The organism is Stutzerimonas stutzeri (genome assembly GCF_000219605.1).
In the GTDB taxonomy this organism is placed as follows: Bacteria; Pseudomonadota; Gammaproteobacteria; order Pseudomonadales; family Pseudomonadaceae; genus Stutzerimonas; species Stutzerimonas stutzeri.
Genome location: NC_015740.1, coordinates 114,572 through 228,696, shown reverse-complemented (window position 1 = coordinate 228,696; position 114,125 = coordinate 114,572). Strand labels below are relative to the sequence as shown.

Below are 114,125 nucleotides of genomic sequence, written 5' to 3'. Positions count from 1 at the left end.
GCTGGCCAGCGCCTGATCGAGCTGCTGTTGTGGATTGGCACCCAGGTTGACGATGGACCAGTGGGGCCCGAGCAGGGGCGCCGGGCCCAGCGCGCGGTGCAGCGCGTCGGCTTCGCCATCCTCGCTGAGAAAGAGGATCTGCGCCGTTTTCCAGTGGTTGCGCAGCTGTCGCGCCAGGGTCACCGGGCGCGGCAGAGCGGCCGCCAACAGCACCAGCGCCGGCTGTTCGTCGTCCGGCGGCAATGCACCGGCATCCAGGCGGCTCAGCTGCAGGCCGTGCGCCGCCGCCCACCGGGCGACCTGCTCATGCAGGCCGCTGTCATCGGCCTCCAGCAGCGCGACCCGATCGAGCAGCAGGTCGCTCATAGCAGCGGCACCCCCAGCAGACTGCGGCCTGTCCAGAGTTTGAGCAGCCCGGTGGTGGGCGTCATCACGTGGCCGGCGCGGGCATCCCGCAGCAGCCGGGCAGCACGGCTGTTTTCCCGATAGGCCGCCCCACCGCACAGCGTCATCGCCTCGTTGGCCAGCTGCACTGCGGTTTCCGCCGCGTCCGCCTTGCACGCCAGGATGAACGACAGCGCCTCGGGATGCGCGCCATCGCCGCGCCGTGCCGCTTCGCGCACCAGCGCGCGGCTCTTGACCAGGGCGGTCCAGAGTTCGCCGTAACGCACCTGCAGGCTTTCCACGTCGCGCAGGGCCTCGCCGGAATGGCTGTAGCGGCGCGAACGCAGATGCACACTCGCCTCGTCCAGCGCCGCCTGGGCGATACCCAGGTAGGTGCCGGCCATGGCCATGAGAAAGAACGGTGCCACCACCTCGAAGACATACCAGACCTGGTCGCCAGGCTCGCCCAGCAGGTTGCGCGCCGGCACCCGTACCCGATCGAGCTGCAGCGGTCGCGACGAGTTGCCGCGCATGCCGAAACCGGCCCAGGCATCCAGCCAGTGCATGCCCTCCCCGCCCTTGTCGACGATCAGGCAGCTGAAATCCCCGGCTTCGGCGCCGGCCGCCACGGTGGATACCACGTAGGAATCGGCATGCCCGCCATTGGTGACGAACTGCTTGGTGCCCTCGACGATGAAATCCTCGCCATCGGCATCCAGGCGGGTCTCCGGCAGATAGAAATGCGCACCGGTGCCCTGCTCGGACAGCGCCAGAGTGGTGACATGCCGGCCCGCGGCAATTTCTTTCAGGTAGTGCTCGCGCTGATGGTCGGTGGCCTTGGCGGCGATCACCGCAGTGGCCACGCAATGCATGCCATAGCACAAGGCAGAGGACGGACAGGCACGGGCAATGGCTTCGGTGAGCACGCACAGGCCTAGCAGTCCCTGACCCAGCCCGCCCTGATCCACCGGAACCTGCAGGCCGAGCAGGCCGGCCTCGGCGAGCGCGCGCATGGAATGGGCCGGCCAGCGACACTCGGCGTCGACCTCGGCGGCCAGGGGCGCGATGACATTTTCTGCCAGATCGGTGGCGATGCTCTGCAATTCGACCAGCTGAACGGGGAGCAAATGGTCCATGAGTCTTCCTGGAATCTTGGGGAGGCCGGCATCCACCCAGCCGAATATCTGACCGTTTTGGTCGGATCTTGTTCGAACGCGGCGGCTCCATGTGGGGAGCGCCACGTGAGATTGGCGGTCATAGTGGCATGACTTCTTCGACAAAGGGCAAGCGGCCCATGCGCCTTCGACTCGCACTGGCTCTGCTGACCGGGGCATTGCTGGCCAATGGCGCCCAGGCCGAGAGCAACGACATGCATATCCTGATCGGCAGCTACACGCATGACAGCGACAGCCCCGGCGTGCTGCGCCTGCGCTTCGACCCCTCGCAGGGACGGCTCGAGCCGGAGCCGCTGCAGGCGCTGACGAGCCACAACCCCTCCTGGCTGGTGCTGGACGAGCGACGCGGGCGGCTCTATGCCACCCATGAGAACGGCCCGGCCCATGCCGATCCGGTCGGTCGCGTCGGCGCCTGGCAGCGCGACGCCAAGGGCGACTACCAACCCATCGGCCAGGCCATCAGCCTCGGCGATGAGCCCACCCACGCCAGCCTGAGCGCCGATGGCCGCTACCTGTTCGTCAGCAACTATGGCTCGCGACCCAACCCCGGCGGCAGCCTGGCGGTGCTGCCGCTGGACGAGGATGGCCGCCCCTTGCCGGTCACGCAGATCGCTGCGCATCAGGCCAGCGGCGTGCACCCCGAACGCCAGGCATCGCCTCACGTGCATTCGGCGGTGCCCAGCCCGGACGGCACGCGCCTTCTGGTCAGCGACCTGGGCGCCGACCGGGTGTTCGTCTACCGCTACGACCCGAGCCATGCCGAGCGCCCGCTGCGGCCGGATGAGCCGGCCAGCATCGAGCTGCCCGCGGGCAGCGGCCCGCGCCATCTGGTGTTCCATCCCAATGGCAAACACGCCTACCTCGCCCTCGAACTGAGCGCCCAGGTGGCTGGCTTCGATTACACCAATGGCACCTTGACCCGCCGGCAACTGCTGGACCTCAAAGAGTCCGATAGTGAAGTGCGTCATTCACCCGGCGCGATCCACACCTCGGCCGATGGCCGCTTTCTCTATGTCAGCGACCGCGGCGACTACAACCACATCATCGTCTTCGCCATCGAGGCCGACGGCACACTGCGCGAAATCCAGCGCCGCCCGAGCGAAGGCCGCGAACCGCGGGAGTTCGCCATCACGCCGGATGGTCGCTTCATGCTGATCGCCAATCAGCTTAGCGATGCGCTGGTGGTGATCCGCCGCGACCCGGAGAGCGGGAAGCTCGGCGAGACGTTGCAGACCCTGGCGGTCGGGCGGCCGTCGGATATCAAGCTGCTCACGCCGAACTGATCCGCGACGTTTCAGGACAGCCAGCAGGCGACCCGATCGCGTCCTGAATTAAGCCGATGGCGGCATCAACGCCCGGCAAATGCGTCGAGCGTGACGTCGATCACCCCGCGCGCGTTCAGCGCTCCGGCTGCTTGCCATCGGGCACTGCCTCTTCGTCGCTCACCTCCTCGGCCATACCCGGCGGCACGTTGTAGGCGCCGCCCGGCACGTCGCTTTCGCTGCCGCCGGCGACATCGCCATGAGTAGTGGTGGTTTCTGGATTCTGTTCGTGGGCATCGCCGCTCTGATCGATGGACTCGATGCTCTCGCGGCCCGGTTCGCTCTGGCTCATCAGCAGTTCCTCGTTCGTCGCCGCACCCCGGCCGATCCGGAGCGCCATGGTTCTTAGGATGGCGGGACCGGCAGAAGGTGCAGGGCCGTGAGGCCATTTCTGGACCAATGGCCGCTCGGCGGCGCAGCTGAACTAATCCAGTGGCGGGGCAGCCAAAACTCAACTGGAACTGCCATAGAACAGAATCATGCAACTGACTTCCCGCAGCCTGCCGATCACCCCTGCCATCACCCCGGAGCCGGATCAGCCGTCACGGGCGCTGTATTTCGCCCTCGTCCGCGAGGTCGACGAGCACGCGCGGGAGAACGCCGCCGATTACCTGCGCACGCAGCTCGAAGCGGCCGCTGCCCTGCCCTGCGACCTGCCGGCGGACCCCGCCGATCTGGACGCCTGGGTGCTGCAGCGTACCGAGGCGGTCGGCCATCAGTACCAGGCCTACCTGGAACAGCGCCGGGCCGGCGGGCCGCGCCGCTATTTCCCGAGCAAGGCCCATGCGCTGCACTTTCTGCGTGGCGTGGCGCCGACCAAGCTGGTGGACGGTGCCTGGCTCTACGGCCTGTTGCAGCGGTGGGACGATGCGCGTTTCACCGCGCTGATCCAGACCTACCTGGAGGAGCTCGGCGACGGGCTGCCGGAGAAGAACCACGTGGTGCTCTACCGCAAGCTGCTGGCGAGTCAGGGTTGCGACGACTGGCAGGAGCTGGACGACGAACACTTCGTCCAGGGTGCCATCCAGCTGGCGCTGGCCGAGCACGCCGAGCAGTTCCTGCCGGAAATCATCGGCTTCAATCTCGGTTACGAGCAGCTGCCACTGCACCTGCTGATCACCTCCTATGAGCTGACCGAACTGGGCGTCGACCCCTACTACTTCACCCTGCACGTCACCGTCGACAACGCCGACAACGGCCACGCGAAGAAAGCCGTGCAAGGTCTGCTGGATGCCTGGCCGCAGGTGGGCGATAGCGCCGAGTTCTATCGCCGCGTGCGCGATGGCTATCGCCTCAACGACCTGGGCGCCAGCACCGTCTCGGTGATCGGCAACTTCGACCTCGGCCGCGAGGTGCAGCGCATCTTCGAGAAGAAGGCCGCGGTCGGCCAGTTCGTCCATTCCGACTACTGCCGCTTCGAAGGCCGCACGGTCAACCAGTGGCTCGGTGACGACGTCGAGCAGTTCCTCGCGGTGCTGGACAAGCGCGGCTGGATCAAGCGCGGCCACGACCCGCAGGAAAGTCGTTTCTGGCAGCTCATCGTCGGCGAACAGGCGCCCATGTTCGGAGTATTCAGCGCCTACGAACAGCAAATGATCCATGACTGGATCGCCGACGACTGGCAGGCCGATGGCAAGCGCAGCCCGCGCGGTGCGTTGCTGCAGCGCCAGGCGCTATTCAACGGGCGCCGCACCGCCTCGGCGCCGGCCATGCCGCAACCCGCCGAACACGTCAGTGGCAACGATTTCGATGAGGAGCTGCAGCTGCTCGAACAGCAGGTCGCCCGCCTGCCCGACCGCGCTGCCCGCATGCGCCTGCTGCTGCCGCTGCTGGCGCCGCAACGTCATCACAGCGCCGCCGGTCTGCTGGCCACGCGGCTGTTCAACGGCCTGTTCAACTGAAAGGATCGATCAAGGAAAGCACCATGACCATGGACACTGCGCAGGACCGCGCATTGCTGCATCTGGGCCAGGCCCTGCGCGATCGCGGCTATCACTTCATCACGCCCACCCCACTGACCCACGAACGGGTCAACCAGCGGCCGGAGAATGCGCTGGCCGACGACCTGCACGGGGTGTTCGGCTGGAGCCGGCCCTTCCAGCACGAGCTGCTGCCGGGCCCGCTGTTCAGCCTGATGGATCAGGCGCAGGTCCTGGAAGCCTGCGGCTCGCGCTGGCGTTCGAAGGTGCGGCTGTCGAGCCTCGACGGCCAGCTGTTCCTGCACTCGGCATTTCCCACCACCGCCAGCGACGCGGTGTTCTTCGGCCCGGATACCTACCGTTTCGCCAACGCCATCCGCTGCCATCTGAACCAGCACACCGGGATGATCCGCCGCGCCGTGGACATCGGCTGCGGCTCCGGCGCCGGAGCGATTCTCACGGCGCTGGCGCGGCCGCAGGCCGAGGTGCTGGCGGTGGACATCAATCCAGAGGCGCTGCGCCTGACGCACATCAACGCGGCGCTGGCCGGTGCCGACAACCTGCGCGCCCTGCACAGCGACCTGCTGAGCGCGGTGGACGGCGAGTTCGACCTGATCCTGGCCAACCCGCCCTATCTGATCGACGCCGACCAGCGCGCCTATCGCCACGGCGGTGGACCGCTGGGCGCCGGGCTGTCGCTGGCGATCCTCGATGCGGCGCTGCAGCGCCTGGCGCCGGGTGGAACGCTGCTGCTGTATACCGGCGTGGCGATGCTGGACAACCAAGACCCGTTCCTCGCGGAGGTGCGCCGACGCCTGCAGTGCGGCGCCTTCAGCTGGACCTATCGCGAGCTGGACCCGGACGTGTTCGGCGAGGAGCTGCTCGGTGGCGCCTACGTCAAATGCGACCGCATCGCAGCCGTGGTGCTGGAAGTGACGCGACCAGCGAACTGACCGTAGGGAAAGGGGTGCGTGGAAAACGCTTCGCGGTTTTCCACGGGGTGGCCATCCACCCTACGGCAGATCAGGCGTAGGGTGGATAACGCCGCAGGCTTATCCACGGGCAAGAGAGCGCGCAGATCAGACCGGCAACAGCAGCAGGATCAGCGACAGGGTCAGCAGCGAGCCGAGCGTCGAGTACAGCACCACCCGCGATACCCGCGAGCCCTCGCGGCCATAGAACTCGGCAAGCATGTACGGCCCGGTGCCGGTCGGTAGCGCACTCAGCAGCAGCGCCGAATAGGCCCACAGGGTCGGTAGTTCGAACACCTGAAACGCCAGGTACCAGGTGATCAGCGGCTGTACCACCAGCTTCAACCCCACCAGCGGCCAGACGCCCTGCACCCGACCGGCCGGCTGCGGCTGGGCGAGGAACAGGCCCAGCGAGACCAGCGCGCAGGGCGCCGCCGCTGCGCCCAACAACTTGAGCAGGGTGGCCAGCGGCACCGGCAGCTGTACACCGCCGGCAGCCCATAGCGCGCCGAGCATGGGCGCGATCACCAGGGGGTTGCGCACCAGCGCCCCGCTCACCTTGCCCAGCGTGCGCAGCAGGCCCTGGCCTGCGTGCAGCCCGGTCTCCACGCAGGCCAGGGCGATGGCGAACAGCACGCAGACGACAATGATCGAAGCGACCATCGCCGGCTGCAGTGCCTCGTCGCCGAGCACCAGCATGCATAGCGGAATCCCGACATAGCCGGTATTGGCATAGGACGCGCCCAGCGCATCCAGGCTGGCATCGACCAGCGGCTGCTTCTGCAGCAGGCGATACGCAAGAGTGAAGGCGAACACGCCGAGGCAGCCGATGGCGAAGGCGGCGATGAACCCCGGTTGCCAGAGCTGCTCCCAGGTGGAGGTGGCGACGACGCTGAACAGCAGCGCCGGCAGGCCCAGCCAGACCACGAAACGGTTGAGTTCCGAAGCGCCGGTCGGCCCCATGCGCCCACTGCGGCGGCACAGGTAGCCGAGCAGGATCAGGGCGAAAACGGGCAGGACAACGTTGATGACCGAAGACATGGGCTCTCATCTGAAGCGTCGTCGCTGAGCCCAGCGGGCGGACGACCGGAACGGCCGGCCACCTTAACAAAAACTTCGCCGAACCGAGAGCGCAGGCGCCCCGGCTCGGCGCAGTACGTCAGTGCAGCGAGGGCGAGTAGCCGTTGGGTTCGGCGCGGGCCGCAGCGAATTCCGCCTCGACGCAGCCGCGAGCCTGCTGCGTGCCTGCGGGAAAACCGCTGCGATCGCTGTAGTCCCACTCGACCGCTGGCACCCGTTCGGCATCCAGACCCTTGGCGCAGCTCAGGTCCAGTGCGGTGATGCCGGCCACCGCCCCGGCGGCAATGGCCGCATTAGCCGGCTCGTTGCCGTGTTCGATGCTCCAGCCGAGGCCGGCCAGGTCCAGCGCGTCACCGCCGATACGGCCGTAGATCCAGGGCTTGGGATCATCCGCCAGCAGAATGCCGACGCCGGTGGCGATTTCGCGCAGACCGCAGGCACGGATCACTCCATCGCTGCCGGGCATGCCGATGAAACGCGCGACCTGACGCGGCGCCACCAGCTGGACGACGCCCAGGCCGATGCTGAACCAGCCCAGTCCCCGCGCCAGCGAGCGCGCCGAATGGTTGGGCCGGGTGACTTGACGTGGAATGCTCATAAGACTCCTCGCTCGATATCGTGGCTCGGCCGATCCCTACTGCAGGATCGGCGACCGGTTCATGGCTTCAGGACCACCTTGATGCAGCCGTCATGCTTGTCGCGGAAGGTCTTGTACATCTCCGGGCCCTGCTCGAGGCTGACGCTGTGGGTGATAACGAAGCTCGGATCGATCTGCCCCTCCTGGATGCGGTTGAGCAGGTCGTCAGTCCAGCGGTTGACGTGGGTCTGGCCCATGCGGAAGGTCAGGCCCTTGTTCATCGCGGCACCGAACGGGATCTTGTCGATCAGCCCGCCGTAGACGCCGGGAATCGAGATGATCCCGGCCGGGCGGCAGACGTAGATCATTTCGCGCAGCACGTGCGGCCGGTCGCTCTCGAGCATCAGCGCCTGCTTGGCGCGGTCATACATCGAATCGATCGAACGCGCCGCGTGCGCCTCCATGCCCACGGAGTCGATGCACTTCTCCGGACCCTTGCCGCGGGTCAGCTCCTTGAGCCGCTCGAGCACGCTTTCCTCGTCGAAGTTGATGGTGATGGCGCCGCCGGCGCGGGCCATGGACAGCCGCTCGGGCACGTTGTCGATGCAGATGACCTGCTCGGCGCCCATCATGATCGCGCTGCGGATGGCGAACTGGCCGACCGGTCCGGCGCCCCATATCGCCACCGTGTCGGTGGGCTGGATATCGCACTGCGCCGCGGCCTGCCAGCCGGTGGGCAGGATGTCGCCGAGAAACAGCACCTGCTCGTCGGTCAGGCCATTGGGGATCACCACCGGGCCGACATCGGCGTAGGGCACGCGCACATACTCGGCCTGACCGCCGGCATAGCCGCCGGTGAGATGGGTATAACCATAGAGCCCGGCGGTGGTATGGCCGAACACCTTGTCGGCGATGTCCTTGTTGCGGTTGGTGCGCTCGCAGACCGAGAAATTGCCGCGCCGGCACTGGTCGCATTCGCCGCAGACGATGGTGAAGGGCACCACCACGCGGTCGCCGACCTTGAGCTTCTTGTTCGCCGAGCCGACCTCCATCACCTCGCCCATGAACTCGTGGCCCATGATGTCGCCGTGCTGCATGCCGGGCATGAAGCCGTCGTACAGGTGCAGGTCGGAGCCGCAGATGGCGCAGGAACTGACCTTGATGATGGCGTCGCGCGGGTCCTCGATGGAGGGATCGGGGACGTGGTTGTCGCAGCGGATGTCGTGCTTGCCGTGCCAGCGAAGGGCTCTCATGGACAATCTCCTGTCGGGTTTCGGAAACGCCGTCTCGGTGATTCTCCTTCTGCCTCGCTGTTGCTCCTCTGTCGGTGCGGCGTGCTGTCAAGGTTTTAGTAAGCAGCGCCGCACGAGAGTGCCCGCTTACCGACGGGATGCATGCCCGCCGCACCGCCAGAACACGAGCGCAACGGCGGCTGACTAGTGCCGATTGCGCCCGAGCGAGGCATAGCCGTCGCGGTAACTGGCGAACCTCGGCTTCCAGCCCAGCGCGCGGGCGCGGGCATTGCTGCAGCGCTTGCTGCCGGCGCGTCGGGTCATGCTCTGCTCGGCCCAGTGGGTGACACCCAGCCGCTCGCGCAGCCAGTCGACCACCTCGTGCAGCGGCGCCGGCTCGTCGTCGACCCCCAGGTAGCAGGGCTGCAACGCGGTGCCGCTGGCGTCCGCCTGCAGCAGGAAGGAAAGAAGCGCGGCGGCATCGTCGCGGTGAATGCGGTTGCTGTACTGCGGCGGATCGCGCTCGACCCGCAGGCCGGCACGCACCTGGTTCTGCAGCCAGGGGCGACTCGGGTCGTACAGCCCGCCCATGCGCACGCAGGTGGCCGGCAGGCCGCAGCCGAGGGCCAGTTGCTCGGCCTCGAGCATGACCTGCCCGGTGAAGCCGGTCGGCTCGGTGGGCGAATCCTCGTCGATCCATTCGCCGTCGCGCTGGGCATAGACGCCGGTGCTGGAAACGAACAGCAGACGGCGCGGCTGCTGTTCGTGCTGTCGCAGCCAGCGAAGCACGTTGCGCAGCCCCTCGACATAGGCCTGGCGATAGCCGGCCTCATCATGCTCGGTGGCGGACGCGGCATAGACCAGATAATCCAGCCCGCCGTTGGGCCAGCAGCGCGGACAGGTGGGATCGGTCAGGTCGCCCTTGACCGGCAGGATCGGCACCGGCAGCTCGGCGGCGTTGCGCCGCAGACCGTACACCCGCCAGCCGTCACGGCCGAGCTGCAGGCCCAGACGACTGCCCACGTCGCCGCAACCGGCGATCAATACGCTAAGGCGCTTGCCCATCTTCTGCTCCCTCAGTGGTACCCGAACGCGGGCCGTATGCATTGGAGTGTACCGGCTTTCCACGCATGCCACTGGTTGGTTAATGGCTACGCAAAAGGCTATGCTTGCCGGCAATCTGATGGATGCTGACTATGACTCTGACCGAACTGCGCTACATCGTCACCCTCGCCCAGGAACAGCACTTCGGCCGTGCCGCCGAGCGCTGCCACGTCAGTCAGCCGACCCTTTCGGTTGGCGTGAAGAAGCTCGAGGACGAGCTGGGTGTACTGATCTTCGAACGCACCAAGAGCGCCGTGCGCCTGACCCCCGTGGGCGAAGGCATCGTCACCCAGGCGCAGAAGGTGCTGGAGCAGGCGCAGAGCATTCGCGAGCTGGCCCAGGTCGGCAAGAACCAGCTGGCCGCACCGCTCAAGGTCGGTGCCATCTACACCGTCGGCCCCTACATGTTCCCGCACCTGATCCCGCAGCTGCACCGCGTGGCGCCGGACATGCCGCTGTACATCGAAGAGAACTTCACCCACGTCCTGCGCGACAAGCTGCGCACCGGCGAGCTGGACGCGATCATCATCGCGCTGCCGTTCCAGGAAGCCGATGTGCTGACCAAGCCGCTGTATGACGAACCGTTCTACGTGCTGATGCCCGCCGACCATCCCTGGACCGCCAAGGAAACCATCGACGCCGAGATGCTCAACGACAAGAGCCTGCTGCTGCTCGGCGAGGGGCACTGCTTCCGCGACCAGGTGCTCGAGGCCTGCCCGACCGTGCGCAAGGGCGAAGCGGCCAGCCATACCACGGTGGAATCCAGCTCGCTGGAAACCATCCGCCACATGGTCGCCTCGGGCCTGGGTGTGTCGATCCTGCCGTTGTCGGCGGTAGAGAGCCATCACTACTCCCCCGGCGTGCTGGAGATCCGCCCGCTGACGCCGCCGGTGCCGTTCCGCACCGTGGCGATCGCCTGGCGTGCCAGCTTCCCGCGGCCCAAGGCCATCGAGATCCTCGCCGACTCGATCCGCCTGTGTTCGGTAGGCAAGCCGCCGTCGGCGAAAGCCTGAGGCCATGAGCGAACTGGCGACCATTCCGGTCACCGCACTCAAGGGCGTCGGCGCCGCGCTGGCAGAAAAGCTGGCCAGGGTCGGCCTGGAAACCCTGCAGGACGTGCTTTTCCACCTGCCGCTGCGCTACCAGGACCGCACCCGCGTGGTGCCCATCGGCTCGCTGAGACCGGGGCAGGACGCGGTGATCGAAGGCATCGTCGCCGGCGCGGATATCGTCATGGGCCGTCGGCGCAGCCTGCTGGTGCGCCTGCAGGACGGCAGCGGCACGCTGAGCCTGCGCTTCTATCACTTCAGTCAGGCGCAAAAAGAAGCGATGAAGCGCGGCACCCAGCTGCGCTGCTACGGCGAAGCCCGTCCCGGGGCCTCGGGACTGGAGATCTACCATCCCGAGTACCGCGCGCTGACCGGCGAGCCGGCGCCGGTGGAACAGACCCTGACGCCGATCTACCCGACCACCGAGGGCCTGACCCAACAGCGCCTGCGCAACCTCAGCGAGCAGGCGCTGAGCCGACTCGGCCCGCACAGTTTGCCGGACTGGCTGCCGGCGGAGCTGGCCCGCGAGTACCGGCTCGGCCCGCTGGATCAGGCCCTGCGCTACCTGCACCGGCCGCCACCGGACGCCGATCTGGAGGAGCTCGCCGAGGGCCGCCACTGGGCCCAGCATCGCCTGGCCTTCGAAGAGCTGCTGACCCATCAGCTGTCGCTGCAGCGCCTGCGCGAGCGGGTACGCGCCCAGCAGGCACCACAACTGCCGCCGGCGAAAAGGCTGCCGCAGCGCTTTCTCGCCAACCTCGGCTTCAGCCCCACTGGCGCGCAGCAGCGCGTCGGCGCCGAGATCGCCTATGACCTGGCCCAGGACGAACCCATGCTGCGCCTGGTGCAGGGCGACGTCGGTGCCGGCAAGACCGTGGTCGCCGCCCTTGCTGCGCTGCAGGCACTGGAAGCCGGCTATCAGGTGGCGCTGATGGCGCCGACGGAAATCCTCGCCGAGCAGCACTTTCTCAACTTCAGCAAGTGGCTGGAACCGCTTGGCATCGAGGTCGCCTGGCTGGCCGGCAAGCTCAAGGGCAAGGCCCGCGCCGCGGCGCTGGAGCAGATCGCCGGCGGCTGCCCGATGGTGGTCGGCACCCATGCGCTGTTCCAGGACGAGGTGGTCTTCAAGCGCCTGGCCCTGGTGATCATCGACGAGCAGCACCGCTTCGGCGTGCAGCAGCGCCTGGCCCTGCGCCAGAAGGGCATCGACGGCCGGCTCTGCCCGCATCAGCTGATCATGACCGCCACGCCTATTCCTCGCACCCTGGCGATGAGCGCCTATGCCGACCTCGATACCTCGATCCTCGACGAGCTGCCGCCGGGACGTACGCCGGTGAATACCCTGGTGATCGCCGACAGCCGGCGCCTGGAAGTCATCGAGCGGGTGCGCATCGCCTGCAACGAGGGCCGCCAGGCGTACTGGGTGTGCACCCTGATCGAGGAATCCGAGGAGCTCACCTGCCAGGCCGCGGAAACCACCTTCGAGGATCTATCCGCTGCCCTCGTGGGTCTGCGCGTCGGGCTGATTCACGGCCGCATGAAGCCGGCCGAGAAGGCCGCGGTGATGGAGCAGTTCAAGCGTGGCGAGCTACAACTGCTGGTCGCGACCACGGTGATCGAGGTCGGGGTCGACGTGCCCAACGCCAGCCTGATGATCATCGAGAACCCGGAGCGCCTGGGCCTGGCCCAGTTGCATCAGCTGCGCGGGCGGGTCGGCCGCGGCAGTGCAGCAAGTCACTGCGTACTGCTGTACCATCCGCCGCTGTCGCAGCTGGGTCGCGAGCGACTGGCGATCATGCGCGAGACCTGCGACGGCTTCCTCATCGCCGAAAAGGACCTGGAGCTGCGCGGTCCCGGCGAGATGCTGGGCACGCGCCAGACCGGCCTCCTGCAGTTCAAGGTCGCCGATTTGATGCGCGACGCCGAGCTGTTGCCAGCGGTGCGTGATGCCGCGCAGGAGCTGCTGACGCGCTGGCCGCAGCACGTCAGCCCGCTGCTCGAGCGTTGGCTGCGTCATGGCCAGGAATACGGCCAGGTATGACAACCATCCGTCGCCACACCATCCGCGGCTGACGGCTTCGCTATACTCCGGCAGGTCACTACAACAGGTCCGCTTATGAATACTGCTGTCGACACCGAAAGCTGCTCCGAACTGCCCCTGCTGATCACCAAGCTGTTGAAAGACCTCGGTGTGGACTACCAGATCCAGCGCGACCGCCCCAACATTCCGGCGGCCCAGCGGGTCCAGGCAGTGCTGCTGGATGACAGCATCGGCGCCATGCTGGTGCTGTTCCCCCAGGACCATCTGCTCGATCTCACCCGCCTGACCGAGCTCACCGGCCGCGAGCTGGCGGCGGTCAAGCCGGAGCGACTGGCGCGCATGCTCACCAAGCACGAGCTGAGCCGCCTGCCCGGCCTGCCGCCGCTGACCAGCTCACCCTGCCTGTACGAAGAACGCCTGCTGCAGCAGCCGCGGCTGCTGGTCGAGTCCGGTCAGCCCGGCCTGCTGGTGGAAGTCGCCGGCGCCGACTTCAAGCGCCTGCTGAGCAAGGCCAGCGCCGGCAACTTCGCCGTGCCGCTGAGCGACATCCGGCCGAACCTGGACCGCCCGCACGACGACCGTGCGGAAATCACCCAGGCCGTGCAGAGCTTCACTGCGCGGCGCATCCAGAAGCGTCTGGAAGAAACCATCGAGATTCCGCCGCTGCCGCATACGGCGCAAAAGATCATCAAGCTGCGAGTCAACCCGGAAGCCACGGTCGACGACATCACCGGCGTGGTGGAAACCGACCCGGCACTGGCGGCGCAGGTGATCAGCTGGGCCGCCTCGCCCTACTACGCCGCTCCCGGGCGCATCCGCTCGGTGGAAGACGCCATTGTCCGCGTGCTCGGCTTCGACCTGGTGATCAACCTCGCCCTCGGCCTGGCGCTGGGCAAGACCATCAGCCTGCCGAACGACAAGCCGCAGGACGCCACGCCCTACTGGCAACAGGCGATCTACACCGCCGCGGTGATCGAAGGGCTGACCCGCGCCATCCCCCGCGAGCAGCGTCCAGAGCCGGGCCTGAGCTACCTCGCCGGGCTGCTGCACAACTTCGGCTATCTGGTGCTGGCGCACGTCTTCCCGCCGCATTTCTCGCTGATCTGCCGCCACCTGGAAGCCAACCCGCACCTTTCGCACGGCCATGTCGAGCAGCATCTGCTGGGCATCACCCGCGAACAGATCGGCGCCTGGCTGATGCGCCTGTGGGGCATGCCCGAAGAACTGGCGGCCGCCCTGCGCTTCCAGAACGACCCGGGCTATGACGGCGAGGATGCGGCCTATCCGAACCTGGTCTGCCTGGCGGTGCGCATGCTGCGCAACCGCGGTATCGGCAGCGGGCCGGACGCCGAGGTGCCGCAGCAGCTGTTCGATCGCCTGGGTATCACCCGCGAGAAGGCCAACGACGCCATCGCCAAGGTGCTCGCCGCCGAAGCCGCACTACGCGCGCTGGCCATGCAGTTCAACCCCTCGCACTGACCGGCTACCGGCGCGCAGGCGCCGCTGCCCCGCGGCCTCAGCCGTTGCCGGCACGAAAGCTCACCCGCGCGTTGACCAGCCCCTCGCCGGCGCGCTCCAGGCTGACCTCGGTGACGCTCACCCCCTGCCCCTGCAGGGTGTCGAACCAGCGCAGCAGCAGGGCATAGGAGGCCCCGGGCAGGCTCAGCTGCAGGCTGCCGTCGCTGCCGTTGTCGAAGCTCTCGATGGACAGGTTGCCCTGCTGCGCGCTTTCGGTGATCACGCCCTGCAGCTGCTCGGGCGCCAGTTCGACCTGATTGCTGCGCTCCATCTGCCGCGCCAGTTCGGTGTTCTGCTCCATGTAGGCGTGCAGCTCGCGCTGCGCCTGATAGTAGTCGCGCGCCTCGGCCGCCTGGCGCTGCGCCGGCAGCCACAGCCAGAGGTAGAACAGCACGGCGAGCAGAAAGGCGCCGAGCAGGCTCAGCGAGGTGCGCTCGCGCGGCGCCAGGCGTTGCCAGCGCTGCCACAGCGGCGAGTCGGCAAGACGTACGGCCAGTTGCTGCTTGAGATTCATCATCAGCCTCCGATCACCACGCGCGCACTGACGCCATCACCTTCGCGGCTGGCCGAGCCCAGCTGCACACTCTGCCCCGCATCGCCCAGGCGCCGGCGCAGGGTTTCCAGGGTGGCGAAGTCCATCGCCTGCACCTGCAGCGCCAGATCACCGCGGTCCTGGTTGTAGTCGAGCTGGCCGATGGTCACCGGAATGCCGTCTTCCAGTGCCGCGGCGGCGTGATCGAGCAGGCGCAGAAAGCCCGCCTGTCCACCGCTGCCGCGAGCCAGATGATCATCGAACTGGGCGCGCATGTTGACGATGCGGATGTCCTCCGGGAACAGCTCGCGATACAGCGCCAGGCTGGCCTCGGCGTAGGCGTCGCCTTGGCGCTGGAAGTACCAGGCCTGGCCCAGGTTGAAGCCCAGCTGCACCAGCAGGATCAGCCCGGCGACTGCGAACAGCGGTTTCCAGTAACCGAGGCCGGTATTGCCGACCTCCACCGCGAAATCGCCCTGGGCGAGGTTGAGTGCCGCCGCACGCTGCGCGGCGAGAAAGGCATAGGGGTCGTCCAGCTGGCGATAGTCGTCCAGTGCCAGCGGCGGCTCGGCCACGTTGCCCTGGGCGTGCCAGGGTGCCGGGCAGAGCGTGGCGAGCTGCGGCCAGTCCACGGCGGCGAAGGCCAGCCGGGTCTCGCCTTCGCCACCGAGCAGGCCGCGCTCGCCGATGAATAGCAGCTGCGTCGCCTCGCGCGGCAACAGGTCGGCGTCGACATGGATTGCCACGATCAGCAGCCCCAGTTCGCGCAACTGCTCCAGCCAGCCGGCCAGCAGCTGGCGGCGGATCGCCACGACGCGCTGGCGGCCATCCGGGAGCGTCTCGCCCACGGCCAGATGCAGCTCGTCGACGTTCTCGGCCAACAGTTCCTCGGCGGCATAGGCCAGCGCCTGCTGCATCCAGCGCGCCTTGCGGGTCGGCAGACTGATGGCGAAGAAGCTGCAGACCTCCGTCGGCAGGATCAGGCTAATGGCGCCGGCCGCGCTGCAGTCGCCCAGCGCTTGCCAGCGCCCGGGCTCATCCTTGGGCAGCCAGTACACGCGGGTCTCGGCGTAGAGCCGGGCCGGGCAATCGGCGGGCAGGAAAAGGCAATCCATGGTTAGGGTCTGCTCCGGTTCGGTGAGGCCAGCCGGGCGGGCTGACCGAGGTTTCGCGCGAGCACGCGGACGCTGCCGTCCTGCTCACGTTGCAGCAGGCTGACCAGCGCCAGCCGGCGGTCGCCCAGGCGCACTTCGCTGGTGGCCTGGAAGAATTGACTGCCAACCGCCAGCGCAGTGCCCTGCAGCGTGGTTCCGGCCATGGCCGGCTGCGCGAGGAAGGCGGCGCTGTTGCGAAACGGCGCGCTGCGCCGCAGCTCGACCAGCGACTCGGCGGCACCCAGGCTGAGGTTGTCGCTGAGGCTGGAGAGCACCATCGCGCTGGCGGTGTTGACGTTCAATGGCACGCCACTCGGCAGCGCGGCCACGTAGGGCGCCAGTCGCTGGAAATCCTCCTCGCGCATGTCCAGCAGCAGGCGCAGCTCGGAGAGGTCGTGGAGCCGGCGGCCGGCGCTGCGATACGGCGGGTCGAGGCTGAGGTAGGCGTTGTCTTCGGCGCCCAGCTCGCCACTGGGCTGCTGGTCGGGGTCGAGCCAGTCGAGCAGGCGCTCCGGATAGGGCGCGCTGATCTGCAGGCGCAGCAGCAGCCGGCGGAACTGCTCGACGGCGGCGGGATTGGGCTGCTGATCGCGCAGCAGGTCGTTGAGGTTGAAGCGTCCGGCCATATCCTCGATGCGCACGAGGATCTCGCCCTGGTCGATCTCGAACGCCGGCAGCGGCTGCGCCCAGGGTTCCAGCAAATGATCGACGGCCGCTGCCTCACCACTGGCGCCCGGGTCAGCACCGGCGGCGGACCGCAGGTCACGGGCCAGGATAGCCTGCGCCAGCGCCTCGCCGCCCAGCGCGTAATGCCAGGCCTGACGCGCCTGCAACTGATTGCTGGTGGCGCGGATGCTCAGCTGCTGGCGCGCCACCATTGCCGCGCTGACCACGGTGACGATGGCCACCACCAGCAGCACGGTGATCAGCGCCACGCCGCGCTGGCGACTCATTGTGGCAGCTCCCCTTCGAACGGCTCGGGCACACCCTCGGCGCCGGGCAATGCCTGCTGCATCGTCTGCTCGGCGGCATCGGGCAGGCGCAGCAGACGGGTGATGCGGCCGTAGCGGGCGTGATCGACACTCAGCTCCACGGCGACCGGCAGGCGTTCGGCGGCATTCTCCGGGCTGCCGCGGCCGAAATCGAACGGCGGCCATTCCTCGTGCCACACGGCCTCCTCGTCGAGGTAGCGCAGCTGCAGGCCCTGGACGTTGTCCAGCACGCGCTGCACGCGCGGCTCGCTGTCGATGTCGCGGTCCAGCACCACCCAGTAGACGCGTTCGAGGTCGCCGCCGGCCAGTCGCCAGCGCACCCGCTGCAGGTTGGCACGGCGCAGGCCGGTGGGATTGCGCCAGCCGGCGCGGGTCAACTCCAGTATCGGCGCGCCATCCTCACCACCCAGCTGGCCGATCAAGGCACTGCGCTCGTCGCCGAAACCGTCGCGGATCGGCCGCCCGACCACCTGCTGCAGGTCACGTTCGAACGCCCACACCGCCCGGCTCAGCTCACGCAGCTGCAGTTCCTGCGCACGCACCGCCTCGTCGCTCTGCAACACCGCTTCGAGCATGCGATAGGTGCCGAGGCCCAGCAGCGCGAACAGGGCGATGGCGATCAGCAGTTCCAGCAGGGTGAAGCCGGCGGAGGCGCGCATGCGATCGATCATCGGGACGCGGCTCCCGGCTCGACGCCGATGAAGCCGGTCAGGCTGGTGACCGCGCGCTCGGCCAGCGAGCCGCTGCGAGCGCGTGGTGTCTGCAGCGCGACCCAGACGGTGACGCGCAGCAGGCCCGGGTCGGCGCTGGCCTCGACTTCGCTGAGGGTCTGCCACTGGCGGCCGCCGAACTCCAGTTCCCGTGTCTCGCGGCCGATGGCAGGCGGAACCTGTTGCAACTGCAGTTCGCTGATGCGGTTGTCGGCGATCCAGCCGGCCAGGGTCAGTTCTTCCAGGCGTCCGGCATTGCTCAGGCTGCGCCCGGCGGCGGTGAGCACCACCGCCGAAACGCTGGCAAAGATTGCCAGCGCCACCAGCACTTCGAGCAGGGTGAAACCGCGGCCGGCCCTGGCCAGAGATGCTCTCATCGCCTGTCTCCGAGCGGCTCGGCCTCGGGCAGGCGGAAGCCGTCGCTGGCGATCAGCCAGGCGTCGCCGCCCGACTTGCGCTCGGACAGGCGCAGACTGAACGGCGACAGCTCGCCGCTGGACAGTATCAGCAACTGAGGCTCCAGTTGCGGTGCGCGCCGTTCAGTCCGCTCGCCCTCGCGCGACAGCCCTGCACGGTCGTCCTCACGCCGGGTCGGCGCCACCAGTTCAAGCGGCGTGCCGTCCAGTTCCAGATCCAGACGCATCCACGCCGGCACCTTGTGCGTCTTGCGCCGCTCGACCTCCAACCAGCGCATGGCCGTCTCGTCATAGCGCAGCACGCGATACCCCTCGCTGTTGATCAGCAGACCGTACTCGCGGCTGTCGAGCACCGCCTCGTCGCTCATCACGCCGATCAGCGCCGCCAGCCGCCGCGCCTCGTCACGCAGTTCGCGCGAGGTACTGGAGCCACCGACGCTGAGCACCGCCACGCTGACCAGAATGCCCAGCAGGACGATCACCACCAGCAGCTCGATCAGCGTGAAGGCGCGGGCGCGCTGCCGCATCGGTTACAGGTCCCAGTTCCCGATATCGGCGTTGAGATCGCTGCCGCCGGGCTTGCCGTCGGCACCGAAGGAATACAGGTCGAACTGGCCCTGGGTGCCCGGCGACAGGTACTGGTAGTCGTTGCCCCATGGGTCCTTCGGCAGACGCTTGAGGTAACCGTCGCGGTTCCAGTTCTTCGGCTGCGGGTTGCCTGAAGGCTTCTTCACCAATGCATCCAGCCCCTGCTGGGTGCTCGGGTAGGCGAAATTGTCCAGCTTGTACATGTCCAGCGCGGCGGCGATGGCCTTGATGTCGCCCTTGGCCACGGTGACCTTGGCCTGGTCCGGCCGGCTCATCACCTGCGGCACCACCAGCGCGGCGAGGATGCCGAGGATGACCACCACCACCATGATCTCGATAAGGGTGAAACCGCCCTGGGTGCGGCGCTGCAGTCTTGTTGTCATGGTCGTTAACCCACCAGTTGGTTGAGAGAGAGGATCGGCATCAGGATGGCCAGCACGATGACCAGCACCACCGCCCCCATGAACACCAGCATGAACGGCTCGAACAGGCCGACCAGCAGAGACACCTGGGCGGCCAGGTCGTTCTCCTGATTGCGCGCGGTTCGCGCCAGCATCTGATCCAGTTCACCGGATTTCTCCCCGCTGGCGATCATGTGCAGCATCATCGGCGGGAATTCCCCGGTGGCATCCAGCGCACGGGTCAGGCTGCTGCCTTCACGCACCTTCTGCGCCGCCTCGACCACCCGCTCGCGGATGCGCAGGTTGGCGATCACCGCAGCGGCGATGGACAGCGCTTCCACCAGCGGCACGCCGCTGCGCGTCAGGATCGCCAGGGTGGAGGCGAAGCGCGCGGTATTGGTCGCCCGGCTCAGCCGACCGATCAGCGGTATCCGCAGGATGAACGCATGCCAGCGCAGGCGCAGCGCCGGGTCGCGCAGGGCCGCACGCATGGCCAGGAACGCGCCGACAAGGCCGAGCACGATCAGCCAGCCCCAGTTCTTCACCACGTCGCTGGTGGCGATCAGCCCGCGGGTCAGCGCCGGCAGTTCCTGCCCGGTGTTGACGAATACCTTGACCACGTCCGGCACCACGTAGCCGAGCAGCAGCACGACGATGGCCAGCGAGGCGACCATCAGGATCACCGGATAGAGCAGCGCCAGCTGGATCTTCTGCCGCGATTGCTGACGCTGGTCGGTGTAGTCGGCCAGCTGGTCGAGCACCAGCCCGAGATGGCCGGCGTGCTCCCCGGCCGCCACGGTGGCGCGGTAAAGCTCGGGAAAGGCCGACGGATATTCGCGCAGTGCCGCGGCCAGGCTGTGGCCTTCCATCACCCGCGCGCGCACCGCCAGCAGCATCGACTTGATCTTCGCCGAGGTGGACTGCGCGGCCGCCGCGCGCAGGGCTTCCTCGATGGGCAGCGCGGCCTGCACCAGCGTCGCCAGCTGCCGGGTGACCAATGCCAGATCACGCGCCGACAGGCCGCGGCCGAAACTGAAGCCGCCACGGCTGACGTCTTCCTTGGACTTGGCCTGCTTCACCTCCAGCGGCGCCCACTGCTTCTCGCGCAGCAACTGCCGCGCCTGACGCGGGCTGTCGGCCTCGATCAGGCCCTTCTGCTCACGGCCACGGGGGTCGAGGGCGAGGTATTCGAAGGCAGCCATCAGGCGGTCTCCAACAGCGGCGATCCGCGGTCGAGAGCGCCTCTACACAGATACCGCACAGCCGAGGGAGCGGCCGCGAATGGCGCCACCATGCGACGTCGGTCAGGCTGCGGATGCCTCTGCAGGCGCGTCGGAATCAACCTCATCCCCTCACTCCTCACGCGTCACCCTCAGCACTTCCTCGATGGTGGTCACCCCCTCGCGCACCTTGCGCAGCCCGTCCTCGCGGATGCTCGGGCCCAGCTCACGGGCATGGCGCAGCATGTCCTGCTCGCTGGCGCGGGTGTGCACCATGGTGCGCAGGGTGTCGTCGAACAGCACCAGCTCATAGATGCCGGTACGCCCGCGGTAGCCGAGGCCACGGCATTGCTCGCAGCCTTCGGCGTGGTACAGCGTCGGCGCCTCGGCCGGACTGACGCCGAGCAGCTCGCACTCGGCGGCATCGGCGTTGTAGGCGCGTTTGCAGTCATTACACAGCACCCGCACGAGGCGCTGGGCCAGCACGCCGAGCAGCGACGAGGAGATCAGAAACGGCTCGACGCCCATGTCCACCAGGCGCGTGACGGCGCCAATGGCGCTGTTGGTGTGCAGCGTGGAGAGCACCAGGTGACCGGTGAGCGAGGCCTGCACGGCCATGTCGGCGGTTTCCTGGTCGCGGATCTCGCCGACCATCACCACGTCCGGGTCCTGACGCAGGATGGCGCGCAGACCGCGGGCGAAGGTCATGTCGACCTTGGTGTTGACCTGGGTCTGGCCGATGCCTTCGAGGTGGTATTCGATGGGGTCTTCGACGGTGAGGATGTTGCGCGTACGGTCGTTGAGGGTCGTCAGCGCGGCATAGAGCGTGGTGGTCTTGCCCGAACCGGTGGGGCCGGTGACCAGGATGATGCCGTGGGGCTTCTTCACCGCTTGCTCCAGCTGGCGGCGGTCCTGCTCGTTCATCCCCAGGTGGCGCAGGGTCAGACGTCCGGCCTGCTTGTCCAGCAGGCGCAGCACCACCCGCTCGCCGTTGGCCGAGGGCAGCGTGGAAACGCGTATGTCCACCTCGCGACCGCCGACCCGCAGCGAGATACGCCCGTCCTGCGGGATGCGCTTCTCGGCGATGTCCAGCTTGGCCATGACCTTGATCCGCGAGACCAGCAGCGCCGCCAGCTCGCGCTTGGGCTGCACCACTTCGCGGAGGATGCCGTCGACGCGGAAGCGGATCACCAAGCGCTTCTCGAAGGTTTCGATGTGGATATCCGAGGCGTTCTCGGCAATCGCCTCGCCGAGGATCGCGTTGATCAGGCGGATGATCGGCGCGTCGTCCTCCTGCTCCAGCAGGTCCTCGGTTTCCTGGATCTGATCGGCCAGGCTGGCCAGGTCGAGGTCGTTGCCCAGCCCCTCGACCATCAGCATCGCCGCCGATGAATCGTGCTGGTAGGCCGCGCCGAGCGCCTGATCGAAATCCGCCTGGGCCAGCCATTGCATCGGCAAGCGCATACCGACCACCCGCTGCGCCTCCTGTACCGCGGTCAGCGCGGCACCTTCACGCAGGCCCAGACGCAGCTCGCCGCCGCGCTCCAGCAGGATCACGCCGTGGCGGCGGGCAAAGGCGAACGGCAGGCGGCGTTGCGCGGGCTGCTCGAGCAGCGTGGTCACGTCGTTTACATCGAGTTCGGGCATCGTGCAGCTCCACCGGCGATACGCAACGACCCGACGTCGCCGCGCTCGAAACACTCCAATCGGGTCCAACCAGCCTAGTTGGACTACAAGGATTGGATGACATTTCAACGTGCGTGCGTTTTTCCTGATATCGACTTAACCCGACACCAAGGTCGGAGACGCTTGGCACCGCTGACGAATACCACGTCAATGGCGCGTCATTCATGATGCGGCCGCTTCGTCTGCCTGACAGAGGCTGGCCTAGGCTGCGCAGAGCCAAACAGGACGCAATCTGCAGCGAAGCGCGGAAAACAGGCAGTCATCCTGCGACCGATGCGTCAAATACAATCGTTTGATTGAAACAGTTGTTTGATTTTTTCAGGGCTTGCAGAATGCCGCGCCGGGCAGTTCGTTTTCGGGCCGTCCGGCCTGCTCCATCCGTTCCAACCCCGTCCGCCAGAGCAGCGGGCGGGTGAAAAGCACGTCGGTGCGCGGTCCGCCGCAGCACCGGTCATGATCACGCAGGAGAACAACAACAATGCACATCGGTGTTCCTCTCGAAACCCACTCCGGGGAGACGCGCGTCGCCGCGACCCCGGAAACCGTCAAGAAACTGATCGGCCAAGGGCACCGGGTGACGCTGCAAAGCGGCGCCGGGTTGCTTTCCAGCGTGCCGGACAGCGCCTATGAAGCGGTCGGCGCGACCATCGGCGATGCGGCCGCGGCACTTGCCGCCGAGCTGGTGCTGAAGGTCAATGCGCCGGACGAGGCCGAACTGGCGCAGATGCAGTCCGGCAGCGTGCTGCTGGGCATGCTCAACCCGTTCGACAATGACTGCATCGCGCACATGGCAGCCCGCGGTATCACCGCCTTCGCCCTGGAAGCCGCGCCGCGTACGTCCCGTGCACAGAGCCTGGACGTGCTCTCGTCGCAGGCCAACATCGCCGGCTACAAGGCGGTGCTGGTCGGTGCTCATCACTACCCGCGCTTCATGCCAATGCTGATGACCGCCGCCGGTACGGTGAAGGCCGCGCGCGTGCTGATCCTCGGCGCCGGCGTCGCCGGGCTGCAGGCCATCGCCACGGCCAAGCGCCTGGGTGCGGTGGTCGAGGCTTCGGACGTGCGCCCGGCAGTGAAGGAGCAGATCGAGTCGCTCGGCGCCAAGTTCGTCGACGTGCCGCTGGAGACCGACGAGGAGCGCGAATGCGCCGAAGGCGTCGGTGGCTATGCGCGGCCGATGCCGGCCTCGTGGATGGCGCGTCAGGCGCAGGCGGTGCACGAGCGCGCGCTGCAGTCGGACATCGTCATCACCACCGCGCTGATCCCGGGCCGCAAGGCGCCGACACTGCTGCAGGAAGCCACCGTCGAGCAGATGAAGCCCGGCTCGGTGATCGTCGACCTGGCGGCCGGGCATGGCGGTAACTGCCCACTGACCGAGATCGATCAGGTGGTGGTGCGCCACGGCGTGACCATCGTCGGCCACGCCAACCTGGCGACGCTGGTGCCGGCCGACGCCTCGGCGCTGTACGCCCGCAACCTGCTGGATTTCCTCAAGCTGGTCATCGACAAGGACGGCCAGTTCCAGCTCAACCTCGAAGACGACATCGTCGCCGCGTGCCTGATGTGCCGCGACGGCCAGGTCGTGCGGACCAACGGTTAAGGGAGACGCGAACATGGATCTGATTTCGGACGGCATCTACAACCTGATCATCTTCGTGCTGGCGATCTACGTCGGTTACCACGTGGTCTGGAACGTCACCCCGGCCCTGCACACGCCGCTGATGGCGGTCACCAATGCGATCTCGGCAATCGTCATCGTCGGCGCCATGCTGGCCGCCGCGCTCACCGTTACCCCGCTGGGCAAGGCCATGGGCACGCTCGCCGTGGCGCTGGCCGCGGTCAACGTGTTCGGGGGCTTCCTGGTCACCCGTCGCATGCTGGAAATGTTCAAGAAGAAGGACCGCAGCGCGGCCAAGGCGGAGGGCAAGTAAGCCATGAGCATGAACCTGATCACCCTGCTCTATCTGGTCGCCTCGGTGTGCTTCATCCAGGCACTGAAGGGCCTTTCCCACCCCACCACCTCAAGACGCGGCAACCTGTTCGGCATGATCGGCATGGGGCTGGCCGTGCTCACCACGGTCGGCCTGATCTTCAAGCTCGGCAGCGAGCTGGCCACCGCCGGCATCGGCTACGTGATCGTCGGCCTGCTGATCGGCGGCAGCGTCGGCACCGTCATGGCCAAGCGCGTCGAGATGACCAAGATGCCCGAGCTGGTTGCCTTCATGCACAGCATGATCGGCCTGGCCGCGGTATTCATCGCGATTGCCGCGGTGGTCGAGCCGCAGTCGTTGGGCATCGTCGAGCAGATCGGCTACGCCATTCCCGTCGGTAACCGCCTGGAGCTGTTCCTCGGTGCGGCCATCGGTGCCATCACCTTCTCCGGTTCGGTGATCGCCTTCGGCAAGCTGTCCGGCAAGTACAAGTTCCGCCTGTTCCAGGGCGCTCCGGTGGTGTTCAAGGGCCAGCACATGGTCAACCTGGCCGTGGGCCTGGCGATCGTCGGCCTGGGCCTGGTCTACACCTTCACCGGCAACCTCGGCGCCTTTGCCATCCTGGTGGCGCTGGCGTTCGTCATCGGCGTGCTGATCATCATCCCCATCGGCGGTGCGGACATGCCGGTGGTGGTGTCGATGCTCAACAGCTACTCGGGCTGGGCGGCTGCCGGTATCGGCTTCTCGCTGAACAACTCGATGCTGATCATCGCCGGCTCGCTGGTAGGCTCGAGCGGCGCGATCCTCTCCTACATCATGTGCAAGGCGATGAACCGCTCGTTTTTCAACGTGATCCTCGGCGGCTTTGGCGCCGACGCCGATGCCGGCGGCCCGGCGGGCGCCCAGCTGGAGCGCAACGTGAAGTCCGGTTCGGCCGACGACGCCGCCTTCCTGCTGACCAACGCCGACACCGTGATCATCGTGCCCGGCTACGGCCTGGCGGTAGCCCGCGCGCAGCATGCGCTGATGGAGCTGGCCGAGAAGCTGACGCACATGGGCGTGACCGTGAAGTACGCGATCCACCCGGTCGCCGGCCGCATGCCGGGGCACATGAACGTGCTGCTGGCCGAAGCCGAGGTGCCCTACGAGCAGGTCTTCGAGATGGAGGACATCAACTCCGAGTTCGGCCAGGCCGACGTGGTGCTGGTGCTCGGCGCCAACGACGTGGTCAACCCGGCGGCCAAGAACGATCCGAAGTCGCCGATCGCCGGCATGCCGATCCTCGAGGCGTACAAGGCCAAGACGGTCATCGTCAACAAGCGCTCCATGGCCAGCGGCTACGCCGGCCTGGACAACGAGCTGTTCTACATGGACAAGACCATGATGGTCTTCGGCGACGCCAAGAAGGTCGTCGAGGACATGGTCAAGGCCGTGGACTGATCGCCTCGTACTGAAACGAAAAACCCCTCCCGGCCATGCCGCGAGGGGTTTTTCTTTGCCTGTCGAAGGTCAGACGCTGAAGCCGAACACCTCACCCAGGTGCCGGCGATAGCGCTCGACATCCGCCTCGACCTGCGGCCGCTTCATCACGTCGACACACAGGAAGGTCGGCAGACCCTGCATGCCGAGAAACTCGTTGGCCTTGTGAAACGGCAGGTAGACGGAATCCACGCCCTTGCCGGCGAAGAAATCGCTGGGGTCGTCGAAGGCCTGCTGCGGCGCATTCCAGGTGGCGGAGATCATGTAGCGTTTGCCCTGAAGCAGACCGCCGCTGCCGTACTTCTGCGAGGCGTCGGAGCGGGTGCGGCCGTCGTTGGCGTAAAGACTGCCGTGGCCGGCGGTGAACACCTCGTCCAGGTATTTCTTCACCGTCCAGGGTGCGCCCATCCACCAGCCGGGCATCTGATAGATCAGCGCGTCGGCCCAGAGGATCTTTTCGACCTCCTGCTGCACGTCGTAACCGGCATCGATCTCGGTGGTGCGCACCTCGAAGCCGGCCGCCATGAGGGTTTCGATGGCTGCCTGGTGCAGCGTTGCGTTGTACTGGCCGGCGGAATGGGCGAAGGCCTTGCCGCCGTTGAGTAGCAGAATCTTCTTCATGGGAACGCCTCAGCAACAGAATGGCGCGCAGCTTAGCCACGCCTGTGGACCGCACCCAGCCCCTGACAGGCAAATCATCTTTGCCCACCAGTCACGAATCTGTCACTGATTGGCTTCGGGTTCAGCCGGCTTTTGCGACCGTTGCTGTCTCCGGTCGCGATGCATAGCGCTGCGCCAGTACCGCGCAGACCATCAGCTGGATCTGGTGGAACAGCATCAACGGCAGGATCAGCGTGCCCAGCGCGCCGCCGGCGAACAGCACCTGCGCCATGGGGATGCCGGTGGCGAGGCTCTTCTTCGAGCCGGCGAAGAGGATGGTGATGCGGTCTTCCAGGTCGAAGCCCAGCCAGCGGGCGATCAACCAGGTGCTGAGCAACGCCAGCGCCAGCAGCAGACAGCAGGCCAGCACCAGGCCCAGCAGCTGCGGCAGCGGCACCTGCTGCCAGATGCCCTCGACCACCGCATGGCTAAAGGCGGTATAGACCACCAGCAGGATGGAACTCTGATCGACATTCTTCAGCCAGCCCTTGTTGCGCGCCACCCAGTCACCAATCCAGCGCCGCGCGATCTGCCCGGCTATGAACGGCAACAGCAGCTGCACGACGATCTTGCCGATGGCATCCAGCGTCGAGCCGCCTTCGCCCTGGGCGCCCATCAGCAGCAGCACCAGCAGCGGCGTGAGGAAGATGCCAATGAGGCTCGAAGCCGCCGCGCTGCATACCGCCGCCGGGATATTGCCGCGCGCCAGCGATGTGAAGGCGATGGCCGACTGCACCGTGGCCGGCAGCGCGCATAGGTAGAGCATGCCCAGGTAGAGCTCGGCGCCGATCATCGGCGTCAGCAGCGGGCGCAGCGCCAGGCCGAGCAGCGGGAACAGCACGAAGGTGCAGCTGAACACCAAAAGATGCAGGCGCCAGTGCCCCATGCCGGCGAGAATCGCGCTGCCCGACAGCTTGGCGCCGTGCATGAAGAACAGCAGGCCGATGGCCAGATTGGTGATCCACTCGAACACCACCACGCCCTGCCCGCGCGCCGGCAGCAGCGTGGCGATGGCCACAGCGCCGAGCAGCGCGAGGGTGAAATTGTCCGGTAGCAGGCGGGGTCTGGCCATGGGTGCTCCTGATGCGTGTGGCTTGCAGCGAATGGCTCTGGAGTCTACTGTCGGCTTGAACATCCGACTAACGCCATTAGCCAGACAAATGTCGAGAAAAGGACAGGCCAGCCTCGCCCAGCGCAGCATCCCGGTCATGGATGCGCTGCCGCGACCGCTGTTCGCACGCAGCGAGTCCCTCGCCGAACGGACCACCACACCGCGCCACAGCCATCCCTGGGCACAGCTGTCCTACGCCATCAGCGGCGTGCTGCGCGTGCATACCGAGCGCGGGCGTTTTCTCGCCCCGCCACAGCGCGCCATCCTGATGCCGCCGGGCCTGCTGCATGAGGTAATCAGTTCGCCGCAGACCGAGATGCGCAGCCTGTACATCGACCAGCGCGCCGTGCCCTGGACGCCTGCGCATTGCCAGGTGCTGGCGGTGAGCCCGTTGCTGCGCGAACTGATCCGAGCATTCGGCACGCTGCCGGTGGACTACGACGAACAGGGCGCCGACGGCCGTCTGGCCGCGGTCATCCTCGACCAGCTACGCGCCGCCCCGGAGCTCGGCTACTCGCTGCCCTGGCCCGACGATGTACGCCTGCGCGGCATCTGCGAGGCACTGTATGAACAGCCGGACCTGTCCTTCAGCCTGGCGCAGTGGAGCGAGCAACTGCACATATCCGAGAAGACCCTGACCCGCCAGTTCCAGCGCGACACCGGCCTCAGCTTCCGCGCCTGGCGCCAGCGTTTGCGCCTGCTCAGCGCGCTGCCGTTGCTGGAGCGGGGCCAACCGGTCACCGACGTCGCTCTGGCCTGCGGCTACGACTCCACTTCGGCGTTCATCGCCGCATTCGGCCAACAGTTCGGCACTACGCCGGGTGCGCTAGCAAGGTCGCCGCGCCCGTAAGCGAACAGTTGCTCGTCGCACGAGCAGTACAGTTACGCCCACAATAAAACTGCACCGGCACAATTGACACCCCCTGTGGCTGTAACAGCCGCTGGCCGCGCGCGATCCTGTCTGCCCATAACCCGCACCCGGCTTGCCGGGAAGGAACGCGCTCATGGACCGCTCGCTGACCCGTCCATATCAGGCCACCCTCCATAGCCGCAGCTGGCAGCAACTGTTGCGGCTGCTGCAGCGCTGGCAACGCAACTACCGTACCCGCCAGCAACTGGCGCAGCTCGATGACCGCCAGCTCGCCGATGTCGGCATCAGTCACAGCGAGCGCGCCGCCGAACTGGACAAGCCGTTCTGGCGCTGAAGCGGTTCGCGCTCTAGAGTCTGTCGCCTAGCCTGACCGGCACTGCCCTGGCGGCGGAACGCAACGCCCATGGCACGGTCTAGAGCCTCATTACTGGAGATCTGCCATGTCCCGAATCCTGCTTCCCTTCCTCGCCGCCGGCCTGCTGCTGAGTGGCGCTGCTTCGGCGGCCAGCTTCACCGCCACCACCGACGTGGTGGTCGGAGGCCTGATCAATACCGTCGATGCCACCTCGGACCTCACTTCATCCCTGCGTGACGACAAGCTGGTGCTCGACGCCCGCGACGACGCCGCACGCTTTGTCGCCAGCCGTGGCGATCTGCGCGGCGCCCATTTCGAGGCGGCGCTGCAGCACATTCGCAGCCAGCAGCCGCAATTGCAGGCCAGCGATCTGCAGCTGGCCGAGGCGATACTCGCCCTTTGACGAGCCCGGCAGCGGACGCTGCCGAAACCTGCGGATGCAACCGGGCACTGGCTCTGGGGCAGGCGTTTCGCTAGCCTTGGCGCCGTTTTTCCCGGCTACAGGTTGCCCATGCGTTCGTTTTCCATCGCCCTTCTGCTGTTCGGCTGCAGCGCCGGCTCCGCCATGGCGTTCGATGTCACCACCGCCGCCGTCGTGCGTACCAGCTACGTCAGCAGCCAGCTCACCAGCGCTCCCTTCGACAACAAGCTGATCGCCGAGGCCCGTGAAGATGCGGCGGGCTTCGTAGCCAGCGAGGGGCAGCTCGTTGCGGCACGCCTGCAGGCCGCCCTGTCGCGTCTGCGCCAGGAACATCCGGAGCTTGCCGCCAGCGACCTGGAACTGGCCGAAGCCATCCTCGTCCAATAACCGCACCGCCTGCCGGTGCCCAGACCCGTGAGAGATTCATCGATGAACAAGCTATTGCTCGCCGCCCCGCTGGCGCTGGCCGTCGCCGCGGGCGCAGCCCAGGCGCAGACCCTCGTGGCCACCAGCAACATCGTCGTGCGTGCCCTGGACCGCAGCATCAACTTCACCTCCGACGTGACCAGCCGCATCAGTGACATGAAGGTCGTCGTCGAGGCCCGCGAAGACGCCGCCAGCTTCGTCGCCAGCGCCGGCGAGATCCGCGGTGCCCATCTGGAAGCGGCGATCGGCACCCTGCGCAGCGAGTTCCCCGCGGCGCGCAACGCCAGCGACCTGCAACTGGCCGAAGCCATCCTCGCGCTGTGACCCGCCTCGGCGCCTGGCTGCTGGCGAGCGGCCTGAGCCTGGCCAGCATCGCGGCTCATGCCGAGCTGCGCCTGGTTCTCGACGCACGCACGCTGGACGCTGAGCAACGCGCCGCCAGCCAGGCGCTGCTGGACGAAGCCATGGCCGCCCTGCCCCCGCGCCTGGTGCAGAGCCTCGATCGCGAGGTGCGCGTGCAATGGCGCGACAACCTGCCGGAACAGGCCTATGGCCGCGCCGGCGGCAAGCGCCTGGAACTCAACCGTCGCCTGCTGCCGGCGCTCACCGACGGCAGCGCTGCCGAGGAAAAGACCAATCGTCCCCACGGCACGGTACGCCGCGAGCTGCTCGCCACCGTCATTCATGAAGTGGCGCATCTGTACGATCGCGCGCGCCTGTGGTCGCCGGATCAACACCTGCTGCAGGGCCATTGCCGTCAGCGCGCCAGCAATCTCGGGCAGATCGGCCTGCCGGACGACTGCCGCGGGCAGACCGACCGCCGCTTCACCCTCAGCGATGATCCGCGCCTGCTCGACCTGGCCGGCTGGCCGCAACGGGTCGGCAAGCGCGGCCTGCGCGAACAGGACAACGCGCAGCTGGCGCGCAGTCCCGACCCGTACGAGCTGACCAGCCCGCTGGAGTTCGTCGCGGTGAACCTCGAGTACTTCCTGCTCGACCCCAGCTACGCCTGCCGCCGCCCATCCCTGCACCGCTATTTCAGCGAGCACTTCGGCTGGGCACCGGAGCCTGCCGACTGCACGCCGGGCTACCCCTTCCTCAACGCCGGTCGCGAGTTCGGCCGCACGCCCCTGTTGAGCCTTGACCCTGCACGTGTCTACGAGGTCGACTACCTGTTCGCCGAAGCCAACGACGCCTGGGTCAGCCGCTGGGGCCATAGCATGCTGCGCCTGGTTATCTGCGCGCCCGGCCGCGAGCCCGGCCCCGCTTGTCGACTGGATCTGGACCACCATCTGGTGTTGTCCTTCCGCGCCTTCGTCGATGACGTGCAGCTCTCCAGCTGGGACGGCCTCACCGGCGTCTACCCCTCGCGGCTGTTCATTCTGCCGCTGGGCCAGGTGATCGACGAATACACCAAGGTGGAGCTGCGCGGGCTGGCCTCGGTGCCCTTGAAACTGCACCCCGAAGAGATTCGCCAGCTGGTCGAGCGCAGCGCCGAACTGCACTGGAGCTACGACGGCGACTACTACTTCCTGTCCAACAACTGCGCGGTGGAAACCCTGAAACTGCTGCGCAGCGGCACGGCACGCAGCGACCTGGTCGCACTGGACAGCATCATGCCCAACGGGCTGCTGGAAGTGCTGATCCACCGCGGCCTGGCCGACGCCAGCGTGCTCGACGACACCCGCGAGGCGCTGCGCCTGGGCTACCGCTTCGACTCCTACCGCGACCGCTACCAGGCCATGTTCGCCGTGCTCAAGGAACGCCTGGGCCTACCCCAGCACAATGTCGAGCAGTGGCTGGAGCTCGACGCGGCCGAGCGCCAGCCATGGATCGACCGCGCCGACCTGCGTGCCGCCGCCGCCCTGCTGCTGGTCGAACAGGCCGCCCTGCGCCGCCAGCTGCTCCTGGCCCAGGACGAGCTGAAGAACCGCTACCTCGGCGGCCGCGGCCGCGACGCCAGCCTGAACAAGGCTGACGGCGCGCTGCAGGAAATCCTCGCCAGCAGCGGCTACCTCAGCCGCCCGGCCGAACTGCTCGACGGCGACGGCTACGGCCTGCCCCAAACCCGCGAATGGACCCGCCTGGAACGCGAAAGCGAACAACGCCAACTGCGCCTGAACCAGCTGACCGAAGAACTGGACCAGGAAGTCCGGGTGCTGCTGGGCGATGAGCGACGCGAGGAACTCGAAGCGATCGAAGTGAACCTGGCCCAGATCGGCGAGCGACTGCGCGGGTTGCACAAGGCAGGGGGTGGGTTGGAGTTGCCGTGAGAAGTTATTTACAGCAGTTATCGCTTTAGCCCAAACAATTTGATTGCGGTGATCGGAAGACTGTCTCTTGCACCGGGATACAAGCTGATCATACGTCCAATCCCCGCTCTCGCTCCAAGTCGAGCAGCCGTGTAGTCGGGCCATTGGGTTGCAGACGTTCGGTGACGATCTGTGGCCAGCGGTTACGGGAACGCCGCTTGGCAATGTTGTATGTGAACTCCTGCAACCAGTTCATCGGAAAGAAGAGCAAGTGTCCCAAGTAAAGTACCGCATCCGTCCATTCCAAGTAGTTCTTGCCCTCGTTGGCTTCTTTTTTCTCGGCAATCCTTTGCCGCCGGTAGGCAAGAAAGCCTGTGGGTTTGGTATGGGCAGAAAGCATTTCCTTGACGTATGCATCGGAGTCGCTGCGCTGGCCGTTCTCATCGAACCAAGGACCATTGTCCATATAGGCGCGCAGCCATTCCCAAAAACCCTTCTGCATTTGCAGGGTTTTGCCCATCGGTAGACCAAGGCTTACCAGTAACGCGTTATCGGGCTCGCCGAGGCGGCGTACGAGAATTTCCAGCGAGGCATTTCGCATACCACCGGTATGTGGGCCAACCATAACGAACTCGCCTGCCAGCGCCTGTATACCGTCCCAGGGGCTGTGGTACAGCTTGCCGTTGTGATCGAAATAGACTTCTCGGGTGCGGCGGTTGAAGAGTATCGGCAAGGGGAGTGGACGGCGGGTTTCCCAAAGGAACGGAATAACGAACAGAGCGGCTGCTAAGATTACCCCTGTCAAAATGCCATCTGTATTTCCGCTCAGGATGAGGATGGAACACATGAGAAGCACCGTTACCCCACCAACTCCCAGTGCTCCAGTCAGCATTCCCCTGTCGGAATCCCCGCCCGTCTTGATGGCCAGATAATGCTCGGTATGCTCATCGGTAACAAACATTTCCCACGGCTTTTCTCCAGTGGGCTCGTCGGCGCGTAAGAGCACGCTGGGGGACTGCCCGAAGCGAGTACGAGCTTGGTGGATCAGGTCGCTTACAACCATGCGAGCTCCTTGATTTCTATGGCAGGTAGGGTTATTCCCTCGACGGGCGAATAGCTCAGTTCGCCACGTATGGCATCGAGGTTGTCACCGTTCTCTTCGTGATACACGCGACGGTAGACGGCCACACCAGGTTCGGTTTTGATCCGTGTGCCGCCGTGGTGATCGAAGTCCTTCCCGGTCCATTCCACGGTTTTGCGTGTGCCGCCAAAGCCGAAGAAGCTGCCCCAGGTTTCGTGCCCTTTGAAATGGATCATGTCATCAGTCAGCGCGCTCTTGCCTGGCAGCCTTAGCAAGACGTAGGTGATGGTTTGCATGCCCCTATATGGATTCAATTCATTGAGACGGTAAGCCTCGAAGCTGATGGGGAATACTACCTTGTAAAACTCGGTCATCGACATTTCGTAGCTGTTCGACCAATCGGCAGGCCGGGTGCCGAATCGGGTACCTTTGACCCAGGCTTCAAGAGGTGTGTCCTGGGTGTATTGGCGGGCAATTACTCCGCCGACGATCAGGATGGTCCACCCCAGAGCGCGGGCGGCCAGGTGTGGCGCCACGCTGACGCCGCGGCCTATGACCGCAGCCTCGCCAGCGATGACCGCAGCACGGGCGGCACGTATAGCCCGGAAGCTCTGCACGTAAAGACGCAGGCTAGCGGCGGAGGCCAGGGTCAATCCGGCATTGATGGCTGAGGTGTCTAAGTCGCCGGCTTTGTAGGCCTCCAGCGCCTCGATGCCGTAGACCAATACGTCGAAGCCCGAGGTCACCGATTGTAGGATCGATGCTTTAGCGCCTACCCCCAGTGCATCAGCCAAAGCTTTCTGTGAAGCAATGTGCGTGGCCCCATTGAGCTTGACTGCTGCTTCCCAGTCGACTTCAGAAACTTTTTGCAAGGTCGCTGCTATTGCACTAGAAACTCCAAAAAATCCTCCCGCAAAAATCAGCCAATTTTTCCCCGACTGCTTTTCAGTTAGCTGTAACCCGCCCCATATAAAATTCACCCCTGCCATCAGCGCTACCAGGCATTTGATAGGTGCTCTTTCTAGCGTTCCTTTGCCGAGGTCGAGCATCCTCTTGAGGTCGACATCCGCCGCCATGTGGGTAGGCAGGGGCGGCAAGTCCTTGGCCGGTAGCAGGCGGAAGAACGGCAGTGCCTCGCTGACTGCAACACTGAGTTGTGTGGGTTTTAGACGGGCTGGCAGATTAGGGCGTGTGCCCATCAGATCGCTCATCCATTCGCCGAGTTGCCGCTGACTGACGGCCTCGATAGCCAGGCGCTGCTGGCTTCGCGCCAGAGCCGCGGCGAGGTAGAGGCGCCCGGCGGCCTTGGAGCCGTCGTCGGCTTTCTGCAGGCCCAAGCCGACGATGGGAGCGAGCGCTGTGAACAGGGCTTCCAATGGCGAACCCAGAATATGTCGGCCCAGTTTATCGGCTGCCTGGTTCAGCAATTGCGCTAGTCTGCGGGCTTCGTTCAGCGCGCTCGCACCGTTGTCTCTTGCGCCGTCAGCCAGCCCTACCAGGGAATTGAGCTCACCGACCCCGAGGCGTTTGCCCAAACCCAGTAATGCCCAAACCAGCCAGGGTTTACCCTCTTGCTGCTGGAGTGTTAGAGCATTGGCTATGGCTTTGGCCCCTGGGCCGGTTGTCGCCGGGCCAAGGCAGGCTGCAGCAAAGTGGAGTTCTAACTCCGCACGTGGATCGGGTTGGGTGATGTCGAAATGGCCACAGGCAGTATCCAGGCTGGCAGGGCCGCGCTGAGCTAGGGTATTTAGCCAGGCTGACCAAAGCTCGCTGATGCGGCGCACATCGGCGCTGTAATCTTCCTCCTCTTGCGTTTGCTGCTGCCAGGTAGTTTGTAGCTTGCGGTAATTGGTGATGCTGCGCAGTTGGCCGCCGATTTGCGGGTCGCCTTCTGCCAGAGATTTGAGTACGCCTGCCATGGCCCAGTCTTCACCATGGATTTCACGCGTCACCTCGAATGCCTGCTGGCGAGCGCGAAGCAGCTTGGCCAGATCCAGCAATACGCCCCACGGATCGTCGATCAAAGCATAGGCTTGTTGCTCGCAGCGCTGCATGTCGTCGAGCAGCTTTGGCCAGGCTGGACGGTGACTGGTTGAGGGTTCACAACTCCAGCCATACCAGTTGGCGTCCATGTAGTCGCCGATACGTTCGTGAATCGTGCGTGCTTGACCGCTGAAAGGTGCTGCTCCAGGGGTGATGGTGCGCATCACGCGCTGACGTACATCCTCTTTTCCCTTGGCTGAATTGAACTGGCTATCGCTCCACTGGCGAGGCGACCACGCCAGCATGGCCGGTGTTCCTGCGGGAAGGAGTAAATAGGGCAGGCTACACCCGTCGATGACTTTGCCGCCGCGAGCTGTTTGGGTAAAGGCAGCCGCGCTGACACGGTATTCGACCAATTGTTTTAGGCCGCTCTGCCAGACGTACAGCCAGCCATCGCGTAACAGGCGGGCGGTGTAGTTCAGCGGACGGCCCTTGAGTGGCTCGAAGTAATCACCTATTGCAGGAAAGTCTCCCTGTACAGCTGGCAAGCCATAGGCGCTGGTATCCACTGTCAGGGTCGGGCCGAGCGCATAGCGTAGCGGGAGTACAGCACTGAGCAGGGGGCATCCAGCGACCGTCAAGCTGGATGGGGCGGGAGTTTGGGCAGTCATAGAAGAGCCTCCTGTGCCGTGTCGTCCTGTGCGGCAAGTGCTTCCAGCAGTCGCCAGTCGAGCGTCATTTGCGCGGCGAGATCTAGTTCAGCTGGCGCGCCGTCTTTCTCGGGCTGTTCGTTCTGCCAGGCACAGAAGATTGTGCCTTCGTGATGAAGCCAGATGCGTGAGATACGGTGCCAGAATCCCACCGGCCATTGCCTTTCGCGCTGCCATGCCTGATACAGAGGCCGGGCGTCACCCAGGCGTAGCCAGAGTTCGCGATGTTCTGGGGTAAAGATGCGCAGGCGGCGCTGCAGTATGTGCTGCAGATCGTCCATCGAAGCATCGCTTTCCAGCCAGAGACCATCCTTGATTTCGGTTCCGTGTTGCCAGGCGTCATAGGCCATGCTGCCAGCCGGAGCATCCAGCAAAATCGGGCCAGCGTCCGCTATGGGTTCATAGGCCGTACCGAGCAATAACGGTCTTGGTTGATGGCTAGGGAAGCACTGATAAAGCCACGCCGTCGCACTCTCGTAACGAGCGCCGTCGAGCAGAATGGCACCGTTTCCATTGGGCATTGGGGCGCTCATGCCTTATCTCCCTTTGATGCCTTAGCGGCTTCGCACACTTCACATACGCCAGCTCGGGTGCTGCGAAACAGCATGTTTTGTTTTATCAGGGCTTCCAGTGGAATTCCCGGCATATCTGCATCCGCTGCCTTCACCTGCCCCGGCAATATCGGCGCCGCGGCCGATCCCTTTCCCGGACTTCCACCCGAGTTCATCCTGATCAAAGGCCCGACCATGGTGATGCCGCTGGCATCGAGTTTGATAAAACTGCCACCAGCCTTGAAGGTCAGCTCGCTGCCGGCTTCGAGCACCACTTTGAGGCCGCTGGAAAGGTGGATTTCATTACCCGCCTCGATGAACTGCCCGGTGCCGATTTTCAGGTGCTGGCTGTTGCCCACGGTGAGGTGGTCGTTGGCGCGGATTTCGGTCTTGCGATCGGCGTGGGTGGTGCGGTGCTCTTCGGCCTTGAATTCGCTGTAGCTGTTGGCTTCCACCGTGTCGTGGCGCTCGTGGCCGACGCGGATCTTCTGGTCGTGCTCGATGTTCTCGTCCCAGTCGCGCTGGGCGTGGAGGTAGATCTGTTCGGCACCCTTGCGGTCTTCAATGCGCAGTTCGTTGTAGCCGCCACCACCCGGGCTGCTCAGGGTCTTGAACACCGTGCGGGTCTTGTTGGCCGGCAGGTCGTAGGGGACCTGATGCTCCTTGTGGTACAGGCAGCCGGTCACCAGCGGTTGATCGGGATCGCCTTCGAGGAAGGTCACCAGCACTTCCATGCCGACCCGCGGGATGGCGATGCCGCCATAGCGGTCGCCGGCCCAGCTGGAGCTGACGCGCAGCCAGCAGCTGGTCTTGTCATCGGCCTGGCCTTCGCGGTCCCAGTGGAACTGGATTTTTACGCGGCCGTACTCGTCGCAGTGGATCTCTTCGCCGGCGGGGCCGGTGACCACGGCGGTCTGGCTGCCGAGCACCTTCGGTTTCGGATGGCAAAGCGCCGGGCGGAAGGGGATGGCCCAGGGGGTGGCGCTGAAGCGGTTGCGGTAGCCTTGTTGAAAGTCGAGGCTGGCAAGAGACCCCTCACCCCAGCCCTCTCCCCAGAGGGGAGAGGGAGCTCGCTCTGAACCGCCTGACAGGTTGGTGACGGACTCCTCCAACACCTGTGGCTGCTTACCTTCATGCAGTACCTCGGTCAGCAGCCAGAGCTGGTTCCAGTCGCTGCGCGGGTGTTCGCCGAGCGGGAGGAAATGCCCGCTCGCCAGTTGCGGCTGGTCGCTTTCGCCTTCGGCCAGTTCGTAATCGTGGCGGTGGCGCTCCAGGGCGCGCTGCGACAGATGCTTGCCGCGGGCGCGCTCGGTGAAGCGGCCGGGGTAGTCGTAGTCCTCGAGGTCCGGCTGGAAATCGCTGTGGAACGCGGCCTCCATGGTCAGGCGTGGCTTCTCGAAATCGTAATCGCGGCGCGTGACCCGGCTGGTACGGGTTTCCACACGCAGGCCGAAGCGCTTGATCACCGGTTGGTCGGCGACCAGACCGCTGTCCCGTTGATAGGCGGTGGCGGTGAGCCTGGGGAAGACGGTCTGGTCATCGCCAAAGACCAGCACATGGCCGCTCGCACCGTGCTGGAAGTGATAGTGGATGCCCTCTTCCTCACACAGGCGCTGGATGAAGTGCAGGTCGGTTTCGTCGTACTGCACGCAGTACTCGCGCGGCGGGTAGACCACCGGGCCGAGCCCGAAGCGGTAGGCATCGGCTTGGATACCATGTTCCTCGAGCACCTGGGCGATGATCTGCGGCACCGTCAGGTGCTGGAAGATGCGCTGGTTGGTGCGATGGGCGAGGTAGGCCAGCTGCGGCACGAGCGTGAAGCGATAGCGGGTCAGGCGCTTGCCGGATTCACCCTGGGCGGCCTGATGCACCAGCCCATGAACACCACTGCTATCCGGCGCGAAGGCAAGAAAAGCCGGGCGATGCAACAGGCTTTGCAGATCCAGGTCGGGGCGCTCGCTGACCAGTTCCAGGTCGAAGCGATAGGGCTGGCTGATGGCCTCGCGGCCCCGGAATTCGAGCACCTTGAAGTCGTGCTCGACGCCTTCGAGGGAAAGCGTGAAGTGGGCCTGGTTGGCTGGGGCGAACATCCATGTTCCTCCTGTTCAGTCCATGTATCAGCGCATGGGCGCTTGCGGAGCCCCGTTTAACACAGGCCGTCCGCTCTAGAATGCGTGGTTCGCGCATTCCGGAGCGACGTTGACGGAATCTGTTCAGTGCTTCGCAAAAAAGCGTTCGGCCAGGCGAGCCTGGCCGAAGCGGGACCGCGGCGAATCAGCCGGCGATCGGGGTGCGCCAGTCGTCGGAGCCGGAGGTGCCGGATACCTCGTGGGTCCAGACGATCTTGCGATAGGTGAAGTACACGTCTTCCAGATGGGTGAAGTGCGACATGTTCGGGTCCTGGCAGTTGGGCATGCGCGACTGCACGTCGACGATCACCGCATCTTCCAGTTCGATGGTGAAGTAGTGTTCCTGAGTACCGGTGGACGAGGTGCGATACCACTCCAGACGGCACTTGTTCAGGCGCTCGCCGGACGTCAGTGCGTTGAAGATCAGCGGCGACGACTTGTCGAACACCTTGGTGATCATCAGGGGCTTGTGCACGCGCTGGCCAGTCGGCTGGCCGGACTGCGGGTCACGCGGGATGATGACCTGATGCTGGAAGGCCTGCACCAGGATCTGGTCCTCATGGCCTTCCTGGAAAATGTTGCCAACCGAGTCCTCGGTGAAGGTGCCAGCGGTGATCAGGCCTTGCTTGGTGCCTTCGAGGGACAGATACGCGGGTGTTGGCATGGGTGCTCTCCTTGTCTGAAATGAGTGCCGAATGGCCATTTCATAACAACAAGCACCGTGCCATTTACGAAAAACTCTTATTTTTCAAAAAGATATAGAGAAACAGCATACGCCTTAAACGGCAGGCGTGATGCCCAGCACAGAAAGCTGTGCAAGAACCTGCGCAGCCGCGGCAACAACTTGCGCAACGCCGCCCCAACGCTGGCAGATCGCGCTGCGAACAGCTTATTCACAAGGTTATCCACAGAACACCTGCGCAAAAACTTGCGCAGGCCCATTACTGCTGCTCAGCGTCTTTCCACTTTTCTCCAGGCAAAAAAAACCTCGAACTTCATTGGGGGAGGGGGAAGTTCGAGGTCGAATCCGGACCGCTAGGGCGGGGTCCAGAGATCTGCCAACACTTAACACAACAAGGAGCATCGAAGGGCTTTTACACCCTTCGCATGCTCTGACCGGAGCATTGCGCCGTAAGTTCAACGCGAACGAAAAAAATTTCGTCGACTACCGACATTTTTCGGCAGCTCGATCAGTGCGCCTCGTCCCAGTTGTTGCCAACCCCCGCCTCGACCAGCAGCGGCACGTCCAGCTGGGCGGCCCCGCTCATCAGCGGGCAGATGGCTTCGCGGACCTGTTCGACCAGGTCTTCGCGCACTTCCAGCACCAATTCATCGTGGACCTGCAGGATCACCCGCGCATCCAGCCCGCTGTCCTGCAGCCAGCCGTCCACGGCGATCATGGCGCGCTTGATGATGTCCGCTGCGGTGCCCTGCATCGGCGCGTTGATCGCGGTGCGCTCGGCGCCCTTGCGCATGGCGCCGTTCTTCGAGTTGATCTCCGGCAGGTACAGCCGGCGACCGAACAGTGTCTCGACATAGCCCTGCTCCGCGGCCTGGGTGCGGGTGCGCTCCATGTAGGCGAGCACGCCGGGGTAGCGGGCGAAATAGCGGTCGATGTACTCCTGCGCTTCCTTGCGGCCGACGTCGATCTGCTTGGCCAGGCCGAAGGCGCTCATGCCGTAGATCAGGCCGAAGTTGATGGCCTTGGCGCTGCGGCGCTGGTCGTTGCTGACCTGCTCCAGCGGTACGCCGAACACCTCGGCGGCCGTGGCGCGGTGCACGTCCAGGTCGTTCTGGAACGCGTGCAAGAGGCCGGCATCCTGCGCCAGGTGGGCCATGATACGCAGCTCGATCTGCGAGTAGTCCGCCGCCAGCAGCTTGTAGCCCGGCGCCGCGACGAAGGCCTGGCGAATGCGCCGCCCCTCGGCGGTGCGGATCGGGATGTTCTGCAGGTTCGGGTCGCTGGAGGACAGCCGGCCGGTGGCGGTCACCGCCTGGTGGTAGCTGGTGTGGATGCGCCCGGTGCGCGGGTTGATCTGCTGCGGCAGCTTGTCGGTGTAGGTGCCCTTGAGCTTGCTCAGGCTGCGGTGCTGCATGATGACCTTTGGCAGCGGGTAATCCTGCTCGGCCAGTTCGGCCAGCACGCTCTCGGCCGTTGACGGCTGGCCGCCGGCGGTCTTGGAGATCACCGGGCAGCCGAGCTTGTCGTAGAGAATCGCGCAGAGCTGCTTGGGCGAGCCGAGGTTGAACTCCTCGCCAGCGATGTCGAACGCCTCGCGTTCCAGCTGCACCAGCTTGTCGCCCAGCTCGACGCTCTGCTGGCCAAGCAACTGTGCATCGACCAGCGCGCCGTTGCGCTCGATGCGCGCCAGCACCGGCACCAGCGGCATCTCGATCTCGGTCAGCACCCTGAGCAGCGATGGCGTCTGCTCCAGCTTGCCGAGCAGGGTCTGGTGCAGGCGCAGGGTGACGTCGGCGTCCTCGGCGGCGTACGGGCCGGCCTGCTCGATGGCGATCTGGTCGAAGGTCAGCTGCTTGGCGCCCTTGCCGGCAATGTCCTCGAAGCGGATGGTGCCGCGGCCGAGGTACTTGAGCGCCAGACTGTCCATGTCGTGGCGAGTGGCGGTGGCGTCCAGCACGTAGGATTCGAGCATGGTGTCGAAAGCCATGCCGCGCATCTCGATGCCGTAGTGCATCAGCACGTTCATGTCGTATTTGCCGTGCTGGCAGATCTTGGTCTTGGCCGGATCTTCCAGCAGCGGCTTGAGCGCGCCGAGCACGGCATCCAGCTCGAGCTGCTGCGGCACGCCCATGTAGGAATGGCGCAGCGGCACGTAAGCCGCCTGGCCCGGCTCCACGGCGAAAGACACGCCGACCAGCTCGGCGCGCTGCGCATCGAGGCTGGTGGTTTCGGTATCGAAGGCAAAACATTCGGCCGCCTTCAGACGCGCCAGCCAGCGCTCGAAATCGGCCTGCTCCAGTAGGGTCTCGTACTGGGCCTCGGCCTGGATCGAACAGCCTTCTGGCTGCACCTCGCAGTTCTCCCCCGCCGCCTTGGCCTCGCGCAGCAGCTCGTCCAGCCACTGCTTGAACTCCAGCTCGCGATAAAGGGCGATCAGCGCCTCGCGGTGCGGCTCCCCGGGCATCAGGTCACCGACCTCGACGTCCAGCGCCACGTCGATCTTGATCGTAGCCAGCTCGTAGGACATGAAGGCGGCATCGCGATGCTCCTCCAGCTTGGCGCCCAACGACTTGGCACCGCGAATAGGCAGCCCGGCGACCTGGTCGAGGTGCTCGTAGAGCCCCTTGAGCCCGCCCGGGATGCCGTTGAGCAGGCCACATGCCGTCTTCTCGCCCACGCCTGGCACGCCAGGAATGTTGTCGACCTTGTCGCCCATCAGCGCGAGGAAGTCGATGATCAGTTCCGGGCCGACGCCGAACTTGGCCTTCACGCCCTCGATGTCATAGACGCTGCCGGTCATGGTGTTGACCAGGGTGACGTGCGGGCAGACCAGCTGGGCCATGTCCTTGTCGCCGGTGGAGATCACCACATCACGGCCCAGCGCCGCGCATTGCCGCGCCAGGGTGCCGATGACGTCGTCGGCCTCGACCCCTTCTACGCACAGCAGCGGCAGCCCCAGTGCACGGACGCTGGCATGCAGCGGCTCGACCTGCACGCGCAGGTCGTCGGGCATCGGCGGGCGGTGCGACTTGTAGTTCTCGAACAGCGCGTCGCGAAAGGTCGGACCCTTGGCGTCGAAAACCACGGCGAACGGGCTGTCCGGATACTGTTTGCGCAGGCTCAGTAACATATTCAGCACACCCTTGACCGCACCGGTCGGCTTGCCGGTAGAGGTGGTCAGCGGAGGCAGCGCGTGGAAGGCGCGGTACAGGTAGGACGAACCGTCCACCAGGACGAGGGGGGCTTGGCTCATGAGCGGAATCAACCTTTTCGGCGGGCCCGGAGCTAGAATGCGAAGGACCACTTATCGACAAAGGGACAAGGTTACCATGCGCGCTCTCAAACACCTGATGCTGGCCAGCCTGCTGGCATGCGCCCCTCTGGCCGGCTTCGCCCAGGAGTCGGTCGAAGGTGAGCCGGACGTAACCATCCGTCAGGAAGGCGATCGCACCGTCGAGGAATATCGCGTCAACGGCTTCCTCTACGCCGTGAAAGTCACGCCCAAGCACGGCAAGCCCTACTTCCTGGTGCGGGCGGACGGAAATGACGGCAACTTCGTGCGCTCCGACCAGCCGGACATGCTGATCCCCGCGTGGAAGATCTTCAGCTGGTAATCCAGACATCCGCCGGAGGACAACATGTCGGTATTCACGCCCCTGCAACGCGATGAACTGGAGGCCTTTCTGGCGCCCTACCGGCTCGGCCGGCTGCGCGACTTCCAGGGCATCGCCGCAGGCAGCGAGAACAGCAACTTCTTCATCAGCCTGGAGCAGGGCGAATACGTGCTGACCCTGATCGAGCGCGGCCCGCGCCAGGACCTGCCGTTCTTCATCGAACTGCTCGACGTGCTGCACCGCGCCGGCCTGCCGGTGCCCTATGCGCTGCGCACCGAACAGGGCGAGGCCCTGCGCGAGCTGGCGGAGAAGCCCGCGCTGTTGCAGCCGCGACTGCCCGGCAAGCACGTGGTCGAGCCCAACCCGCACCATTGCGCCGAAGTCGGTCGGCTGCTGGCGCGTCTGCATCTGGCCACCCGCGACCACATCCTCGAACGCGCCAGCGACCGCGGCCTGGATTGGATGCAGGAGCAGGGGCCGAGCCTGGCGCTGAGCCTGCCCGAGGATCAGCTGCCACTGCTGCGCGACGGCCTGGCGGAAATCGCCGAGCTGCGACCGAAACTCCTCGCCCTGCCCCGCGCCAACCTGCACGCCGACCTGTTCCGCGACAACGTGCTGTTCGAAGGCAGCCACCTGACCGGGGTGATCGACTTCTACAACGCGTGCTCCGGGCCGATGCTCTACGACCTGGCGATTGCCGTGAATGACTGGTGCTCGCACCCCAACGGCGAGATCGACGGTGAACGCAGCGAGCCGCTGTTGGCGGCCTACTCGGCCCTGCGCCGCTTTACCCCGGCCGAAGCCGAACTCTGGCAGCCGATGCTGCGGGTCGCCTGCGTGCGCTTCTGGTTGTCGCGGCTGATCGCGGCGCAGCGTCACGAAGGCAAGGCGGACGTGCAGGTGAAAGACCCCGGCGAATTTCATCGCCTGCTCGCCGCACGCCAGCGCCCTCAGAGTGTCTTACCTTTTGCGTTCTGACGCCGCGGCCTGAAGGGGCGAAGCCACCTGACCAGGCAGTGCCTGGTCGATGGCTCGACCAAGCGCCAACCCGCAATGCCGCGCATCACAGGTAAGATGGCGCACCTTTTTCCTGCCGTGTTCACGGCCGCTCGCCATGCGAGTGCCTCGACACGCCATGAACCGGCGACCCCGTAGTCTTGCAGCCCCCGGGCTCACCATCGCAATGCAGCCGATCCGGTGGCATTTCAGGGAACGACGAATGACCCAACGCTATGTAATCAACGCCTCGGTTAGCCCCAAGGGCAGCCTGGAAACCCTGTCCCAGCGCGAAGTGCAGCAGCTGAGTGAAGTCGGCTCGGGACGCACGCACAAACTCTTCCGCCAGTGTGCGCTGGCCATCCTCAACACCGGCACCCGCATCGATAACGCCAAGACCATTCTCGAAGCCTATGAGGACTTCGAGGTACGCATCCTGCAGCAGGACCGCGGTGTACGCCTGGAGCTGTTCAACGCACCGGCCGACGCCTTCGTCGACGGCGAGATGATCGCCAGCACCCGCGAGATGCTGTTCAGTGCCCTGCGCGACATCGTCTACACCGAGAGCGAGCTGAGCAGTGCACGCATCGACCTGGACAGCTCGCAGGGCATCACCGACTACGTCTTCCACCTGCTGCGCAATGCCCGCACGCTGCGCCCGGGTGTCGAGCCAAACATGGTTGTGTGCTGGGGCGGCCACTCGATCAGCACCGAGGAATACAAGTACAGCAAGCGCGTCGGCCATGAACTGGGGCTGCGCAGCCTGGATGTCTGCACCGGCTGCGGCCCCGGCGTGATGAAGGGTCCGATGAAGGGCGCCACCATCGGCCATGCCAAGCAGCGCCGCGTCGGCAGCCGCTACCTGGGGCTGACCGAGCCGGGCATCATCGCCGCCGAGGCGCCAAACCCGATCGTCAACGAGCTGGTGATCCTGCCGGACATCGAGAAGCGCCTGGAAGCCTTCGTCCGGGTCGGCCATGGCATCATCATCTTTCCCGGCGGGGTCGGCACCGCCGAAGAGTTCCTCTACCTGCTCGGCATCCTGCTGCACCCGGCCAATCGCGACGTGCCTTTCCCGGTCATCCTCACCGGCCCGAGCGACGCAGCGGACTATCTGCAGCAGCTGCACGATTTCGTCGGCGCCACCCTCGGCGAAGAAGCGCAGCAGCGCTATCAGATCATCTTCAACGACCCCACCGAGGTGGCGCGGCAGATGACCGAGGGCCTGCGCGAGGTGCGCCGCTTCCGCCGCGAACGCAACGACGCGTTCCATTTCAACTGGTTGTTGAAGATCGAGGAAGGCTTCCAGCGGCCCTTCGATCCCACCCACGAGGCGATGGCCAACCTGCAGCTGCGTCGCGACCTGCCGGCCCACGAGCTGGCCGCCAATCTGCGCCGGGCGTTCTCCGGCATCGTCGCCGGCAACGTCAAGGACAAGGGCATTCGCCGCATCGAGCAGTACGGCCGTTACGAGATCCATGGCGACGCGGCGATCATGCAGCCGCTGGACAAGCTTTTGCAGGCCTTCGTCGAGCAGCACCGCATGAAACTGCCGGGAGGCGTGCCGTACACGCCCTGCTATCGCGTGGTGACCTGAGCGCGCCTCGCCTCGCGCCAACGAAAAAGGCCCGTGGCATCAGCCCGGGCCTTTTTTTCATCCTACCGCGTGAGCGGTCAGCCACATTTGGAGTTGCCGCAGTTCAGGCAGGTGGCGCAGCCATCCATCTGCACCACGGCCTGGGTGTTGCACTTGTTGCACAGCTGCGCGCCGGCCGGGAAGCCTTCACCCGGCTCCACCGCCACCGCACCCTGGCTGGCCTCGTAGGCGGCGCGCTTCTCGGCCAGGTATTTGAGCTGGGTTTCGTCCAGGGCATGGCCTTCGAGCATGCCGATGGCAATCAGATGGCGCTCCAGCACCGCGCCGATCTCGGCAACGATCGAGGGCATGTAGACGCCACCTTTCTTCAGGTAGCCGCCACGCGGATCGAACACTGCCTTGAGCTCCTCGACGAGGAAGGTGCAGTCACCGCCCTTGCGGAACACCGCGGACATGATCCGGGTGAGCGCGACGATCCACTGGAAGTGGTCCATGTTCTTCGAGTTGATGAAGATCTCGAACGGCCGGCGCTGCTCGTGCGGCGTGCCGGCGTTGAGCACGATGTCGTTCACGGTGACGTACAGCGCATGTTCGAACAGCGGCGACTTGATCTTGTAGGTCATGCCGATCAGGGTTTCCGGGCGCTGCAGGCTCTCGTCCATCTCCACCACGTTGACGGCCTTGCTCGCCGTGCCATCGCTGCCGCTGGTGGCGGTCGCGGGACGCTCGAGGGTCTCGTCGACGACCTTGAAGCCCTTGATGCGCTGGGTGATCTTTACGGTCATTGTGCAATCTCTCCTGCCGGGCCATGAACGGCCCGGCGTACAAGCGGTTCAGGCGGAATCAGTACTTGCCGTAGTAGCCTTCTTTGAGGGCGTCGAAGAGGTTGGCGGCGGTGTTCACCTCGCCGTCGTACTCGACTTCCTGGTTGCCCTTGAGCTCGACCACGCTGCCGTCTTCGAGGGTGAAGCGGTACAGGGTCTTCTCCAGGTCGGCCTCCTTGACCAGCACGCCCTGGAATGCCGCCGGGTTGAAGCGGAAGGTGGTGCAGCCCTTGAGGCCCTGGCGCCAGGCGTAGCGATAGATGTCCTTGAACGCTTCGAACGGGTAGTCGGTCGGCACGTTGGCAGTCTTGGAGATCGATGAGTCGACCCACTTCTGCGCCGCGGCCTGGATGTCCACATGCTGGGTCGGGCTGACGTCATCGGCGGTGATGAAGTAGTCCGGCAGCTTCTCGCCCGGCTCGTCGGAGCCGGGCTTGGCGCGCGCGTTGATCAGCGTGCGATAGGCCAGCAGCTCGTAGCTGAACACCTCGATCTTCTCCTTGGCCTTGCGGCCCGGACGGATCAGGTTGCGCGAGTAGTGATGGGCGAAGCTCGGCTCGATGCCGTTGGAGGCGTTGTTGGCCAGGCTGAGGCTGATGGTGCCGGTGGGCGCGATGGAGCTGTGGTGGGTGAAGCGCGCGCCCTGCTCGGCCAGTGCCTCGATCAGATCGGGCGCGTATTCGGCGATCTTCTGCATATACCGCGAGTATTTGGCGTGCAGCACACGACCGGCAATCTGGTCGCCAACCTTGTAGCCGTCCTTGGCCATCTCCGGACGCTTGCGCAGCATCTCTGCGGTAACCTCGAAGGTCTGGCTCAACAGCGGCGCCGGGCCCTTCTCCTTCGACAGCTCCAGCGCCTGCTCCCAGCCGACCAGCGCCATCTCGCGGGAAACTTCCTCGGTGAACACGCAGGCTTCCGGGCTGCCATAGCGCAGCTTGAGCAGGGTCAGGGTCGAGCCGAGACCGAGGAAGCCCATGCCATGGCGGCGCTTGCTCTCGATCTCGTGGCGCTGCTGCTCCAGCGGCAGGCCGTTGATCTCGACGACGTTGTCCAGCATGCGGGTGAAGACGCGCACCACTTCGCGGTACTTGTCCCAGTCGAAGCGCGCTTCGACGCCGAACGGGTCGATGACGAAGTGGGTCAGGTTGATCGAGCCCAGCAGGCAGGAGCCGTATGGCGGCAGCGGCTGCTCACCGCAGGGGTTGGTCGCGCGGATCGCCTCGCACCACCAGTTGTTGTTCAGCTGGTTGACCCGGTCGATGAGGATGAAGCCTGGCTCGGCATAGTCGTAGGTGGAGACCATGATCATGTCCCACAGATGCCGAGCCTTGACCCGCCCGTAGATCTTGCAGGCCACCAGGCCATCGTCGCGCACGATGTAGCCGTCGTGCACCGGCCATTCGCGCCAGACCACCTGGGCATCGTCGGCCAGATCCAGCTCGGCGGCTTCCTTGGCATGCACCGGGAAGATCAGCGGCCATTCGCCGTCGGCCTCGACGGTCTGCATGAACTCGTCGGTGATCAGCAGGCTCAGGTTGAACTGACGCAGGCGGCCGTCCTCGCGCTTGGCGCGGATGAACTCGCGCACGTCCGGATGGCCGACGTCGAAGGTGCCCATCTGCGCGCCGCGGCGGCCGCCGGCCGAACTCACGGTGAAGCACATCTTGTCGAAGATATCCATGAACGACAGCGGGCCGCTGGTGTGCGCGCCGGCGCCGGAAACGAACGAGCCGCGCGGGCGCAAGGTGCTGAACTCGTAGCCGATGCCGCAGCCGGCCTTGAGCGTCAGCCCGGCCTCGTGGACTTTGCCGAGAATGTCGTCCATCGAGTCGGTGATCGAACCGGAGACGGTGCAGTTGATGGTCGAGGTGGCCGGCTTGTAGTCCTGCGCGCCGGCGTTGGAAATGATCCGCCCGGCCGGGATGGCGCCATTGCGCAGCGCCCAGAGGAAGCGCTCGTACCAGTGCTCGCGCTGCTTGGCCGGTTCGACGTCGGCCAGAGCACGGGCGACTCGCTGCCAGGTGTCATCGACGGTCTGGTCGATGGGCGTGCCGTCCTTGCTGCTCAGGCGGTATTTCTGCGACCAGATGTCCTCGGAAGCCGCCTGCAGGGCGATGCTGGAAGTGCTCTTGCTGTCTGCCGCGATGGGCCCGTCCGTCTTCGCCATGCGCTGCGCATCCTCGTGCCGAAAAGTGGGAGAAAGGGAAGCTCGTACGATAGCGAATTTCCGTGGGGAGCATATGACTCTTGTCAAATTACCCGGAGCGCTGACGAACGGTGCGCCAGGCGCCGGCCCAGAAACGAAAAAACCCGCCGTATGGCGGGTTCTTCCTTCAAGGGCCGATCAATTACTTGATCTTGGCTTCCTTGTAGATCACGTGCTTGCGAACGACCGGATCGAATTTCTTGATTTCGATCTTGTCGGGGGTGGTGCGCTTGTTCTTGTCGGTGGTGTAGAAGTGGCCGGTACCGGCGCTGGACACCAAACGGATCAGGTCACGCATGATTGCTCTCCTTAAACCTTTTCGCCGCGGGCGCGCAGCTCGGCCAGAACGACGTCGATGCCACGCTTATCGATGATACGCATGCCCTTGGTGGAGATGCGCAGACGCACGAAGCGCTTCTCGGACTCGACCCAGAAGCGATGATGCTGCAGGTTCGGCAGGAAACGACGACGGGTTTTGTTCATTGCGTGGGAAACATTGTTTCCGGTTACCGGACCCTTACCGGTAACTTGACAGACTCTCGACATGCCTCAGCCCTCTAAAACCACATGCCCAACCCGGCATGGGTTGGCCGCTTGAATTCACTTGTCAGTTCGGCGCTCAGCGCCACGATTCATGGGGGTCTTACCGGCCACGCTGCAAGCGAAGATACCGGGCCCCTAGAAAAGAGCGCTGCTTTATATCAGAAAGGCCCCGGAGCAACAAGCGCGGATTGATTTTTCCGCCCGGCTGCGCTGGGCTCGCCGAGCCCAGCCGGCAAGCCCGTGGGGCGCCCGCTGCAACAGCCCCGCTCGTCGCCTCGCTACATATATATAGGCAGCGATCAGCCCATTGCCCGCGCCTCGTCACGCAGCTGACGGCGCAGCAGCTTGCCCACCGCCGTCTTCGGCAACTCGTCGCGGATCTCGATGGCGCTCGGCAGCTTGTAGCCGGTCAGAAACTGGCGGCAATGCTCGAGCAGGGCCTGATCATCGGTTGCCTCCCGCAGGCTGACAAAGACCTTCACCGCCTCGCCCTTGCGCGCATCAGGGATCCCCACCGCCACGCATTCGCGTACCGACGGGTGCTGCATCAGCACATCCTCGATCTCGTTAGGGAACACGTTGAAGCCAGACACCAGGATCATGTCCTTCTTGCGATCGACGATCTTCACGAAACCCTCGGCATCCAGCAGCGCGATGTCACCGGTCTTGAGCCAGCCGTCCGCGGTGATCACCTTGGCCGTCTCCTCCGGCCGCTGCCAATAGCCCTGCATCACCTGCGGTCCGCGCAACCAGAGCTCCCCCGGGCTTTCTGCCGGCACGTCATTGCCGTCGTCGTCCACGGTGCGCAGCTCGGTGTCGATCAGTGCCTGGCCGATGTAACCCTCGCGATAGGGGCTCAGCGCGGTCCCGGTGGCTACCACCGGTGACGCCTCGGTGAGACCGAAGCCCTCGCGGATCGGCGCGCCGGTCAACACCTGCCAGCGACGCCCGACCTCACTGTTGAGCGGCGCACCGCCGGAGGTCGCCCATTTGAGGTGCGAGAAATCGATGCTGCGAAATTGCGGGTGGTTCATCAGCCCGACGAACAGCGTGTTGATGCCGCTGAGCAGGCTGAATGGGTGACGCTGCATGGCGCCGATGGTTTCGTCCAGGTTGCGCCCGTCGCGAATGAACACGGTGTGCAGCCCCATGCCCACCGAGCTCAGGCAGTTCGTGGCGAAAGCCATGATGTGATACAGCGGCAACGGCGCGATGCGCACATCCTTTTCCGGCTCCAGAAGGCCCGGCTTGTCGAACAGCTCGATGGTCTGCAGCACGTTGGCCAGCAGGTTGCGGTGACTGAGCATCGCGCCCTTGGACACACCGGTGGTCCCGCCGGTGTATTGCAGCAGCGCCAGCCGCTCGAGCCCGACCACGCAGTCCAGCGCCGGGCTCTGTTCACCCAGCCGCAGCGCCTGCATGAAGCGCTCTGTTGCCGGCTCCTGGCTGTCATAGACCGGCGCCTGCAGATCCTCGACGCTGGTGAGGATGATCCGTTCCAGTGCGGTGTCGGCCTGCACCGCCCGCACCAGCGGCAACAGCCGGTCGAGCACGAGAATCGCCCTGGCACCGGAGTCGCGGAACTGGTGGCGCGCTTCGGCCGCGGTGTATTGCGGATTGGTGTTGACGATCACCAGCCCCGCCTTGAGCGCGCCGAAGGTGGCGATGGGGTACTGCAACGAGTTGGGCAGCTGCAGCGCCAGGCGGTCACCGGGTTGCAGACCCGCGTGATACCGGAGGTAGCGGGCGAAGGCGTCGGCGCGGCTGCCCAGTTCGGCATAGCTGAGGCAGTCGTCGCCGCAGGAAAAGGCCAAGCGCTGCGGATGCTTCGCGCAGGCCTGAGCGAGCAGGTCATGGACGTTCTGGTAGCCGCCACGGGCCAGTTCAGCAGCCACGTAGCCTTGCACGGAAGCGGACATCGACATTCTCCAAAATGAATTATTGTTTTACTGTGCGAAACTGGATGTCGAATCCGATAGTAGTAGAACGGTTTTGCCCTCGCAATGATCGCCAATGGCCGCACTGCCCGGCGTCGGGCGATCTGCTATCGTTCGCCACCGCTGCCCACTAGCCAGACAGACCGAGACCATGAGCGACGACATCGAAGACACCGGCACACCCAAGGACCGCAAGTTCGTCGAGGCCCTGGCCCGCGGGCTGGACGTGCTGCGCGCCTTCACCCACGGCTCGGTGGTGATGGGCAACCAGGACATCGCGCGCATCACCGGGCTGCCCAAGCCCACCGTGTCGCGCATGACCTATACCCTGACCAAGCTCGGCTACCTCAGCTACTCCCAGCAGCTGGAGAAATACCAGCTCGACTCCGGCGTGCTGGCGCTGGGTTATGCCTACGTCTCCAACCTGCGCGTGCGTCAGCTGGCCAAGCCGTACATGGATGAGTTCGCCCGCCGTACCAACACCACGGTGGGTCTGACCTGCCGCGACCGGCTGTCGATGATCTACGTGGAGAACTGCCGCCCGGCCGAGGTCACCACCCTGCGCATGGACGCCGGCGTGCGTCTGCCGCTGGCCACCACCGCAGCCGGCCGCGCCTTTCTCGCCGCCACCCCGGAAAAGGAGCGTGAGCACCTGATGGCGGCGCTGGCGGCCAAATATGGAGAGGGCTGGATGGCGATCCGCGACTCCCTGCAGGCCTCGTTCGAGGAGTTCGCCCGGCACGGCTTCTGCCTGTCACTGGGTGACTGGGACCGCAACGTGATGGCCGCCGGCGTGCCGCTGCACCTGGCCGATGGCAGCATCATGGCGTTGACCTGCGGTGCCCCGTCGTTCCAGCTCAGCGAGGAGACCCTCAAGGGCTCGCTGGCGCATCAGCTGGAGATGCTGGCCCGCGATATCGAGAGCCTGGGCGTCTAGCCTGCCCGTCTGATTAGGCCCTGACGCTGACCCAGGCGATATCCGCCAGCAGCTCGCGGCAGTCGGCCAGCGAGGTGCGCGAACGTCCGGCCAGCCAGTTGCGCGCCATGTCGTGGCAGGGGCCGATCACCACTGCCAGAAAGCAGTCGCCCGGCATGCGCCTGAATGCCCCGCTTTCGCGATGCCGACGCAGGATCGCTCCGACCCGTTCGCCATGCACGCGGTTGACCTCGCGTAGCTGCTCGCCCATTTCCCCCGCCTCGACCCGCCCGCGGTTGTGCAGGACGAAACGTGCCCAGTCCGGATTCGCCACCACCCAGTCGATATAGCTGGTGACGAACAGCCGGACACAGGCCTCGGCATCCAGCGTCTCGATCAGCCCGGCCTCGAGCAGCGCGGCGTACTCGCCAATGCCCTCCAGATACAGCGCGGCGATGATCCGCTCGCGATTGCCGAAGTGGTGATAGAGGCTGCCGATGCTGGCGCCGGAGCGATCACGAATCATCTCGATAGTCGTCGCCTCGACACCGAATTCGGTGAAACAGGCGAGCGCGGCCTGAAGGATTTCCTGCTTGCGGCTACTGCGGGCCATCCGGCCTCCCGTCTGACTAGAATATTTTTCTAGAATTATATTCTACCGCTCGTATACTGCACCGACGTGGCAATCGCAACAGTGCGGAGAACAACAAGATGGCGACGATACAGGTTGAAGAACGCTTCATCGACAACGGCAACGGCCATGTCCTGTCCAGCTGCTGGTACCAGCCCGGCCAGGAGCCAGCCGGCGTCGTGCTGATCGCCCCGGCAATGGGCGTACCGCAGCGCTTCTATACCGATTTCGCCAACTGGCTGGCCGGCCAGGGCTACCTGGCGGTGACCTTCGATTACCTGGGCATGGGACGCTCGCGTCGGATGCCGCTGCGGCAGCTGGACGTGGACATCCTCGACTGGGGCCGTCACGACTGCAGCGCCGTGCTCGCCGCGGCGGCCGAGGTCGCCGGCGGGTTGCCTCTGTACTGGATCGGACACAGCGTCGGTGCGCAGATACTGCCACTGGTCGACGGCCACGAACGCCTGACCCGCATCGTCACCATCGCCGCCGGCAGCGGCTACTGGCGCGAGAACAGCCCGCAGATCCGCAACAAGGCCTGGCTGCTCTGGCATGGCCTGGCGCCCGTGCTGACCGCGGTGGCAGGCTACTTCCCAGGCGGTCGCATCGGCGCAGTCGGCGACCTGCCCGCCGGGGTGATTCGCCAGTGGCGGCGCTGGTGTCTGCACCCGCAATACCTGGTCGGTGTCGAGGGCGAGCCCGTGCGTCAGGCTTTCGCCGCAGTGCGGACTCCGCTGACCTCACTGTCCTTCAGCGACGACGAGATGATGTCGGCGCGAAACACCGAATCCCTCCACGGGTTCTACAGCTCGGCGCCAAAGACCATGCAGCGCATCGCCCCGGCAGAAATCGGCGCCACACGCATCGGCCACTTCGGCTTCTTCCGCCGGCAATTCGCCGACAGCCTCTGGACGCGGCATCTTCTACCGGAACTGGTGGCAGACAAGCAGGGCGCTGTTGCGTAACCGGTACATACATAGTTTCGCAGAGCGGAACATATCAAGCATATTTCGAAACATATGTGAGAGTTATTCCGCTTGCCGGATCGGCGATCTCCGACAAAAGTGAGGATGGGCTGCAGCCCCCCTCGCTAATCGGAGCTTGCCATGCACAACAACAATAACGGCTATCCCTCGAGCACCCGCGCCTGGATGACGGTCGCGATCCTGATGCTCGCCTACGTGCTGTCCTTCGTCGACCGGCAGATTCTCAACCTGCTGGTGGAGCCGATCCGCCGCGATCTGGATATCACCGACACCCACATGAGCCTGCTCATGGGCTTTTCCTTCGCAGTGTTCTACACCATCTGCGGCGTGCCCATCGGGCGCCTGGCTGACCGCAAGAGCCGCCGCGGCATCATCGCCATCGGCGTGCTGGTCTGGAGTCTGATGACCGCGCTGTGCGGCACGGCCAAGACCTTCTGGCACTTTCTCGTGTTCCGCATCGGCGTCGGGGTCGGCGAGGCGGCGCTCTCGCCCTCGGCCTATTCGCTGATCGCCGACAGCTTCCCGCCGAAGCTGCGCGGTACCGCGATGAGCGTTTACTCCATGGGCATCTACATCGGCTCGGGTCTGGCGTTCCTGCTCGGCGGGCTGGTGGTCAAGTTCGCCTCGGCACAGGGCGACGTGGAACTGCCGGTGCTCGGCATGGTGCGCCCGTGGCAGCTGATCTTTCTCGTGCTCGGCGCGGCCGGTGTGCTCTTCGCCGCCGTCCTGCTGCTGATTCGCGAGCCATCGCGCAAGGGCGTCGGCGCCGGCGTCGAGGTGCCGTTGAGCGAAGTGGCCGGCTACATCCGCCAGAACCGCCGTACCGTGCTCTGCCACAACTTCGGCTTCGCCTGCCTGGCCTTCGCCGCCTATGGCAGTTCGGCATGGATTCCGACCTTCTTTATCCGCACCTACGGCTGGTCGGCCAGCGACGTCGGCGTGCTCTACGGCTCGGTCGTCGCGGTGGCCGGCTCGATCGGCATCATCGCCGGCGGGCGACTGTCGGACCTGCTGCACCGGCGCGGTTATCGCGACGCGCCACTGCGCGTAGGCATCATCTCCGCCGCCCTGACCCTTCCGCTCAATCTCGCCTACCTGGCCGGCACCGGCGAACTGGCGCTGGCGCTGATCGCCCTGCATGTCTTCACCATCGCCATGCCCTTCGGCGTGGGCCCGGCGGCGATCCAGGAGATCATGCCCAACTCCATGCGCGGCCAGGCGTCGGCGGTATACCTGTTCGTCATCACCATGGTCGGCCTGGGCATCGGCCCGACCGCGGTGGCGCTGGGCACCGATTTCGTCTTCGGCGACGACAACGCCCTGCGCTATTCGCTGCTGATCGTCACCGGCATCGCCCTTGTTGGCGCCATGATCCTGCTCGGCATGGGGCTCAAGCACTACCGCGGCAGCCTGGATCGGCTGCAGGAATGGAAGCCGCAGAGCGCAGCGGGGAGCGACGCGCAGGCCAAGCCGGTCTGATCCGACATGCCCCTGGAGTGGATTACGCCTTATCGATCCACCCAGGGACACCGACCCGACTCCGCCCACGCTCCAACCTCTGCACTATCGAACCACACACAACCATCGGGCCATAAAAAAACCCGCTCCTGAGAGCGGGTTTTTTCATGCTGCAGGCGGGGCGATCAGGCCACCTGCATCAGCTTCGCATAGGCCTTCAGGTGGTGGTCGTCGTCACCGAACTGGTGGGCGATCATCACCAGCCGCTTGGCGTGGTGGGCAAGGTTGTATTCCCAGGTCATGCCGATGCCGCCGTGCAGCTGGATGGCTTCCTCGGCCACCTTGCGCGCGGCGCGGGCGCAGATGTACTTGGCGGCAGCGATGATGCGGCTGCGCTCGTCGTTGTCTTCGCCATCGGCAAAGGTCGCGGCGAGGATCGCCATGCTGGTGGCCTGCTCCAGCTCGGTCTGCATGTCCACCATGCGGTGCTGCAGGACCTGGAACTTGCCGATCGGCACGCCGAACTGCTTGCGCGTCTTCAGGTATTCAAGGGTCAGCTTGCAGGCCTCATCCATGCTGCCCAGCGCATCGGCGCACTGCGCGGCGATGGCGCGGCCCTGCTGGTAGCGCATCGCGGGCAAGGCATTGCCCAGCTCGCCAAGCAGCGCCTCGGCACCCACCTGCACGTTGTCGAGGAACAAGTCGCAGCCCTTGCGCCCGTCGATGGTCGGGTAGACGCGACGGCTGACGCCCTGGGCGTTCGGGTCGATGAGGAACAGGCTGATGCCGGCCTCGTCGCGGCTGTCGCCGGAACTGCGCGCGGAAACGATGATCTGCCCGGCACTGTGCCCGCCGATGACCACGGCCTTGCGTCCAGAGAGCCGATAGCCGCCGTCGACCGCTTCGGCGCGGGTCTGTACGTCGTGGAGGTTGTAGTGGCTCTGCGGTTCGTCGAACGCGACCGCCAGTTGCAGCGAACCGGCGGCGACCTGCGGCAGCAGGTCCTGCTTCTGCGCGTCGGAACCGAGCTGGTTGATCAGGCCGCCCGCGAGGATCACCGATTGCAGATACGGCTCCAGCGTCAGGCCGCGGCCCAGCTCGGTCATGACCAGCATGGTTTCCACGCCGCTACCACCAAAGCCGCCGATCTCCTCGGAGAACGGCACCGCGGTCAGGCCCAGTTCGCCCAGCTGCGACCAGAATTCGGCGGAAAAGCCCAGCTCGGACTCGCTGAACTTCTCGCGCTGTTCGAACGGATAGGCGTCGCGCACCAGGCGCGCCGCGGTGTCTTGCAGCATCTGCTGCTCTTCGGTCAGTTTGAAGTCCATGGCGTTGTCCCCTTACAGCTCGAGAATCATCTTCGAGACGATGTTCTTCTGGATTTCGTTGGAGCCGCCGAAGATCGACAGCTTGCGCATGTTGAAGTAATCGCCGGCCAGCGATGCGCTGTAGTCGGCGTGCAAGAGCTCGCCTTCGTAGTCCAGCTGCAGCTCCTCTTCGAGGAACGGCAACGCGTAGGGGCCGATGACCTTGCGCAAGAGGTGAGTGATCGCCTGACGGATCTCGGTGCCCTTGATCTTGAGGATCGACGACTCGGCGCCGGGTACGCCGCCCTCCTTCGCCGCCGCGAGGATGCGCAGGGTGCTCATCTCGATGGCCATCAGCTGCATCTCGACCTCGGCGACCTGAGCGCGGAACAGCGGGTCTTCGAGCATCGGCTTGCCGTCGCAGACTTCCTTCATGGCGATGCGCTTGAGGTGCGCCAGCACCGCCTTGGACGAGCCGATGCCGGCCAGGCCCGTGCGCTCGTGGGTCAGCAGGTACTTGGCGCAGGTCCAACCCTGGTTTTCCTCGCCGACGAGGTTTTCCACCGGCACGCGGACATTGTCGAAGAAGACTTCGTTGACCTCGTGGTCGCCGTCCAGGGTGATGATCGGCCGCACGCTGATGCCCGGGCTCTTCATGTCGATCAGGAGGAAGCTGATGCCGCGCTGCTGCTGGGCCTCGGGGTCGGTGCGCACCAGGCAGAAGATCATGTTGGCGTGCTGACCGAGGGTGGTCCAGGTCTTCTGGCCGTTGACCACGTAGTGGTCGCCGTCACGCACGGCGCGGGTCTTGAGGCTGGCTAGGTCGGAACCGGCACCGGGCTCGGAATAGCCCTGGCACCACCAGTCTTCACCGGAGAGGATGCGCGGCAGGTAATGGTCGATCTGCTGCTGGGTGCCGAACTTGATGATCACCGGGGCGACCATGTTGACGCCGAAGGGCACGGTACGCGGCGCCCCGAAGGCGGAGCACTCCTCGTCGAAGATGTGCTTTTCCACCGGTCCCCAGGTGGTGCCGCCCAGCTCCACCGGCCAGCCCGGCGCGTACCAGCCGCGCTTGACCAGGATCTGCTGCCAGCGCTGGTGATCTTCCTTGGACATGTGCTTGCCGAGCTTGACCTTGGCGGCGATGTCCGCCGGCAGCTCGCTTTTCAGGAAGGCGCGCACTTCATCGCGGAAGGCGAGCTCTTCGGCCGTGTAGTTGACGTTCATGGGAAGGTCCTCATGGTGCGTTCGGATTGCAGGCGGGTCGCGTTCATTGCCCGGCCTGCCATTCGGTGAAGGTGCGGCCTTCAGCGGCCAGTTTTTCCAGCAGTGGCGCCGGCTTCCACCAGTCGCCGCACCGCGCGTGCAGTTCTTTTACTCGCGCCAGCACCTTGTCCAGGCCGACGCTGTCGGCGTAGTACATCGGCCCGCCGCGGAAGGCCGGGAAGCCGTAGCCGTTGAGGTAGATGACGTCGATGTCGCTGGAGCGCTGGGCAATGCCTTCCTCGAGAATCTTCGCGCCCTCGTTGACCTGCGCGAAGATGCAGCGCTCGACGATGTACTGCTCGTCCAGCGCCTTTCGCTCGATGCCCTTTTCCCGCGACGCGGCTTCCAGCATGGGCGCGAGGTCGGGATTCTCCTGCGGGGTGCGGTTGCCGGGTTCGTAGCGGTAGTAGCCGGCACCGGTCTTCTGCCCGAGCATGCCGGCGGCGCAGAGCTTGTCCGAGACGGTGGGGAAATCCAGGTGCGCCGGCAGCGTCGCGCGCTGGCGCTTGCGGATCGCCTGGCCGATGTCGAGACCGGACAGATCGCGCATGGCGAACGGTCCCATGGCCATGCCGAAATTGCGCAGGGCAGCGTCGACCTGTTGTGGCGTGGCGCCTTCCTCCAGCAGGAACTCCGCCTCGCGGCCGTACTGGAAGACCATGCGGTTGCCGACGAAGCCGTCGCAGACGCCGACCACCACCGAGACCTTCTTCAGCTGCTTGCCGATCGCCATGGCGGTGGCGAGCACTTCATCGCTGGTCCGCTCGCCGCGCACCACTTCCAGCAGGCGCATGACGTTGGCCGGGCTGAAGAAATGCAGGCCGACCACGTCCTCGGGGCGCCTGGTGAAGGCGGCGATGGCGTTCAAATCGAGTGACGAGGTGTTGGAGGCGAGAATCGCACCGGGTTTGCACACCGCATCCAGCTGCTCGAACACCTGCTGCTTGACGCCCATCTCTTCGAACACGGCCTCGACCACCACGTCGGCATCAGCCAGGGCGCCGTAGTCGGTGACGCCGGTGATCAGCGCGAGGCGCTGCTCCATCGCATCCTCGGTCAGGCTGCCGCGCTTGACGCTCGCCGCGTAGGTTTCGCGGGCACGCTGCAGGCCGCGTTGCAACGCGTCGTCATTGATTTCCAGCAGCTTCACCGGCACCCCGGCGTTGGCGAAGCTCAAGGCGATGCCGACGCCCATGGTGCCGCCGCCGATCACCGCGGCGGTCCTGATTGGGCGGGGTTTGACGTCGGATGGCAGGTCGTCGATCTTGCCGGCCTGACGCTCGGCGAAGAACGAATGGATCAGCGCGCCGCGCTGCGGCGAATTCAGGCATTCGGTGAACAGCTCGCGCTCGCGCTTGAGGCCTTCGGCCAGCGGCAGCCTGGTGGCGGCTTCCACCGCAGCAATGCAGCGCAGCGGCGAGAACAGCCCCGGCATGCGCTTGGCCACCTCGGCGTGCTTGGCGCGAATCAGCGCCTCGTTGTCGACACCTTCCAGACCGCGGGTCTGCTCGCCGCTGCGGCGCGGGCCGCGCCCCTCCTCGACAAGGCGCCGCGCATAGGTCAGACCGGCCTCGATCAGATCGCCTTCGAACAGCTCGTCGACGATATGGTGCTCCAGCGCCTCAGCCGCACCGATGGGCTGGCCGCTGACGATCATCTCCAGCGCCTTCTCGACACCGGCCAGCCGCGGCAAGCGCTGAGTGCCACCGGCGCCGGGCAGCAGGCCCAGCTTCACCTCCGGCAGGCCGACCTTGGCGTCCGACCGGGCGATACGGTAATGGCAGCCCAGCGCGACCTCCAGCCCACCACCCAGGGCGGTGCCGTGGATCACCGCGACGCTCGGCTTGCGGCAGCCCTCGATCACCTCGATCACCTCCGGCAGGCTCGGTGCCTGCGGCGGTTTGCCGAACTCCTTGATATCGGCGCCGGCCATGAAGGTCGGGCCTTCGCAGACCAGCACCACGGCCGACACCTCGGGCGCCTCGTCAGCCTCTTGAAAGGCATCCAACAGGCCTTTTCGTACGGCATGGCCAAGGGCGTTGACCGGCGGGTTGTTGACCAGGATCAGAGCGATATCGCCCCGGCGTTCGAGCCGAATGACATCCGTCATGCAGGCCTCCCTTTCTGTGAAATGCTGATTGGAATTGTTATTTCACGGAACCATGTTTCGCACTGCAGAATAAATGACTCATTTCCGCGTGTCGATAGCACCACACAGTCAGGGCATTCGGGCGAAAAGAGGGCGCAGCACCGCGCCACGCAAGGGCTGGCGGGCAACCTCAAGGTGACCGGTGGCCGCTATCAATGCAGGGAATATCGGACCAGAAGCCGGCTAGCCGCCGAGGGCGTGGCGAGGGGCGCGGGCCAGAAGATCGGGGTCGATGCGCAGCAGACGTACCGTACGCTCGTTGGCCAGCGATGCAGGTTCGGCGCCCTCGGGCAGCTCGACCAGCAACCGCGTGACATTGAGCACCAGCGCTTCGCGGCGCAGCACACCAGCCCCCAGGGCGTAGTAGGCGCTGATCACCTGACGCAGCTCCAATGGCAGCGCCCACTGCGCCCGCAGCGCCGAGCCGAAGCCGGCTGCACGCTCACGCAGGCAGCGCTGCAGCTGCGCCTCATCCAGCGCGCCGCCGCTGTCGAGCCATTCCTGCAGGCTGCGCAGGAGCGCCAGCTCGCCGATGTTCTGCAGCAACCCGGCGCTGAAACAGAGCTCGACATCCAACTTCAGCTGGCGTGCCAACCAGCTCGCCAGACGCGCCGTGCGCAGGGCCTGGGCGCTGAGCTGCGCCGCCAGCTCGGCGAGGCGCGGTTCGACCAGCCGGGCGTTGTGCTGCAGAGCCAGCTCGGTCACCAGTTGCAGACTGCGCGCCAAGCCCAGCTGCCGTTGCGCCTGCGCCAGGCTCAGACAGGGCTTCGGCGGCTGTGTCGCGCTGCTGGCGACGCTGATCAGCCGCGCCGTCACCTGCGGATCGCGAGCCAGCAGCTCCTCGAGCTGGGCGTAGTCCTGATCGCCGCCCTGCAGGCGTTGCAGCGCACTCAGCACGGTCTCCAGCAGCGGCGCGCCGCGATTGTGCGGACGCATGCGTTCGAGAAAGCTGTCGAGGTCATCGACCGCGGCTCGGCGCGGCGCACCAGCGTGACCTGCCGAACGCGGCAGCAGCTTGTCCAGGCGCTCGCGCAGGTCCGCCAGATCGTAGGGTTTGCCGAGATAGGCGGCCGGTGCGAGCGGCAGCACGGTGCGCACGCTGGCGGTATCGGTACGGGCACTGATCAGCACGCAGGGCAGGCGCTGGGTCGGACCATGGCGACGCAGCTCGCGCAGGAGCTGCCGACCGTCAAGCCCGTCCAGTTCGCCATCGACGATCAGCAGGCTGGGCACCTGGCGCTGGCACGCCGCCAGGGCGGCATGGCCATCGGCTGCCGGTTGCACGCGCATGCCGGGACGTAGCTCGCGTACCAGCTGACAAAGCTGGTCCGCCCGCCACGGTTCGTTGTAGGCGACCAGTACGAAGGAGACTTGGGCCGAGACGCTCACTGCATTACTCGCTGAACAGGTCACTACAGCCTGGCCAGATGGCCAGGGCGACGACTGCTCCGCAAGAAATGGGCACGCCGCTGGGGGCGCGATTCTGACCGCAGGAGAACGCGACAGCCAGCCCCTGAGACCGACTGTCGCAGGGGGCGTCAGATGCCCATGCAGAGGTACTTGATTTCCAGGTAGTCCTCGATGCCGTACTTGGAACCCTCACGGCCCAGGCCGGACGACTTGACCCCTCCGAACGGCGCCACCTCGGTGGAGATCAGCCCGGTGTTGATGCCGACCATGCCGTACTCCAGCGCCTCGGCGACGCGGAACACCCGGCCCAGATCGCGGGCATAGAAATAGGACGCCAGACCGAACTCGGTGTCATTGGCCTTGGCGATCGCTTCGGCCTCGTTCTTGAAGCGGAACAGCGGCGCCAGCGGGCCGAAGGTTTCCTCTTTGGCCACCTTGGCACTGTCCGGCACGTCCACCAGCACGGTGGGCTCGAAATAACTGCCACCCATCTGGTGCGCCTGGCCACCGGCTACCAGCCTTGCGCCCTGGGCGACGGCATCCTCGATGTGTTCGCGGACCTTGGCGGCGGCGCGATCGTCGATCAGCGGGCCAATGTCAGTGCCCTCCTCCAGGCCGTTGCCAACCCGCAGCTTGGCCACCGCCGCCTGGAATTTCTCGGCAAAGGCGTCGTAAACGCCGTCCTGCACGTAGATGCGGTTGACGCACACACAGGTCTGCCCGGCGTTGCGGTACTTGGACTGCATGGCGCCCTTCACCGCCTCGTCCAGGTCGGCGTCATCGAAGACGATAAATGGCGCGTTGCCGCCGAGCTCCAGGGACACCTTCTTGATTCCCGGCGCGCACTGCTCCATCAGCTTGGCGCCCACTTCGGTGGAGCCGGTGAAGGAAATCTTGCGGACCTTGGGGTTGGCGGTCAGCTCGTTGCCGATGTCGCCGGCCGAGCCGGTCACGACGCTGAGCACACCCTTGGGAATCCCGGCGCGCTCGGCCAGCTCGACCATCGCCAGCGCCGAGAACGGCGTCTGCGATGCCGGCTTGATGACCATGGTGCAGCCAGCCGCCAGCGCCGGGCCGGCCTTGCGGGTGATCATCGCCGCCGGAAAATTCCACGGGGTGATCGCCGCGGTCACGCCGATCGGCTGCTTGATGACGAGGATGCGCTTGTCCTTCTGGTGACCGGGGATGGTGTCGCCGTAGATGCGCTTGGCTTCCTCGGCGAACCACTCGATAAAGGAGGCCGCATAGGCGATCTCGCCCTTGGCTTCGGCCAACGGCTTGCCCTGCTCCAGCGTCATCAGTCGGCCCAGGTCGTCCTGGTTCTCCATCAGCAGCTCGAACCAGCGACGCAGCTTCTGCGAGCGCTCCTTGGCGGTCAGATCACGCCAGGCCGGCAGCGCCCGCTCGGCGGCGTCGATGGCGCGGCGGGTTTCGGCGGCGCCCATCTTCGGCACCGTACCGAGAATCTCGCCGGTGGCCGGGTTGTTCACGCTGATGGTCTGGCCACTGTCAGCATCCAGCCAGGCGCCATCGATATAGGCCTGCTGGCGGAACAGCGCGGTGTCTTTGAGTTGCATGGCAGTCTCCTCGGGCATCGTAGCGGCAGGCCCGCTGCGGAAAGTTTGGCGAACGCGACGATCATCTGAACCGTCCTTCGCCGCCCGGTTCCTGCCGCCGCATTGCACTGCGAACGACCATGCTAGGACCGCAGCCGGCCGGCCGGCAAGCTCATGGCGCTCGGCATTGTCGTGCCATTGACCAGCCTGATGCCTGCGCGGCCTGTCACGCCTTGTTACCCAAACCTTGGGTACGGGTCGGGGTATAGTTCCGCGCGGGCGGCGCCAGCCGCCGACATCCAAGGATCGATAAGGAGTTACCGTGAAAGCATTGATGACAGGCGCCGTGGCCGCCGTCCTGCTGGCCAGCACTGCCGTCCAGGCGCAGATGAAACCGGAAGAGATGGTCGAGACCCGCCAGGCCGGCTATCAGTTCATGTCGTGGAACATGGGCAAGATCAAGGCCCAGGTAGTCGACGGCAAGGAGCCGTACGACCAGGCCAAGGTGGCCGCCGCCGCCAATGCCATCGCCGCCATCGCCAATTCCGGCATGGGCAGCCTCTACAGCCCGGATACCACGACCGAACAGCTGGGCAAGGCGACTCGTCTGAAGCCTGAGTTCTTCCAGAACCTCGACGAAGCCGGTCAGATCGGCCGCAACTTCACCGCCGCCGCCAACCAGCTTGCCAAGGTCGCTGCAGAAGGCGATCAGGCCGCGATCAAGAAGGCCTTCGGCGACGTTGGCGGCAGCTGCAAGTCGTGCCACGACAAGTTCCGCGCCGACTGATCGCGCGCAGCCAGCCGACACCTGCCGTCGGCTGGCTTACCAGTCCAGGCTGGGCGCCACCGCCGCCGGCTCAGGCCGCAGCCAATCCCCCACCGCCTGCACGCCCCAGACGCAAGCCACACCCAGAGCGATCGCCAGAACCGCGGCGGGCAGCGAGCCGCCCCGCGCATCCTGCTGGGACGGATGCTCGCGCTGCGTCCTTCCCGCGATCATCGCCCGCACCAATGGCCGGCGCATTACCAGCGTGTAATAGATGATGGCTGCGATGTGCATGCCGATCAGCACCAGCAGCAACCACTTCGCCTGCCGATGCAGGCCGCTCAGCGCGCTGCCAGTTTCGCTGCTGACCAGCGCATGGAGCGGCCCCTGGAAGGCAATGTCGTCGGTCGCCATCAAGCCGCTGGCGACCTGGAAGCTCACCAGCAGCAACATGGCCAGTACCGAGAATGCGCCGAGCGGGTTGTGCCCAGCTTCGCGCCAGTTGCCTTGCAGATAGTCCTTCACACCGAACGTCGCGGCGAAGATGCGCGGCCAGCGGGCATACGTCGAACCGACGAAGCCCCAGATCAGACGGAACACCAGCAGCCCCAGCACCAGCAGGCCGAGCCGGCCATGCCAGGGCATCAGACTGCCGCCGACCCAGCCCGTGACGATGGCCGCGATCACCGCCCCGGCGAACAGCCAGTGAAACAGCCGCAGCGGCGCGTCCCAGAGTTTGATATGGCCTGGCATCTCCATCCCCTTGCCATCGAACACCCACGGCCCCCGGCCGCGACACGCAAGGGTACCAGCCGGCCCGGCCACTGGCAGCTGCGAAAAAGCCGCACCCGGGCATATCCGCCCAGCCGCACCAGCATGGACGCCCGTCAACGACATGCGTATGATTGCCCCCCGCAACGCATCCGTAGCTCAGCTGGATAGAGTACTGCCCTCCGAAGGCAATACTCAGCGAGTTGAGAAGGGTGTCAGCTAATGGTCAAATAGACCGTCGCAACACATACGCACCAGTAGCTCAGCTGGATAGAGTACCGCCCTCCGAAGGCGGGGGTCGTGGGTTCGAATCCCGCCTGGTGCGCCATATCTCTTTGTTTTATAAGCCTTTTTTTCTAAAGCTTAAGCCGATTCAACTCTCGAGCTGGCCCGCTCCAGCACAAACCTCGCCATGTCGGCCGTCAGACCGCGACGAGCACTGCCCTGGCCACCATTTTTTGGCTGTATTTCGGGCTGTGCCAATTCTGTGCCTATACCGTGCCGCATCCTCTGATGGAGTGCCATCCCTCACCAGCTGCACGAGTACTAGCTCATCGATGTCGCCGCATACGCTCAAAGCAGCCGCGCTGCACTCAGCCGAATTGCCCAGACACGCAGCATCCCGCGCATGCAGTCATGGTCCCAGCGACTCGTATTGGAAAGGATTACCCCAGCCGCTTGCTCTACGAAGGGCTTGAGCCTTACTTATAGATGGACTTTTCCATAGCTTGATCCCGCTTCACGTTAATACTGCCGCACTCCGGACATTTAAGCCCAAAGCGCCTTTTTGACGTGAAGCGATGATCACACCTCTTACAAAAGAAGAAGTACAGCGGGCCTGGCCGGAAGCTACTTAGCATTGCGCTTGAGCGACATCTTGAACGCGCCACTGCCGCCCACTTCAGGCTTTTCGCCTGAGTTATCTACCTTACCGCTGGCACTGGTATCGATGTCCAAAGCGTAATCCTTATGCATCGCCAGCGCCGCGAGGCCCAGCACGCCCAAGACAGAGATAGATGCAACTATCACAGCGGCCGTACCACCGGTAATGCCTGCCGCTGAAGCAGCAGCAGCGCCTCCTGCCGCAGCCAAACCCGAGGCGACAACCCCCGAGGCTGTAACTGCAGTAGCTGCGCCAGCTCCCCAACCGGCAGGGTTCCAGAAACCAACAGCAGCAACTCCCGCGCCGGTTGCGACAATTGCTAGCTTGGCATACGTGATCGACTTAATCACACGTACAGCAAAAGCGAGTTTCTTGTCAGTAATTACGATGTGTTCGGTCTTGTCGTTCAGAGCTTTTTTGAGCTCCTTGGCGTTGCCGACATAGCGGGAAGAGGGCATTTTTATACGTCCTTGCTAAACGGATCGATCTAAGATGCATCAAATTGCCACCATTGGCTAGCGCCGTGCCCGGCTCGCTGGTCAGTCTCATCGAACAGCAAGAGCGGCGGCAGTCTCTGACGACGTTGCCGAAGCCCTAGCAGGAATGCTCTACCAGCATTCCCACCGGCTTGCGGCCAAACCGCGCCGTGCGTCTTCTACTAGCAGCCAACTCTGTGAGTTGCTCCTTAATCCGTAAACGCTTCATTCCTTTGGGAAGGAGCGGTGAGCTGTCCGAAGTTTGCCTGCAGAAGTTTGTGGCCACACAGGCGCATATTTTCAAGCGCCCGGGATACTTCGCTTCGCTCGGTACCGAAAATACTCTCTGCCAGCTCTTTCAACTGTTTAATTCTACTTTGGGCCGTCTGAAAAACTGTCGATTCAGAGCCTGCTATCTCTAAGATATCTAGTTCGAGCGAGTGAGCCAGTTCGCCGACCATTTCGACTTTATGGAGCTGTTGGCTGGAGTGTTTCTCCAATGTTGTAACCAAGGTGTCGAAGTCTTTATGGAGAACAAGCGCTGCGTCAGACAAATGATCCCACTCATTCATGACTTCGCTGAGGCTTTTGCCCTCATGCAGCAGTTCTTTTGCGAGCGTTGAGCTGTAAGCACAAATACCCTCGAATTGAATGCCGCTGTCCTCCAAATGCTCTTTGATTTCCTCAATAACTGCTTCCAGGTTGGCGAGAGGCCGCAGATCTGCCTTGTTGAGCACCACGTATAACGGTCTGTCATCGGCGTGCTGCAGCAAAAACTCGAGATCATTGGCGGGTAAGGTGCCGTTACTGTCCAGCGCAACCAGCCAGATCACAGCATCCGCTTCGCTCAAGGCGGCGCTGGCGATTCCATGATCAGCGGCAGTATCTACTGTATCAGACGCTGCCGGGTCGTAACCCGGCATATCGATGAAGGCAAGGTGCTTCAGCCCGGGCATGGGGGATTCGATCACCACATGCGGCATGATCTCTTTAACGCTAAGGATGGTCTGAAGTAGCCCTGTATTTCTGGCTGACTTCAGCCTCCGCCGATTTTGAAAGCGGTCAACCGATCAAAAACGATCAGATCGCCCGCTTATTTCTGTGTTTTTAGCCGCCGCGAGCACCTCGCAGCAGCCATTTTCCACATTACAGGCGCACCTCTCCTGCATTCGTCAGTAAATGTCGTCGAGCCATCCACAGATTCGACAGCGCGAAGAGTGTCACCAGTTGCGCGGTGTTCTTTGCCAGGCCACGGAAGCGCGTCTTCACATAGCCAAATTGGCGCTTGATCACCCGGAACGGGTGTTCGACCTTGGCCCGCACCTGGGCTTTGGCCTTCTCGATCTTGCGCCTGGCTTTGTAAAGCGGGCTGCTCTTGCCCAGTTTCTTGTAAGTGCTGCGCCGTGCCGCCACCTGCCAGATCACCTCACGACCATCATGTTCGGCACGCTTCTCGACACCGGTATAACCGGCATCAGCGCAGACCACGTTTTCCTCGCCATGCAACAACTTGTCGACTTGGGTAACGTCCGCCACGTTGGCGGCAGTGCCTACTACGCTGTGCACCAAACCCGACTCGTCATCCACGCCGATGTGCGCCTTCATGCCGAAGTAGTACTGGTTACCCTTCTTGGTCTGGTGCATTTCCGGGTCGCGTTTGCTGTCTTTATTCTTGGTCGAACTCGGCGCATTGATCAGCGTGGCATCGACGATGGTGCCTTGGCGCAACGACAAACCTCGGTCACCCAGGTAGCCATTGATCACAGCCAGGATGCCGGCGGCCAGTTCGTGTTTCTCCAGCAGGCGGCGGAAGTTGAGGATGGTGGTTTCGTCCGGAATGCGCTCCAGGCTCAGTCCAGCAAACTGGCGCAGGATGGTGGTCTCGTACAGCGCTTCCTCCATCGCCGGGTCGCTGTAGCCAAACCAGTTCTGCATCAGATGTACGCGCAGCATCGCCATCAACGGGTAGGCTGGGCGACCACCTTCGCCCTTGGGGTAGTGCGGGTCGATCAGGGCTATCAGCCCCTTCCAGGGCACCACCCGATCCATCTCGATCAGGAACAGCTCTTTGCGGGTCTGCTTGCGCTTGCCGGCGTACTCGGCATCGGCGAAGGTCATCTGCTTCATCGGAAAACTCGGTGAGTGGAGTCCGGGGATCTTGCCAAAATCAGGAAGTCTTCTTCAGAGTTTCCCTAAAGCCCATGTTCGCAATGAAGTCATGCGTCAGTTGAGCATATTCATCCTTCGATAACTCAACGTGTGCGCCTTTGCTGGTGTGCCCATAAATCGAGAGTTCGCAGCCAGGCATCACATAGGTTGGAATCGCTGTTACCGGTTGAATACCCTTTGCCAGCAACTGCGAATACTCCTTGCGCATAAAACTGGTGACGAAAGATGACTTGCCGCTGCTGAAACCACCAGCCACTGCTACCAGGAACTTGGTGCGCAGCGCAGGCGAGTCACTAATAAGTTCCGCATGCAATCCGATAGCGTTCGCCTGCTCCAAAGCCGGACTGGTGACATCGGCAGGCAACTCGAGCCTCTGCACGTCTCGGGCGAACTCGCCTGCCAACCAACCCTTTAGCTCGCTCAGGGCAGCATTTTCGGCCGGCTTGGAATTGAGGATATTGCAAACCAAGTTGTAGCGGCTCTCGATTAAAGCCGCCGTGTTGCCGAGCGTTTCGTACTCGAGCTGGAGCTGCTTGTGCGTCTCTTGTAGCGTTTCATAGGCGATTGAGCGCTCTAGCAGCTGCTGCGTTTGCGCAGAGTGCGCTGCCTGTAACTGCTCATGCTGCGATTGCCATTGCTCAAGATCACTTTCAGCTCTGGCGAGCTCGGCATTGACCCTAGCCAGCTCAGCCTCGATGCTTTGGCGCAAGGCCTGCATGCGCACCGTATGCTCATCGGCGGCTGTGATGTGCTGCTGAAGCTGCTCGATCAGCCCCTTGCGGCCCCATGGCCAGATGCTTTTCAGGCGCGTAAGCGCAGGCTCCAACTGAGGCGTGAGCAATAAGTCAGACATAACTTTGCAGCTCCTGGAGCTCGACCAACAGCTCGTCGTAGCGCTGCAAGGTTTTATCCCTGTCTTGGATCTGCGCTTTGATTCCATTGAGATGCTCTTCGTAATGCGCAAACAGCGCATTACCCACATCGGCAGCATTTAAGCGCTCTTCGAAACTCTTTGTCAGAACACGCGCTTCTTTGGCGGCCAATTTTTTCAGTTGTGCCAGATATTCCAGGGCAGCGCTTTCATAACTGCTGGCGTCACTGCCTTTCAATGTGCCGTTTTGCATCAGGTTGGATGGCAGTGAAGGCAGCTCAGGATCATCGAAGTCCCGGACCATGGCCAAGGCGGACCTGCACGCTTGCGCGAGACGGGTAGTATCGATATCCCGATCGTTGACAACTTTGTGCTCTCGCAGAGCCGCCAGAATTCCTGCTTCGATTTTCTTGCGCAGCCCTTGACGAGTGTTATCGACAAGTGTGGTTATTTGAGTGCTGAATGACGCCTGAAAACCCTCGAGCGCACTGCGAATTTTAGTGGAATCAATGGTCTGGACTGTTTTTGATGTGCGCTCGGCACTAACTAACCCCAAAGTAAGGAGGCTAGCGAACTTGCGTAAAGTACTTGGATCTGTGTATTCGACCTCATAGTCTTTCGACTGCTCAGCCGTATTTTGAGCACCGCTGAAAAGTTCTTGGATCTTACTGTTTAATTGCCTGCGCAAGCTCTCCCCGGCGTCCTCTGCAATATCCCCCACGGCAACATTGGTTGCCAGAACAGCCGCTTCACGGAAGCTTTGCATGGCGCTGAGCTTTTCTTCCAGGTCGCCGGCCTTGGCATTGACGATCTCTTCACGGTTACGCCGTACAGCCTCTGGTGCGCCGTCCAGGTATCCGCGCAAGGCCTTGGCTTGGTCATCCAGAAAAGCGTTGATCTTTTCTTCAGTGATGGCCTGCTTACGCCCACGCACCTGCTCAAGCATGAGCTCGGTTTGCGCAATGCCGGCCATAGCCTCGAGGTGGCTCTTAGCGCTGGCCACTTGCACGCACTCCGCCGGATAACCTGTACTCAGCAGCGACCAGGTATGGCGTGCGTTGTCATCCCAATCGGATTCGGGGTGGGTCAACAGGGCATAGGCAACGCTGGAGGTGACAACGAGGCGCTCTGCCAGTTGGCTTTTAAGCGTGTCCAGGCCCCGATTGCCGCCTGGGATAGCCCCGAGGGAGCTTCCGGCCTGGCTTGCCAAGGTGCGCCGCAGCCCTTGCAACACGTCGGGAAGGCGGCCTTCGTGTTTATCACGCTCGCTGCCAAACAACTGACCGTCAATTTGGCTGGCGACAAGAAAGACCTCGCGCACGCCATCCTTGTAGGTCAGACGGCCCATCAGCTCCAGATCCTGTTGGTTCAGAAACTGCCCCGAAGGGCTGACCACGAAAACCACATCACAATTGTGCAGTTCCTCCATGGTACGCTCTTCACGGGAGCGAATAGGGTCATTCACGCCGGGGGTATCGACTACATCCACGCCTTCTAGCGCCGGTAGCGGTAAATACAGCGACAGACACTTGGTGAAGGGCGTGAAGCGCCCTCCTGCACCGACATAATCGGCCAGCTTGGTTTGCAGGTCCGCCAGATCGCGCCCTTCGATGCGCTGAGTTTCATTGGCTGGCAAGCCACCGGCAACGCGGATACGTTCATACATATCCTTAGCACCGCCCAATCTTGGGTCGGCATCCAACTCACGTTTTACCGAGGCCTTGAGACGCTCCGGGTCTGGTTTTGGCAAAGCGCGGGCACCTGGGCGGGCCGCCTTTTCTTCGGCGGCTTTCTGCCTTTCAGCCAAGGCAATTCGGAAGCGCTCGTCATACTCCTCTGCCAGCAGGCGCATATCGTTAACATCTTCCGGGAGGAAATACTCCACCTCGGCATAGGGGTTGGCCTGCTCGCTGTAGCGCAGAACCGTCAACGAAGCGGTCATCGGCGTAGCGGCTTTGGGCAATACATCCTTACCGGCGAACATCAACGCGTTGAGCAGTGAAGACTTGCCTGCCTTGACCCTGCCAATGATGCCAACGCGCAGATTGCGCCCTTCCTGAGCCATTGCGTTCGCATCACGCTGTACCGTTTCCGGTTTAAGCGGCGCTGAATCGCCATAAACGCCGTCAGTGAAACCGGGACCGGGGTATTTGGAGACAATGGCATTCAGCTTTTGCATGCCATTCACGAGTTTTTCGATGCGTTGCTCGACGAGCATGATCTCTTCCTTAAATGTATAAACAGCTACTTGCGGTGGTACTCGCTGCATTACTGCTTCGCGGCCTGCAAATGCGCATGAGCCAGCGCACGCACCTCGGCAAGCGCTGCGGATTCCACGGTCATCTGGCCACCCATTCCATGAGCATCTGACCACCGATTCCACGGTGATCCGGCCACCCATTCCACGCGTATCCGACCACTGATTCCACGGCCATCCGGCCACCCAACCGGGTAGGCAGCTACGCAGGATTTCTTCACTACCATCGACCTCTTTTTCGAAGCAGAGAGGTCGTCGTGGAGCGTTTATCCATGCGTAAGATTCGCGAAGTACTTCGTCTCAAGTTCGAGGTCGGGCTATCGGCTCGCCAGATTGCGGTCAGCGTGCAGATCGGTCGTGTCACCGTCGGCGATTACCTCAACCGCTTTGCCGCCAGCGGCCTCAGTTGGCCCTGTTCGTTGTCCGATTCCGAGCTGGAACAGCAGCTGTTCCCACCGGCGCCGGCAGTGCCCAGCGAGCAGCGGCCACTGCCTGATTGGTCTTGGGTGCATGCCGAGCTACGCCGGCCGGGCGTGACCTTGGCGCTGCTCTGGCAGGAGTATCGCCTGAGCCAGCCGAAAGGCTTTCAGTACAGCTGGTTCTGCGAGCACTACCGGGCCTGGCAGGGCAAGCTGGACGTGGTGATGCGCCAGGAGCACCGCGTCGGCGAGAAGTTGTTCGTCGACTACGCCGGGCAGACGGTGCCGGTGATCGACCGCCACAGCGGCGAGATCCGCCAGGCGCAGGTGTTCGTCGCGGTGCTCGGTGCGTCCAGCTACACCTTCGCCGAAGCCACCTGGTCGCAGCAGCTGCCGGACTGGCTGGGCTCGCATACCCGCTGCTTTGCCTTCCTCGGCGGCGTGCCGGAGATCGTGGTGCCGGACAACCTGCGCAGCGCGGTGAGTAAGAGCCATCGCTACGAGCCGGACATCAACCCGAGCTACCGCGATCTGGCCGAGCACTATGGCGTGGCGGTGGTGCCGGCGCGGGCGCGTAAACCGCGCGACAAGGCCAAGGCCGAGGTCGGCGTGCAGGTGGTCGAGCGCTGGATCCTCGCCGCGCTGAGGAATCGGCAGTTCTTCTCCCTGGATGAACTCAACAGCGCCATCGCCTTATTGCTGGAGCGGCTCAACCGACGACCGTTTCGCAAGCTGCCGGGCTCCCGGCAGTCGGCCTTCGAAGCTCTGGATCGTCCGGCGCTGCGCCCCCTGCCGGAGCAACCCTACGTCTACGCCGAGTGGAAGAAGGCGCGGGTGCACATCGACTACCACGTCGAGGTCGATGGGCACTACTACTCGGTGCCGTACCAACTGGTGAAGAAACAACTGGAAGTACGCCTGACAGCGCGCACGGTGGAGTGCTTCCACGCCAATCAGCGGGTGGCCAGTCACCTTCGCTCAATGCACAAGGGCAGGCACAGCACGCAGGCCGAGCACATGCCCAAGAGCCATCGCGAGCATGCCGAGTGGACGCCGCAGCGGCTGATCCGCTGGGCCGAGCAGACCGGGCCGAACACGGCCGGCGTGATCCGGCACATCCTCGAACGGCGCATCCATCCGCAGCAGGGCTACCGGGCCTGCCTGGGCATCCTGCGCCTGGGCAAGACCCATGGCGAAGTGCGCTTGGAGTTGGCCTGCCGTCGCGCCCTCAGCCTCGGCGCGTGCAGCTACAAGAGCCTCGAATCGATCCTGCGCCAGGGGCTGGAAAACCTGCCGTTGGCTCAAGCCAACCTGCCCCTGCTGCCGGACGACCACGCCAACCTGCGCGGCCCCGCCTACTACCACTGACCCCAAGGAATCCCACCATGCTGCCCCATCCGACCCTGGACAAGCTCCAGACCCTGCGCCTGACCGGCATGCTCAAGGCACTCGCCGAGCAACTGAAAACCCCCGACATCAACAGCCTGAGCTTCGAGGAACGCCTCGGCCTGTTGGTCGACCGCGAACTGACCGAACGCGACGACAAGCGCCTCAGCAGCCGCCTGCGCCAGGCCCGGCTCAAGCACAACGCCTGCCTCGAAGACATCGACTACCGCAGCCCGCGCGGGCTGGATAAGGCGCTGATCCTGCAACTGAGCGGCGGCCAGTGGCTACGCGACGGCCTCAACCTGATCATCGGCGGCCCCACCGGCGTGGGTAAAACCTGGCTGGCCTGCGCCCTGGCCCACCAGGCCTGCCGAGAGGGTTACAGCGTGCGTTACCTGCGCTTGCCACGCCTGCTGGAAGAGTTGGGCCTAGCCCACGGCGACGGGCGCTTCGCCAAGCTGATGAGCGGCTATGCCAAGACCGACCTGCTGATCCTTGATGACTGGGGTCTGGCCCCGTTCACCGTTGAACAGCGCCGTGACATGCTGGAGCTACTGGACGACCGCTACGGCCAGCGCTCGACCCTCGTGACCAGCCAAATGCCCGTGGACAACTGGCACGAACTGATCGGCGATCCGACCCTGGCCGATGCCATCCTCGACCGCCTGGTGCACAACGCTTATCGGATCAACCTCAAGGGCGAATCGATGCGCAAACAGACGAAGAAATTGACGACACCGGGCACCTCAGACTAACAATGCAACCCCTGCGTCGCTGCGCTCCGACTGCCCGGCCGGATGGCCGTGGAACAGGTGGCCAGATGGCCGTGGAATGCCTGGCCAGATGAGCGTGGACTGGGTGGCCGGATGGTGTGGAATCCGCAGCAAGCGCTTCTTCCAATACCCGGATCCGCGCCTCAAGATTGCCGCTCTCGGCTTGCTGATTGATTTTTTCCAAAATGTCTTTTTGCGCTTTGATCTGCTGGTCAAAAGCATCAGAGACAGCTCGCACGATTTCTTCCTGCGCCTGGAGCAGGAAGCTGCTGATTTCTGGGCGCAGGCCGCGCTCCACATCCGGCAGTACCTGTGTGCGAATAGCGTCCTTGGCCTGCTCCAGCTTTTGCCCCTCGCTAATGCGCCCGAAAAGCGCGCCGAGCAGACTGGGCAGGATGGTAACCACTACCTGCACGATGGGATTGGGAATAAGACGCGCCGCTGCCAGACCTGGCACAGTGGTTAACAACGCGCTGGCCGCGCCACCAGCTTGACCGCCGATAGCCGAAAGCAGGCCTGGCAGCAGTTGCGTTTGCAGTGTTTGCAGCAAGCTGTCTGTCCAGTTGCTCTGTGTGAGATGCAGCTCCGGGCGCAGGGAGCCACTTACATGCTGGCTAAACTCATTCACCATATGGGCGGACATACTGTCTGTAGCCCGCTTCAGCCCTACAGTCAGACCGCTGCGAACTTCATCGGAGATGATACGGGTCATCTCATCCTGGCTGCGCAAGGCCGCGCGGGCCATCTCATCTACAGAGCCGGCAAGGCGTGTGTGCACGCTACGCAACACCTCATCGACAATGCGCTCCAGATTCCCGGCACTGTTTGCCTGGGTTTGCTGCTCACGCTCTTTCTCCAAGGCGCGCAAGGCATCTTCTATCTCAGCAATTTTCTGCTCGTTACTTTCCTTGTCGCTGTTAAGCCCATCCAGCGCCGTACACAGCGTGCTTTCGATGGCAAAATTTTGCTGGAGCAGTTCAGGCTGGAAAATTGAGCCGAACAGCGCCTCTGGATTGAAGCTGCCCAGCATGGCGTTGACGGAGGAGATATCGTTTTTGCTGACAGCACACACCGTGGCCGGAAAGCCCTCATCCTCGAGTTGCTCGCTGATGTAGTCGCAAATGCCCTGCACATCAGCAACGGGCTTGAGATCTGCCTTGTTCACGCAAACGCTGAAGTTGCGCCCCATGAGAGTGACTTCATCCATATTGCGCAGGATCTGCTTGTGCAACGACCCCTCTTCAACACTGACCACAAACAGATAGTGCGCCCCTTCGCCGATGTAGTGGGCGATGGCTTTGTTATGGGCATCGAGCGGCGAATTGAAACCGGGCATATCCACCAGCACCAGTGGCGCCAGCCCCTTCAACGCCGGACGGTTGATGTACAGCCGCAATAGCTGAAGCTCTTCCGCCCGCTCCTGCAGGGCAGGCAACTGCTCAATGCCGAATCGCTCGGTACGGCCATCGGCAAACAGAGCCTCCAGCCGCTCCTGCGCATCGTGGCGCAACTCGGTTGGGATAGCGGTTTCGGGCTTGATATCCATCGGCAGAATGCTGCTGCCGATGATGGCATTGAGCAGTGATGATTTACCGGCGCTGAACGCACCCACCACGGGCACCAGCAATTCGCGCTCGGCAACCGCCTGCGCAAACGCCTGCGTCTGTGCAGGCTCGCCATTGATATCCAGCTCAGCCGTACGAACGTTCTCGATGACCTGAGCCAAGGAATTTAGATAATCAAGAAGAGCCTTTTGTGTGTCGAGCATAAAACTACCTATATGGATGCTTGCTGTATAAGTGTGCCTGGAGCTTTCCAGAGCGATTGCGGGCGCGTTATATATTGTTTTATTAGTAAGCTTTCGACATACCGCAGTCATCACGACGAACGATGCCGGTTATGGCTTCGTCTATGGGAATGACGGTAGTGGTGCGGTAACCGCGGAAATGGGTGAGCTTGACGGACTTGAGGCGCATGGGGATTTCCTTATCTACAGCTGGCCAGCAAAGGCTTTTTGAGACAACGCACCGAAGTTCAACACATCCAGTTGATGTGCAGACTCTTGATTGCTCGTGAGCGATTTGCTTTTCCAATAAATAGCTGAAAACTCTCTTTGCTTTTGCATTTCCGGCACTGGAAGCTCAATAGTATAAAGCTCTTTTGTGCGAATTCCTTTTACCGTACTGCCGGAAGATCGGGCATAAATTAAGTCTTGAACAAAAGGATGCAGCAGCAAGAACTGGAGGTATTCATGAGTCACCTTTCCTTTGGATCGCAGAGCGACCAAACGCTGACCAATTGCAACCTTCTCATACTCCCCTAACAAGGCAACATTTCCGAGCGGCGCCTCAGTAGTAAAGAGAACATCGTTTCTTTTGGGAAAACCTCTCGTCATCCATGCGTCATAGTTTTCTTCGGGAATATACTCTCTCGGCTCATCATCGACATAACCACTCTTGACGTTTTTTGCCGTTATCAAAGGAATTCCAGACTCTGACTTCTCAGGAGTCTTACCTCTATAGTCAATATAATCAACCAACTCCAGCAGCTTGTACTTTTGCGAGTTTGCATACCCAGAAGACGTGACAAGCTCGCCGAACATGTCCAGAAACACGGCGCGGAGGAAGTCGTCGGCGAGCTGGATGGCTTGCTGGCGTTTGCGGCGGATGGCGTCGGCCTTGTCGAGGATGGCGGCGATGCGCTTTTGTTCAGGCAGGGGTGGGAAGGGGATTTCCCACTCAGCTATATGTGTCCGATTAACCTGCTTAAACGTTGATCCAGTTCCCTTTGATGCTAGCTCGTGCTTATGGGTACAGATGAAATGCCAAAGATAGGAAGCGTCAAGCTTATCTTCAATAACTCTCAATCCCGCTACGCCCCGACCAAGGCAGTAAGCTCTATCACTCCAATTCAAATCCCCAATTGTCGCTCGAATACAAAGTATCAAATCACCGGACTGGGAAAGCTTACTTGCCTCAGTAGTAAATTTTTTTGGAATAGGAGTTATCTCTCCAAAATCTCCAGCACCAGCCAGTAGCGGAATGCCCTCACCGGCTTCGTTATATGAGGAGCCCTCTGGCGCCTGCCCCATTATGACGTTACAAACATCTGCCAGTTTAACCGAAGGCCAACTCACAGCATCCCCTCCAACGCATCCAGATCCGCCAGAATCTCCTGCTCCAGCCCTTTCAGCCTTTGCAGAATCACCTTCGGATCCTCGTACTGTTCCTGCTGGTACTCCACTTCCTTGTAGCGATTAATGGAGAGGTCGTACTTGTTGGCGGCGATATCCTCAGCCGGAACGACAAAGGCCTTTTTGCGCTTGTCGCCAAACAGGGTATTGATGGTGCTGGCGCTGATATTGCCCTCCACCATCTGCCGGTATTTGTGCCATTGGGCGATGGCATCGGGCAGGTCGTTGCTGCCCTCGCCTTTCAGCTCGGTGCGTTTGTCGTCCAGGGAGTAGCCATCGGCCTGCAGGTCATAGAACCACACACGCTCGGTGGTGCCGCCCTTGGTGAAAATGAGGATGGCGGTGCTGACCCCGGCGTAGGGTTTGAACACGCCACTGGGCAGGCTGACGATGCCTTCGAGCTGGTTGTTGTCGAGCAGTGTTGCCGCTGACCGAAAACTGACCCAGTAGAGGCTGTTCTGCCGACTGAAAACTGACCCAGGTGTTCAACTGCTTCTGCTCAATTTTTGAGCAGGAGAACACAGGGTGATCAGTATGGAAATGATGGGCAAAATTCGCCGGATGTATTTCCGCGACAAGCTGTCGCTGCATGAGATAGCCAAGCGCACCGGGTTGGCGCGCAACACGATTCGCAAGTGGGTCAGAGCACCTGAGGCCAAGCCGCCGGTCTACCAACGCCGCGCGATCTTCAACAAACTCAGCCCTTTTCACGCCACGCTGGAGCAGGCGCTAAAAGCCGATTCGCTGCGGCCCAAGCAACAGCGGCGCAGTGCCAAGGCGCTGTTGGCGCAAATCAAAGCCGAAGGTTATGACGGCGGCTACAGCCAGCTCACCGCGTTTATCCGTGCCTGGCGAGGGGGACAGGGCAAGGCGTCGCAGGCCTTTGTGCCGCTGACCTTTGCTCTTGGCGAGGCGTTTCAGTTTGACTGGAGCGAGGAAGGCTTGCTGGTCGGCGGCATTTACCGGCGTATGCAGGTGGCACATCTGAAGCTGTGTGCCAGCCGTGCGTTCTGGCTGGTGGCGTATCCGAGCCAGGGCCATGAGATGTTATTTGACGCCCATACACGCTCGTTCGGCGCCTTGGGCGGCGTGCCGCGCCGGGGCATCTACGACAACATGAAGACCGCCGTCGACAAGGTCAATAAGGGCAAAGGCCGGGCGGTGAATGCGCGCTTTGCGGTGATGTGCGCGCATTACCTGTTCGATCCGGACTTCTGCAACGTCGCCGCTGGTTGGGAAAAGGGCATCGTTGAAAAGAACGTGCAAGACAGCCGCAGGCGTATCTGGCTAGACGCCCAGGACTGCCAGTTTCACTCCTTCGAGGAACTCAATGCCTGGCTGGGCCAGCGCTGCCGCGCGCTTTGGAACGAGCTGACGCACCCTCAATACAGCGGTCTGAGTGTGGCCGAAGTGCTGGAGTTGGAGCACGCTGAACTGATGCCTGTGCCAGCGCCATTCGACGGTTACGTCGAGCGGCCTGCGCGGGTCTCCAGCACCTGCCTGGTCAGCGTCGGGCGCAACCGCTACTCGGTGCCGTGTGAGTACGCGGGTAAGTGGGTCAGCAGCCGTTTGTATCCGACGCGAATCGAGGTGGTGGCTGACGACGCGCTGATCGCCAGCCATGTCCGCTTGCTGGATCGCGACCAGGTCAGCTATGACTGGCAGCACTACCTCCCGCTGATCGAACGCAAGCCCGGTGCGCTGCGCAACGGCGCGCCCTTTGCTGATCTGCCGGCGCCGCTGCGTCAGCTTAAGCACGGTCTGGGGCGTCATGCCGGCGGTGACCGGATCATGGCGCAAGTTCTGGCTGCCGTACCAGTCGCCGGGCTCGATGCGGTGCTGGTGGCTGTTGAGCTGGTACTGGAAAGCGGCAGCCTGAGCGCCGAACACATCCTCAATGTCGTGGCGCGCCTGGCCGCGACCGAACCACCACCCAGCGTCGAAACCCACTTGTCGCTCAAGGAAGCCCCCGTCGCTAACACGGCGCGCTACGACCGCCTGCGTGGCCAGGCCGAGGAGGTCGGTCATGCGTGATTTGATGGCGGAACTCAAGGAGCTGCGCCTGCACGGCATGGCCACGGCCTGGGCGGAGTTAACTGCTCAGGGTGAGTCGAACACAGCCTCGTCCAAGTGGCTGCTCGAACACCTGCTGGAACAAGAGCACACAGATCGCGCCATGCGCTCGGTGAGCCACCAGATGAACATGGCCAAGCTGCCGATGCACCGCGATCTGGCCGGCTTCGACTTCAGCGCCTCCAGCGCCGACGCTCGCTTGATCAGCGAGCTGGCCAACCTGAGCTTTACCGACACCGCGCAGAACGTGGTGCTGATCGGTGGCCCAGGCACCGGCAAAACCCACCTAGCCACCGCGCTGGCCGTGTCCGGCATCACCCGGCACGGTAAGCGCGTGCGCTTCTACTCCACGGTCGATCTGGTCAATCTGCTGGAGCGCGAAAAACACGACGGCAAAGCCGGGCGGATCGCCCAGGCACTGCTGCGCATGGATCTGGTCATCCTCGACGAACTGGGTTATCTGCCGTTCAGCCAGGCTGGCGGTGCGTTGCTGTTTCACCTGCTGTCCAAACTGTACGAGCACACCAGCGTGGTGATCACCACCAACCTGAGCTTCGCCGAATGGTCGAGCGTGTTCGGCGACGCCAAGATGACCACCGCCCTGCTGGATCGGCTGACCCACCACTGCCATATCGTCGAAACCGGTAACGAGTCCTATCGCCTGCAACACAGTAGCTTGGCGGCCCAGGCCAAGATCAAATCACGGGAGCGAAAGCGTAAGGGCGGCCAGGAACCGGAGGACGATGAGCCGTTCTGATTTCATGGCGACGACGGCCTGCTACATGGCTGCGTGTGGCAGGTCTTAAACAACTGAACTGGGCTAGCGAAGGAGTGGGGGCAACAGCAGCTGCGCTGGTAGACTTATCCACAGTTGCTGGTAACAAAATCAGCAATCCGCCCTGGGTCAAATTTCAATCGGCAGGGTGGGTCAATTTTCCATCAGCGCCAACAATCCAAGCCCAGCTTGGCAGGCGCGAGCTGTTCATTGACCTCGCGAATCTGCTCAGCCAGAAAGGCCAGACGGTCGCGGTTATCGAAGCCGGTCAGCCAGTCTTCATCCAGGCGCTTCTGATCCTGCTTGTCGAAGAAGCGTTCTTTGCCCGACATCAGCCCCTGGGCCGTCATGGCATGCGGGGTATGACGCAATTGCTCCGTGCTTTCGACGCAATGTCGGTCATTGTCCGCCAGTAGTGCCTTCAAGGCTTCTCGGTACGGATGCTCCTTGAAGGTCAGCTTGCGGGTAAAACCATCGTCGAAGAAAACGGGGCGCGACGACGGCTCCTTTACCTCGAACAAGCGCACATGCAAGCGGTTGTGCCGTTGGTTCACCCAACGCAGTGCGGCCTGGGATGAGCCCTGCGGCACCAGAATCCGTAGCCGGTGGCTGCCGATTGCCCGCTCGATTGCACCCCGCCAGGCCAGCTCCTCGGGCTTGACCTGCACCAGCTCGGCAACGAAAGGCAGGGACGACTCATCGACGCCAAGCGCCTGCGCCAGATCACCTCGAAAAGCATGAAAATGCCCGGGCAGGTTCGAGCCTGGCCGTCGCTCAACCTCAGCACGCTCCTGCTGTAAGGTCTGCAGGCGGCCATTGAGTTCCTGCTGGACGAGACCTGCATTGAACGCCTTTTTCCGTGCCTCAGTAGTTTGCTGGGTCAGTATTTCCAGGCGTGCCGCGATCTGCTGCTGATTCTCCTCGAGAGCAACGGCCGATAACTCATCCGCTAGTCCAAGCCCCTTGGCCAGGCGTTGGTATTGCTCGGCTTTCAGGCTGCGCTTATCGCACTCCCTGACCCAGTCAGCGATGCGCTCGCGTAATTGATCTATCCCTGCGCCCCCAACTCGCAGGTAGCGCTGACGATGTTGATCGACCACGCCCTTCTGGATCTCAAGCTGGCTCCTGCATTGCTCCTGATCCAGTTCGGCCTGTTCGTATTCCTTCTGGAGCCTGCTGGTTTCAGCCAACCACAGGCGATACCCCTGTTCGGCGAACCAGACCGGGAGGATGCCTTCGAGAGTTTGTTTATCCTGCAGCTGTTCTTGCAAGGCCCTATAACGCTCCCAGCCATCGGCGACCGGTTGCAATGAGCGCTGCTGCTTTCTGGCGGTTTCCAGCTCTCGGTGAATGTCTGTCAGATCATCGAAACTGCTGGCGACCTCGGAAGCCCGCGCGAAGGCGGAGCGGTCATCCAGCACCATCTCTCGAAAGATCTCGTCAATGCTATTGAGCTGCTTCAGGCCGGCAGCGCGGTTGAGCAAGGTGAATGCGTTTTCACCGACCTCGAAGTAATCCCTCAGCCTGGCCAGGAAGGCTTTCTTGCTGGGATAAGGCCAGATACCCGTCCCATCCTTCTCCATCTGACGCAGCGCCCGCATGCCGCCTGCGTGATGCTGGCTGAGCCAATGCTGCAGAGTCTGCTCGGGGGAGTCGCTTAACAGCCAAAGTTTTTTCAGATCCGATGCCGAGGAGCTTGTGCCCTCGAACCAGAGCACGGCGCCCAGTCGAACCTGCGTACCGTCACGCTCGAGCGTGGCGGCAATGGCGGTGACCGTCTTACCCTGGCGAGCGATATGAGATTGCTCCACACCTCCGTCCCCGGGGCCGGTAACTCCCCGCACATAGGACACCAGATCACGGTCGCTTTCATGCCCACCGGTGGAGGCCAGGTTGTAGCGCGGATTGGCGCACAGCAAGGTCATCAGAGCGTCCACCAGCGTCGTTTTACCGCTCCCCGTCGGGCCGATCACGGCGGTGCCAGAAGGATCGATCTCGGCACGGTGATAGCCGTGAAAGCCGCCCCAGTTATAGAGTTCGATGCTGGTGAGAATGAAGGTCTCGCTGTTACGCCAGAGTAGTGCTTGCTTCACGCCTCGTCCTCCTCATCACCGGCGGCCGGAGTAGCCGCACCCTCCACCTGCTCTCGCAGCCATGCCACCAGTGCATGCAGGTTCTCCGGGTTGGCCAGGTGGGTAATGATGGGGCGGATGATGACGCGATCATGGGCGTCCAGAGCCGACACCAGGCCATGCCCCTTGAGCTGATCCAGCAGCGTGATGATGCGGTTGCGCTCCTTCGCCTCACTGCCCAGTTCGCCCAGGTAAACCTGCAATTGGGGAATCAGCTCATCAACCGCCACCAGCGCCTGACTGGCGCCCGTACCGCTTTCCTGTTCGTACGCGATGAAGTGCTGTCGCAGAATGGCGATCAGCAGAGACTGCTCCAGATTCAGCCTTTGCCGACGCACGAGGGGGTGCGACCAGTCATCCTGCTCGGCCACCTCGCCCTGGCGAACGGTGACGAATACCAGCCCGCGAACCTCGTCGACCCCCATGGCAAGGTCGAGCGGCTCCAGGATTCTGTCGACCGCCTCGATATTGGAAAGCGCTGAGCGATACAGATTGGGCTTGTGACTCTCTTCCAGCAGCCCGTACTTGAGCATCTCCTGTACGGCCTCGCGTACCCGTTGCGGTGTCCGGCGCTCATCGACCTGTACAGCGGCGCTCATGACAGGCTGGTCATCCTCCATGCCGTCATCCAACGCCATGGGCTCCACCGCCAGCTCCGTTTCGTCGGCGCCAGAAGCGCCTGCAATTCGATCGAAGATCCCTGCCATGCTCACAACTCCCAATCGATGTCCTTGAGTGCCTCGTGGTCGAGTCCGACATAAGGCAGATTGAAGCGCCAGCGTTGCTCATCCTCGTCAACTAGCTCCATGAGCTGACGCTCCTCTGTCAGCACCTCGATACCTGCCTCGCGCGCCATCGCCAGCCAGAGCGCAAAGGTTTCCAGGTCGTGAGCAGGTGGAAGCAAAGACGCAAGCTCCCCGAGAGTCACAGGGCGACCCTGCTCCACCAGCACAGCCAGGGTGTCATGAATCAGCGCTTCACGATCCAGCCCGTCGAAGGCATCCCAGAAGTCGTCATCAATCTGCTCCAGCCCCGCAGGCTTCAAACTCAGATCCAGCTCGCCCGCATCATCGTCATCCAGGGTCTTGAAACGAAGACGCTCGATTGCCGGGACGCCGGTAATGGCTACGCCAACCGGTGGTAAACAGACAGGCTTACGGCGTTCTGACTGGCGCTGCCAGTCGACGCTGAGCGCTAGATTGAAGAAGTCGTTGAGTAACTGGCCGACGCGATGATGCTCGGCGGCCAGCCCCGTCTTCATGAAGCCGCGAACATCGCGCTCGCTTCGAGCACGCGCCTGGAGCACAGCCTGCGACTCCCGAACCAGGCGTAACGCCAGCCAACGCAGCTCACGTTGCTGGGGACGATTCAGTGCCTCTGGAACCGCTGGATGACGAAGGATGGTGCGCAAGCGCTCACGCATGGCTTCCAGCTCAGCGGACTGCCTCAGTTGCTGCTGGAAGCTTTCGAAGACACGCCCTTCCGGTGTGTTGAGTAGAGCATCTTGCCCATCCAACAACCGATCGACGATCTCTCCACGGTGAGACTGCTCGCTGATGATGGACTGTCGAAGGGCGCGATCAGCCTCGCGCCAAGAGTCTTCAACCCGTCGAAAGTCTGCGCGCAGGCTGGTGGCCAGGTTATATATCTCGCGTATGCCTTCTATCGCCTGCGCTTCATCCAGCACGACGACGTGGCCAGCTTCTACCTGCGCTAGCTCGTGCTGCAAATCCTGGATTCGGCGGCGCAGGCTGGCAATACGGCCAGTAGGGCTAGGGTTCAGACCCGTTTCAAGGTTCTCGATCTCGCGCTGAACCACCGAAAGGCGAGATGCCGTGGAAGTCATGATCCGACTATCCAGCGAATCGACGAACTGGATGGCGGACTCCAACGCGTCGGTGGCGTAGATACGGCCCTCTCGTTCTACGACCAGGCGCCGCTTGATCCATTCACGAAGTTCACGACCTGCTTGGAGATGCGTTGCATCCGGGTCGATCTCGTAAAGCTCCTGGCTGGCATAAGCAGCCAGCATTTCGGACAGCGCTTGCAGCGCATCCTCCATGGGGATCCCATCGTGCGCCCGCTCGAAAAGTGTCCGCAGGCAACCCAATACGAGCGGAGCACGACGCGAGGCGAGCAAAAGCCACGCGGGGTGCTGGCTGCGGGCGGATACATAGCGTTCTGAACGCTGTTGCGCGCTTTCTTCCATGACGGCCACATCGACAAAGGTTGTCTGAGAGCGAGCTTACCAAGCTAACCCGCTGCCTCATGATACGTATTTGTCCTGGCGGGTGGGCTCCGTTTAATGGTCCGCAGGGGCGGTGTCATTTGAATAGAGTGAGTGAAAGGCCAGGACAGTCGAGGTTTCACGATTTATTCCGGGGGCGCATGCTGGATATTGGCGATTTGGTGGAGGGTTCTGTCGTCACGAGGGTGTATTTGGCTAGTTCGGCGAAGGTGAACCGCCCCGGGAATTCCGGAGGCTCTTTGGTGTGAGTCATGCCGCTTGGGCCGACTCGGTAAGTTGCTGATAGTAGATCGCTTCGGCCTCTGCCGGCGGCATGTTCCCGATGGGCTCCAGTAGCCGTCGGTGGTTGAACCAGTCCACCCACTCCAGCGTCGCCAGCTCCACTGCCTCCCGATTCTGCCAGGAACGACGATGGATCACCTCGGCCTTGTACAGGCCATTGATGGTCTCGGCCAAGGCATTGTCATAGGAGTCGCCCACGCTGCCCACCGAGGGCTCGACCCCAGCTTCAGCTAGGCGCTCGGTATAGCGGATCGAGACGTACTGCACGCCACGGTCGCTGTGATGGATCAGGCTGCCCTGGCCGACCGGTCGGCGGGCATACAACGCCTGTTCCAACGCATCGAGAACAAAGTCTGTGCGGGCTGAGCTGGACACGCGCCAGCCGACGATACGCCGGGCGAATACGTCGATGACAAAGGCCACGTAGACGAAGCCCTGCCACGTGCTGACGTAGGTGAAGTCCGACACCCAGAGCGCGTTTGGCCGCTCGGCGCGGAACTGGCGATTGACCTTGTCCAGCGAGCACGGGGTGGCCTTGTCGCTGATCGTAGTCTTGACCGGTTTGCCGCGTACGACACCTTGTAGACCCAGTCGCCGCATCAGTCGCTCCACCGTGCAGCGGGCCACCACTACGCCTTCGCGCTTGAGTTGCCGCCAGACCTTGCGCACGCCGTAGACCTGGAAGTTCTCCTCCCAGACCCGCTGGATATGCCCGCTCAGTACCTCGTCACGCCGTGTTCGCGGAGAACGCCGCTCGGGAGCGGCCTGGCAATGTGCATGGGCGTAGTAGGTCGATGGAGCGATCGGCAGTACCCGGCAGATCGGCTCGACTCCATAAACCGCACGATGCTCGTCGACGAACGCCTTCATGGCTTGAAGCGGCGGTCGAGCTCCGCCTGGGCAAAATACGCGGACGCCTTGCGCAGGATCTCGTTGGCCTGGCGCAACTCACGCACCTCACGTTCCAGCGCCTTGATCCGCTCGCGTTCGCTGCTGGTCTGGCCTTCACGTTTGCCAGTATCGCGCTCGGCCTGGCGTACCCAACGGCGCAGTGTTTCGGCGGTACAACCGATCTTGGCAGAAATCGAGCAAATCGCTGCCCATTCCGACTCGTGGTTGCCTTGATGTTCCAATACCAGTCGAACCGCTCGCTCGCGGACTTCCGGGGAGTACTTCGTCGTCGTCTTCATGGCTCCATCCTCTCAAGAGTTGGAGCCTCCGGGAAAGCCGGGGCGGTTCAAAGGTGTCCCAGTGAGCACTTGTGGCGGCTCAGTGGTTTTTGCAGGACTGCCACCGACATTCTGCGGTAATCGAGTGCAGCCACGGTGGCTACAGAGCGAAGTCTCGATGACCTATCAGTGAGCTGCTGGTGGATTAGCTGAGTGCGGCATGGGGATAGTGAATTTCCCCGGTGGTATTCCGTCGTTTCCTACTCAAAAAGAGCGGCGTCAGTTTAAAGGCCCAAGTGAGCTTTCACTGGCTTGGTTGCTGTGCCGTAGGCTGGGGCGTTGTAAATCAGGGGGGACAGGTAGGGCCTGTTGTTCTGGCCGGTACACGTCCTGGTGCTACGGCTACGTGAAGAGCTGTCACGCAATCTAAAGGCATTCACCTGAAAGACACTGCTGGCTCAGCCAGCGCAAGCCACTCAGACCTTAACGAGACGCGTATCCAGGCCGAAGCGCTCTTGGCTGATCATTCGATACCTGCCCTCGGCCAGCTCGCGACTGACAAGCAAGTTCCAAGAGTGGCGAGTGACGGCGGATGGGATGAGTACGAACGGATGCTCGGCCAGCAGGGCGTCTGCAAACTTCTGCTGGTTAGGTGAAGCGGATGCACTCGTCAGCCAGACAGGATTGGGAACATCTTCAGGCTGTACGACCTTGATAAGGCTTTGATCGAGCACTTCGAAGCATGTGAGCACATGCGCAACCGTATCCAACGCATCGAAGCCGACATGCACCGCCACCTCCAGGATGGCGGTTGAGGGATCTGCCGATGCGTATACAACGTTTCGCCCCGGAGCGCTCCAGCGGCCACCCAGCTTGTGGGCACCAATGCCACTGTCCCAGGTGTCCTTGTAGACCTCACGGTCGATGCGCCATGCGTGCCATGAGCCAGACCAGGGAAGAGGGTTCACTGATAGATCCCGTACTCGATGCGCTCCAGATAGTCCTCGATTGCCTGAAAACCCACTGGGTTGTCGATAACGTCCAGCGGCACGTCCCCGTCCAGATACTTGCAAGGGCGGCCTAGCCATTCTTCGGCCAGCTTTTGAGTGCCGAATACATTGATCGCGTGCTCCAGCACCTTCGCGTACTGAAATGCCACGGCGCTCTGTTGGGAGTTGAGGTGTGCTGGTTGCTTGCTGCCCTGGCGCTGAATCGTCCTGATGGACTTGCCCACAATGCGACTCATGATCTTCTTCGTCGAATACAGATCAGAAATCGCAAGCATGTCTTGCACGTCTTTCAGGTCGAAGCCTTTGACCGTGAGCCTGTAGACCATGACCGGACTGAGCTGGTCAGAGTCACTTTGGAAAAGGTATTCCGTTGGCCTACGGGCGGCGGGTGCTGCCTTGCGGGTTCGAGTGCGAGTGTCGGCGGAAACCATAGAGCATTCCTCCAGATGCGACATGTGGCATTATTGTAGCGTCATTTGGCGCATCATGCAGCGGGTAAGTGCCTGGCATCTGGTATCGCTCTGTTCGTGGTCTGAATCGATTGAGCGCATTCCTGACGCCCCATTCCGGGTGCTCGTTCCCGACTTGCGCAGTTGAGCTGCTCGGGTGAGTTTTCGTCCACCGGCAGCAATGGCTGGGTAGACGCGTTCGTTACCTCTCCCTGAGCCTGCCCGCTCTTTGCTATGCTGCCGGCCTGCGCCGCGGGACTTAGTTGGCAGCGTGCCACTGCCTCCCCCTGCGGACATCTCATCCAACCGTCTTCTGGAGCCGCGATGAAACATCACGTTGTGATCGAAGACTGGGACGGCGATGGCGCCATTCGCCTGCCTGACGACGTTCTACAGGAAATGGGCGTCGACGTTGGGGACACGCTCTACCTCCTTGAGGAATACGTGGGTACGACCCGCTGTCTGGTGCTCAGTAAGTCACCGCGCATTCCTGATCGCGTTGATGAACTGGTTGGCCACTGGGAGTCGTTTGGCGAAATCTCTGCCGAGATAAACGCCAAGGACGAGTGAGCTAACTGCTGCACTAACCCCGCCAAGGACGAGTGAGCTGGCTGCCGTACTATGATTAGTTCAAGCACCTGTTCATCTCCACTATTAACCGAGCGTTCTCTGCTGAAATTTGTCACATATCTACCTGTGGTAAACCGCTTTATTGATCAGTTGTCGTCCTACCCTAAAGTGACGTTCACCGGTGCCGTAACGGCCGGCTTACCATGCCGCGCCACGGCGGCGCAAACACCGCCCAGCAGCAGGAGTATGGCGAAGCCTTCCAGCAGAGTAGGCAGGCGTTGTAGGTAAACAAAGCCGTAGACCAGGGCGAATAAGGTCTCGAAGACGACCATCTGCCCTGACAGGGTCAGCGGTAGGCGGCGGGTGCTGGCGTTCCAGAAGGTGTAGCCCAGCCATGAGGCCACCACGGCGAGGACCAGGTTGACCAGCCAGAAACTCTGCCAGCGCTCGGCAGGCAGCTCGATCTGCACCGCGGTAAGGCCGAGCAGCTCGGCTGCCAGCCAGATGCAGCCGGCCAGCAGGCCCGTGATCATGCCCGTCAGCAGCGACCACTCATTGCTGTTGAAGTGGGTCTGGCGCTTCAGACAGCGCGCATTGTCGGTGGCGAACCAGCTCCAGCAGGCCAGTGCCAGCACCGCGTAGACCATGCCCTGCACCCGCTCGTCCAGCGGCTGGCTCTGCCCGCTGCCACCCAGCAGCGCCTCCAGGTTGATGCAGACGATGCCGACCAGCACCGCCAGCAGCGGCCAGAGCAGCCGGCGCAGGGCAGGGGCATCGGCCTCGTTGCGCCCGAGTAGGGTGATGGTCAGCGGGAGCACACCGATCACCAGCGAGGTCGCCGCGATGCCGACCCGCTGCACAGCGGCGGCCAGCAGGACGAAGTAGACAATATTGCCGGTCAGCGACAGGCGGGTGAGCGCCAGCAAGTCCGCCAGGCTGAGCTTGCGCAGCAGACCGCGCGCCAGCGGCAGGCCGATCAGCAGGGCGATGACGCCGTACATGAGGAAGCGCCCGCAGCTGAGCAGCAGCGGCGAGAAGTCGGCGAGCAGCGCCGGGGAGAGGAACACCAGCCCCCAGGCGGCGCCGGCCAGGCTGCCGTAGAAAACACCTTGTTTCATGGTCTATCCAGAGGGCGCGGAGCCCGTGTGTCGGATGGCGATGGTCGCACGGAACCCGCCCGCGCTGCTGGCGCAGGGGGCAAGGTCGGGGTTGTGGCGCTTGGGTCAGGCAGCCTGGGTCAGGCCATGGCCAGGCTGTTCTGTCGTTCGTTCCAGGAGGTTAGGAACTGCTGCAGGCGCGCGCTCTGCGGCGTATTGAACAGGTCCTGGGGAGCGCCCTGTTCCTCGATGCGGCCCTCGGCGAGGAAGACCACCTTGTCCGAGACCCTGGCGGCGAAGCCCATCTCGTGGGTGACGATCGCCAGGGTCATGCCGGCATCGGCGAGGTCGCGGATGACGTTGAGTACCTCGCCAACCAGTTCCGGGTCGAGCGCCGAGGTGGGTTCGTCGAACAGCATGATGCTCGGCTGCATGGTCAGCGCACGGGCGATGGCCACCCGCTGCTGCTGGCCGCCGGACAGCTGGCCGGGGTAGCTGGCGGCTTTGTGGCCCATGCCGACGCGCTCCAGCTGTGCTTGGGCGCGCTCATAGGCTTCGGCCTTGCGCACGCCCTTGACCAGGCGCAGCGGCGCGGCGACGTTGTCCAGCACCCTCATGTGCGGCCACAGGTTGAACTGCTGGAACACCATGCAGACGTCGGTGAGCGACTCGCGGATCGTCTGTTCGGGCAGGCGGTAGGGTTCGCCGGTGACCGAGCTGCCGTAGCCGATCATCCGACCGTTCACCAGTACTTCTCCGCCGGTGTACTCCTCGAGGAAGTTGATGCAGCGCAGCAGGGTGGACTTGCCCGAGCCGGAACCTCCGATGATGCTGACCACCTCGCCGGGGCGGATATCAAGGTCGATGCCCTTGAGGACATGGTGCGCGCCGTAGTGCTTGTGCAAGTCGCGGATCTCGATGGCGTAGGGTTGGGACATGGCGGGCTCCTCAGCGGCACTGATACTGGGTGAAGTGGCGTTCCAGGCGCGCCCCGATGGCGGCCACGACAATGGCGATGGCCCAGTAGGCCAGGGCCAGCACTGCATAGGGTTCGAGCATGGAATAGCTCTGGGTGGCGATGGTCATCGCCACGTTGGTCAGTTCGGCCACGGTGATGATCGACAGCACTGAGGACTCCTTGACCAGGATCACCGTCTGGCCCACCAGCGGCGCCAGGCAGCGCGCCAGCATCTGCGGCCAGAGCACCACGCGGAACATCTGCCCCGGGCTCAGGCCGAGGTCGCGCGCGGACTCGATCTGGCCGCGCGGGATGGCCTCGCGCCCGGCGCGGATGATCTCAGCGAAGTAGGCGGCGCCGTACAGCGCCAGGCCGACCAGGCCGACCCGTTCGGCACTCCACTCCAGGCCGATGTACGGCCCGCCGTAAAAGACCAGGAACAGCTGCACCAGCAGCGGCGTGCCGCGAAATAGAGCGACGTAGGCGTGGTACAGCGGCACCAGCCAGATTCCGCCGAGCTGGCGCAGACCGTGCAGCGCCAGGCCCAGCAGCAGGCCGAGGGAAATGCCGCCGGCACTCATCTTCACGGTCATCCAGACACCGGCGAGGATTGCCTCGCGGTGTTCGGCAAGCAGGTTGAAGTCGATCATGGCCAGTCTCTCAGGCGGTGCGCAGTCGGGATTCGAGCCAGCTGCCCAGGCGTCCGGTGCACAGGGTCACCAGCAGGTAGAGCAGCCCGGCCACGGCGAAGAACTCGATCGGGCGGTAGGTGGTGGAGGCGAGGGTCTGCGCGGTGCGCATCAGTTCGTGCACGGCCACCGCGGAGACCAGCGCGGAGTTCTTGATGATGTCGATGGTCTCGTTGGTCAGCGCCGGCAGCATGCTGCGCAGTACCTGAGGGATCTGCACATGCAGCAAGGTCTGCAGCGGCGATAGGCCGAGGTCGCGCGCCGCTTCGAGTTGCCCCTTGGGCAGCATCTGGAATCCCGAGCGCAGGATCTCGCCTTGGAAGGCGGCGCTGTTGAGGGTCAGCGCCAGCACCGCGGCGGCCAACGGCGGCAGGCTGATACCTACCGCCGGCAGGGCGTAGAACACCAGGATCAGCTGCACCAGCAGCGGCGTGCCGCGGAAAAAGCTGACATAGATCGCACAGACGCGACGCAGCCAGGCTCGGTGGCCGGTCAGGCCCAGGCAGATCGCCCAGCCGAGCACCAGCCCCAGGGCGATGGCACTGAGCGAGACCAGCAGGGTGCTGGCCAGACCGACCAGCAGCTGCGGCAGGTGGGGAATGACGGCAGTGAAGTCGAACATGGCGTGGTCCCGTGCTGGCGATGGATGGCGATCAGTTGGCCGGGGTGGGCACCTGGTCGGCTGGCACCGGCATCTCGAAGCCGAACCACTTGCGCTGCAGCTCGGCCAGCTTGCCGCTCTGGTTCAGGCGGGCGATGCCGTCACTGAAGAACTGCACCAGCGAAGCGCTGTCGGCATCCTTGCGCCCGGCCCAGGCGTAGTAGGTGGCCGGACCGAAGGGCGGCTGGACGATCTCGAACACGTCGGCACGCTCCTTGACCAGCGGCGCCAGGTTGGGTAGCGACTGCACCACGGCATCGACGCGGCGCGAGGCGAGGGCGGCGTAGGCCTCGTTGTAGTCCATGAACGCCTTGATCTCCTTCACCCCGGCGCCGTGCTGCGGCTTGAGCACCTCGTTCTCGTAGGCCTTGAGCACCTCGATCTGCGGCGCGCCGGACTGGCTGCCGACCACCTTGCCGACCAGATCGCCGGCGCTGGCGATGCGCTCATCACCCTTGCGCTTGAGCACCGCCACGCTGGCGGTGGCGAACGGCACGGTGAAGGCGAAGCTCTCCGTGCGTGCCTGGGTAATGGTCAGCGAGGTGGCGACGAAGTCGAAGCGCTGGCTGGACAGCCCTGGCAGGATGCCTTGGAACGGCACGTCGAGCTGTTTGAGCGTGACCCCCGGCAGCTCCTTCATGATCTCGTCGAGGATGTCCTTGCCGTAGCCGACGATCTTGCCGTTCTCCAGCATTTCAAAAGGCGCATAGCGCGCCTCGGTGGCGATCACGATCTCACCACGCTGCCTGATGTCGGCGAGCAGGTCGGCATGGGCAGTGGCGGCGTGCAGTGGCAGTAGGGCACCGAGCAGCAGGGGAGCAAACAGGGAGCGAAACGCTTTCATGGGACGGTCCTTAAGGGAGTTGGCGATGGCTCAAGCATGTTCAGTGCCGATTTCCCCCACAAACGGCTTTTTCTAACGGCGAGCCATTAGGCCGGCTAATGCCGGCACGAATCCTGCTGGGATGGGCGTATCCAACAGAGTGATTGCCATGCCCCCATCCCGTGCCTTGCCGTCTCTCGAAGGTCTGCGCTACTTCGAGGCCGCTGCCCGCCACCTGAGCTTTACCCGCGCCTCCCAGGACCTGTTCCTCACCCAAAGTGCGGTGAGTCAGAAGATCCAGGCCCTCGAACAGCACCTCGGCTACCCGCTGTTCCATCGCCTGCCGCGCGGCCTGCGCCTGACCAGCCATGGCGAGCGCCTCTACGCCGGGGTGGCGGAGGCCTTGAGTCTGATTGGCGCGACCCTGCACCAGATTGGGGACGAGGCGCTGGCAGGCACCCTGAAAGTGCGCGTAATGCCCTCATTCGCCACCAAGTGGCTGTTGCCGCGCCTGGCCGCGTTCAATCGGGCTTTCCCGGACATCCAGCTGCAGGTGGATGCCAACCTGGCCCCGCCCAACTTCAAGGGCGACGAGGTCGACCTGGCGGTAACCTCGATCTGGACCGACGATGCCCGTCTGGCCCAGCGCCACCTGTTCGAGGACCTGATCTACCCGGTGGCCAGCCCGGCGCTGCTGGCGCGCTGCCCGCTGCACGACTACGCCGATCTGGCCGGCACCACCCTGTTGCACGACTCGATGCCGCATGCGGCCTACAGCACCAACTGGGATGCCTTCCTGTCGCGCCAGGGTCGCTACGACGTCGATACCCGTGGCGGCTGCGGCTATTCACGTGCCGATCTGGTGCTGCAGGCAGCCTGCAGCGGGCAGGGCGTGGCGCTGGTGCGCCATTCGCTGTGCGCCGACGACCTGCGTCAGGGCATCCTCTGCCGCCCTTTCGCCGATGTGCTGCACGATGGCCAGGTCTGGCTGGTCTGCCCACAGGACTACGTGGAGCGCCCCCGGGTGCAGGCCTTTGCCGAGTGGCTTCAGGCCGAGGTTGGCCAGCACCTGCAGGATCGCCAGGCGCTGCTGGGCGCCTGAGCGCCATTAGGCCGGCTAATGGCTGAGGATTAAGAATCGCCGTTTGTTCGCCTGGACTGCCCGGGAGGATGCTGTGGCCCACATCCTCTCAACACCGAACAGGAGTCCCGGCATGAGCATGCCCAGCCTTATCAACCTGCCCAACGGGCCGAAAATGCGCGCCACTTTCAGCGTGGCGGAGATGAACCGTCGCCTGGCCATGCTGCGCGTCCAGATGCAGGCGCTGCAGCTGGACACAGTGGTGCTGACCTCGATCCACAACGTCAACTACTTCGGCGACTTTCTCTACTGCTCCTTCGGCCGGAGCTATGCGCTGGTGGTGACCCAGGACCGCTCGACGCTGATCACCACCAACATCGACGGCGGCCAGGGCTATCGCCGCAGCCTGGGTGACAACCTGATCTACACCGACTGGCAGCGCGACAACTACTTCCGCGCCGTGCGCGAGGCGGTGCCGCAGGGCGCCCGCCGCGTCGGCCTGGAGTTCGACCACGTCAGCCTCGATCACCGCCGCAAGTTCGACGTCGCGCTAGAAGGTATCGAGTTCCTCGACGTGGCGCCGGCCACCATGCGCATGCGCATGGTCAAGTCCGCCGAGGAAATCGAGCTGATCAAGATCGGCGCGGCAGTGGCCGACATCGGCGGCGCCGCCTGCGTCGAGGCGATCGCCGAGGGCGTGCCGGAATACGAGGTGGCGCTGGCCGCCACCACGGCGATGACCCGTGAGATCGCCCGCCGCGTGCCGCACGGCGAGCTGCGCGACACCTGGACTTGGTTTCAGTCCGGGCTCAACACCGACGGCGCACACAACCCGGTCACCACCCGCCGGGTGCAGCGCGGCGACATCCTCTCGCTCAACTGCTTCCCGATGATTGCCGGCTACTACACCGCGCTGGAGCGCACCCTGTTCTTCGGCGAGCCGAGCGAGCGCCATCTGCAGCTGTGGGAGATCAACTGCCAGGTGCATAAGCGCGGCCTCGAACTGATCCGCCCCGGCGTGCGCTGCTGCGACATCGCCGCCGAGTTGAACGAGATCTACCAGCAGCACGACCTGCTGCAGTACCGCACCTTCGGCTACGGCCACTCGTTCGGCGTGCTCAGCCACTACTATGGCCGCGAGGCCGGGCTGGAGTTGCGCGAGGACATCGAGACGGTGCTCGAGCCGGGCATGGTTGTATCGATGGAGCCAATGATCATGCTGCCCGAAGGCCAGGCTGGCGCCGGGGGCTATCGCGAGCATGACATTTTAGTCGTGCAAGCGCATGGCGCCGAGAACATTACCGGCTTCCCTTTCGGCCCGCAGCACAACATCCTCGGGGCCTAAAGTATGCTTACGGTTGCCAGCGCTTTATTACCTCTAAGGATGGTCTGAAGTAGTCGAGTTTTTCTGACTGACTTCAGGCACTGCTGATTTTAAAGCGGGATAATGATCAAAAAACGATCAAGTCGCCGGCTCAATTCGATGCTTGAGCCGCTGCGAGCACCTCGCAGCGGCTATGCCTCGCATTACAGGCGCACCTCTCCTGCAGAGGTCAGTAAATGTCGGCGAGCCATCCACAGATTCGATAGCGCAAACAGCGTAACCATCTGCGACGTATTCTTCGCCAGGCCTCGGAAGCGCACCTTGGTGTAGCCAAACTGACGCTTGATCACCCGGAACGGGTGCTCGACCTTGGCGCGCACCTGGGCTTTGGCCTTCTCGATCTTGCGCTTGGCTTTGTACAGCGCGCTGCGCTTATCCAGCTTCTTGTAAGTGCTGCGGCGGGCCGCGATCTGCCAGATGACTTCGCGGCCTTCATGTTCGGGACGCTTCTCGACGCCGGTGTAACCGGCGTCTGCGCCGACCATGTTCTCCTCGCCGTGCAGCAGCTTATCGACCTGGGTGACATCCGCGACATTGGCTGCCGTGACCACCACGCTGTGCACCAAACCCGATTCATCGTCGACACCTATGTGTGCCTCGGCCCCGAAGTAATACTGGTTGCCCTTCTTGGTCTGATGCATCTCTGGGTCGCGTTTGCCGTCCTTGTTCTTGGTCGAGCTCGGTGCATTGATCAATGTGGCATCGACAATGGTGCCTTGGCGCAGCGACAGGCCACGGTCACCCAGGTAGCCATTGATAACTGCCAGGATGCCAGCAGCCAGTTCGTGTTTCTCCAGCAGGCGACGGAAGTTGAGGATGGTGGTTTCGTCGGGGATACGCTCCAGGCTCAGCCCCGCGAACTGCCGCAGGATGGTGGTCTCGTACAGTGCCTCTTCCATCGCCGGATCGCTGTAGCCAAACCAGTTCTGCATCAAATGAACCCGCAGCATCGCCATCAGCGGATAGGCCGGACGTCCGCCTTCACCCTTGGGGTAGTGGGGCTCGATCAAGGCAACCAAACCCTTCCATGGCACTACCCGATCCATTTCGATCAAGAACAACTCTTTGCGGGTCTGCTTGCGCTTGCCGGCGTACTCGGCGTCGGAGAAAGTCATCTGCTTCATCGGGCTACTCGGCGGGTAGGATCGGGGTATTTTGCCAAATCAGGAAGTCTTCTTCAGAGTTTCCCTAAGGATGGTCTGAAAAAGTCATTTCTCGAAAAATGGAGCCCAGTAACCATGCGGGATACAGGGCAGCGGTTTCGCGAAAAACGGGCTTTTTCAGAGCTTCCCTATGACGGTCATATTGGCAAAAGTTTCTGAAAACGAGCCTACCAAGTTAACTCGCTGTTTCATGGCACGTATTTGTCCTGGCAGGTGAACCTCATTTCACGGTCCGGCTAGTGGTCAAAATCGATATCCCGGATTTCGTTTTTTGTGCCAAGGCTAACCTCCCTCAGATGTCGCTATTAGCCCTAAACTGCAAGGCACGGTTAAAGACGAAACCCTTGCAGTACGGCACTTAGAGGTATTTTTGGACGCTTGCCGCCAACCAAGATTCCTGTACCGCATTGCCCTCCGAAGGCAGGGGTCGTGGGTTCGAATCCCGCCGGATGCGCCATATTAGATAGTCGTTTCGAGCCCCCCTCGAAGCGCTCCGCAAAAGCCCGCTCGCTGCGGGCTTTTGCGTTTCTGCGGGTCCGTCCGCCTGACCGGATCGCCTGCCAGCAAACGGCCGGTCGGCGCAAGTTAAACCTGCCGCGCGGCATCACCGGGCCGCCTCAACCTGACCTCACGCTCGTTTTAGACGCATCCGTCGGGTGTTCTGTGAACCTGTTCACCGAGCCTGCGGGACAACTGAACTTCAATGCCTCGCTCAGGTCGCGCCATGCGCACCTTGCCCCCACACACGACTTCAAGGAGGAAATCGCGTGCCCGTGCGCTATTACGCCCTCGTTTCGCTCATCGCCGCCGTGCTGCTCGCCGGTTGCACCGGCAACTACAGATTCGACGATGACCACTATCGCCCGCTGGGTGATCCGCAAGCCTTGAATCGCGGCAAGTAACCGCAAGGAGCGACACGACCATGGAACTGGTCTTCGATATGGTGGGCGCCCAGCAATTCGTGCCCGGGCTGCTGACCACCAAAACCTTCAAACAGGCCGGCGGAGTGATCGGCCGCGCAGAGGGCTGCGATTGGGTGATCCCCGACCGCAAGCGCGTCCTCTCCGGACGTCATGCAGTGATCAGCTACCGCGACGGCGCCTTCTTTCTCACCGACACCAGCAGCAACGGCATCCAGCTCAAGGACAGCGGCGCCAGCCTGGTCAAAGGCCAGCCGCAACGCATCGAGCATGGCAGCGTCTACTGCCTGGGCGACTTCGAGATCCGCGCCCGGCTGATCCAGGACCCGGCGCGGTTCGAAGGCGACATTGGCCGCCCGCAACCGGCCGGCACCATCATCCCCGACGATGCCTTCCTCGACCTCGATCCCCTGGTCGCGATGGATCAACAGGAGCGCATCTACGCCGAAGTCGACGACCTCGACCTGACGCTGGTGGCACCACAACGCCAGGCCCAGCAGCGCGACTACGCCCGCATCGACACCGAAAGCCTGCCGCTGCCGGAACTGGTCATGCCGCCGACTGCAGCCGAACCCAAACGCGAACCGGAGCCTGAACGTCTGCCACCCGGCTTCTGGGAGCGCTTCGGCGAGGCACTGGGCATCGATCTCGGGGGGATGGATGAAGACCAGCGGCAGGCGCTGGCACTGAATGCTGCCCGCCTGCTCAAGCAGAGCGTGGCGGGCCTACAGCAGAGCCTGCGCACCCGCAGCGAGCTGAAGAACGAGCTGCGCCTGGCGTTGACCACCGTGCAGAGCGCCGGCAACAACCCGCTCAAGCACAGCGCCGATGCGAGCGAGGCCCTGAACGCCCTTTTGCGCGGTGGCAAACCCGGCCAGCTCAGCGCCGAACAGGCCGTCGGCCGAGCCTTTCGTGATCTGCAGGCGCATCAGGTGGCACTGCTGGCGGCCAGCCGCGCCGCCGTTCACGCGATGTTCGAACAGCTGGCGCCGGAGCAGCTGGCGCTGCGCTTCGAACGCGAAGGCCGCAAACCCCTGCTCGCCACCGCCGGCAGTCGCTGGCGTGCCTATCGCCGCCTGCATCACAGCCTCGGCCAGGATGCCGACTGGAGCGAACGCCAGTTCGCCCGCGACTTCGCGAAGACCTATGAGGAGCAGGTGCGCCTGATCGCCACGCTCGATTCAACCCATCAAGGATGATCCCATGCCTCGTCGCATCACCCTGGCCATGCTGGCCTCGCTGCTCGTGCTGGGCGGCTGCTCGGCACTGTCACCGTACTCCAAGCTGACCAAGCTGGACCTCGAGCTGCACGGCAGCGCCCGTCTCAACCCCGACCTCAACGGCCGGCCTTCGCCGATCGTGCTGCGCCTGCTGGAGCTCAAGCATCCGGTGGCGTTCGAAAACGGCGAGTTCTTCGCCCTCTACCAGCGGCCCAAGGAAGCACTGGCGCCAGACCTGGTGACCTCCGAGGAACTGGAACTGCGTCCCGGCGAAAGCCGTGAGCTGAAGCTCTCCGTGCAGGACGGCAGCCGCTACGTCGGCGTGCTGGCCGCCTACCGCGACCTGCCGGAAGCCAGCTGGCGCTACGTCATCGCCGTGCCGCCGCAAGAGCGCACCCGCATCGCCCTGAGCCTGGACGAGCGCGGCATCGCGCTGTTCGACCCGCTCGCCGAAGAAGGAAAATAAGCATGAGCCTGCACAAGGTTGTCTGGCAGGAAGGCATGCTGCTGCGCCCGCAGCACTTCCAGCAAAGCGATCGATACTACGATCACCAACTCAAGGCGCGCACCCAGAAGCTGAGCAGCTATGCCTGGGGATTCTTCAATTTGGAGATCGACCGCCAGTTCCTCAACATGGGCAAGCTGGTGCTCAGCCAGGCCAGCGGCATCCTCCCGGACGGGACCCTGTTCGAGCTGGGCAGCGAGCGCGAGCCTCTGGCTCTGGACATCCCGCCGAATACCGGCAGCACTCCGGTCTATCTCGCGCTGCCGCTGGTCACCGGCAACCACATCGAAACCCGCCGGCCCGAGCAGAAGGACGTGCTGGCGCGCTATACCGCCCACGAACTGGACGTCGCCGACTCCAATGCCGGCGACAGCAGCACGAGCCAGGTCAGCACCGGTCTGCCAGATTTCCGCCTGCTGCTGGGCGAGCAGCAGAGCGACCAGGCCTACGTGAAACTGCAGCTGTGTGAGGTGCTGGACACCACGCCGGACGGGGTCATCAGCCTCGACCCCGAGTTCATCCCCACCTATGTCAACTTCCAGGCCTCCGCCTATCTGCTGTCCTGCCTGAAGGAAGTGATCAGCATGCTCGCCCACCGCGGCGATACCCTTGCCGAGCGAATCAGCGCCACCGGCAAGGTGGGTGGCGCCGAGGTCGGCGACTTCATGATGCTGCAGCTGATCAACCGTCACGAACCGGTGCTGCGCCACTACCTGGGCGTGGAGCAGGTGCATCCGGAGCAGATCTACCGGGATCTGCTTGGCCTGCTCGGCGAGCTGGCGACCTTCTCCAGCGAGAGCAAGCGCCCGCGCTTGGATGGCCGTTACCAGCACAGTGATCAGGGCGCGAGCTTCCGCAAGCTGATGGACGCGATCCGCCAGGTATTGTCGATGGTGCTCGAGCAGCACGCCATCGAGCTGCTGCTGCAGCAGCGTCAGTACGGCATCCAGGTATCGCCGCTGCATGACCACAAGCTGCTAGGCACGGCGTCCTTCGTGCTCGCCGCCAGCGCCCAGTGCGATTCGGAAACCCTGCGCACACGGCTGCCGGCGCACCTGAAGATCGGCCCGGTGGAACGCATCCGTCAGTTGGTCAACCTGCATCTGCCGGGCATCCGCCTCAAGCCGCTGCCGGTGGCGCCGCGGCAGATCCCCTTCCATGCCGGCAAGACCTATTTCGCCCTGGAGCTCAGCGCCGAGGACCAGGCGCAGCTGGAGCGTTCCGGTGGCTTTGCCTTCCATGTGTCCGGTGACTTCGCCGGGCTCGAACTGAAATTCTGGGCGGTCAGGGACTGAGCGACATGATCAAGGAAATGGATTACGGACAGGACGACCGCACGGTCATCGTCAATCGAGGAGGAGAGGCCCCGGCGCAGAGCCCGCTGACCGACTTCGACACCCCGCCGCGCTTCGAGCAGCTGGAGGAGCGAATGATCTACGCGGCGCGCCTGCGCCCGGCGGAAACCTTCAACATCAGCCTCAACCCGCTGGTGGCCGCCGCCTCGCCGCTGCTGTCGGAAGTGGTGCGCTTCAAGCACAGCCTGGAAAGCGAGGACCTGCAGGCCCTGCACGGCCAGTTGAGCAGCGCGATCAAGCTGTTCGAGCATCGCGCGCTGCATGACGGTGCCGAAAGCAGCCAGGTGATGGCGGCGCGCTACGTGCTCTGCACCGTGCTCGACGAGGCCGTGGTGACCACGCCCTGGGGCAACGAAAGCGAATGGTCGCAGATGAGCCTGCTGTCCTCCTTCCACAACGAGACCTTCGGCGGCGAGAAGTTCTTCCAGCTGCTCGAGCGGCTGTCGCGCAACCCGGTCAAGCACCTGCCGATGCTCGAGCTGATGTACCTCTGCCTGTCGCTCGGCTTCGAGGGCAAGTATCGCGTGCTACCGCGCGGCATGCTCGAGCTGGAAGCGGTACGCGACAGCCTCTACCGACAGATTCGCCAGATGCGCGGCGATATACCGCGTGAGCTGTCGCCGCACTGGGAAGGCCTCAAGGACACCCGCCGACGTCTGGTGCGCATCGTGCCCTGGTGGATGGTGGCGCTGTTTACCCTGGTCTGTCTCGGGGTGATTTACGGCGGCTTCGCCTGGGTGCTCGGCGAACAACGCGAGGCCGTGCTGCAACCCTACCGCTCGCTGGACATGGATGCCGGCGGTTCCACCTTTTCAGGGATGAAATGAGATGAAGACGTTCTTTGGCAAGCTCGGCGCCGTGCTGCGCCGGACCTGGGTCTGGAGTCTACTGCTGGTCCTGCTGCTGGCGGTCATGGTGTGGTTCGTCGGGCCGCTGCTGGCAGTCGACGACTACCGGTTCTGGGAATCCTCGACTGCCCGCCTGCTGAGCATCAGCGTGCTGTTTCTCGGCTGGGGGCTGGCCATGGTCTTCGCCAGCTGGCGCGCCAGTGCGCGCAAAAAGCGCGACGCCGAGGACCAGGACGTTCAGGAGCAGCTGCGCCGCGACGGCCTGATCGGCGAGGAGCAGCAGGAGCTGCGCCATCGCTTCAGGCAGGCGCTGCGCACCCTGAAGACCTCCAGCCTCTACCGCGGGCGCAGCGAGAAATGGCGCAGCGAGCTGCCCTGGTACCTGTTGATCGGTCCGCAGGGTAGCGGCAAGACCAGCCTGCTGGATTTCTCCGGCCTGGACTTTCCGCTCAACCGCAGCGAACAGCAGCGCCTGACCAAGGACGTCTCCGGCACTCGCTATGCCGACTGGTACTTCGCCGATCATGCCGTGCTGATCGACACCGCAGGCCGCTACCTGACCCAGCCCGATGCAGCGGTCGACGGCAGCGCCTGGGAAACCCTGCTCGGTCTGCTGCGCAGGCGCCGCGCCCGCCCGCTCAACGGCGTACTGGTCAACCTGCCGGTGGACCAGCTGCAGGGCGGCAGTGAACTGGAGCTGGAGAACCTGGCCCGCCAGACCCGCCAGCGCCTGCACGAGATCCATCAGCGTCTGAACGTGGACGTGCCGGTCTACTTGGTGCTGAGCAAGTCCGATCGAATTCTCGGTTTCGACGAATTCTTCGAGCAGCTGTCTCGGGAGGAAAGCGACCAGGTGCTGGGTGCGAGTTTCCGCAAGGAGCAGAACGGCAGCGATGCGCAGGTCGTGCGCCAGGAATTCGAGGAACTGCTGCGCCGGCTGAACAGCCAGGTGATCCTGCGCATGCACCAGGAACGCGATACACAGCGCCGCGGCCGAATCCTCGACTTCCCACATCAGTTGGGGCAGATCGGCGAACGCCTGAGCCTGTTTATCGAACTCGCGTTTGCCGGCAACCGATACCAGCGTGCCAGCCAGCTGCGTGGTTTCTACCTGACCAGCGCGCCGCAGCTACGCGAAACGCTCGATCCGCTCACCGCCGGCATCGGCCGCCAGCTCGGCCTGGCCAGCAGCGCGCTGCCGACGTTCCGCAGCGGTCGCGCGCGCTTCATCAACCAGCTGCTCAGCCGGGTGATCTTCCCTGAAGCCGAACTGGCGGGCCTCGACCAACGCGAAGTACGCCGCATCGACTGGGGCCAGCGTGCCCTCTATGCCGGAGCCTTCGGCTGCCTGCTGCTGGTCGGCGGCGCCTGGGCACTTAACTTCTCGGGCAACCATGAACGCCTTGAACAGCTGCGCGACATCGCCCAGGAACTTGGCAGCGAGCGCAAGACCATCGCGGCGGGAGACGAGGCTCTGCGCACCCTCAAGGCCCTCGATGCGAGCTATGCCGCGACACAGGTCTTCCCGCCTCGGGAGGAGATTTCCTGGCTGCGCCGTGGCGGCCTGTATCAGGGCGAAGCGGTCGACCCGACGCTGCACGAGGCCTACCGCCGCGATCTCGAAAGGTTGCTGCTGCCGCGCGTCGCCCGGCAGCTGGAGGCGCAGATCCGCGCCAACCTGAATGACCGCGAGCAGCTGCTCGGCAGCCTGCGCGCCTATCTCATGCTGAACCTCGCCGAACGCCGTGATGCGGCGTTTCTCAAGGACTGGCTGGCCGCCGACTGGTCGCTGCGCCATCCCGGCAATGCCGTGGCGCAGCAGGGCCTCAACACCCACTTCGCGCGCCTGCTGGAAGAATCCTTCGCTGCATACCAGCTGAACGACAATCTGGTAGCCAAGGCCCGCGCTCAGCTGCGCAGCGAATCGCTGGCGGCCGTGGTGTACCGCATGCTGCGCGATCAGGCGCGCAACCTTCCCGACTACCGGCTGAACACGCAGCTCGGCCCGCAGGCGTCGCTGTTCGTCGGCGGTGACTACACCATTCCAGGCTTCTACACCCAGCGCGGCTATCACAAGCTGTTCGTCGCACAGGGCGCCGATCTGGTCAGCGAAATACTGCGCGACAACTGGGTACTGGGCGAAGGCGACAGCCTCAGCACCAAGGACCTGGGCCGCCTACTGGTGGAAATGGAACAGCTTTACTTCCGTGACTACGCCGCGCACTGGAGCGAGGCGATTGCCCAGCTGAACATTCTCCCCGCCGGTGGTGCGGCGCAGGGTGCCGCGCAGCTCGCCGGGCTCACCGCCGCGAACTCGCCGCTGCTGCAACTGTTGCTGGAGGTGCGCGAGAACACCCGGTTCGCCGGTCTGGTCGAAGCGACTGCCGGGGCCGGCGAGCTGGCCGAAGCGGCGCAAGGCGCCGGCGGCAAGCTCGGCAAGGCAGCCAAGCTGGCAACCGCCGCCGCCGAGCAAGCCCAGACCGCACTGCTGAAGAACATGCCGGACACCGCGCGCAGAACCCTGGAGCGACGCTTCGCGCCGCTGCACCAGCTGCTCGACGAGAACGGCGCGCCCGGCCCCGAGTTGAGCGCCAGTCTGCAAGCCCTCGACGCCCTGCAGCTGCAGCTCGCTTCCCTGGCCCACGCCAGCGCACCGGAACAGGCGCCTTCGAAATGGCCAAGGCACGTATGGGCGGCCAGCGCGATGCCATCAACCAACTGCGCAGCAGCGCTGCACGGCTGCCGCAGCCGCTGGGCAAGTGGCTGGGGCTGCTGGCCGAAGACAGCTGGTCGCTGGTACTCACCGATGCCTACCATTACCTCAATCAGCGCTATCGCAACGAGCTTTACGCCAGTTACCGCGGTTCGCTGCGCGAGCGTTATCCGTTCAGCGCCCACAGCGCCAGCGATGTCGCTCTCGCCGACTTCCGCGAGTTCTTCAAGGCTCAGGGCCTGGCGGACAGTTTTTTTGAGCGCTACCTCAAGCCCTTCGTCAGCGGCAGCGCCGGCGAGTACCAGTTGCGCCGGGTTGACGGTCGCGGCTTGCCGCTGTCCGAGCAGTTCCTGGCACAGATGAGTCGGGCCCAGACCATTCGCCGCAGCTTCTTTGCCGAGAACCCCAACGAGCCGCTGATTCGGTTCAAGCTCGAGCCCTATTCGCTGGATTCGAGCCTCGGTCGCGCCGACTTCCGCTTCGGCAACCAGCAGATGGAATACCGCCACGGGCCGATCGTGCAGACCGCGTTCCGCTGGCCGGCCGAAGCCGACGACGGACGCACCAGCCTGGTGGTGGAAGAACTCGGTGGCCGTCGCGTGGGTATCGAGAAGAACACCGGGCCCTGGTCGCTGTTCCGCCTGATCGACCTGATGCAGGTCGACTACCACAGCGGCCGCGACGTGTTGATGCTCAAGGCCGATCTCGGCGGCCTGCGCGCCAACTACCTGCTGCATGCGCAGCGCTCGCCGAATCCGTTCGATCTCGCGCTGCTGCGCGGCTTCAAGCTGCCGGCGACGCTGTGATGAACGCAACCGCGTGCAGCTGGCGCAGCGCAGCGCGCACCGACACCGGCAAGGTGCGTGCGCGCAACGAAGATGCCTTTCTCGACCTGCCACAGGCCGGGCTCTGGGCCGTGGCCGACGGCATGGGCGGACACCAGAACGGCGCCCTGGCCAGTCGCCTGATCATCGAGCAGCTGGCCGAGCTTTCCAGGGGCGGCGATCTGGCCGAGCGGCTGCGGGCGTTGCGGCGCTGTCTGCATGAGCTCAATCGCCGGCTCAGCCAGGAACTGACGGTCACCGCCGAACGCCCCGATCCGGTGATCGGCAGCACCGTGGTCGCCCTGCTTATGGAAAGTGATCGCGCCGCGTGCATCTGGGCTGGCGACAGCCGCTGCTACCTGTGGCGTAGCGGCCGTCTCTATCAGCTGTCACGCGACCACTCGTTGCTGCAGCAACTGATTGACGAGCAGCAGCTCAGCCCCGAGCTTGCCGCCAAACACCCGGCTGCCCATGCATTGACCCGCGCCATAGGCGCCAGCGAGAAGCTGGAGCTGGATATCCTCGAATTCGCCGTATTCCCGGGCGACACGCTGCTGCTGTGCAGCGATGGGCTCTACCAGAGCATGTCCGCCGACGCGCTCGGCGCCGCACTCAGCCTGCCGTCCACGCAGCTGGCGCTGGAACGGCTGTTTCGCCAGGCACTCAAGGGCCCGGCGCGAGACAATCTCAGCGCCGTGGTGATACGCCGATGAACGCCCAGCCTGCCTGCGATCTCACCTATTTTGCACTAGCCTCCACCGCGGCCACACCGGTGCCGGAGGCAACGAAAACGCCTGTCGGCGAGCTGCCGGAAGTCCTCGGCGGCCGCTACCGGATCGAGCGCCTGCTCGGCGTCGGCGGCATGGGTGCGGTCTATCGCGCCCGTGACCTGCTGCGCGAACAGTTCGGCGATCCGGAGCCCTACGTGGCGCTGAAGACGCTCAGCGAGGATTTTGCCGAGTACCCCGACGCCAGCGCCCTGCTCTACAGCGAATACGCGCTGACCACGCGCCTTAGCCACCGGCATGTGGTGCGCCTGTACAACTTCGACATCGACCCAGCCAGCCAGCGCGCCTTCATCACCCTGGAGCTGCTCAAGGGGCCAACCCTCGACCAATTACTGTGCGAGCGCCCGCAGGGCATGGCCTGGAACGAACTGCAGGGCATCGCGTTACCGCTGCTGGAGGCGCTGACCTATTCACACAGCCTGGGCGTGCTGCATGGCGACCTGAAACCGAGCAACGTGATGCTCGCCGATGACGGCCTGCGCCTGTTCGACTATGGGCTCGGACAACCGCTGGAAGGGCTGCTGCCCGGTTTGCCGCGCCTGTGCCGCACGCGCTTCGCCGCCTGGACGCCGCGTTATGCCGCACTGGAACTGCTCGACGGTGGCGAGCTGACCGCCGCGGCGGATGTTTACGCCCTGGCCTGCGTGCTCTATGAACTGGCCAGCGGCAGCCACCCTTATCGCCGGCTCAGCGCCCGTCAGGCCAAAGCCATGGAGCTGGACAGCTCCCTGCAGCGCCCGCCGCAGCTGCCCCTGCATTGCTGGCCGGCGCTGCGTCTGGCGCTGGCATTCGACGAAGCGCAGCGCAGCATCGATGCAGCGGGCCTGTTGCAAGCCTTCAGCCGCCCCGCACCGAACCGTTGGCGGCGCTGGTTCGGCCACTCCCATGGATGACATCAGGACAAGGAGAGACCAATGTTCAACGCGGCCAATAAAACCCACTTCACGCTTTCCCTCGAAGGCGTCGAGCACGACTTCAAGGTGCTCGAATTCCGGGGCCGCGAGGCCATCAGCCAGCCTTATCGCTTCGACGTGGAACTGGTCAGCGAGCGCCCCGACCTGGATCTGGAAAGCCTGTTGCATCGCCCGGCTTTTCTTGCCTTCGCGCCGGATGGCAGTGGTGTTCATGGGCTGGTGCATCAGGCCGCCCAGGGTGAATCCGGCCAGCGTCTGACCCGCTATCGCCTCACGCTCGTGCCGCAGCTGGCCTACCTCGCCCATCGCACCAACCAGCGCATCTTCCAGCACCTGACGGTGCCGCAGATCGTCGCCCAGGTACTTGAGGAGCATGGTATCCAAGCCGATGCCTACAGCTTCCAACTCGGCCCGGTTATTTACCCACCGCGCGAATATTGCGTGCAGTACGACGAGACCGACCTGCACTTCATCCAGCGCCTGTGCGAGGAAGAGGGCATCCACTATCACTTCCAGCACAGCGCGGCCGGTCATGTGCTGGTCTTCGGCGATGACCAGACGGTCTTCCCCAGGCTCACCGCCACCGCCTATCAGCAGGACAGCGGTCTGGTCGCCGACCAGCCGGTGATCAAGCGTTTCGGCCTGCGCCTGGAAACCCGTACCAGCCGCGTCACGCGCCGCGACTACGACTTCGAAAAGCCGCGCCTGTCCATGGAGGCCGCGCTCCACAGCGACTTCCAACCTGATCTCGAAGACTACGACTACCCCGGCCGCTTCACCGAGCGCGCCCGCGGCAAGCATCTGTCGCAGCGCGCCCTGGAACGCCACCGCCACGACTACGAGCTGGCCGACGGCGAGAGCGACCAGCCGAGGCTGGTGAGCGGACATTTCCTCCCGCTCACCGAACACCCGCGCAGCGACTGGAACCAGCTCTGGCTTCTTACCGAAGTGCTGCACGAAGGCAAGCAGCCGCAGGTGTTGGAGGAGTCCGTCGCCAGTCATGTCGATAGCGGTGACGGCTTCGTCCAGGGCTACCGCAACCGCTTCAGCGCCACCCCCTGGGACAGCCCCTTCCGCCCGGCGCTTCGCCATCCGAAACCGAAGGTGCTCGGCAGCCAGACCGCCGTGGTTACCGGCCCCGCTGGCGAAGAGATCCACTGCGACGAGTACGGCCGCGTAAAAATCCAGTTCCACTGGGACCGCGAAGCCCAGGCCGATGACAAGACCAGCTGCTGGATGCGCGTCAGCTCCAGCTGGGCGGGTGACCGCTATGGCGGCATCGCCATCCCGCGGGTCGGCATGGAAGTGCTGGTGACCTTCCTCGAAGGCGATCCCGATCAACCGCTGGTGACCGGCTGCCTGTACCACAAGGAACACCAGGTCCCTTACGACCTGCCGGCCAACAAGACCCGCACGGTGTTCAAGACCCTGAGCAGCCCGGGTGGTGGTGGCTGCAACGAACTGCGCATCGAAGACCGCAAGGGTGCCGAACAGATCTACCTCCACGCCCAGCGCGACTGGGACGAGAACATCGAGCACGACCAGAAGATCCGCGTCGGCCACGAGCGCCACGACACGGTGGAAGCCAACAGCTACAGCGAGCTTAAGGCTGAGGAACATCTCATCGTCGCAGGTGATCGCAAGGTGGAAATCAAACCCGACGACCACCTCACCGTCGGCCAGACCCAACACATCAAGCTCGGCACCGCCCAGCTGACCAGGGCCGGCCGCGAGATCCACCTCAAAGCCGGGCAAAAGATGGTCATCGAAGCCGGCGTCGAACTGACCCTGAAGGCCGGCGGCAGCTTCATCAAGCTCGACCCGGGCGGCATCACCGTCTCCGGCCCGCTGGCACGAATCAACGCCGGCGGCGCGCCAGGCAAGGGCTCGGGAATCAAGATCAAATCACCGGTGCTGCCGGGAATGTCGGATAGGGATAAGGCCGGGAGGTTGTTGGAGCAGGCGCCCGCCAGTCCGCTCAAGCCAAAACATAAAGTCAAAAGAATGATGAATTTTTCAGGTTGAACCAAACGATGACTATCAACTTCAAGTACCGTCGCCCCTTTTACCGCTCTGCACGCCAGGTTCTCCTGTTCGTCCTGTCCTGCGGGTATCTGGTTGGCTGCTTCGCGCTCGAGCTCGAACCCCTCACTTATCAGGAAGCCCTCACTCGGTATCAGGAAACAGACGGTATCGAGAACTATCGCTGCGCACTGGTTCCAGCCGATGACCACTATCGGCCCATTCGTGACGCCCTGCCAATTGCTGTCGAGATAGATGAAAAGTTGTTCTTGAAAACTGCCGGTACCATTCAGCAACTGCAACAGACCGACATGTCTGAAACCAGTACGGCCTATGCGGCTGATGGCATGACTGCCACCCTGGCCATAGTCCGCCAGTTCAATCATTCGGAGTACAACGAGTCGGACGACCGGCACGTTGACCTCGCCTTTGAAGTACAAGGCAAAACGGATATCTATAAGGTCTTCGGGGCAGCTTGTGGCCTTTAACGGCACAACTACAACCTAGGAGAGAATATGACAGGACGTCGCTACAAAATTGTTGAAAGTGTCGGAAACCGCGTCGAGGAGGTGTTCCGCTACGAAGATCTCGCCAAACATCACCCTTCTGCAGGGCGTGAGCCAAACCGAGAATACGAGACCATCAACGGACAGCTCGAAGAGGTGCGCTATGTCGGTGGCCGCACGCTCATCAAGAAGGATTTCGTGTTGCTCGTCGATGGCAGCAACCAATCCGTCCCTGTTCCCAGCCCGTTGGCCGGCTATGCCAAGACCAACAGGCCTTACGGCACGCTGCAGATTTATGACGCCCCGAGCAATGGGCAGCTGCTCGGGCAGATCCTGCATCTTCATCCGGCATTCAAAGTCAACGATGGCGATGCGGTTACATACGGTCAGCATGTTGGCCTTCAAGCCGGAACGGACAGGATGGGCGGGCAGCGCTATGCCATCCACGTTCACGCCGAACTCGAGGAAAGTGTTTTCAGGCGCTATATCGCGGACATAATCGAGGGCACTTTGAGTCCGGATGAGGAAACACCGAAAACCGTGGCTAGTGGCACCGAAAACGGCACTGAACCAAGGGAGACTGGTGCTACCCCTGCACACCCTTGGAAGGCCATTCATTGCAGTCGCTGAGCGCACTATGCAAAGCCCAGGCAGGGTTCTACCCCATCGGCGGAAACGGGCTGTGGCATGGCGGCATCCACTTCGACAGCGGCACATCCCGCACCTTCGATCAGAGCCGCGTCAACTGCATCACCCATGGCGAAGTGGTCGCCTATCGGATCGACGACGAATATCCCATCAGCACCTACAACAGCAAACCGCCGCTTCAGATACGAGCTCCGTTTTCAACGGGTTTCGTGCTGGTCAAACATACGCTTCAAGCCAAAACCTCCATTACTGAGGGTGGCTCAAAAGCAAATCCACCCGCGCTGACAATCTTCAGCCTGTACATGCACCTCAAGTGCTGGAAAGACTATGGCCAAGACGCGAAGCTGGAGCGACCTTCATTCTGGGCTTCAGGCATTTATACCGTTAGCACCAGCAATGGCGAGCTCAACGTTAGAGCCGAAGCCCGAAGTAATTCACCTGTCGTGGGCAAGCTTAGTAAAGGCGCCCAGATCCGCGCGTCAGGCGAAGGTGCATTTCTCAAGCTCGAACAGGTAATTAGCGGCAACTACGAACCGGCGCTAATGCGACAGCCAGACGGGACTACGCCTGGCTATGTCTCTTCTTCCTTTTTGACCGCCCAATCCAAACCCAAGGCGCTGGGCTCCGTAGTGCTCCTTGATCCACCCGTGCCCATCAAAGCCGGTGATCTGATCGGCCATCTAGGCAAGCTCCAGAATCAGAGCGAGGATTCCGCTCAGGAACTGTTGCATCTAGAGGTCTTCAGTTGTGAGGACGTGCCATCGTTTATAAGCGAAAGCCGCAAGTGGGCATATAACCTGCCGGCGCAGGAAAAGAGCTTGCTGAAGATCCATGCGGGGGCCAGCAAGTTGATCCGTCATCGGAGCGACATCAATAGTGGAAACCCGCCAAGGCTAAGCGATGAGGGACGCGAGATCAGCGTCGATCTGATCCTCCCGCAACATCTGCTGGACGCGCTTCCAGACCAGTTCAAGATCAAGATACCCACCAGCAACACAGCAATCGGGCCCTCGCCCGAGATCATTTGGTGGCGACTTGATGACCTGTTAGCCGATACGGAAGGCCGGATCATCAGCGGCTGGCTATCGGAACAGGAGCTGATCACTACCCGCCACAGTCCTTGGGAATGGGAGGGCTTCGAGTGCCTTGAGGACACCGATCCGCCGAGCTCAGGACTCGCCTACCACCTCAACGCGGCGCTTCGCCTGTCCGACCATGAGAAAGCCAGCTACCAGGGCGCTATCGACCAGGCCGATAAAGGCCCGGTACGCAGCCGTCTCTACGACATCATCGACACCGACCGCGACGGCAAAATGACCTCACAAGAAATTCAATCGGCGCTAGAAAAGCCTTGGCACTGAACGAGCCCCCTGAAACACCGGACACCGTTTCCCCCTTACCATAAGGGATAGGCAAACGGTCGTGTTTATGACTACCAGCAAAGACAGACATATCGAAGTACTCGGCCAGGAGCGGCGTCGCCGCTGGAGCGTCGAGGAGAAGCTCACCATGGTGCGCGAGAGCCTTGAGCCCGGGCACAGCGTCTCAGTGGTCGCCCGACGCCACGGCATCAACCCCAACCAGCTGTTTCATTGGCGCAAGCTCTATCAGGATGGCAGCCTGTCGGCAGTGAGCGCCGGAGAGGCCGTAGTTCCGGCTTCGGAGCTGGCCGATGCGATGAAGCAAATCCGCGAACTGCAACGAATGCTGGGCAAGAAGACTATGGAAGCGGAGGTGCTCAAGGAAGCTGTGGAGATCGCCCGTTCGCGAAAATGGATTGCGCACTCACCCTTGTTGCCGGGGGACGACCAGTGAAGCTGGTCAGCGAAAGTCTCGGTGTGTCGCGCTCGCAACTGACGGCTCGAATCAAGCAGGCCAAAGAAGACAGAGGAGCCCGTCGTCGGCGTATCCCTGACGATACGGCTCTGGTGGAGCGGATCAAGGCCTCAATCTCCGACTTGCCCAGCTATGGCTACCGCCGGGTCTGGGCGCTTCTACGTAGGCAGGCCGAACCGGTGGTCAATGTGAAACGGGTTTATCGGGTCATGCGCGACCATGACCTGCTGCTGGAGAAACGCCGCAAGCAGCCCGGTGTGGCTCGTCGTCATGAAGGCCGAGTGGCAGTGAGCGAGAGTAATACCCGTTGGTGCTCGGACGGTTTTGAATTTCGTTGTGACGATGGCGCCAAGCTGCGTGTGACCTTTGCCTTGGACTGCTGCGACCGCGAGGCTATCAGCTGGGTAGCCAGCCCGAGTGGCTACAGCGGTGATGACGTCCGTGACGTCATGCTTGAAGCCATCGAGAAACGTTTTGAACAGGCACTGCCTGTCACTCAGATTCAGTGGCTGAGCGATAACGGCTCGGCGTACACCGCCGAACAGACGCGCGCCTTTGCTCGCGAAATCGGCTTGATACCGCTGACCACGCCAGTGTGCAGCCCGCAGAGCAACGGCATGGCCGAGAGCTTTGTGAAGACGATGAAGCGTGATTACATCGCCCATATGCCACGGCCGGATCGCCAGACAGCGCTACGCAACCTGGCGATTGCTTTTGAGCATTACAACGAAGAGCATCCGCACAGCGCACTGAAGTACCGCTCGCCTCGGGAGTTCAGGCGGTTGGCCGTAACATCAACTTAACAGGGTTGTGGTGTCCGGTTTGATAGGGGCAAGTCCAGGCACGCCCAATCCATCTCACAACTCATCACGCGCCATGAAAGTGAGTGGTTTTGGAATGCGGCGCGTTGGGACGAACTCAATGAGCTGATGGGCCACAGCTTCGATGATCCCAATCAGGATTGGGCCGAAGAGAAGAACCGCATCAAAACTCTGAGCTGGTGGGGCGATATCGCCGGGCGCCACTCTATCAGCGCAGATGGGAAAGCTTGGCACTTTCAACCACTTGCCCTTATCGGCATATTCAGCACTGTAGCGCGTGCCCGCCCCACGATTAGCGAAGGGAGAATAACGTTTGATGCCGAAGGGAATAATATCCCCACCTCTCCGTTCTTCAGCCGGGTCGTTCACTGGCCTGGAAACGATCTATCGGGCGTCACTCTTGGTCGTGGTTATGATATGGGCTCCCGATCCGAAATAGAAATCTACGCTCACATGACAAGCGCCGGAATTGCGCATGACCAAGCAACTAAGATTGCTCAGGCGCACGGAAAGAAAGGCCTAATCGCCCAGCAATTTGTTAGAGAGAACAAAGCATCCATTGGACAAATAAGCCCCGAGCAAGAAATACTCCTTTTCAACATTGTCTATCCGAACTACGTAGATCGTGCTATCAGGAACTATGACCAATGGACTGCGCGCGAACCTGATAGAACCGATTGGAGCGCCCTAGATCAGGCCATCAGAGATGTACTGGTAGACTTCGTCTATCAAGGCTTTACAAAGGGGCCCAACCCGATGAAGGCTGGAATGAGGAATGATAAAGCCGAGCTGATACGCTACATAGAAAATACGCCAGCCATCAGGCAGTATGAGCCAGGGCGAAACAGAGCTCGTTACCTCAGGAATAACTAAATGCTCAATACCCAGAAAATAACGCTATTTTTTTTACTAATATTTGTGCGCACAGCATTAAGTAATGATGTTAATGATCCATGCGAAGAGATTGAAGCCTCTTCTCAAATAGCCCTGTGCGCACAGTACAATAAAGAGCAATCAGACAACCTTCTTAATTCATCGTACAAGGCTACCTTGAATCGAATCAGACTTCAGTATCAAAATTCACCGTTGCTAGCAGACCAATACGTTTCCCTATTAAAGACGGCGCAGCGAGAGTGGATTGATCTGCGAGACGCAGATTGCAAGCTTGAAGCCTTTGAAATAGAGGAGGCCGCAGAGGCGTACCAAGTAACGATTGATAATTGTGTCGCCAGAATGAGTAATGACAGGGCGGACTATCTGAAACACATTGCACCTGACATATAAGGGCTCTGGAAATAACCGAGCATAGGCTTCGCTCGAGCTAGCAAAGTGCGGGGTGGGCCGTACCGACACTAGTGTCCGTCACGCAAAAAGAATGCCGTCGTATTGCCATCAACCCACAACCCTGCCATAAACGCGCACTCGCCATGACGCTACAAGGATGTACCGATGCGATTGCTGCGCCGAGCCCTGGGGGCTGTCTTGTTGTTGGCCGTGCTGGCTGCGGGGGTCGGGCTGTATTTTGTGGCCTACCCGAACCTTCCAGAGTATGAAGCGCCCGAAGCGCTGCATTATCTGGAGCAGTGGGACGCCACGCAGCGACAGACCTACTACTACACGCCGCAGGGCACTCAGGTTAAGGGGCTGGAGTACGACTGGTTCCGTGCGCTGGAACTGCCCTTCAGCCGGGATAAGTTCGCCACGCCCGACTACCTTGCCCGCTTCGGCTTTCTGGTCGATCCCGCGCAACAAGCCACTGCGCTGAACCCCGGCAACCTGCCGGTCGGCTTCGCCCGCCACGAGGATGATGAGACCGGTCGCGCCTATCTGGATGTGACCTGCGCGGCCTGCCACACCGGCGAGTTGCGCTACGGGGGGCAGGCCATTCGTATCGACGGTGGCGCGGCGATGCATTCGCTGGCCTCCACCGTGCCGACCCTGCGCGGGGGCGCCTTTGGCCAGGCGCTGGGCATGAGCATGGCCTTCACCTATTACAACCCGCTCAAGTTCCGTCGCTTCGCCGAGCAGGTGCTGGGCGAGCGCTACGAGCAGGACCGCGCGCAGTTGCGCCACGACTTCAAGCAGGTGCTCGACCGTCTGCTCGGCACCGCCTACAACGACTGGCACCGCGGGCTCTACCCCACCGAAGAAGGCTTCGGCCGTACCGATGCGTTCGGTCGCATCGCCAACAGCGTGTTCGGCGATGCCATCGATCCGGCGAACTACCGCGTGGCCAACGCGCCGGTGAGCTACCCGCATCTGTGGGATATCTGGAAGTTCGACTGGGTGCAGTGGAACGGCTCGGCCATGCAGCCGATGGCACGCAATATCGGCGAGGCGCTGGGTGTTGGCGCCACACTGCGTCTGCTGCACGAGAACGGCCAGCCCGTCGCCGAAGCCGAGCGCTACGCATCGGGCGTTCGCGTACGCGACCTGCACAGGCTGGAAACCACGCTCATGCAGCTGACCCCGCCTCGCTGGCCCGAAGACGTGCTGGGCGCGATCGATCTAGAGCAGGCCAGCCTCGGTCGCGCGCTGTACAAGGAAAACTGTGCGCATTGCCACGACGCCAGGCCCAAGCCGGTCGACAAGCGTTTCGCTGCCGAACGCGACCCCGAGTGGCGCATGAAGGTGATCCCCACCTCCTTCGTCGGTACCGATCCGACCACAGCCGACAATATTGCCGACCACCGCTTCGACCTGACCCGCCTGGGCTGGACCCAGGATGAGCTGGATCGCCTGGATGTGCAGCTGTATGGCGCGTCATCCGGCCCGCTCGATCTCGCCAGCCTGTCCAGCGCCAAGGGGCTGGCCTATATCACCGCCTACGTCGAGGAGCGCGCCTACCGTGACGCCGGCATCGGCGAGGCCGAGCGCGCGGAATTCGACGGCTTCGGCCTGCCCATCGGCGTGCAGGAACTGCGCGGCTACAAGGCACGCCCGCTGGACGGCATCTGGGCGACGCCGCCCTTCCTGCACAACGGCTCGGTGCCGACACTGTTCCAGCTGCTGTCGCCGGTGGCCGAACGGCAGAAACAGTTCTGGGTCGGCAGCCGCGAATACGATCCGCAGCACCTGGGCATTCGCACCGAGCGCTTCGACGGCGGCTTTCTGCTGAATACCGCAATCACCGGCAACAGCAATCGCGGTCATGAATTCCGCGCCGGCTGTCGCGGCAATGGCGTGATCGGCCGGGCATTGGCGCCGCACGAGCGCTGGGCGCTGGTCGAGTACCTCAAGGTGCTCGGCGACCCCCGCTTCGAACCGCGCCTTGAGGAACTGCCGGCGCGTCCCCACAACCCCGGCCCACGCTGCCCCTGAACTGCCCTTCGCACAAGGATCTGCCTCATGCTGACAAGACTCTGGCTCTGGATCGGCCGCCTGCTGGGCCGGCTGCTGCTTGCCATTACCGCCCTGGGCCTGGCCGGCTGGGCGATTGCCGCCGTGCACTTTCACCTCACCCATCGTGGCCCCGTCTCCAGCGAAGAAGTCGTCTCCCCGAGCGAAGCGGCCGACACCCAGGCGATCATCGCCGACGCCATCGCCGTGGTGGAACAGCACA

The 114,125-nt window shown here is 63.5% G+C and carries 103 protein-coding genes, 1 tRNA gene, 1 pseudogene and 1 other annotated feature (2 of these 106 running past the window's edge); of the genes and pseudogenes, 48 read left to right on the top strand and 57 right to left on the bottom strand.

What is annotated here, in order from left to right:
* Together PSTAB_RS01025 and PSTAB_RS01020 are read right to left on the bottom strand one after the other, a co-directional pair.
* Positions 1–366, bottom strand: the 5' portion of a protein-coding gene (locus PSTAB_RS01025; protein WP_013981344.1) for a response regulator. The gene continues 2,421 nt to the left of window position 1, outside the view; only the first 366 of its 2,787 coding nucleotides appear in the window; its start codon is at positions 364–366; the stop codon falls past the left edge of the window.
* Positions 363–1,520, bottom strand: coding sequence for an acyl-CoA dehydrogenase family protein (locus tag PSTAB_RS01020; RefSeq protein ID WP_013981343.1), 1,158 nt, complete (start codon positions 1,518–1,520; stop codon positions 363–365). The genes PSTAB_RS01025 and PSTAB_RS01020 overlap by 4 nt, the downstream gene beginning before the upstream one ends.
* 158 nt (positions 1,521–1,678) lie before the next feature.
* Between PSTAB_RS01020 and PSTAB_RS01015 the strand changes: the two genes are divergently transcribed.
* Entirely contained in the window at positions 1,679–2,842 is a 1,164-nt protein-coding gene (locus PSTAB_RS01015) for a lactonase family protein (protein WP_013981342.1), read from the top strand.
* Positions 2,843–2,957: 115 nt separating this feature from the next.
* Here the strand turns inward: PSTAB_RS01015 and PSTAB_RS01010 are convergent, their stop codons facing one another.
* A complete protein-coding gene (locus PSTAB_RS01010) occupies positions 2,958–3,173 on the bottom strand; it encodes a hypothetical protein (protein WP_013981341.1) in 216 nt (71 codons plus the stop codon).
* A gap of 187 nt (positions 3,174–3,360) precedes the next feature.
* Here PSTAB_RS01010 and PSTAB_RS01005 point away from each other — a divergent pair, with 187 nt between their 5' ends.
* Together PSTAB_RS01005 and PSTAB_RS01000 are read left to right on the top strand one after the other, a co-directional pair.
* Positions 3,361–4,782: an iron-containing redox enzyme family protein gene (locus PSTAB_RS01005; protein WP_013981340.1), complete on the top strand. Its 1,422-nt coding sequence runs from the start codon at positions 3,361–3,363 to the stop codon at positions 4,780–4,782.
* Positions 4,783–4,805: 23 nt separating this feature from the next.
* On the top strand, positions 4,806–5,753 hold the full coding sequence (locus PSTAB_RS01000; protein ID WP_013981339.1) for a methyltransferase: 948 nt from the start codon (positions 4,806–4,808) through the stop codon (positions 5,751–5,753).
* Between the two features lie 126 nt (positions 5,754–5,879).
* Here PSTAB_RS01000 and PSTAB_RS00995 read toward each other — a convergent pair whose 3' ends face one another.
* The 4 genes from PSTAB_RS00995 to PSTAB_RS00980 all read right to left on the bottom strand — a co-directional run bounded on the left by PSTAB_RS00995 (position 5,880) and on the right by PSTAB_RS00980 (position 9,725).
* Entirely contained in the window at positions 5,880–6,812 is a 933-nt protein-coding gene (locus PSTAB_RS00995) for an AEC family transporter (protein WP_011911386.1), read from the bottom strand.
* A gap of 118 nt (positions 6,813–6,930) precedes the next feature.
* Entirely contained in the window at positions 6,931–7,449 is a 519-nt protein-coding gene (locus tag PSTAB_RS00990) for a hypothetical protein (protein ID WP_013981338.1), read from the bottom strand.
* Positions 7,450–7,508: 59 nt separating this feature from the next.
* Positions 7,509–8,681 carry a zinc-dependent alcohol dehydrogenase gene (locus PSTAB_RS00985; RefSeq protein ID WP_011911384.1) on the bottom strand — a complete coding sequence of 391 codons (1,173 nt, stop codon included), beginning with the start codon at positions 8,679–8,681 and terminating at the stop codon, positions 7,509–7,511.
* A 183-nt stretch (positions 8,682–8,864) separates the two neighbouring features.
* On the bottom strand, positions 8,865–9,725 hold the full coding sequence (locus tag PSTAB_RS00980) for an NAD-dependent epimerase/dehydratase family protein (RefSeq protein ID WP_013981336.1): 861 nt from the start codon (positions 9,723–9,725) through the stop codon (positions 8,865–8,867).
* Between the two features lie 131 nt (positions 9,726–9,856).
* Between PSTAB_RS00980 and PSTAB_RS00975 the strand changes: the two genes are divergently transcribed.
* From PSTAB_RS00975 to PSTAB_RS00965, 3 genes are all read left to right on the top strand, one after another.
* Positions 9,857–10,777 carry a hydrogen peroxide-inducible genes activator gene (locus tag PSTAB_RS00975; protein WP_013981335.1) on the top strand — a complete coding sequence of 307 codons (921 nt, stop codon included), beginning with the start codon at positions 9,857–9,859 and terminating at the stop codon, positions 10,775–10,777.
* Between the two features lie 4 nt (positions 10,778–10,781).
* Positions 10,782–12,854, top strand: a complete 2,073-nt coding sequence (gene recG / locus PSTAB_RS00970; RefSeq protein WP_013981334.1) for an ATP-dependent DNA helicase RecG — start codon at positions 10,782–10,784, stop codon at positions 12,852–12,854.
* 75 nt (positions 12,855–12,929) lie between these two features.
* Entirely contained in the window at positions 12,930–14,333 is a 1,404-nt protein-coding gene (locus PSTAB_RS00965; protein WP_013981333.1) for an aminoacyl-tRNA deacylase and HDOD domain-containing protein, read from the top strand.
* 37 nt (positions 14,334–14,370) lie between these two features.
* On the opposite strand, the gene PSTAB_RS00960 is transcribed toward PSTAB_RS00965, so the two are convergent.
* From PSTAB_RS00960 to gspE, 9 genes are all read right to left on the bottom strand, one after another.
* The gene (locus tag PSTAB_RS00960; RefSeq protein ID WP_013981332.1) at positions 14,371–14,889 is read right to left on the bottom strand and encodes a type II secretion system protein M; all 519 of its coding nucleotides are present in this window, start codon (positions 14,887–14,889) and stop codon (positions 14,371–14,373) included.
* On the bottom strand, positions 14,889–16,019 hold the full coding sequence (gene gspL, locus PSTAB_RS00955; protein WP_013981331.1) for a type II secretion system protein GspL: 1,131 nt from the start codon (positions 16,017–16,019) through the stop codon (positions 14,889–14,891). Before gspL ends, PSTAB_RS00960 begins: the two co-directional genes overlap by 1 nt.
* A gap of 2 nt (positions 16,020–16,021) precedes the next feature.
* Positions 16,022–17,011, bottom strand: a complete 990-nt coding sequence (gene gspK, locus PSTAB_RS00950; RefSeq protein ID WP_013981330.1) for a type II secretion system minor pseudopilin GspK — start codon at positions 17,009–17,011, stop codon at positions 16,022–16,024.
* A complete protein-coding gene (gene gspJ / locus PSTAB_RS00945; RefSeq protein WP_013981329.1) occupies positions 17,008–17,721 on the bottom strand; it encodes a type II secretion system minor pseudopilin GspJ in 714 nt (237 codons plus the stop codon). The genes gspK and gspJ overlap by 4 nt, the downstream gene beginning before the upstream one ends.
* On the bottom strand, positions 17,718–18,137 hold the full coding sequence (gene gspI, locus PSTAB_RS00940) for a type II secretion system minor pseudopilin GspI (protein ID WP_013981328.1): 420 nt from the start codon (positions 18,135–18,137) through the stop codon (positions 17,718–17,720). Before gspI ends, gspJ begins: the two co-directional genes overlap by 4 nt.
* Complete coding sequence (gspH, locus tag PSTAB_RS00935) at positions 18,134–18,703, bottom strand: type II secretion system minor pseudopilin GspH (RefSeq protein ID WP_013981327.1); 570 nt, start codon at positions 18,701–18,703, stop codon at positions 18,134–18,136. Before gspH ends, gspI begins: the two co-directional genes overlap by 4 nt.
* A gap of 3 nt (positions 18,704–18,706) precedes the next feature.
* Positions 18,707–19,147 (bottom strand): type II secretion system major pseudopilin GspG, encoded by a 441-nt coding sequence (gspG, locus tag PSTAB_RS00930; protein ID WP_011911373.1) that lies wholly within the window; start codon positions 19,145–19,147, stop codon positions 18,707–18,709.
* Between the two features lie 5 nt (positions 19,148–19,152).
* Positions 19,153–20,367 (bottom strand): GspF family T2SS innner membrane protein variant XcpS, encoded by a 1,215-nt coding sequence (xcpS, locus tag PSTAB_RS00925; RefSeq protein ID WP_013981326.1) that lies wholly within the window; start codon positions 20,365–20,367, stop codon positions 19,153–19,155.
* Positions 20,368–20,517: 150 nt separating this feature from the next.
* A complete protein-coding gene (gene gspE, locus PSTAB_RS00920; RefSeq protein ID WP_013981325.1) occupies positions 20,518–22,032 on the bottom strand; it encodes a type II secretion system ATPase GspE in 1,515 nt (504 codons plus the stop codon).
* A 517-nt stretch (positions 22,033–22,549) separates the two neighbouring features.
* Here gspE and PSTAB_RS00915 point away from each other — a divergent pair.
* The 3 genes from PSTAB_RS00915 to PSTAB_RS00905 are packed head-to-tail and all read left to right on the top strand — an operon-like array spanning position 22,550 to position 25,442.
* Positions 22,550–23,671, top strand: coding sequence for a Re/Si-specific NAD(P)(+) transhydrogenase subunit alpha (locus tag PSTAB_RS00915; protein WP_013981324.1), 1,122 nt, complete (start codon positions 22,550–22,552; stop codon positions 23,669–23,671).
* Between the two features lie 13 nt (positions 23,672–23,684).
* On the top strand, positions 23,685–24,002 hold the full coding sequence (locus PSTAB_RS00910) for an NAD(P) transhydrogenase subunit alpha part 2 (RefSeq protein WP_003284152.1): 318 nt from the start codon (positions 23,685–23,687) through the stop codon (positions 24,000–24,002).
* Between the two features lie 3 nt (positions 24,003–24,005).
* Positions 24,006–25,442 carry an NAD(P)(+) transhydrogenase (Re/Si-specific) subunit beta gene (locus PSTAB_RS00905; protein WP_013981323.1) on the top strand — a complete coding sequence of 479 codons (1,437 nt, stop codon included), beginning with the start codon at positions 24,006–24,008 and terminating at the stop codon, positions 25,440–25,442.
* Positions 25,443–25,511: 69 nt separating this feature from the next.
* Here the strand turns inward: PSTAB_RS00905 and mdaB are convergent, their stop codons facing one another.
* Positions 25,512–26,102, bottom strand: coding sequence for an NADPH:quinone oxidoreductase MdaB (mdaB, locus tag PSTAB_RS00900; RefSeq protein WP_011911368.1), 591 nt, complete (start codon positions 26,100–26,102; stop codon positions 25,512–25,514).
* 121 nt (positions 26,103–26,223) lie between these two features.
* On the bottom strand, positions 26,224–27,213 hold the full coding sequence (locus PSTAB_RS00895) for a bile acid:sodium symporter family protein (protein ID WP_011911367.1): 990 nt from the start codon (positions 27,211–27,213) through the stop codon (positions 26,224–26,226).
* Positions 27,214–27,301: 88 nt separating this feature from the next.
* Here PSTAB_RS00895 and PSTAB_RS00890 point away from each other — a divergent pair, with 88 nt between their 5' ends.
* The 6 genes from PSTAB_RS00890 (at position 27,302) to PSTAB_RS00865 (ending at position 31,598) form a co-directional block, all read left to right on the top strand.
* Positions 27,302–28,102: an AraC family transcriptional regulator gene (locus tag PSTAB_RS00890; protein ID WP_013981322.1), complete on the top strand. Its 801-nt coding sequence runs from the start codon at positions 27,302–27,304 to the stop codon at positions 28,100–28,102.
* 154 nt (positions 28,103–28,256) lie between these two features.
* Positions 28,257–28,457, top strand: coding sequence for a DUF1127 domain-containing protein (locus PSTAB_RS00885; RefSeq protein WP_013981321.1), 201 nt, complete (start codon positions 28,257–28,259; stop codon positions 28,455–28,457).
* Positions 28,458–28,563: 106 nt separating this feature from the next.
* Positions 28,564–28,881, top strand: a complete 318-nt coding sequence (locus PSTAB_RS00880) for a DUF2388 domain-containing protein (protein WP_013981320.1) — start codon at positions 28,564–28,566, stop codon at positions 28,879–28,881.
* A 108-nt stretch (positions 28,882–28,989) separates the two neighbouring features.
* Complete coding sequence (locus PSTAB_RS00875; RefSeq protein WP_011911364.1) at positions 28,990–29,286, top strand: DUF2388 domain-containing protein; 297 nt, start codon at positions 28,990–28,992, stop codon at positions 29,284–29,286.
* A 42-nt stretch (positions 29,287–29,328) separates the two neighbouring features.
* Positions 29,329–29,649 (top strand): DUF2388 domain-containing protein, encoded by a 321-nt coding sequence (locus tag PSTAB_RS00870; RefSeq protein ID WP_013981319.1) that lies wholly within the window; start codon positions 29,329–29,331, stop codon positions 29,647–29,649.
* Positions 29,646–31,598 (top strand): DUF7844 domain-containing protein, encoded by a 1,953-nt coding sequence (locus tag PSTAB_RS00865; RefSeq protein WP_013981318.1) that lies wholly within the window; start codon positions 29,646–29,648, stop codon positions 31,596–31,598. The genes PSTAB_RS00870 and PSTAB_RS00865 overlap by 4 nt, the downstream gene beginning before the upstream one ends.
* An 88-nt stretch (positions 31,599–31,686) precedes the next feature.
* Here the strand turns inward: PSTAB_RS00865 and PSTAB_RS00860 are convergent, their stop codons facing one another.
* The 6 genes from PSTAB_RS00860 to polA form a co-directional block, all read right to left on the bottom strand.
* Complete coding sequence (locus tag PSTAB_RS00860) at positions 31,687–32,640, bottom strand: hypothetical protein (RefSeq protein ID WP_041771614.1); 954 nt, start codon at positions 32,638–32,640, stop codon at positions 31,687–31,689.
* Complete coding sequence (locus PSTAB_RS00855; RefSeq protein WP_041771613.1) at positions 32,631–35,312, bottom strand: toxin VasX; 2,682 nt, start codon at positions 35,310–35,312, stop codon at positions 32,631–32,633. The genes PSTAB_RS00860 and PSTAB_RS00855 overlap by 10 nt, the downstream gene beginning before the upstream one ends.
* Complete coding sequence (locus PSTAB_RS00850) at positions 35,309–35,884, bottom strand: DUF4123 domain-containing protein (protein ID WP_232243994.1); 576 nt, start codon at positions 35,882–35,884, stop codon at positions 35,309–35,311. The genes PSTAB_RS00855 and PSTAB_RS00850 overlap by 4 nt, the downstream gene beginning before the upstream one ends.
* Positions 35,881–37,992 carry a type VI secretion system Vgr family protein gene (locus PSTAB_RS00845; protein ID WP_013981314.1) on the bottom strand — a complete coding sequence of 704 codons (2,112 nt, stop codon included), beginning with the start codon at positions 37,990–37,992 and terminating at the stop codon, positions 35,881–35,883. The genes PSTAB_RS00850 and PSTAB_RS00845 overlap by 4 nt, the downstream gene beginning before the upstream one ends.
* A gap of 184 nt (positions 37,993–38,176) precedes the next feature.
* Entirely contained in the window at positions 38,177–38,695 is a 519-nt protein-coding gene (locus tag PSTAB_RS00840) for an Hcp family type VI secretion system effector (RefSeq protein WP_003286458.1), read from the bottom strand.
* 526 nt (positions 38,696–39,221) lie between these two features.
* Complete coding sequence (gene polA / locus PSTAB_RS00835) at positions 39,222–41,966, bottom strand: DNA polymerase I (protein WP_013981313.1); 2,745 nt, start codon at positions 41,964–41,966, stop codon at positions 39,222–39,224.
* 76 nt (positions 41,967–42,042) lie between these two features.
* Between polA and PSTAB_RS00830 the strand changes: the two genes are divergently transcribed.
* The 3 genes from PSTAB_RS00830 to ppnN all read left to right on the top strand — a co-directional run bounded on the left by PSTAB_RS00830 (position 42,043) and on the right by ppnN (position 44,920).
* On the top strand, positions 42,043–42,327 hold the full coding sequence (locus PSTAB_RS00830; protein WP_013981312.1) for a DUF2782 domain-containing protein: 285 nt from the start codon (positions 42,043–42,045) through the stop codon (positions 42,325–42,327).
* Positions 42,328–42,351: 24 nt separating this feature from the next.
* The gene (locus PSTAB_RS00825; protein WP_011911359.1) at positions 42,352–43,305 is read left to right on the top strand and encodes a homoserine kinase; all 954 of its coding nucleotides are present in this window, start codon (positions 42,352–42,354) and stop codon (positions 43,303–43,305) included.
* Positions 43,306–43,546: 241 nt separating this feature from the next.
* Positions 43,547–44,920, top strand: coding sequence for a nucleotide 5'-monophosphate nucleosidase PpnN (gene ppnN, locus PSTAB_RS00820; RefSeq protein ID WP_013981310.1), 1,374 nt, complete (start codon positions 43,547–43,549; stop codon positions 44,918–44,920).
* 77 nt (positions 44,921–44,997) lie between these two features.
* On the opposite strand, the gene PSTAB_RS00815 is transcribed toward ppnN, so the two are convergent.
* The 5 genes from PSTAB_RS00815 to PSTAB_RS00795 all read right to left on the bottom strand — a co-directional run bounded on the left by PSTAB_RS00815 (position 44,998) and on the right by PSTAB_RS00795 (position 50,415).
* On the bottom strand, positions 44,998–45,705 hold the full coding sequence (locus PSTAB_RS00815) for a TSCPD domain-containing protein (protein ID WP_011911357.1): 708 nt from the start codon (positions 45,703–45,705) through the stop codon (positions 44,998–45,000).
* A gap of 58 nt (positions 45,706–45,763) precedes the next feature.
* Positions 45,764–47,914, bottom strand: a complete 2,151-nt coding sequence (locus PSTAB_RS00810; RefSeq protein ID WP_013981309.1) for an adenosylcobalamin-dependent ribonucleoside-diphosphate reductase — start codon at positions 47,912–47,914, stop codon at positions 45,764–45,766.
* A 181-nt stretch (positions 47,915–48,095) separates the two neighbouring features.
* Positions 48,096–48,251: a 50S ribosomal protein L33 gene (rpmG, locus tag PSTAB_RS00805; RefSeq protein ID WP_003284185.1), complete on the bottom strand. Its 156-nt coding sequence runs from the start codon at positions 48,249–48,251 to the stop codon at positions 48,096–48,098.
* A gap of 11 nt (positions 48,252–48,262) precedes the next feature.
* Entirely contained in the window at positions 48,263–48,499 is a 237-nt protein-coding gene (gene rpmB / locus PSTAB_RS00800) for a 50S ribosomal protein L28 (RefSeq protein ID WP_041771612.1), read from the bottom strand.
* A 296-nt stretch (positions 48,500–48,795) separates the two neighbouring features.
* Positions 48,796–50,415, bottom strand: coding sequence for an AMP-binding protein (locus PSTAB_RS00795; protein ID WP_013981306.1), 1,620 nt, complete (start codon positions 50,413–50,415; stop codon positions 48,796–48,798).
* 169 nt (positions 50,416–50,584) lie between these two features.
* On the opposite strand from PSTAB_RS00795, the gene PSTAB_RS00790 reads away from it, so the two are divergent.
* Positions 50,585–51,370, top strand: coding sequence for an IclR family transcriptional regulator (locus PSTAB_RS00790; protein WP_013981305.1), 786 nt, complete (start codon positions 50,585–50,587; stop codon positions 51,368–51,370).
* Positions 51,371–51,383: 13 nt separating this feature from the next.
* Here the strand turns inward: PSTAB_RS00790 and PSTAB_RS00785 are convergent, their stop codons facing one another.
* Positions 51,384–51,962 carry a TetR/AcrR family transcriptional regulator gene (locus PSTAB_RS00785; RefSeq protein WP_011911353.1) on the bottom strand — a complete coding sequence of 193 codons (579 nt, stop codon included), beginning with the start codon at positions 51,960–51,962 and terminating at the stop codon, positions 51,384–51,386.
* Between the two features lie 98 nt (positions 51,963–52,060).
* On the opposite strand from PSTAB_RS00785, the gene PSTAB_RS00780 reads away from it, so the two are divergent.
* Positions 52,061–52,945, top strand: coding sequence for an alpha/beta hydrolase family protein (locus tag PSTAB_RS00780; protein WP_013981304.1), 885 nt, complete (start codon positions 52,061–52,063; stop codon positions 52,943–52,945).
* A 141-nt stretch (positions 52,946–53,086) separates the two neighbouring features.
* Complete coding sequence (locus PSTAB_RS00775; protein ID WP_013981303.1) at positions 53,087–54,445, top strand: spinster family MFS transporter; 1,359 nt, start codon at positions 53,087–53,089, stop codon at positions 54,443–54,445.
* Between the two features lie 164 nt (positions 54,446–54,609).
* Here PSTAB_RS00775 and PSTAB_RS00770 read toward each other — a convergent pair whose 3' ends face one another.
* From PSTAB_RS00770 to gabD, 5 genes are all read right to left on the bottom strand, one after another.
* Positions 54,610–55,752 carry an acyl-CoA dehydrogenase family protein gene (locus tag PSTAB_RS00770; protein WP_013981302.1) on the bottom strand — a complete coding sequence of 381 codons (1,143 nt, stop codon included), beginning with the start codon at positions 55,750–55,752 and terminating at the stop codon, positions 54,610–54,612.
* Between the two features lie 12 nt (positions 55,753–55,764).
* Complete coding sequence (locus tag PSTAB_RS00765; protein ID WP_013981301.1) at positions 55,765–56,961, bottom strand: acyl-CoA dehydrogenase family protein; 1,197 nt, start codon at positions 56,959–56,961, stop codon at positions 55,765–55,767.
* 43 nt (positions 56,962–57,004) lie between these two features.
* Positions 57,005–59,110 carry a 3-hydroxyacyl-CoA dehydrogenase NAD-binding domain-containing protein gene (locus PSTAB_RS00760; RefSeq protein WP_013981300.1) on the bottom strand — a complete coding sequence of 702 codons (2,106 nt, stop codon included), beginning with the start codon at positions 59,108–59,110 and terminating at the stop codon, positions 57,005–57,007.
* 222 nt (positions 59,111–59,332) lie between these two features.
* Positions 59,333–60,538, bottom strand: a complete 1,206-nt coding sequence (locus PSTAB_RS00755) for an HDOD domain-containing protein (RefSeq protein WP_013981299.1) — start codon at positions 60,536–60,538, stop codon at positions 59,333–59,335.
* A 149-nt stretch (positions 60,539–60,687) separates the two neighbouring features.
* A complete protein-coding gene (gabD, locus tag PSTAB_RS00750; protein WP_013981298.1) occupies positions 60,688–62,136 on the bottom strand; it encodes an NADP-dependent succinate-semialdehyde dehydrogenase in 1,449 nt (482 codons plus the stop codon).
* Between the two features lie 313 nt (positions 62,137–62,449).
* Between gabD and PSTAB_RS00745 the strand changes: the two genes are divergently transcribed.
* The gene (locus PSTAB_RS00745) at positions 62,450–62,902 is read left to right on the top strand and encodes a c-type cytochrome (protein ID WP_011911346.1); all 453 of its coding nucleotides are present in this window, start codon (positions 62,450–62,452) and stop codon (positions 62,900–62,902) included.
* 36 nt (positions 62,903–62,938) lie between these two features.
* Here PSTAB_RS00745 and PSTAB_RS00740 read toward each other — a convergent pair whose 3' ends face one another.
* A complete protein-coding gene (locus PSTAB_RS00740; protein ID WP_013981296.1) occupies positions 62,939–63,640 on the bottom strand; it encodes a cytochrome b/b6 domain-containing protein in 702 nt (233 codons plus the stop codon).
* 263 nt (positions 63,641–63,903) lie between these two features.
* Between PSTAB_RS00740 and PSTAB_RS00735 the strand changes: the two genes are divergently transcribed.
* Positions 63,904–63,980 (top strand) — tRNA-Arg (locus PSTAB_RS00735).
* 521 nt (positions 63,981–64,501) lie between these two features.
* Here the strand turns inward: PSTAB_RS00735 and PSTAB_RS00730 are convergent.
* From PSTAB_RS00730 to PSTAB_RS00710, 5 genes are all read right to left on the bottom strand, one after another.
* Positions 64,502–64,993 carry a hypothetical protein gene (locus PSTAB_RS00730; protein WP_033997083.1) on the bottom strand — a complete coding sequence of 164 codons (492 nt, stop codon included), beginning with the start codon at positions 64,991–64,993 and terminating at the stop codon, positions 64,502–64,504.
* 227 nt (positions 64,994–65,220) lie between these two features.
* Positions 65,221–65,967, bottom strand: a complete 747-nt coding sequence (locus tag PSTAB_RS00725; RefSeq protein WP_148263406.1) for a P-loop NTPase family protein — start codon at positions 65,965–65,967, stop codon at positions 65,221–65,223.
* 190 nt (positions 65,968–66,157) lie between these two features.
* Positions 66,158–67,138 (bottom strand): IS5-like element ISPst7 family transposase, encoded by a 981-nt coding sequence (locus PSTAB_RS00720; RefSeq protein ID WP_013981292.1) that lies wholly within the window; start codon positions 67,136–67,138, stop codon positions 66,158–66,160.
* 40 nt (positions 67,139–67,178) lie between these two features.
* Complete coding sequence (locus PSTAB_RS00715) at positions 67,179–68,033, bottom strand: P-loop NTPase family protein (protein ID WP_013981291.1); 855 nt, start codon at positions 68,031–68,033, stop codon at positions 67,179–67,181.
* Entirely contained in the window at positions 68,026–70,269 is a 2,244-nt protein-coding gene (locus PSTAB_RS00710; protein ID WP_013981290.1) for a dynamin family protein, read from the bottom strand. The genes PSTAB_RS00715 and PSTAB_RS00710 overlap by 8 nt, the downstream gene beginning before the upstream one ends.
* 14 nt (positions 70,270–70,283) lie before the next feature.
* Here PSTAB_RS00710 and PSTAB_RS21700 point away from each other — a divergent pair, with 14 nt between their 5' ends.
* From PSTAB_RS21700 to istB (PSTAB_RS00700), 3 genes are all read left to right on the top strand, one after another.
* Positions 70,284–70,421: a hypothetical protein gene (locus PSTAB_RS21700; protein ID WP_013981289.1), complete on the top strand. Its 138-nt coding sequence runs from the start codon at positions 70,284–70,286 to the stop codon at positions 70,419–70,421.
* Between the two features lie 159 nt (positions 70,422–70,580).
* Positions 70,581–72,095: an IS21 family transposase gene (gene istA / locus PSTAB_RS00705; RefSeq protein WP_013981288.1), complete on the top strand. Its 1,515-nt coding sequence runs from the start codon at positions 70,581–70,583 to the stop codon at positions 72,093–72,095.
* A gap of 17 nt (positions 72,096–72,112) precedes the next feature.
* On the top strand, positions 72,113–72,868 hold the full coding sequence (gene istB, locus PSTAB_RS00700; RefSeq protein WP_013981287.1) for an IS21-like element helper ATPase IstB: 756 nt from the start codon (positions 72,113–72,115) through the stop codon (positions 72,866–72,868).
* Here istB (PSTAB_RS00700) and PSTAB_RS00695 read toward each other — a convergent pair.
* The 4 genes from PSTAB_RS00695 to PSTAB_RS00685 form a co-directional block, all read right to left on the bottom strand.
* Positions 72,807–74,654 (bottom strand): dynamin family protein, encoded by a 1,848-nt coding sequence (locus PSTAB_RS00695; RefSeq protein ID WP_041771611.1) that lies wholly within the window; start codon positions 74,652–74,654, stop codon positions 72,807–72,809. The two genes, istB (PSTAB_RS00700) and PSTAB_RS00695, sit on opposite strands and share 62 nt — an antisense overlap.
* A gap of 82 nt (positions 74,655–74,736) precedes the next feature.
* On the bottom strand, positions 74,737–74,862 hold the full coding sequence (locus PSTAB_RS22015) for a hypothetical protein (RefSeq protein WP_013981285.1): 126 nt from the start codon (positions 74,860–74,862) through the stop codon (positions 74,737–74,739).
* A 14-nt stretch (positions 74,863–74,876) separates the two neighbouring features.
* Positions 74,877–76,022 carry a restriction endonuclease subunit S gene (locus tag PSTAB_RS20910; protein ID WP_013981284.1) on the bottom strand — a complete coding sequence of 382 codons (1,146 nt, stop codon included), beginning with the start codon at positions 76,020–76,022 and terminating at the stop codon, positions 74,877–74,879.
* Positions 76,019–76,498 carry an N-6 DNA methylase gene (locus tag PSTAB_RS00685; RefSeq protein ID WP_080564958.1) on the bottom strand — a complete coding sequence of 160 codons (480 nt, stop codon included), beginning with the start codon at positions 76,496–76,498 and terminating at the stop codon, positions 76,019–76,021. The genes PSTAB_RS20910 and PSTAB_RS00685 overlap by 4 nt, the downstream gene beginning before the upstream one ends.
* A gap of 115 nt (positions 76,499–76,613) precedes the next feature.
* On the opposite strand from PSTAB_RS00685, the gene istA (PSTAB_RS00680) reads away from it, so the two are divergent.
* A complete protein-coding gene (gene istA, locus PSTAB_RS00680) occupies positions 76,614–78,113 on the top strand; it encodes an IS21-like element ISPst3 family transposase (RefSeq protein WP_148263433.1) in 1,500 nt (499 codons plus the stop codon).
* Entirely contained in the window at positions 78,106–78,909 is an 804-nt protein-coding gene (istB, locus tag PSTAB_RS00675) for an IS21-like element ISPst3 family helper ATPase IstB (protein ID WP_003459721.1), read from the top strand. Before istA (PSTAB_RS00680) ends, istB (PSTAB_RS00675) begins: the two co-directional genes overlap by 8 nt.
* A gap of 182 nt (positions 78,910–79,091) precedes the next feature.
* On the opposite strand, the gene PSTAB_RS00670 is transcribed toward istB (PSTAB_RS00675), so the two are convergent.
* The 6 genes from PSTAB_RS00670 to PSTAB_RS00640 form a co-directional block, all read right to left on the bottom strand.
* The gene (locus tag PSTAB_RS00670) at positions 79,092–81,020 is read right to left on the bottom strand and encodes an ATP-binding protein (protein ID WP_013981281.1); all 1,929 of its coding nucleotides are present in this window, start codon (positions 81,018–81,020) and stop codon (positions 79,092–79,094) included.
* A complete protein-coding gene (locus PSTAB_RS00665; RefSeq protein ID WP_013981280.1) occupies positions 81,017–81,766 on the bottom strand; it encodes a DUF4194 domain-containing protein in 750 nt (249 codons plus the stop codon). Before PSTAB_RS00665 ends, PSTAB_RS00670 begins: the two co-directional genes overlap by 4 nt.
* Before the next feature lie 2 nt (positions 81,767–81,768).
* Positions 81,769–83,268 (bottom strand): DUF3375 domain-containing protein, encoded by a 1,500-nt coding sequence (locus PSTAB_RS00660; protein WP_071536819.1) that lies wholly within the window; start codon positions 83,266–83,268, stop codon positions 81,769–81,771.
* A gap of 288 nt (positions 83,269–83,556) precedes the next feature.
* A protein-coding gene (locus PSTAB_RS00655; RefSeq protein ID WP_095460747.1) for an IS3 family transposase occupies positions 83,557–84,779 on the bottom strand; the annotation gives its coding sequence in 2 pieces (ribosomal slippage) (positions 83,557–84,494 and positions 84,494–84,779; 1,224 coding nt in all).
* Positions 84,385–84,501 (bottom strand) — a sequence feature (AL1L pseudoknot). Its footprint overlaps the gene before it by 117 nt.
* Positions 84,780–85,234: 455 nt before the next feature.
* Positions 85,235–85,726 carry an RES family NAD+ phosphorylase gene (locus tag PSTAB_RS00645; protein WP_041771610.1) on the bottom strand — a complete coding sequence of 164 codons (492 nt, stop codon included), beginning with the start codon at positions 85,724–85,726 and terminating at the stop codon, positions 85,235–85,237.
* Positions 85,723–86,199 (bottom strand): antitoxin Xre/MbcA/ParS toxin-binding domain-containing protein, encoded by a 477-nt coding sequence (locus tag PSTAB_RS00640; RefSeq protein ID WP_033997559.1) that lies wholly within the window; start codon positions 86,197–86,199, stop codon positions 85,723–85,725. The genes PSTAB_RS00645 and PSTAB_RS00640 overlap by 4 nt, the downstream gene beginning before the upstream one ends.
* A 342-nt stretch (positions 86,200–86,541) precedes the next feature.
* On the opposite strand from PSTAB_RS00640, the gene PSTAB_RS00635 reads away from it, so the two are divergent.
* Positions 86,542–86,787 (top strand): AbrB/MazE/SpoVT family DNA-binding domain-containing protein, encoded by a 246-nt coding sequence (locus PSTAB_RS00635; protein ID WP_003294186.1) that lies wholly within the window; start codon positions 86,542–86,544, stop codon positions 86,785–86,787.
* Positions 86,788–86,945: 158 nt separating this feature from the next.
* On the opposite strand, the gene PSTAB_RS00630 is transcribed toward PSTAB_RS00635, so the two are convergent.
* The 5 genes from PSTAB_RS00630 to PSTAB_RS00610 form a co-directional block, all read right to left on the bottom strand.
* Positions 86,946–87,905 (bottom strand): DMT family transporter, encoded by a 960-nt coding sequence (locus PSTAB_RS00630; protein WP_013981275.1) that lies wholly within the window; start codon positions 87,903–87,905, stop codon positions 86,946–86,948.
* 119 nt (positions 87,906–88,024) lie between these two features.
* On the bottom strand, positions 88,025–88,822 hold the full coding sequence (locus tag PSTAB_RS00625; protein ID WP_013981274.1) for an amino acid ABC transporter ATP-binding protein: 798 nt from the start codon (positions 88,820–88,822) through the stop codon (positions 88,025–88,027).
* A 10-nt stretch (positions 88,823–88,832) separates the two neighbouring features.
* Entirely contained in the window at positions 88,833–89,492 is a 660-nt protein-coding gene (locus tag PSTAB_RS00620) for an amino acid ABC transporter permease (protein WP_013981273.1), read from the bottom strand.
* Positions 89,493–89,502: 10 nt separating this feature from the next.
* Positions 89,503–90,153, bottom strand: a complete 651-nt coding sequence (locus PSTAB_RS00615) for an amino acid ABC transporter permease (RefSeq protein WP_013981272.1) — start codon at positions 90,151–90,153, stop codon at positions 89,503–89,505.
* A 31-nt stretch (positions 90,154–90,184) separates the two neighbouring features.
* The gene (locus PSTAB_RS00610) at positions 90,185–91,036 is read right to left on the bottom strand and encodes a transporter substrate-binding domain-containing protein (protein ID WP_013981271.1); all 852 of its coding nucleotides are present in this window, start codon (positions 91,034–91,036) and stop codon (positions 90,185–90,187) included.
* A gap of 148 nt (positions 91,037–91,184) precedes the next feature.
* Between PSTAB_RS00610 and PSTAB_RS00605 the strand changes: the two genes are divergently transcribed.
* Both PSTAB_RS00605 and PSTAB_RS00600 read left to right on the top strand, forming a co-directional pair.
* Entirely contained in the window at positions 91,185–92,117 is a 933-nt protein-coding gene (locus PSTAB_RS00605; protein ID WP_033997557.1) for a LysR substrate-binding domain-containing protein, read from the top strand.
* Between the two features lie 112 nt (positions 92,118–92,229).
* Positions 92,230–93,441 carry a M24 family metallopeptidase gene (locus PSTAB_RS00600; protein WP_013981269.1) on the top strand — a complete coding sequence of 404 codons (1,212 nt, stop codon included), beginning with the start codon at positions 92,230–92,232 and terminating at the stop codon, positions 93,439–93,441.
* Between the two features lie 182 nt (positions 93,442–93,623).
* Here the strand turns inward: PSTAB_RS00600 and PSTAB_RS00595 are convergent, their stop codons facing one another.
* Entirely contained in the window at positions 93,624–94,604 is a 981-nt protein-coding gene (locus tag PSTAB_RS00595; RefSeq protein WP_013981268.1) for an IS5-like element ISPa52 family transposase, read from the bottom strand.
* Between the two features lie 806 nt (positions 94,605–95,410).
* Here PSTAB_RS00595 and PSTAB_RS00590 point away from each other — a divergent pair.
* The 17 genes and pseudogenes from PSTAB_RS00590 to PSTAB_RS00505 form a co-directional block, all read left to right on the top strand.
* Positions 95,411–95,545, top strand: coding sequence for a hypothetical protein (locus PSTAB_RS00590; RefSeq protein WP_013981267.1), 135 nt, complete (start codon positions 95,411–95,413; stop codon positions 95,543–95,545).
* Between the two features lie 20 nt (positions 95,546–95,565).
* Complete coding sequence (gene tagH, locus PSTAB_RS00585) at positions 95,566–96,762, top strand: type VI secretion system-associated FHA domain protein TagH (RefSeq protein WP_013981266.1); 1,197 nt, start codon at positions 95,566–95,568, stop codon at positions 96,760–96,762.
* A gap of 4 nt (positions 96,763–96,766) precedes the next feature.
* Positions 96,767–97,249 (top strand): type VI secretion system lipoprotein TssJ, encoded by a 483-nt coding sequence (gene tssJ, locus PSTAB_RS00580; RefSeq protein ID WP_013981265.1) that lies wholly within the window; start codon positions 96,767–96,769, stop codon positions 97,247–97,249.
* Positions 97,250–97,251: 2 nt separating this feature from the next.
* Entirely contained in the window at positions 97,252–98,583 is a 1,332-nt protein-coding gene (gene tssK / locus PSTAB_RS00575) for a type VI secretion system baseplate subunit TssK (protein ID WP_013981264.1), read from the top strand.
* A gap of 5 nt (positions 98,584–98,588) precedes the next feature.
* Positions 98,589–99,470, top strand: coding sequence for a type IVB secretion system protein IcmH/DotU (gene icmH / locus PSTAB_RS00570; RefSeq protein WP_013981263.1), 882 nt, complete (start codon positions 98,589–98,591; stop codon positions 99,468–99,470).
* 1 nt (position 99,471) lies between these two features.
* A pseudogene (gene tssM / locus PSTAB_RS00565) lies at positions 99,472–103,010 on the top strand (type VI secretion system membrane subunit TssM).
* Positions 103,010–103,741, top strand: a complete 732-nt coding sequence (locus PSTAB_RS00560; protein WP_013981262.1) for a PP2C family protein-serine/threonine phosphatase — start codon at positions 103,010–103,012, stop codon at positions 103,739–103,741. The pseudogene tssM and the gene PSTAB_RS00560 overlap by 1 nt, the downstream one beginning before the upstream one ends.
* Complete coding sequence (locus tag PSTAB_RS00555) at positions 103,738–104,709, top strand: serine/threonine-protein kinase (RefSeq protein WP_013981261.1); 972 nt, start codon at positions 103,738–103,740, stop codon at positions 104,707–104,709. Before PSTAB_RS00560 ends, PSTAB_RS00555 begins: the two co-directional genes overlap by 4 nt.
* Positions 104,710–104,730: 21 nt before the next feature.
* Positions 104,731–106,755: a type VI secretion system Vgr family protein gene (locus tag PSTAB_RS00550; protein WP_013981260.1), complete on the top strand. Its 2,025-nt coding sequence runs from the start codon at positions 104,731–104,733 to the stop codon at positions 106,753–106,755.
* An 8-nt stretch (positions 106,756–106,763) separates the two neighbouring features.
* The gene (locus PSTAB_RS00545) at positions 106,764–107,240 is read left to right on the top strand and encodes a hypothetical protein (RefSeq protein ID WP_013981259.1); all 477 of its coding nucleotides are present in this window, start codon (positions 106,764–106,766) and stop codon (positions 107,238–107,240) included.
* A 27-nt stretch (positions 107,241–107,267) separates the two neighbouring features.
* A complete protein-coding gene (locus tag PSTAB_RS21860; RefSeq protein ID WP_013981258.1) occupies positions 107,268–107,888 on the top strand; it encodes a hypothetical protein in 621 nt (206 codons plus the stop codon).
* The gene (locus PSTAB_RS00535) at positions 107,876–109,267 is read left to right on the top strand and encodes an SH3 domain-containing protein (RefSeq protein WP_013981257.1); all 1,392 of its coding nucleotides are present in this window, start codon (positions 107,876–107,878) and stop codon (positions 109,265–109,267) included. Before PSTAB_RS21860 ends, PSTAB_RS00535 begins: the two co-directional genes overlap by 13 nt.
* Positions 109,268–109,334: 67 nt before the next feature.
* Positions 109,335–110,545 (top strand): IS3 family transposase gene (locus PSTAB_RS21025; protein ID WP_418080429.1). Its coding sequence is split into 2 segments (ribosomal slippage): positions 109,335–109,680 and positions 109,680–110,545, totalling 1,212 coding nucleotides; the frame shifts between segments, so codons are not numbered across the junction.
* 126 nt (positions 110,546–110,671) lie between these two features.
* Positions 110,672–111,436 carry a pesticin C-terminus-like muramidase gene (locus PSTAB_RS00520; protein ID WP_049790716.1) on the top strand — a complete coding sequence of 255 codons (765 nt, stop codon included), beginning with the start codon at positions 110,672–110,674 and terminating at the stop codon, positions 111,434–111,436.
* Positions 111,437–111,847 carry a lysozyme inhibitor LprI family protein gene (locus PSTAB_RS00515; protein ID WP_041771607.1) on the top strand — a complete coding sequence of 137 codons (411 nt, stop codon included), beginning with the start codon at positions 111,437–111,439 and terminating at the stop codon, positions 111,845–111,847. It abuts the gene before it with no gap.
* A 165-nt stretch (positions 111,848–112,012) separates the two neighbouring features.
* Positions 112,013–113,884, top strand: coding sequence for a di-heme-cytochrome C peroxidase (locus tag PSTAB_RS00510; RefSeq protein ID WP_013981254.1), 1,872 nt, complete (start codon positions 112,013–112,015; stop codon positions 113,882–113,884).
* A gap of 27 nt (positions 113,885–113,911) precedes the next feature.
* Positions 113,912–114,125 carry the beginning of a catalase family protein gene (locus PSTAB_RS00505; protein ID WP_013981253.1) on the top strand. It continues 923 nt past the right edge of the window, so 214 of the gene's 1,137 nt are visible here — the first part of the coding sequence; the start codon lies at positions 113,912–113,914; the stop codon falls past the right edge of the window.

Coding starts and splice junctions, on each gene's coding strand:
- PSTAB_RS01020 (WP_013981343.1), bottom strand. CDS start 1,520: ATGGACCATTTGCTCCCCGTTCAGCTGGTCGAATTGCAGAGCATCGCC.
- PSTAB_RS01015 (WP_013981342.1), top strand. CDS start 1,679: ATGCGCCTTCGACTCGCACTGGCTCTGCTGACCGGGGCATTGCTGGCC.
- PSTAB_RS01010 (WP_013981341.1), bottom strand. CDS start 3,173: ATGAGCCAGAGCGAACCGGGCCGCGAGAGCATCGAGTCCATCGATCAG.
- PSTAB_RS01005 (WP_013981340.1), top strand. CDS start 3,361: ATGCAACTGACTTCCCGCAGCCTGCCGATCACCCCTGCCATCACCCCG.
- PSTAB_RS01000 (WP_013981339.1), top strand. CDS start 4,806: ATGACCATGGACACTGCGCAGGACCGCGCATTGCTGCATCTGGGCCAG.
- PSTAB_RS00995 (WP_011911386.1), bottom strand. CDS start 6,812: ATGTCTTCGGTCATCAACGTTGTCCTGCCCGTTTTCGCCCTGATCCTG.
- PSTAB_RS00990 (WP_013981338.1), bottom strand. CDS start 7,449: ATGAGCATTCCACGTCAAGTCACCCGGCCCAACCATTCGGCGCGCTCG.
- PSTAB_RS00985 (WP_011911384.1), bottom strand. CDS start 8,681: ATGAGAGCCCTTCGCTGGCACGGCAAGCACGACATCCGCTGCGACAAC.
- PSTAB_RS00980 (WP_013981336.1), bottom strand. CDS start 9,725: ATGGGCAAGCGCCTTAGCGTATTGATCGCCGGTTGCGGCGACGTGGGC.
- PSTAB_RS00975 (WP_013981335.1), top strand. CDS start 9,857: ATGACTCTGACCGAACTGCGCTACATCGTCACCCTCGCCCAGGAACAG.
- recG (WP_013981334.1), top strand. CDS start 10,782: ATGAGCGAACTGGCGACCATTCCGGTCACCGCACTCAAGGGCGTCGGC.
- PSTAB_RS00965 (WP_013981333.1), top strand. CDS start 12,930: ATGAATACTGCTGTCGACACCGAAAGCTGCTCCGAACTGCCCCTGCTG.
- PSTAB_RS00960 (WP_013981332.1), bottom strand. CDS start 14,889: ATGATGAATCTCAAGCAGCAACTGGCCGTACGTCTTGCCGACTCGCCG.
- gspL (WP_013981331.1), bottom strand. CDS start 16,019: ATGGATTGCCTTTTCCTGCCCGCCGATTGCCCGGCCCGGCTCTACGCC.
- gspK (WP_013981330.1), bottom strand. CDS start 17,011: ATGAGTCGCCAGCGCGGCGTGGCGCTGATCACCGTGCTGCTGGTGGTG.
- gspJ (WP_013981329.1), bottom strand. CDS start 17,721: ATGATCGATCGCATGCGCGCCTCCGCCGGCTTCACCCTGCTGGAACTG.
- gspI (WP_013981328.1), bottom strand. CDS start 18,137: ATGAGAGCATCTCTGGCCAGGGCCGGCCGCGGTTTCACCCTGCTCGAA.
- gspH (WP_013981327.1), bottom strand. CDS start 18,703: ATGCGGCAGCGCGCCCGCGCCTTCACGCTGATCGAGCTGCTGGTGGTG.
- gspG (WP_011911373.1), bottom strand. CDS start 19,147: ATGACAACAAGACTGCAGCGCCGCACCCAGGGCGGTTTCACCCTTATC.
- xcpS (WP_013981326.1), bottom strand. CDS start 20,367: ATGGCTGCCTTCGAATACCTCGCCCTCGACCCCCGTGGCCGTGAGCAG.
- gspE (WP_013981325.1), bottom strand. CDS start 22,032: ATGCCCGAACTCGATGTAAACGACGTGACCACGCTGCTCGAGCAGCCC.
- PSTAB_RS00915 (WP_013981324.1), top strand. CDS start 22,550: ATGCACATCGGTGTTCCTCTCGAAACCCACTCCGGGGAGACGCGCGTC.
- PSTAB_RS00910 (WP_003284152.1), top strand. CDS start 23,685: ATGGATCTGATTTCGGACGGCATCTACAACCTGATCATCTTCGTGCTG.
- PSTAB_RS00905 (WP_013981323.1), top strand. CDS start 24,006: ATGAGCATGAACCTGATCACCCTGCTCTATCTGGTCGCCTCGGTGTGC.
- mdaB (WP_011911368.1), bottom strand. CDS start 26,102: ATGAAGAAGATTCTGCTACTCAACGGCGGCAAGGCCTTCGCCCATTCC.
- PSTAB_RS00895 (WP_011911367.1), bottom strand. CDS start 27,213: ATGGCCAGACCCCGCCTGCTACCGGACAATTTCACCCTCGCGCTGCTC.
- PSTAB_RS00890 (WP_013981322.1), top strand. CDS start 27,302: ATGTCGAGAAAAGGACAGGCCAGCCTCGCCCAGCGCAGCATCCCGGTC.
- PSTAB_RS00885 (WP_013981321.1), top strand. CDS start 28,257: ATGGACCGCTCGCTGACCCGTCCATATCAGGCCACCCTCCATAGCCGC.
- PSTAB_RS00880 (WP_013981320.1), top strand. CDS start 28,564: ATGTCCCGAATCCTGCTTCCCTTCCTCGCCGCCGGCCTGCTGCTGAGT.
- PSTAB_RS00875 (WP_011911364.1), top strand. CDS start 28,990: ATGCGTTCGTTTTCCATCGCCCTTCTGCTGTTCGGCTGCAGCGCCGGC.
- PSTAB_RS00870 (WP_013981319.1), top strand. CDS start 29,329: ATGAACAAGCTATTGCTCGCCGCCCCGCTGGCGCTGGCCGTCGCCGCG.
- PSTAB_RS00860 (WP_041771614.1), bottom strand. CDS start 32,640: ATGGTTGTAAGCGACCTGATCCACCAAGCTCGTACTCGCTTCGGGCAG.
- PSTAB_RS00855 (WP_041771613.1), bottom strand. CDS start 35,312: ATGACTGCCCAAACTCCCGCCCCATCCAGCTTGACGGTCGCTGGATGC.
- PSTAB_RS00850 (WP_232243994.1), bottom strand. CDS start 35,884: ATGAGCGCCCCAATGCCCAATGGAAACGGTGCCATTCTGCTCGACGGC.
- PSTAB_RS00845 (WP_013981314.1), bottom strand. CDS start 37,992: ATGTTCGCCCCAGCCAACCAGGCCCACTTCACGCTTTCCCTCGAAGGC.
- PSTAB_RS00840 (WP_003286458.1), bottom strand. CDS start 38,695: ATGCCAACACCCGCGTATCTGTCCCTCGAAGGCACCAAGCAAGGCCTG.
- polA (WP_013981313.1), bottom strand. CDS start 41,966: ATGAGCCAAGCCCCCCTCGTCCTGGTGGACGGTTCGTCCTACCTGTAC.
- PSTAB_RS00830 (WP_013981312.1), top strand. CDS start 42,043: ATGCGCGCTCTCAAACACCTGATGCTGGCCAGCCTGCTGGCATGCGCC.
- PSTAB_RS00825 (WP_011911359.1), top strand. CDS start 42,352: ATGTCGGTATTCACGCCCCTGCAACGCGATGAACTGGAGGCCTTTCTG.
- ppnN (WP_013981310.1), top strand. CDS start 43,547: ATGACCCAACGCTATGTAATCAACGCCTCGGTTAGCCCCAAGGGCAGC.
- PSTAB_RS00815 (WP_011911357.1), bottom strand. CDS start 45,705: ATGACCGTAAAGATCACCCAGCGCATCAAGGGCTTCAAGGTCGTCGAC.
- PSTAB_RS00810 (WP_013981309.1), bottom strand. CDS start 47,914: ATGGCGAAGACGGACGGGCCCATCGCGGCAGACAGCAAGAGCACTTCC.
- rpmG (WP_003284185.1), bottom strand. CDS start 48,251: ATGCGTGACCTGATCCGTTTGGTGTCCAGCGCCGGTACCGGCCACTTC.
- rpmB (WP_041771612.1), bottom strand. CDS start 48,499: ATGTCGAGAGTCTGTCAAGTTACCGGTAAGGGTCCGGTAACCGGAAAC.
- PSTAB_RS00795 (WP_013981306.1), bottom strand. CDS start 50,415: ATGTCCGCTTCCGTGCAAGGCTACGTGGCTGCTGAACTGGCCCGTGGC.
- PSTAB_RS00790 (WP_013981305.1), top strand. CDS start 50,585: ATGAGCGACGACATCGAAGACACCGGCACACCCAAGGACCGCAAGTTC.
- PSTAB_RS00785 (WP_011911353.1), bottom strand. CDS start 51,962: ATGGCCCGCAGTAGCCGCAAGCAGGAAATCCTTCAGGCCGCGCTCGCC.
- PSTAB_RS00780 (WP_013981304.1), top strand. CDS start 52,061: ATGGCGACGATACAGGTTGAAGAACGCTTCATCGACAACGGCAACGGC.
- PSTAB_RS00775 (WP_013981303.1), top strand. CDS start 53,087: ATGCACAACAACAATAACGGCTATCCCTCGAGCACCCGCGCCTGGATG.
- PSTAB_RS00770 (WP_013981302.1), bottom strand. CDS start 55,752: ATGGACTTCAAACTGACCGAAGAGCAGCAGATGCTGCAAGACACCGCG.
- PSTAB_RS00765 (WP_013981301.1), bottom strand. CDS start 56,961: ATGAACGTCAACTACACGGCCGAAGAGCTCGCCTTCCGCGATGAAGTG.
- PSTAB_RS00760 (WP_013981300.1), bottom strand. CDS start 59,110: ATGACGGATGTCATTCGGCTCGAACGCCGGGGCGATATCGCTCTGATC.
- gabD (WP_013981298.1), bottom strand. CDS start 62,136: ATGCAACTCAAAGACACCGCGCTGTTCCGCCAGCAGGCCTATATCGAT.
- PSTAB_RS00745 (WP_011911346.1), top strand. CDS start 62,450: ATGACAGGCGCCGTGGCCGCCGTCCTGCTGGCCAGCACTGCCGTCCAG.
- PSTAB_RS00740 (WP_013981296.1), bottom strand. CDS start 63,640: ATGGAGATGCCAGGCCATATCAAACTCTGGGACGCGCCGCTGCGGCTG.
- PSTAB_RS00730 (WP_033997083.1), bottom strand. CDS start 64,993: ATGCCCTCTTCCCGCTATGTCGGCAACGCCAAGGAGCTCAAAAAAGCT.
- PSTAB_RS00725 (WP_148263406.1), bottom strand. CDS start 65,967: ATGCCCGGGCTGAAGCACCTTGCCTTCATCGATATGCCGGGTTACGAC.
- PSTAB_RS00720 (WP_013981292.1), bottom strand. CDS start 67,138: ATGAAGCAGATGACCTTCGCCGATGCCGAGTACGCCGGCAAGCGCAAG.
- PSTAB_RS00715 (WP_013981291.1), bottom strand. CDS start 68,033: ATGTCTGACTTATTGCTCACGCCTCAGTTGGAGCCTGCGCTTACGCGC.
- PSTAB_RS00710 (WP_013981290.1), bottom strand. CDS start 70,269: ATGCTCGTCGAGCAACGCATCGAAAAACTCGTGAATGGCATGCAAAAG.
- PSTAB_RS21700 (WP_013981289.1), top strand. CDS start 70,284: ATGTATAAACAGCTACTTGCGGTGGTACTCGCTGCATTACTGCTTCGC.
- istA (WP_013981288.1), top strand. CDS start 70,581: ATGCGTAAGATTCGCGAAGTACTTCGTCTCAAGTTCGAGGTCGGGCTA.
- istB (WP_013981287.1), top strand. CDS start 72,113: ATGCTGCCCCATCCGACCCTGGACAAGCTCCAGACCCTGCGCCTGACC.
- PSTAB_RS00695 (WP_041771611.1), bottom strand. CDS start 74,654: ATGCTCGACACACAAAAGGCTCTTCTTGATTATCTAAATTCCTTGGCT.
- PSTAB_RS22015 (WP_013981285.1), bottom strand. CDS start 74,862: ATGCGCCTCAAGTCCGTCAAGCTCACCCATTTCCGCGGTTACCGCACC.
- istA (WP_148263433.1), top strand. CDS start 76,614: ATGGAAATGATGGGCAAAATTCGCCGGATGTATTTCCGCGACAAGCTG.
- istB (WP_003459721.1), top strand. CDS start 78,106: ATGCGTGATTTGATGGCGGAACTCAAGGAGCTGCGCCTGCACGGCATG.
- PSTAB_RS00665 (WP_013981280.1), bottom strand. CDS start 81,766: ATGGCAGGGATCTTCGATCGAATTGCAGGCGCTTCTGGCGCCGACGAA.
- PSTAB_RS00660 (WP_071536819.1), bottom strand. CDS start 83,268: ATGGAAGAAAGCGCGCAACAGCGTTCAGAACGCTATGTATCCGCCCGC.
- PSTAB_RS00640 (WP_033997559.1), bottom strand. CDS start 86,199: ATGGTTTCCGCCGACACTCGCACTCGAACCCGCAAGGCAGCACCCGCC.
- PSTAB_RS00635 (WP_003294186.1), top strand. CDS start 86,542: ATGAAACATCACGTTGTGATCGAAGACTGGGACGGCGATGGCGCCATT.
- PSTAB_RS00630 (WP_013981275.1), bottom strand. CDS start 87,905: ATGAAACAAGGTGTTTTCTACGGCAGCCTGGCCGGCGCCGCCTGGGGG.
- PSTAB_RS00625 (WP_013981274.1), bottom strand. CDS start 88,822: ATGTCCCAACCCTACGCCATCGAGATCCGCGACTTGCACAAGCACTAC.
- PSTAB_RS00620 (WP_013981273.1), bottom strand. CDS start 89,492: ATGATCGACTTCAACCTGCTTGCCGAACACCGCGAGGCAATCCTCGCC.
- PSTAB_RS00615 (WP_013981272.1), bottom strand. CDS start 90,153: ATGTTCGACTTCACTGCCGTCATTCCCCACCTGCCGCAGCTGCTGGTC.
- PSTAB_RS00610 (WP_013981271.1), bottom strand. CDS start 91,036: ATGAAAGCGTTTCGCTCCCTGTTTGCTCCCCTGCTGCTCGGTGCCCTA.
- PSTAB_RS00605 (WP_033997557.1), top strand. CDS start 91,185: ATGCCCCCATCCCGTGCCTTGCCGTCTCTCGAAGGTCTGCGCTACTTC.
- PSTAB_RS00600 (WP_013981269.1), top strand. CDS start 92,230: ATGAGCATGCCCAGCCTTATCAACCTGCCCAACGGGCCGAAAATGCGC.
- PSTAB_RS00595 (WP_013981268.1), bottom strand. CDS start 94,604: ATGAAGCAGATGACTTTCTCCGACGCCGAGTACGCCGGCAAGCGCAAG.
- tagH (WP_013981266.1), top strand. CDS start 95,566: ATGGAACTGGTCTTCGATATGGTGGGCGCCCAGCAATTCGTGCCCGGG.
- tssJ (WP_013981265.1), top strand. CDS start 96,767: ATGCCTCGTCGCATCACCCTGGCCATGCTGGCCTCGCTGCTCGTGCTG.
- tssK (WP_013981264.1), top strand. CDS start 97,252: ATGAGCCTGCACAAGGTTGTCTGGCAGGAAGGCATGCTGCTGCGCCCG.
- icmH (WP_013981263.1), top strand. CDS start 98,589: ATGATCAAGGAAATGGATTACGGACAGGACGACCGCACGGTCATCGTC.
- PSTAB_RS00560 (WP_013981262.1), top strand. CDS start 103,010: ATGAACGCAACCGCGTGCAGCTGGCGCAGCGCAGCGCGCACCGACACC.
- PSTAB_RS00555 (WP_013981261.1), top strand. CDS start 103,738: ATGAACGCCCAGCCTGCCTGCGATCTCACCTATTTTGCACTAGCCTCC.
- PSTAB_RS00550 (WP_013981260.1), top strand. CDS start 104,731: ATGTTCAACGCGGCCAATAAAACCCACTTCACGCTTTCCCTCGAAGGC.
- PSTAB_RS00545 (WP_013981259.1), top strand. CDS start 106,764: ATGACTATCAACTTCAAGTACCGTCGCCCCTTTTACCGCTCTGCACGC.
- PSTAB_RS21860 (WP_013981258.1), top strand. CDS start 107,268: ATGACAGGACGTCGCTACAAAATTGTTGAAAGTGTCGGAAACCGCGTC.
- PSTAB_RS00520 (WP_049790716.1), top strand. CDS start 110,672: ATGGGCCACAGCTTCGATGATCCCAATCAGGATTGGGCCGAAGAGAAG.
- PSTAB_RS00515 (WP_041771607.1), top strand. CDS start 111,437: ATGCTCAATACCCAGAAAATAACGCTATTTTTTTTACTAATATTTGTG.
- PSTAB_RS00510 (WP_013981254.1), top strand. CDS start 112,013: ATGCGATTGCTGCGCCGAGCCCTGGGGGCTGTCTTGTTGTTGGCCGTG.